Origin of the sequence: Kitasatospora sp. NPDC086801, assembly GCF_044745805.1 — a bacterium.
GTDB lineage: Bacteria > Actinomycetota > Actinomycetes > Streptomycetales > Streptomycetaceae > Kitasatospora.
In genome coordinates this window covers 1-112,504 of the sequence record NZ_JBIVAX010000017.1, presented here as the reverse complement: position 1 = coordinate 112,504, position 112,504 = coordinate 1, and the positions used below count along the sequence as shown (strand labels likewise).

The window sequence follows — 112,504 nt, the reverse complement described above, 5'->3', positions numbered from 1 at the left end:
GACCGGCCCGGTGTCCCCGCCCACCTGGTGGCGGCGGGAGGAAAACCGGTGGGCCGCCGGACGGCCCCGGGGCTAGGCTTCGCGGGTTCGCCGGAACCGGAAGCCCCGGCCCCGATCACCCGCCCCCGCAAGCCGGTTGACGTGGCCCGGAGCGCAACGAGGAGTGCTGATCATGGTGACCACAGGCGGCGCGGCGCAGAGCCCCGGCCTGGCCGAACTGCTGGCCGACCACCGACCGCAGGGCCCGGCGGAGACCGCCGACCACGAGCGCGTCTGCCACCTCGCCGGGGCCGCCGACGCCTGGGACCGCGGGACTCCGCTGCACTTCACCGCCTCCGCGCTGATCGTCCACCCGCCGACCCGGCGCGTCCTCCTGCGCTGGCACGTCCGCCAGCAGGCCTGGCTCCAGGTCGGCGGACACGGCGACCCGGGGGAGACCCTGCCGCTGGACATCGCGCTGCGCGAGGGCCTGGAGGAGACCGGGCTCACCGACCTCACGCCGTGGCCCGACGCGGCCCTCGTCCACCTCGCCGTCGTCCCCGTCCCGGCCTCGCCCGTCGAACCGGCCCACGAACACGCCGACCTGCGCTTCCTGCTGGCCACCGGCACCCCGGAGCAGGCGCGGCCGGAGAACCCCGCCGCCCCGCTGGAGTGGCTCACCATCGCCGAGGCCCGGCAGCGGACCACCGAGGAGAACCTCCGCGAGACGCTCGACCGGGCCGGCCGCCTGCTCGACGCCCCCGCCTGACCTTCCGAACCCCGCTGGAGCACACCCGGATGCACACCGACCAGACCCTCATCTTCGACGCCGACGACACGCTCTGGGAGAACAACGTCCTCTTCGAGCGGGTCATCGACGGCTTCCTGGACTGGGTCGCCACCCCGGCCGAACGGGACCGCGCCAGGACCGTCCTCGACGAGATCGAAGCCGCCAACTCCGCCACCCTCGGCTACGGCGCCGCCGTGTTCCGGCAGAGCCTGGCCGACTGCCTGCGGCGGCTCAACGGCGACCGCACCCCCACCCCGGCCGAGGAAGCCCGGATCGACGGCCTCCTCGCCCCGCTCACCAGCCGCGAGATCGAGCTGATCCCCGGCGTCGCCGACACCCTCGCCGCCCTCGCCGGGCGCCACCACCTGCTGCTACTCACCAAGGGCGACCTCGACGAGCAGCAGCGCAAGGTGACGGCCTCCACGATCGACCACCACTTCCGCGGCGTCCACATCGTGGCCGAGAAGTCGACGGACACCTACCGGCGGCTCACCGCCGACCTCGGCCTCGACCCCGACCGGACCTGGATGGTCGGCAACTCGCCCAAGTCCGACATCGCCCCCGCCCGCCGGGCCGGGCTGCGCACGGTCTTCATCCCGCACGAGCACACCTGGGTCCTGGAACACGAGGAGCTCGGACCCGACGAGGCGACCCTGCAACTGGCGGCCTTCCCCGAACTGCTGCGGCACTTCTGACGCAGGCCGGCGGGGCCGGCGGCGGCGCTCACGGCACGGGCGTCGCCGCCGGTCGCAGCGCTCACAGCACGAGCGCCGCCGTCGGCGCCGGCGCGCCGCCCCGGTGCAGCCAGGCCCGCTCCGCGGCCGACCACACGCTCGTCGTCACCAGGTAGAGCGCAGCGGCCACCGGCACCAGCGTCGCGAACAGCACCGACCCGAAGGACAGGAACGGCAGCAGCCCCGCCCCCGGCTGAGGGGTCGGCTGCGCGGCCGCCGCCCGCTTGGCCCGGCGGAAGTTGACGTACCCGACCGCCGCCAGCCCGGCGTACAGCAGGCCGAACACCGCCAACTGCCCGGCGCCGTGCGCGCCCCCGACGTGCAGGCCGAGCGGCACGCCGAACAGGGTGTGGTCCAGCAGGTCGTTCGGGGTGGTGAAGAGGCGGTACATCACCGAGAAGAACGGAATCTGCACCAGCATCGGCAGGCACCCCGCGAACGGCGAGGCCTGCTCCTCCCGGTACAACTCGGCGAGCGCCTCCCGCAGCTTCTCCGGGCGGCCCTTGAACCTCTGGTTCACCTCGGCGACCTTCGGCGCCAGCCGCGCCCGTGACTTCTCCCCCCGCGCGGCCGCCCGCGCGAAGGGATGCAACGCCAGCCGGACGGCGACGGTGAACAGGACGATCGCCAGCGCGGTCGGCAGTACCTGGGCCAGCGCGGTGACGGTGGCATGGGCGACGGCGACGGCCGGGTCGAGAACAGCGAGAACAGACATGGTGGAGCGAGCCCTCCGGGGCCTCGGAACACGAGTGGTCGACGGAGGACGGCCGCGAGGAACGGCGGAAGAGGACGAAGCTACGCGGCCGCCGGGACCGCACCCGGTGCCCTCGGGCGTCGCCTGCCCCGGGCATCAGGATCACGCTGCGGCAGGAACGCCGTACGGAACGCACGCCGCCGCAACACCCCGCTGCGCACCGCCGTGGGCGCCCGCGCCCCCAGCAGCCGCGCCCCCGCCAGCGTGCCCGCGACCGCACCGGCCACCAGCGCCGCGACCGCGACCGCCGCCACCGACGCGACCGTCCCGCCCTCGGTCACCAGCTCCCCGGTCAGCACCCGGAGCAGCCCGAGCAGCATCGTGACGACGGTCATGCGCTGCTCCTCCCCTCCGGTGTGACGGGCTTCGGGCCCCTCGGGCTTCTGGCCCCGCGGACTCGGCCCCCATGGATTCGGTCCCATGGATTCTGCCTCATGGATCCGGCCCCACGGATTCGGGTCCCACGGACTCGGGTCCCACGGACTCGGGGCCGGACTTCAGATGTTCAGGACGATCGCCGCGCCCGCCGAGTTCCCGCTCGGCGCGGAGGGCGTAGCCAGGGGTGCTACACGGGGCTACCGTGGAGGGGTGAAGACGATTACCCAGCGGGAGTTCCGGAACAACTCCGCCGCGGTGATGGACGCGGTGGAGGCCGGGGAGACCTTCCACATCACCAGGAACGGGGTCGAGGTCGCGGAGCTGCGACCGGTGTCCGGACGGCGGCGGCTCACGGCGGAGGAACTGGTGGCGCGGCACGTGAAGCTGCCGCGGGTGGACTACCAGCAGATGCGCAAGGAGGCCGAGGAGTACTTCGGGCCCGAGGAACTGGTGGGCGACGAGGGCGACGACCCGTTCGAGCGGCGGCGTGGCTGAGCGCAGGCGGGCGCCCCGGCGGCGGCCGGCCGGGGTGCTCGACACCTGTGTCTACATTGATCTGGCGCTGCTCTCCCCGGCGGCTCTGCCGACCGTGCCGGAGCTGACCGCGATCACCTTCGCGGAGCTGCAACAGGGCGTGTCGATGGCCCGGGACGCGGCCAGCCGGGCGGCCCGGCTGGAGGTGCTGGGCGCGGCGATGGCCGACTTCGACCCGCTGCCCTTCGATGCGGCGGCGGCCGCCCGCTACGGCACGCTGGTGACCCTCACCATCGCCGCCGGCCGGCAGCCGCGCCCGCGCCGGATCGACCTGATGATTGCCGCGGTGGCCTCGGCCCACGGCCTGCCGCTGTACACCCGCAACGTCGCGGACTTTCGGGGACTGGGCTCGGCGGTGGAGGTCATCGGGGTGTGACGGCCGCCGCGCGCGGGGGAGTCGTCCTGTTCACGCTCTTCGCGCCGGTGTCCTGCCGCCCCCCTCCGGCCGCTCATCCGAGCGTCTGGGACGTCGCATCGAGGGGGCGGCAGGCCCGGCGGTCGCTCAGCCCAGACGGACCGTGGTGCCCGTGGCGGCGGAGGCGCGGGCGGCCTCCAGGACGGCCAGGGCGGCCACCGCGTCGCGCGGGTCGACCGGGGGCGGGGTGCCCGGGGAGGCCAGCGCGGCGGCGATGCCCGCGTAGAAGGCGGGGTAGTCGCCCGGGTCGGTGGGCAGGGCGATCGCGGACTCGTCGGTGCCGAGGGTGCCGTACTGCGAGGGCTGGTCGGCGCCCCACGGGCGGGCGCCGTCCGGGCGGTGCCCGGCCCGCAGGTCCGCCTCCTGCGGGTCCATGCCGGGCTTGACGTACCCGGCGGCGTCGCCGAGCACCCGCAGCCGGGGGCCGATCAGCGGGGTGATGGCGCTGGTCCACAGGTGCGAACGGGTGCCGGAGGCGTGGGTGAGGGCGAGGAAGGCGTCGTCGTCGACGACCGCGCCGTCCCGGCGCACGTCGACCTCCGCGTACACCGTCTCCACCGGGCCGAACAGGTTCAGCGCCTGGTCCACCAGGTGGCTGCCCAGGTCGTACAGCGTGCCGCCGACCTCCGCCGGGTCGGCGAGCTCGCGCCAGCCGGCCTTGGGCTTCGGGCGGAACCGCTCGAAACGGGACTCGAAGCGGTGCACCCGGCCGAGCGCGCCGCCCCGGACCAGCCGGGCGGCGGTCAGGAAGTCGCCGTCCCAGCGCCGGTTCTGGAACACGGAGAGCAGGGGGCCCCCGGCCTCGGCGAGCTGGCACAGCTCCAGCGCCTCGGCGGCGGTGCCGGCCAGCGGCTTGTCGACGACGGTGGCCAGCCCGGCGCGCAGGGCGGCGCGGGCGAGCGGGGCGTGGGTGCGGTTGGGCGAGGCGATGACGACGAGGTCGAGCGCGTCCGGGTCGGCGAGCAACTGCTCGGGGGTGTCGACGGCGCGGGCGTCCGGGTGTTCACGGCGCAGCTGCTCACGGCGCTCGGGGTTGGCGGTGACCACGGCGTCCAACCGCAGCCCCGGGGTGGTGGCGATGAGCGGGGCGTGGAAGGCGGAGCCGGCTAGGCCGTAGCCGATCAGGCCGACGCGGAACGGGCGGTCCGGAGAGGTCGAGGGGGTCGAGGCGCTCATGCGCCCACTCAATCACGAGGCGCCCGGTTGCTCCCGGTTCGCAGCGGGCGGGGCCGCCTCGCGGACGACCGGACCCGGTCCGGGGGGATCCCGGGCCCAACGGCCCAGGAACGAGGAGAGGGTGCCGGGGTGGTCTGCCCGGCACCCTCTTCGGCTGGCCCGCGGTAGTGACTGCCGTAGTGACTACAGGCGCTCCGCTGACCTGGGCTGTGCACGACCGGTTGCCGCCGCCTCGGCCTGGCCGGCCGGTACCTTCTCGGCGTCGGGCGCGGTGGAGTGCTGCCGGATCTCGGCGAAGGAGGCCACGAGGACCTTGCGCAACTTCTTCGACACCGGCCGCTCGATCACCCGGTTGACGATCCAGGCCGCGACCAGCATCCCGGCGACCAGACCCACGACCAGAGCGGCGGCGGGGACCTTGTGCTGGAGGCGGCTGGTGATGCTCCAGCCGATGTTCTCGTGCAGTACGTACAACGGGTACGTCAGCGCCCCGGCCGCGGGCAGCCAGCGCCAGTTGATCTTCCTGAACCAGCCGAGCGCAACTCCGGCCATGAGGACGTAGAACAGCGACAGCAGAGCGACGACCGGCCACACCGGAGCGGGCTCGCCGCGGTAACTCAGCGCATGACCGTGGTAGTTGGCGATCACGAAGTACTGTCCCTCGAGGAAGCTGAACACGACGATCGCCCACAGCAGGGCCGTCGGGCGGAACTTCCACATCAGGAAGAAGGCGATGCCGCCGATGAAGAACCAGCAGTCGTTGGCGACCAGGGCCTCGCTGAGTTCCTTGCTGCCCATGCCCTTCGCGGTCACCGCTGCGGCAGCCCAGATGATGCAGAAGGAAACGACGCTCCGGTAGTTGACACCGCGCCAAACCACCAGGGCGAACAGGAGGTAGAACCTCATCTCCACCCACAGCGTCCAGTACGAGCCGTCGACGGACTTCGCTCCGGAGGGCTCCTGGAACATGGTCAGGTTGGCGAGAATCTCGGACAGCGACAGCGCGTGCTCGGGGCCGGCGAAGAAGTGCAGGACCAGTGATGTACAGATCACCGCGAGCCAGAAGGCCGGGAAGAGCCTGATGACCCGGGAGGTGAGGAAATCCCCCAGGGAGCGGCCCCAGCAGCTGAGGCAGATCACGAACCCGCTGATCAGGAAGAAGAGGTTGACGCCCAGGAAACCGTACGTCGACGGAAGATAGGCGGTCTTGAAGATCGTCTCCGGCGAAGTGTCCCATCCCGAGCTGAAGGCAACGTAGTGGTAGGCGACGACCATGAGCGCCGCGACGAGCCGGAAGCCGTCCAGGACGGCGATACGGCCCTTCGCCGGTCCGGAAGCGGTTGGTCGTGGCGTCTGACGGTGCTGGGCCGGCAAGGTCGGTGCGGTGTTGATGGGTCGCCTCGTAGAGAATGAGCGGGGCGCGGGCCCCACAGGGATAGACAGGTCCGTAGATAATATGTATATGCCAGGTTTCGCTCGGCATCGTGCAGGCACCTCACGTGAGCGGCGCCGCGGATGCCGGCCCGCCCGCCCCCTGGCGCGCTCCGGGTGGCCGGGCACGACGGCGCCGAGCCGGCGAGCCTGAATCCCGGACGAGCGAGCTCAGGGGTTCCGGTGCCACAGGGCTGAAACCGGTACGTCACTCGGCGACACTGTGCCCGGCTCGCGCCTCTGGGGCAGAGGTGCTTCTGCCGGAACGTCGGGCTGAGGGCGGTGGCGATCATCCCGGGGGTGAAGGCAGCGGCAGCGAGGGCTCACGGCCAGTGGGCCCTGTGGGGCGTGCCGGTGGGCGACTACGCTGGTCCGTGTTGGGGCAGCCAGTGGCGCCCGGCCGGCCGAGGGTGTCCGGTCCGGAGCGATGTGCGAGATCGTTCAGAACCGTTGCAAGACCAAGGAGACACCTACGTGGCAGACCGCAAGCCCATCGAGTCCTGGCTGACCGACATGGACGGCGTCCTCATCCACGAGGGCACGCCCATTCCCGGTGCGAAGGAGTTCCTGCGCAGGCTGAGGGAGTCCGGCAAGCCGTTCCTGGTCCTCACCAACAACTCCATCTACACCCCGCGCGACCTCAGCGCCCGCCTGGCCGGGATGGGCCTGGAGGTGCCGGAGGAGTGCATCTGGACCTCCGCCCTGGCCACCGCCAAGTTCCTCAAGGGCCAGCGCCCGGGCGGCACCGCCTACGTGATCGGCGAGGCGGGGCTCACCACCGCGCTGTACCAGGCCGGTTACGTGCTGACCGACAACAACCCGGACTACGTCGTCCTCGGCGAGACCCGCACCTACAGCTTCGAGGCGCTCACCAAGGCGATCCGCCTGATCAACCAGGGCGCCCGGTTCATCTGCACCAACCCCGACGAGACCGGCCCGTCCCCCGAGGGCGTGCTGCCGGCCACCGGCTCGGTCGCGGCCCTGATCACCAAGGCGACCGGCGTCGAGCCGTACTTCGTCGGCAAGCCCAACCCGCTGATGATGCGCGAGGCGCTGAACACCGCCGGGGCCCACTCCGAGACCGCCGTGATGATCGGCGACCGGATGGACACCGACATCGTCGCGGGCATGGAGGCCGGCATGGAGACCATCCTGGTGCTCACCGGCCTGACCGCCGCCGCCGACGTCGAGCGCTTCCCGTACCGGCCGACCCGGGTGGTCAAGTCGATCGCGGACCTGGTCGAGCTGGTCTAGCCTCCGCGGTGCTGTCGTGGGCCCCGTTCCGGCCGGTCGCCGGGGCGGGGCCCGTTTCGTGCCTGTGGGGAGGCAACGGCGCGATGAGTGCTTTCGGCGGGGCTTCGGCGGCTCTGGCGGCTCTGGCGGCTTCGGAGGCTCCGGCGGCTCCGGCAGCTCTGGTGGCTCCGGCGGCTTCGGCGGGGTGAGTTGTCGGTGGGGCTGTGTAGCGTTCGGGGTGAAAGAGGGCGTGCGGCGCAACAGCCGCGGTGTGGGAGGTAGATGTCGTGACGGACACGGTCGAGGCGGGCGTGGTGGAGGCCGGCGAGGGCGGCGGGCTGGAACTGCCCGAGTCCTGGCGCCCGGTGCTGGGCACCGAGACGGAGAAGCCGTACTTCGCCGAGCTGGCGGCCTTCGTGGCGGCCGAGCGCGCGCAGCACCAGGTCTTCCCGCCGAGCGGCCAGGAGTTCGCCGCGCTGGAGGCCACGCCGTACGAGAAGGTCCGGGTGCTGGTCCTCGGGCAGGACCCGTACCACGACGACGGCCAGGCCCACGGCATGAGCTTCTCGGTGCTGCCCGGCACCAAGACGCCGCCCTCGCTGCGCAACATCTTCAAGGAGCTGGACGCCGACCTCGGCATCCCCGCCCCGGACAACGGCTACCTGATGCACTGGGCCGAGCAGGGCGTCCTGCTGCTCAACGCGGTGCTCACGGTGCGCGCGCACGAGGCCAACTCGCACAAGGCGAAGGGCTGGGAGAAGTTCACCGACGCCGTGATCAAGGCGGTGAGCGAGCGCGAGGAGCCGGTGGTCTTCGTGCTGTGGGGCAACTACGCGAAGAAGAAGCTGCCGCTGATCGACACGTCCAAGCACGTGGTCGTGCAGGGTGCGCACCCGTCGCCGCTGTCCGCGAAGCTGTTCTTCGGTAGCCGCCCGTTCTCGCAGATCAACACGGCGCTGGACGGCTTCGGCGGCGAGCCGATCGACTGGCAGGTGCCCAACCTGAAGCAGGGCTGAGCGCCTGGGGGTTGCCTGGGGTTGCTCGGGGGCTGAGTGACGGGTGGCCCGGGCTGGCCGGGTGAGGGTCTGGCCGGGTGAGGGTCTGGCCGGGTGAGGGTCTGGGTGGGTGAGGGTCTGCGCGGGCGGGCGGTCGGGGGCGCCCGCCGGCCCGCTCACGGCCACCCGGCGTTCACCGCCCGTCGCGGGTGGCCGGTGGCCGGTGTGCTTAGCTGGTGCCGACCGGTCACCGGACCGGCTCTGGGGGGAGGGGCGGTACGTGCGCCGGGTGGGACGGGTAGTGGCAATCCGACGGGCCGTGGGGGCGGCCCTGGTCGTGCTGTTGGCGGGGGCCGTGGGCTGTAGCGGTTCGACCGCCGGATCGACCGCCGGATCGACCGCCGGATCGACCGGGGGATCATCCGGCCGTCCGGGCGGTACCGCATCGGCCGGCGGGCCCGCCGCCGCGCCCAACGCCTCCGCCGCGAGCCCGGGCACCGGCCCTGCGGGCCTCACCCAACTCCCCGGCCAGGCCTTCTACGTCTCCGATCAGACCAACGCCGCCCGGCAGATGACCACCTTGCGTGGCCAGGGCCGGCCGGCGGAGGCCGACACGCTGCTGCGGATCGCCGCCCAGCCCTCCGCGCAGTGGCTCGGCGAGCAGGGCGCCAAGGAGATCGCCGAACAGGTCAGCCGCCGGGCCGCCGAGGCGGACCGGACGGCGGTCTTCGTCGCCTACAACATCCCGCACCGCGACTGCGGCCTGTACTCGGCCGGCGGCGCCGCCGACGCCGCGTCCTACCGGGCCTGGATCAGCGGTGTCGCGGAGGCCCTCGGCGACCGCAAGGCCTGGGTGGTGCTGGAGCCGGACGCCGTCGCGCACACCCTGGACAGCTGCGGGATCAAGGGCGACCTGGCCGCCGAGCGGTACGGCCTGCTGGCCTTCGCCGTGCAGGAGTTGAAGAAGCGTCCGCAGGTGCGGGTCTACCTGGACGCGGGCAACCCCGGCTGGTCGCAGGACCCGGCCGAACTGTCCACCGCGCTGCGCAAGTCGGGGATCGCGGCGGCGGACGGCTTCGCGGTGAACGTCGCCAACTTCTACGACACCGGCCGGAACGCGGCGTACGGCGGCCAGCTCTCCGCCGCCCTGGGCGGGAAGCACTTCGTCATCGACACCAGCCGCAACGGCAACGGCCCGCTGGGCGGCGACGCCTGGTGCAACCCGACCGGCCGCGCGCTCGGTGAGCGGCCGACCGCCGACACCGGCCGGGCCGGGGTCGACGCCTACCTGTGGATCAAGAACCCGGGGGAGTCGGACGGCGAGTGCGGGCGCGGCGAGCCCCGGGCGGGCGAGTTCTGGCTGCCGTACGCGCTCGGTCTGGCGCAGGCCGCCCGCTGACAGACGGCTGCCCGTTGGCAGACGGCTGCCCGTTGAGGGCCGCCCGTTGAGGGCCGCTCGTTGAGGGCCGCTCGTTGAGGGCGCGGGCCTGCGCCAGGCCGTGACGCACCGGTGCCGTTCAGCCGGTCACCTGGATCCAGCGCGCGACCGACGGGGTGCCGGCGGCGTCGGTCAGGAACAGCATGTACCAGCCGGGCGGCAGCAGGTTGGGGTTGCCGGGGAGGGTGAGCGAGACCCCGTCGGCCGTGCGCCCGCTGATGTCCAGGGCCACCGAGCGCTGTTCGACGTCGGTCACGTGGGTGACCGAACTCGGCCGGATCAGCTTGGCGGTGGCGACCGCGTCCGGCCGGGCGGTGCCGATCCGCACGGTGGTGCCGAGCTTCGCCGCCTCCGGCGCGGCGGCCACCTGCGGGCGGTCGCCGTGGAACAGGTACGGCGGGGTGTAGATCTCGATGCGCTGCTCGAAGCCGCCCGGCGTGGTCTCGGCCTTGTCCGCGAACAGCGGGTTGGAGCCGAGCACGGCCACCCGGCCGTCCGGCAGCAGCAGCGCCTCGGAGTGGTAGTTGCGGCCGACGGCGGGCTCGGCGGCGGTGCTGAAGCTGTTGGTGTCCGGGTGGTACACCTGCGCCTTGAGCAGGTCGCTGGCGCCCCGGCCCCGGTAGCCGCTGGAGCCGCCGGTGGTGAACACGGTGTCGTTCGGCAGGATCACGCTGTTGAGGTAGCGGGTGCCGCCGGCCGGCAGGTCCGGACCGGGGGTGAAGACGGGCTTGGCGGCGGAGAGGTCGACGATGTCGGTGCGGGCGGTGGACAGCGGCGACTCGCCGACGCCCCCGCCGCCGAGCACCATCACCTTCTGCGCCTGCGCGGGCGGCAGCAGCACCGAGGAGGAGGTCTCGGTGAGGGACGGGTCGCGCAGGCCGGGGACGGGCTGGAAGCCGTTGTCCGACAGGTCCCACACCCCGGGGTCGCGGCCCTTGTCAGCGGGGCCGTAGCCGGCGTTGGAGCCCGAGTAGAAGAGCTTGCCGGAGGCGGTCAGGAAGATCGACGGGTAGGTCGGGAAGTAGCGGTCCGGTCCCTTGGACCAGGTCTTGTTCTTCGGGTCGTAGATCTCGTTGTCGTTGCCGTTGAGGATCTCCCCGGTGTCGTCCAGGCCCGAGACGGTGACCACCCGCCCGTCTCCCAGCCCGGTGAGCGTCGGGTACCAGCGGGCGTACGCCATGTCGGTGACCTGCTCGTACAGCTCGGTGTCCGGGTTGAACTCGAACGCGGAGCGGATGCCCTGGTACTCCTGCTTGTCCAGGGTCAGCTTGGTGCTCTGCCCGTACAGGTTGTGGGCGTCGACCCCGGCCAGGCCCTTGATCCGGTACTGGGCGGGGGAGTCGGTGACGTAGTCGGCGCCCGCCCCGACCGCCTCGACGAACACGTGCTGCTCGCCGGCGGTGACGACGGTCTGCCGGCCGGAGCCCGTCTTCACCGCGGCCGGGACGGTCACCGGCACGGTGGAGGCGTACTCGCGCCCGTTCGGGCCGACGAAGACGGTGCCCTCGGGGAACGTCCTGGCGCGCTCGGGGCTCTCGTTGCGCACCCGCATGACGCCGGCCGCCTTCTTCACCACGCCCGCCAGCTTCTCGTACCGCTGGGTGCCACCAGCCACCAGGACGCGGCCGTCCGGCAGTGTGGCGTGGCCGCCGCAGAACATGTCGGCCGGGGTGGGGATCAGCTTGTAGGTGTTCTTGGCCGGATCCCAGAGCAGGCTGCGGAAGCTGCCCGCGTCGAAGTGCTTCTCGTCGTTGCCGGAGCCGGCCACGATGAGGACCTTGCCGGTGCGCAGCAGCGTGGCGTGGACGGCGTTGACCCGGAACTCGGCGGGGAGCGTGAGGGTCTGCCAGTGGCCGTACTCCGCCTTGTACTCGGGGCGGTTGATCACGTACTGGTGGTACTGCTGGCCGGCGAAGCCGAGGACGGCGGGCGCGTTCATCCCGGCGACGGTCAGCGCGACGGTGCTGCCGAGGGCGAAGCGCTTGGTCCGGCCGGTCTTGTGGATCTTCACGGTGGTTGGTCCCCTCGTGAGGTTCGGGAGCTCGTGAGGTTCGGCGGTTCGGGGGGCGGGGGTTCGGGGGTTTGGGGTTCGGGGGTGCTTGAGCTTCGGAGGTCCGGGGTGCGTGCGGGCTCGTGGCTCGGGCTCAGCGGGTGGTGGTGCGCTCGGCCCGGTCGGGTGTCGCGGGGGTGCCCGGCGGTGCGGCCGGGCCGGTCCGGGGGTCGCGGGCGTGCCGGGGGCGGCGCTTCTCCAGGACGACCCTCGGGGCCGCCGCCGGACCGCCGGTGACGGTGAGCGTGGCCGTGGGCCGGGTGCGTCGGCGGCGGACGGCGTCGCCGGCCAGCACCAGGATCGGCAGCACGGTCAGGACCAGGGCGATCCAGGCCCAGGTGCGCATCGCGACGTGGTCGTAGCCGGTGAAGAAGGAGGCCGCTATCGCGCCGCCGAACACCAGCGTCCAGAACAGGTGGAAACGGAAGGTGCTCACCCGGTCCGCGCTGGCCGAACGGCCCTTCGGCGTCACCACGAAGCGGCTGCGCCGCCGCAGCAGCGCCTGCACCAGCGAGGCCGCGTAGACCGGACCGCAGAGCGCCGACATCAGCATGCCCGCCACCCCGGAGGAGCCGGCCGGCTCGTGCGGGCTCACGTTGTGCTTGCGGTTCCAGGTGTAGAGCAGCAGTTGGAGCGCGGCGGCGTCGCTGTACAGCATCATCCAGATCTCGGAGGACACGTGGACGCCCGAGGCGCCGAACACCAGGTAGAGCACGCTGGACAGGCCGCCGAGCAGCCAGGTGAGCGCCGCCATCGGGTAGAAGCCCACCATCAGCGAGTAGTTGAGCAGCCGCCCGGGTGACAGCCGCCAGAGCACCCGCCAGTACTGGGTGAGCAGGGTCTCGTAGGTGCCGCGGCTCCAGCGCAGCTGCTGGGAGAAGAAGTCGGTCCAGGAGGACGGGCCCTCGCCGACCGCGAGCACGTCCGGGGTGTACACGGACTTCCAGCGTTCACCGGTCTCGGCGTTTCGGCTCCGGTGGAACTCCAGGCCGGTCGCCATATCCTCCGTGATGGAGTCGTACAACCCGCCGATCGACTGGAGTGCGCGGATTCTGACGGCATTGTTGGTGCCGACGAACATGGGCGCGCCGTAACGGTTTCCGGCGCGCTGGATGAGTGCGTGGAAGAGGTACTGCTGGCTCTCGGAGAATTTGGTGACGGCCGATCCCGAGCTGCGGTAGTTCCCGTACACCTGGGGTCCGACCACGAATGCCACGTCGGGGTCGCGGAAGTAGCCGAGCATCCGCTCGCAGAAGTCCGGCAGCGGGACGTGGTCGGTGTCGACCGAGACCCAGAAGTCGTAGTCGTCGCCGTGCGCCTGCAACCAGGCGTTGTAGTTGCCGTGCTTGGTTCCGGTGCGGAACCGGCCCTTGGGCTGGTTCCAGTGCGGGCGGCCGAAGCGGCTGAAGTGGCGGACGCCCAGCTCGGTGCAGAGCGTCTGCATCGCAGGATCGTTTCCCTCGTCCAACAGCCAGACGTCGTACGGACCGTCGTGCCGGACGGCGCGTGCCGCGACCAGCGTGGCCCGCACCATCTCCGCCGGCTCCTTGCCCGGTACGCAGGTGGTGACGAACGCGACCCGGGTGCCGGATTCCGGCGTCACCGGTATCGGATCGCGGGCGACGAGCGTGGCGTGGGTGTTGGACACGACGTTGACCAGCCGGAACACCTCGACCACGGCGATGATCCCGATCATCACCTTGTCGCCCAGCAGCACCAGGGCGTGCGTCTCGCCGGGACGGTCCGGCCAGTGCTCCGGCAGCAGCAGCCACACCAGCAGCACCACCTCCACCAGCGGGGCCGCCACCATCAGCAGGGCGGCGCGGAGCCGGTGCGGCTCGCGGCGCAACAGGCTGCGGTACCGGACGCGGTAGGGGGCGGTGGGTGCGGGCACGGGGGTGGGGGTGGCCTGTTGTGCGGCCTGTTGCGTGGCCTGCTGCGTGGACTGTTGCCAGGCCTGCTGCGCGTGCCACGGTGTCGGCGGGGTGCCGTGGTCGGCGGGTTCGGGCCGGTAGACGCCGCCGCCGAGGTCCTCGTCCTCGTCCGGGTCGTGCGCCGGGCCGGCCAGTCGGCTGAAGTGGCCGTAGTCGTACGGGGCTTCGGGCACGGGAACGGCGGCCAGGTCGTCGTCGAGCCGCCGCCCGGCGCCTCGCCCGCGGGCCGTCCCGGCGTCCTTCTGTCGCGCGAACGGCATGGTCATCGTCTGCTCCCCCGGCCGGGGCCGACCGTGGCGGCGGGCCCGTTGGTGCGTGTTCGGACCGGGGGTATGCGATCCGCCGTCCCGTGGCGCGCCTGGCCGGCCGCGTTCGGCGGGGCTGGTCCGCTCCCCCCGGAGCCTTGCTTCGCCTTGCCTCTTGCCTCTTGCCTCGAAAGCCGTCCCGGTGGAACACCGCCCGGTCGACCGCCGTGTTTCCAAGCGGTTTCCGGGCCGTCATTCGCGTCGTGCGTCCGCATGCGCCGGTGGGCGTTTGCGAGCGGAATTCATTGCGCGCCTGCGGGGGGACTTCGCATGCGGATCCCGGTGCGCTCCCGGCTTCCCCTCCGGGCACGCGGGATCCATGGCGCCCCCAACTCTCCCGGAGGGCAACCGTGATCGCAACCGATCCGGGAAATGATCACCGCGCAAGCATGAAGATCCTACGGTTCCCGGCCAATCCGGACTGCGGTGGTGCTAATGCAACGAATTTCGGCGGGCGCGGGCGCGGGCGCGGGCGCGGGCGCGGTGGCGGTGGCGGTGGCGGTGGCGGTGGCGGTGGCGGGCGCGGTGGCGTCGGCGTGGCGTCGGCGGGGTGTGGATGCGGGGCGTCGATGCGCGGCGCCTCCGGGGCAAAGCGAACGGCCGGACCTCCCCGACGGGAGGTCCGGCCGCTGGCGCTGAGCGGGGCCGGCGCGTCCGGCCCGGCCGGCTCGGTCCGGTCCGGTCAGAGCGGTGGAAGGAGAACGGCGCCCGTCGCGGCCTGGACGTCCGCGAACCCCGTGCCCGGGGCCGTCTCCACCACGCGCAGCCCGTCCGGCGTCACGTCGACCACGGCCAGATCGGTCACGATCCGGTCCACAACTCCGCGCCCGGTGGCGGGAAGTGAGAGCTCATCGACGATCTTCGGGGAGCCGTCCCGGGCGGTGTGCTCCATGACCACGATCAGCCGGCGGGCCCCGTGCACGAGGTCCATCGCGCCGCCCATGCCCTTGACCATCGTGCCGGGGATCATCCAGTTGGCGAGGTCGCCTGCGGCCGAGACCTGCATGGCGCCGAGCACCGAGACGTCGATCCGGCCGGCCCGGACCATGCCGAAGGAGAAGGCGGAGTCGAAGTACGAGGCGCCGGGGGCGACCGTCACCGTCTCCTTCCCGGCGTTGATCAGATCGGGGTGCTCCGTGCCCTCGACCGGGTACGGGCCCACGCCCAGGACGCCGTTCTCCGAATGCAGCACCACCTCGACGCCCGGCGGGAGGTGGCTGGGGATCAGCGTGGGCAGGCCGATGCCCAGGTTCACGTACTGGCCGTCGCGCAGTTCGCGGGCGGCCCGGGCGGCCAGGGCGTTGCGCGGGTCGAGCCCGGGCTGCGGGCGGTGGGCGGCCCGCGGGGTGGGAGCGGTCTGCGGGATGGGGGCGGGGGAACGGGTGCTGGTCGGGGTGGACATCGGTTCAGGCCTCCTGGAGCGCGGGGCGGACGGTCCGGCGCTCGATGCGGCGGTCCGCGGGATCGGCGGACACCACCCGGTCCACGTACACGCCGGGCAGGTGCACGGCGTCCGGGGCGAGTTCGCCCGGCTCGACGATCCGGTCCGCCTCGACCAGGGTGATCCGGCCCGCCGTCGCGCAGAGCGGGTTGAAGTTGCGGGCGGCGGCGTGGAACACGCAGTTCCCGTGCCGGTCCGCCACCTCGGCCCGGACCAGCGAGAAGTCCGCCGTGATCGCCTCCTCCAGCAGGTACCGGCGGCCGCCGAACTCCCGGACCTCCTTGGCCGGTGAGGCCAGCGCCACCGAGCCGTCCGCCGCATAGCGCCAGGGCAGCCCGCCCTCCTCGATCTGGGTGCCGACCCCGGCCGGGGTGTAGAACGCCGGGACGCCGGCGCCGCCGGCCCGCAGCCGCTCGGCCAGCGTGCCCTGCGGGGTCAGTTCCACCTCCAGCTCGCCGGAGAGGTACTGCCGGGCGAACTCCTTGTTCTCGCCGACGTACGAGGACGTCATCCGGGCGATCCGGCCCGCCCGCAGCAGCAGGCCGAGCCCCCAGTCGTCCACCCCGCAGTTGTTCGAGACCACCTGCAGGCCGGTGGTGCCGGTGTCCGCCAGGGCGCCGATCAGGGTGCTCGGGATGCCGCAGAGGCCGAAGCCGCCGACGGCCAGCACCGCGCCGTCGGGGATGTCCCCGACCGCGTCGGCGGGGGAGTCCAGGACCTTGTCCAAGGGATCACCTCGTGAGGAGTGGGATACGGGAGAGGGCGTGCTCGGGGGAGGGCTCGGTGGAGGGCCCGGCGGGAGGGCCCGGCGGGAGGGCCGCCGGGCGGGAAGGCCCGGCAGCAGCCGCCGGACGGCTGCCGAGCCCTCCACCGTCACAGAGCCCCTCCACCGTCACCGGGCGCGGGCCGCCGCAGCCATGGCGGCCGCAGCCATGGGTTGATGCGGGCCCGTGTCGGCCGGCCACACCCGGGTGCCCGGGGAACGGTGCCGCCCGGGTGGTATGTCGGGCAGGGCCACATCGCGGCGGGCTGATGCGTCGTCCAGCCACATGTCGCCAGTCCCACCGCACACCTACGGTTCCGGCATCCACCCCGCCGCACCCTCAGGAGTCGGTCACCATGCGCAGCTCGACAGCCCCCACCCGGACCGCCTCCGGCGCCCGCCCGGGGGAGACCCTGACCGGCGGCCCGGCCCGGAAGCTCGCCGCCGTCGCGGCGTGCGTCCTGCTCGCCGCGGGCTGCGCCGAGGCCGGCACCGCCGGGACGGCCTCGGCGGGCGGCGGTGGTGCGAAAAGCCCGGTCAAGGTCGGCCTGGTGTACTCCAAGACCGGACCGCTGGCCGCCTACGGCAAGCAGTACCTGGAGGGCTTCAAGGCGGGGCTGAGCTACGCGACCAAGGGCACCGGCGCGGTCGACGGACACAAGATCGAATTCGAGGAGCAGGACGACGCGGGCGATCCGGCCAAGGCGGTGTCCGCCGCCAAGGACCTGATCGGCAAGGGCTACAAGGTCCTGGCCGGCTCCACCGCCTCGGGCGTCGCTCTCCAGGTCGGCCCGATCGCCGCCCAGAACAAGGTGCTCTTCATCAGCGGCCCGGCCGCCGCCGACAAGGTCACCGGCTTGAACAAGTACACCTTCCGTTCCGGCCGCCAGTCCTACCAGGACATCCGCACCGCGGCCTCGTTCATCGGTGACGCCAAGGGCAAGAAGGTCACCGTGCTCGCTCAGGACAACGCCTTCGGGCAGGCCAACGTGGCCGCCGTCAAGGCCGTGCTCGGCGCCCAGGGCGCGACGGTCGACCAGGTGCTCGCCCCGCCGAGCGCCACCGACCTCACCCCGTTCGCCACCCAGGCCAAGACCGCCAAGCCCGATCTGCTGTTCGTCGCCTGGGCCGGCGACACCTCCTCCGCCCTGTGGACGGCGCTCAACCAGCAGGACGTGTTCGCCGACACCAAGGTCGTCACCGGCCTGGACCTGGCCGCCTCCTATCCGCTGTTCGGCCCGGCGGCCGAGAAGATCTCCTTTCTGAACCACTACTTCGGCGGTGCCGCCGGCACCCCGGTGGAGAAGGCCATGGACGAGGCCGTCACCGCCGCCGGCGGGAAGACCGACATCTTCACGCCCGACGGCTTCACCGCCGCTCAGTTGATCGTGCGCGCCGCCGAGGCCAACCACGGCTCCACCGATGACACGTCAGCGCTGGTCAAGGCGCTGGAGGGCTGGAGCTTCGACGGGGTGAAGGGGCGCACCACGGTGCGCGCCGAGGACCACGCCCTCCTCCAGCCGATGTTCCAGGCACGGCTGACCGGGACCGGGGCCGCCGCCAAGCCCTCGGTGGAGAAGGCCCTGACCGCGGACGAGGTGGCGCCCCCGGTCGCCCCGATGGCGGGCTGATCCCGATGCCCGCTCCCACTGCCCCCGCTCCTTCCTCATCCGGTTCCTCGTGCAGTCCTTCGGCCACAGCCCCAGCCGCCCCGGTGTTGCGGCTGGACGGACTGGGCTGGTCCGTCCGCGGGGTGCCGATCGTCGAGGACGTCTCCTTCTCGGTCGGCGAAGGCGAGTTCATTGCCTTCATCGGGCCCAACGGCGCCGGCAAGACCTCCCTCTTCAACCTGATCTCCGGCATCTATCCGGCGAGCCACGGCAGTCTCCACCTCGACGGTGTGGACGTCACCGCCGAGGCCGTGCACGCCAGGGCGCGCCGCGGCCTCGGCCGGACCTTCCAGACCTCCTCCCTCTGGCCGGGGATGACGGTCGCCGACCACATCCGACTGGCCGCCCAGGCGGCGGCCGGACCGCGCGCCTCGTACCGGCTCTGGCGCCGCGCCGACCGGCACCGGGAACAGCTGGCCGAGACCCTCCACCGCACCGAACTCACCCACCGCGCGGACACCTTGGCGGGCGCGCTCTCGCACGGCGAGAAGCGCAAACTGGAACTGGCCGTCCTCCTCGTCTCCGATCCGCGGCTGATTCTGCTGGACGAGCCGATGGCCGGGGTCAGCGCCGAGGAGGTGCCGGCCCTCACCGAGCTGATCCGGTCCGTGCACCGCGATCTGGGCCGGACCGTCCTCATGGTCGAGCACCACATGGACGTCCTGCTCGGGCTGGCCGACCGCCTCGCGGTGATGCACCACGGCATGCTGCTCGCGCTGGACACCCCCGAGGCCGTGATGGCCGACCCGACCGTGCAACGGGCCTACCTGGGTGAGGCGCTGTGACCTCCTCTCCACTCTCCTCGCCCGTCCCGGCCGCTGCCTCCGCGGCCGCGCCCACGCCTCCTGCCGCCCCTCTCCTCTCCGTTCGCGATCTGCGGGTGGTCATCGACGGGCTGCACATCCTGCACGGTGTCGACCTCGACGTGGCCCCCGCCGGGGTCACCGCGCTCCTCGGCCGCAACGGCGCAGGAAAGACCACCACCGTCAAGGCCGTAATGGGCCTGGTGCCGCGCGCCGGAAGCGTTCGTTTCTCCGGTGCCGAACTCGCTTCCCTTCCCACGCATCTGGTGGTCCGTCACGGAATCGGCTATGCGCCCGAGGATCGGGGGATCTTCGCCGGCCTGACGGTCGCCGAGAACCTCCGCCTCGCCGAGCGCGGCGTCCGGGGCGGGGTCGAGGCGGACGAGCCGAACTATCCGCTCGTCCACGAGCTCTTCCCCGAACTCAAGCAGCGGGCCGGCCAGTTGGCCGGGACGCTCTCCGGCGGCCAGCAGCAGATGGTGGCGATAGGCCGGACGCTGCTCAACCGCAACCGGTTGATCATCGCCGACGAGCCCACCAAGGGCCTGGCGCCGAAGATCGTGGCCGAGGTGGCCGAGGTGCTGGCGCGAGCGGCTGAGGCCGTGCCCGTTCTCCTGGTCGAGCAGAACCTCGCCCTCGTCCGACGGCTTGCCGGCACCTGCGCCGTCCTGGCCGACGGCCGCACCGCCCACCGGGGCGACACCGCCGAGCTGTTGGCCGACGAGGAAGCCGCCCGTCGCCTGCTCGGCGTCGGCTCCCATCACCCGCTCGCCGGCGGACCCCGGCCCGCCGCTTCTCCGGCCACCCCTGTCGTCACCGCGGAGGTGAAGCCCTGATGGACACCATCGTCCTCCTCTCCTGTACCGGACTCGGTCTTGGTGCGCTGTACTTCCTGGTCGCCTCCGGTCTGTCCTTGATCTTCGGTCTGATGGACGTGCTCAACTTCGCGCACGGCGCCCTGCTCTCCATCGGCGCCTACGCCACCTGGTGGGCCGGTACCGAGGCCGGTCTCTCCTTCTGGCTCGCGGTGCCGTTCGGCACCCTGGTCGGAACGGCCGTGGCCGTCCTGCTGGAGCTCTTCCTGATCCGCCCGCTCTACAGCCGGCCGCGCGATCAGATCCTCGCCACCGTCGGCGTCGGGCTCGCCGTACCCGCCCTCCTGATGGGGGTCTGGGGCGCGGACGCCCGCCCCTTCCCCCAGCCGGCCGTGCTCTCCGGCACCTGGCACGTGCTCGGTGCGACCGTCCCGGTCAACCGCTTCGTGCTCGTGGCCGCGGCCGCGCTGCTGCTGCTCACTCTTCGGTTGTTCCTCGCCCGTACCCGCTACGGGCTGATCGTCCGGGCCGGCGTCGAGGACCGGGCGATGGTCACGGCGCTCGGCATCGACGTCCGGAAGGCGTTCACCCTCGTCTTCGCCATCGGCGGGGCGGCCGCCGCGCTCGGCGGCGCCCTCGGTGGCTTCTACTTCGGTTCGGTCAATCCCGGCCAGGGGACCGGCCTGCTCATCTTCGCCTTCGTCGTCGTGGTGATGGGCGGCATGGGCTCCGTGACCGGGGCCGCCGTCGCCTCGGTGGGCGTCGGCCTCGTGCAGCAGTTCGCCAACTACTACACCGGCGCCGGGCTCGGCGACCTCTCGGTCGTCGTCCTGCTCGCCGTGCTGCTTCTCGTCCGACCCCGTGGACTCACCGGGAGGCTCGCGTGAGCGCCGAAACTCCGATCACGAGCACCGGTGGCCCCGCGGCCGACCGCAGCGCCGCCACCTTGGCAGGGGGGACTGACACCAGCCCTGCCAAGACCGCCATGGTGGCAGAGGGGACTGACACCAGCTCTGCCGACACCGTCACTGTGGCAAGGGGGACTGACACCAGCCTTGCCGAGACCCATTGTGAACACACGACCGATCGCGGCGCCATCCCTCGAACAGGTGATTCAGTCACTAATCGCTGGACACCGATGCACAGAGCGCTACGCTGGTGGCCGATCGCCCTGCTGATCACGCTCCTTGTCGCCCCATACAGTGCGCTTCCCATCCCGGGGCTGCTCGACGGCCCGCTCGGCAGCCCCGGCAGCCTGCAACTGCTCGCCCTGTGCCTGCTCTACGGGGCCCTCGCCTCCGGTTACGACCTCCTGCTCGGCCGTACCGGACTGCTCTCCTTCGGCCACGCGCTCTACTTCGCGACCGGCCTCTACGCCACCGACCTCGGCATGCTGGAACTGCGACTGCCGTTCGCCGCCGCGGCGGTCTTCGGTGTCGCCTGCACCGTCGCGCTGGCCCTGCTGCTCGGCTCGGTCAGCCTCCGCGTCACCGGCATCGGCTTCTCCATGGTCACCCTCGCCTTCGCCCAGGCCGGCGCGATCCTCGTCCAGCGCAACCCCGGTGGCGTCACCGGTGGCGAGGAGGGCCGCTCCGCCCCGGCCGACCTGCTGCCCTCCGGCCTGCTCGGGATCGAGAACACCGCCAACCTCTACTGGATCGCCGTCGGCTACCTGGTGCTGACGGTCGCCGTGGTCCACTGGGCCGTCAACTCGCCGACCGGCCGGGTCTGGGAGGGCATCAAGGAGAACGAGCGCCGGGTCGAGGTGCTCGGACTGCGGCCCTACGGCTACAAGTTGGTCGCCTTCGTGCTGGCCGGCGGCCTCGCCGGGCTGGGCGGGGTGGTCTACCTGCTGCTGACCGGCGGCGCCACCCCGCAGGCGGCCGGCTCCGATGCCACGCTCGCCCTGCTGGTGATGGTGGTGCTCGGCGGCTCGGGGACCCGCTGGGGCCCGCTGCTCGGCGGTGTCCTCTACACCTGGGCCGGCCACCGGCTCGGTGACCTCGCCAACTCGACGACGATCGCGGACCTGCCCGCGGTCCTGCGGGTGCCGCTCTCCCAACCCCTGTTCCTGCTGGGCACTCTGTTCGTCGCGGTGGTCTACCTGCTGCCCGGCGGCCTGGCTAGACTGCCTGCCCGCATCCGCGCCGCCCGATCCGCCCGTGCGGTCCGCACCCCGGCCGCCGTCCGGACCGCCCGTCCCACCGGAGGTACCCCCGCGTGAGCCAGCCGCCCCTGAAGCCCGAGGAGTTGACCGTCGCCGTGCCCGGCGGGGAGCTGGCGGTCCTGCGCTGGCCCGCCGCCGAACCGGGCGCCCCGACGGTCGTGGCGGTGCACGGCATCACCGCCAACGGCCTCGCCTGGTACGAGGTCGCCCGCCGGCTCGCCGGCCGGGTCACCCTGCTCGCGCCCGACCTGCGGGGGCGCGGCGGCAGCCGTGCGGTCGCCGGACCGTACGGACTGGCCCGGCACGCCGACGACGTGGCCGCGCTGATCACTGCCCTCGGCACGGGCCCGACCACCGTGGTCGGCCACTCGATGGGCGCCTGGGTCACCGCCCTGGCCGCCGTCCGGCACCCGGAACTCGTCCGCCGGGTGCTGCTGGTGGACGGCGCGCTGACCTTCCCGCTGCCGGAGGGCGTCCGCGAGGAGGACGCGCTGGCCGCGGTGCTCGGCCCCGCGCTGGCCCGGCTGTCGATGACCTTCCCGGACCGGGACGCCTACCGGGAGTTCTGGCAGCGGCACCCGGCCTTCGGGACGGCGTGGTCGGCGGGGATCGACGCCTACACCCAGCGCGACCTGGTCGGCGCCGAGCCCGAACTGCGCTCCTCCTGCGTGCTGGAGGCCGTGCAGACCGATGGTGCCCAGGTCCTGCTGGACCGGGACGCGGCCACCGCCGTGCACCGGCTGCCCTGCCCGGCCGAACTGCTCTGGGCCGAGCGCGGCCTGCTCGACGAGCCCCAGGGTCTCTACGACCACCAGCGGATCGGGCTGGCCGGGCTGGACCAGGCCCGGGTGCCGGCCTCGCTCGTGCCGGACACCAACCACTACTCGATCCTCTGGGGCGAGACGGGGGCCGAGCGCATCGTCCGCGGCCTGCTCGCGGACGCGACCGCCGCGGGGTAGCGGGCCCGGCTCCGACGACGGCGGCCGGCGGGGTCCGTCCACCCCGCCGGCCGCACCCGGCTCAGTCGGCCCCGTCTCAGCCCGCGGTGCCGAGGAAGGTCTCCCAGCCGCCGCTCGGCGCCTGGCCGACGTTGAGCGTGCGCAGCTTGCGCAGGGTGGACTGGTCCTGCACCTCCAGCCACTCGACCAACTGCCTGAAGGAGACCAGCCGGACATCCGGCTTGCCCGCGATGGTCTTGAGGGTCTCCTCGACGGCGTCCATGTAGATGCCGCCGTTCCACTGCTCGAAGTGGTTGCCGATGAAGAACGGCGCACGGTTGCTGTTGTAGGCGCGGTCGAAGCCGGCCAGGTAGGAGTCCTTGGCCTGGGTGCGCCAGTCGTTGTACTTGGACGGGTCGCCCTTGGTGCTGCCCGCGGACTGGTTGGCCAGGATGTTGTAGTCCATCGACAACACCTGGAAGGTGTGCCCGGGGAACGGGATGGACTGCAGCGGGAAGTCCCAGACCTTGCCGTCCTGCACCTTCTGCGGCCATATCTGAAGGCCGCCGGAGGAACTGGCGTCGTACTTCCAGCCCAGCTTCGCGACGGTCGGCAGGAGCGCCTTCTGCCCCTCCAGACAGGGGGTGCGGCCGCCGATGAGCTCCTTCTTGTAGTCGAAGGGGAGCGGGTCGACGTCGGTGAAGCCGGTGTTGGTCCGCCACTGGGTCACGAAGCCGATCGCCTGGTCGATCTCGCTCTGCCAGTCCTCCGGGGTCCACATGTTGACCCCGTTCTTGTCCGGGCGGCTGGAGCAGAAGTGCCCGTTGAAGTGGGTGCCGATCTCGTGCCCGGCCAGCCAGGCCTGGCTGACGAGCTTGAGCGTGCTCTTGACCGCGCCGTCCGACAGGTACGGGATGTCGGAGGCGCCGACCGAGTGCTTCGGCGGGTGGTACAGGTCGGCCTTGCCCTTGGGCAGGGCGTAGATCCCGGAGAGGAAGAAGGTCATCGTGGCCTTGTACTGCTCCGCCAGCTTGAGGAAGCGGGGGAACTGGCCGTCGTCCGTGCCGCCCGCGCCGTCCCAGGAGAACACCACGAACTGCGGCGGCCGCTCGCCGGGCTTGAGCTTCTCGGGCTTCGGCTGGTTCGGCTGCGGGCCGGTGTCGGCGTTGGAGCCGTCGCCGATCGGAGTGCCCTTGGGCACCCCGGTCTTGGTCGGATCGGCGGTGCCCGCCGCAGTGGTGCCCGGGCTGCCGCCGGACGTGGGGGAGGAGGAGTTCTGGCTCGAACCGGATCCGCTGCTGGAACAGGCCGCGACCGCGCCGAGGGCCGCGGTCGCAGCGGTCGCACTGAGCACCGTCCTGCGCGAGATGCTGGTCATGGTCTCCCCTGGGTGCCGATGCCGGTGGTGAGGGCGGCCCAGGGCCGCACCGGTCAAATCGGGCAATTGATGAATTTTCCGCCGTTAGCATGCCATGTGGCCGCAGCGGCCTCCAAGGCCGCCGACCCTCTACGACAGCCAACACGTCAGCGGTACCGGGCTGGGCTGCAATGATTCGTCGTCTGTTGCCGTCCTGTGACGCTTCGCTCCTCGCGCCGCCAGGGGAGTACGGTACCGCCGGTCCGGCGGGGCCGGTCGGAGTTCGTCAGCGCTCGGTACGGCTCGTCGCTCGTCCGGGCAGATCGCGCCCATTCACGGGGACACGGCGGGGAGTGGCCGGGGTGCCTGGGGCGTCTGGGGCCGGGGACGCGGGCCGAGGCGCAGTGGTCAGAGCGCGGCCAGCCGCCGGGTGCGGCGCACTATTCGCGCGATCGCGGTGCTGACGATGGTGGCCGCGGTGCAGGAGACCGCCAGGCTCAGCCAGGCGGTGTCGAACCAGTGGCTGTTCAGCCAGCCCAGCGTCACGATGTAGGCGGCCCAGACCAGAGCCGCCAGTGCCGACCAGTGCAGGAAGCGGTGCGGGTGGGCGGGGGAGTGGCCGATGGCCACGTCCAGGACGGTCCGCCCGGCCGGGACGAACCGGGCGACCACCACCATGGCCGCGGCCGCCCCGTGGGGGCGTTCGACCAGGGCCTGTTGGACCCGGGTCACGCTGGCCGCCAGTTTCGGGCGGCGGGCGAGCCGGCGCTGGAGCGTCGGGGCGCCGCGTCGGGCGAGGTGCAGCAGGAGGAGGTCGCCGAGGAACGAGGCCACCGCCACGCCCAGGCCGAGCAGCACCGGGGCGCCGTCGATCCGCGCGGTCTTGAGCACGGCCAGGATGACCAGTGTCCCGCTGGGGATGAAGGGCAGGAGGGCGTCTCCGAGTACGGCGAAGAGCGCCAGGGCGCAGATCCACGAGGATCCGATCGCCGCCACGAAGTTCAAGGCCTGTACTCCCTCCACGCCGCCCGGGGGAGCAGGTGGCTGCTGAGGTCAACGCTAGCGCCTCGACTTTTCATGCCATGAAGCACCCCGGTATGCCGCGGGTCACAGGCCCGGCCCCGACCTGCGCAAAGGCGCGAGCCCCCGGAGCGGGGTGCCGCTCCGAGGGCTCGCGGGGATCGCTCGGCGCTGGCCCAGCCCGGCGATCTTGCCGGCGGAACGCGGATCCCGTTGGGTGATCCGCTCCTGGTCACCAGCCTGCCGGACGCCGACCGCCGGTTGCGAGCCCTCCGCCTGGCGACTTCCGGCGCTGGCGTGAAGTCGCCACACGTGTTCGTCCGCTGGCTCTCCGTCATCCGAATGGTCGGTCGGCGGCCTCGTGCCGGGCCGCGCTTGCCCGCGCCGATCGGGGCCGGATCGGGGCCGGATCGGGGCCGGCACACGGACCGGTCGGGGCCGGTGCGTGGGCCGGAACGCGGGAACAGCCAGCCCGGCGCGATGGTTGACCCCGGTCGGCAGCAGCGACCGCCGGGCCACCCGAGACCCGCGGTCACCCAGCAGGGTCGGCTCAGGAAGAGCCAGAAGGGCGGACGGCATGACCACCGAGGAGCACCAGGAGCACCGGACCGAACCGCGGACCGGCGCGGCGATCCGGGGCACCGCCCGCGGCACGGCGCCCGCCCCGCTCTCCATCCTCGACCTGGCCACCGTGGGCGTCGGCTACACCCCCGCCGAGGCCCTGGCCGCGACCACCGCACTGGCCCGCAACGCCGAGCGGTGGGGCTACCACCGCTTCTGGGTGGCCGAGCACCACGGCATGCCCGGAGTGGCCAGCTCCACCCCGGCCGTCCTGCTCGCCCACCTCGGGGCCAACACCACGACGCTGCGGCTGGGCTCGGGCGGGGTGATGCTCCCCAACCACGCCCCGCTGGCCATCGCCGAGCAGTTCGGCCTGCTGGAGGCCCTGCACCCCGGCCGGATCGACCTGGGGCTCGGCCGCGCCCCAGGCACCGACCCGGCCACCGCCCGGGCGCTGCGCCGCGGTCTCGCCGAGGGCGCCGACGACTTCCCGCAGCAGCTCGCCGAGCTGACCCACTTCCTCGACGGCGACTTCCCCTCCGGCCACCCGTACGCCCAGCTGACCGCCGTCCCGCAGGGCGACGGGCGCCCGCCGATCTGGCTGCTCGGCTCCTCCGGCTTCAGCGCTCAGCTGGCCGGCCGGCTCGGCCTGCCGTTCGCCTTCGCCCACCACTTCAGCAGCGTCAACACCATCCCGGCGCTCGACCTCTACCGGGCGTCCTTCCGCCCCTCCGCGGTGCTCGCCGAGCCGTACGCGCTGATCGGTGTGAGTGCGGTCGCCGCCGAGGACGAGGGCGCGGCCCGTCGCCTCGCCCGCTCCGCGGCGCTCGGCATGCTTCGGCTGCGGCGCGGCAACCCCGGCCCGATCCCCACCCCGGAGGAGGCCGAGGCCCACCCGTACAGCCTGGCTGAGGCGGAGTTCATCGACAGCTGGCTCGACAACGTGGTGCTCGGCGCCCCGGGCGAGGTCGCGGAGGGACTGGAGGCCCTGCGCAAGCGGACGGGGGTGGACGAGCTGATGGTCACCTCGCACATCCACGGCCACGAGGCCCGGCTCCGCTCCTACGGCCTGATCGCCGAGGCGTACGGCCTGACGGCGGAAGTCTGACCGCGGAAGTCTGACGGTCGAGGTCCGAATGCGGGAGGCCTGAACGACGAGGCCCGGCCGCCGAACCCGCAGCGGGACCCCAGCCCGCAGCGGACCCCGCCCCGGTCAGCGACCGGTGTCCGGACCGGGGCGGCCCTCGCGGAGTATGGCGGCGACCAGCTCGGCTTCGCCCGGCCGGGCGAAGTACCAGCCCTGGGCGGTGTCGCAGCCGGTCAGCCGCAGCCGTTCGGCCTGCGCGGCGCTCTCGATGCCCTCGGCGGTGACGGTCAGGCCGAGGGTGTGGGCCAACTGCACCATCGCGCCCACGATCTGCTCGTCGGCGTCGCTGCGGCGGGAGCCGAGTTCGGAGGGTTCCGAGGGGTTCGTCGCCGGGGCCGGGTCGCGGAACCCCTCGATGAAGGTGCCGTCGAGCTTCAGGACGTGCACCGGCAGCCGGGAGAGGTAGGCCAGGTTGGAGTAGCCGGTGCCGAAGTCGTCGATCGCGATCCGCACGCCCATGTCCGCGAGCGCCTGCAGCGCCTGCAACGGTCGTCCGCCGGGGCCGAGCAGGGCGCTCTCGGTGATCTCCAGTTGGAGCAGCCGGGCCGGCAGTCCGGTGCGTTCGAGGGCGCGGGCGACGTCGGCGACCACGTCGGAGTCCCAGATCTGGCGGGCGGCCAGGTTGACGCTCACGAAGGTCTCGGTCTCGGGGAACTCGGTGAGCCACTGCCGGGCCTGGCGGCAGGACTCCTCCAGCACCCAGGTGCCGAGCGGCACGATCGCGCCGGTCTCCTCGGCGAGCGGGATGAAGCGGTCCGGCGAGAGCGTCCCGTAGCGGGGGTGGCGCCAGCGGACGAGGGCCTCCGCGCCGTGGACGGCGCCGTCGGCCAGGCCGACCAGCGGCTGGTACTCGATGGTGAACTCGCCGCGCTCCAGGGCGGGCCGCAGTGCGGTGGCGAGGAGTTGGCGGGTCAGCTGGTGGGCGCCGCGGGCCGGGTCGTAGAGGGTCCAGCGGGCGCGGCCGTCGGCCTTGGACCAGTAGAGCGTGGCGTCGGCGTCCTTGACCAGGTCGGTCGGGGTGGTCTCGTGCACGGACCGTTCGACGACACCCACGCTGGCCGTGATGACCAGCCGGTGTCCGGCGACGTCGAAGGGGCGTTCCAGCTCCTGGAGGATCCGGGCGGCGAGGTCGGTCAGTTGGTCGCTGCCCCGGCTGTCGGTGACCAGGACGGCGAACTCGTCACCGCCCATCCGGGCCACCAGGTGGGCGTCGTGCCCGGAGAACCCGCGGCGCAGCCGGGTGGCGACGGCGATCAGCAACTGGTCGCCGATGTGGTGGCCGAGCGTCTCGTTGATCGCCGCGAAGCCGTCGAGGTCCAGGTAACAGACGCCGACCCGGCGCCCGTCCGCCGGCGCGAGGACGGTGTCGGTGATGTCGGTGGCGCCTGAGGCTTCGGCGGTCTCGGTCGCCTCGGTCGCCTCGGCGGTCTCGGCGGTCTCGGCGGCCGTGAGGCAGGCGGCGTCGAGCCGTTCGAAGAAGGACGTCCGGTTGGGCAGCCGGGTCAGCGGGTCGTGCAGGGCCTGGTACTCCAGGCGGTCGCCGAGCCGGCGCTGCTCGGTGATGTCCTCCACCAGCGCGAGGGTGTAGAGCGGCTGGCCGGCGCCGTCCCGGATCAGCGAGACGGTGACCTTGCTCCAGACGGTGCGGCCCTCGCGGTGCTTGAGCTGCTTCTCCACGCGGAACCGCTCCCGCCCGCCGTGGACGAGTTCGGGGAAGAGCCGGTGCGGCATGCCCTCCGGGTCGATGATCTCGTGCAGGTGGGTGCGGACCAGTTCGCCGACGCCGCGTCCGATCAGGGCGGCGAAGGCGGGGTTGACCTCGATGATCCGGTCCTCGGGGTCGATCAGGGCCATCCCGATGACCGCGTCGCAGAAGGCGGCCCGGAAACGGGATTCGCTGGCCCGCAGCGCGGCCAGCAACCGGTCGGTCCCGCCGTTCTCCTGGCCGGGGCCGTCGAGGGCGCTCCGGTGCGTGCCGTCGGTCAGCGGCGCCGAGCAGGTGGGGCAGAGCAGCATCCCGGGGTCGTCCAGCACGGTTCCCGCCGCACTCGCCGCACTCGCCGCACCGACGGCCCGGGCGCCGGCCGCGACAGCGGCAACGGTCGTGACGGAACCGATGGCGCCGGCCGAACCGGCCGAACCAACGGGACCGGCCGAACCAACGGGACCGACCGAACCGATGGTGCTGATGTCCGGGCCCAGAAGGGGTGTTGTGAGGTGACGGTGGTGCGGTGTTTCCTCGTGCCGCACGCCTGGGTGGTGTGCGTCGGCCCCCTCGTTCTGGCCCGGCACGGCATGCTCCCGTCCGCTGCTGACGCTGGATGCTGGTCCGGCCGGCCGATCGGGACTCCGGCGGCCGGCTCCGCACTCTGTCGCGGTCCTCGGAGTCGGTCCGGTGCGGGGCGCCCGCCGTGGGGCGCTGTCGCGCGGAGACCCGCGTGAAGAACAGGGCGCTGCGGCCGATCATAGGCCGCGGCGGCAACGCGCGGTGACCGCCGGCAGGGTGATTCGCCCCCTTTGTGATCATGTGCGGCGGTACGTGCAGACGCCCCCGGTGCACATCACATGATGTGCGCCAGGGGCGCGTGCGCCGAGGTCGCGCCCCCGGGCGCCGACCGCGCGCCCGGAGCGCGTCGGGATCCGCCGGAATCCGTCGAGATCCGTCGAGATCCGTCGGGGCGTCAGGCCAGCTTGGCGGTGAGGGTGATGGTGGTGCCGGCAAGCGCCTTGCTGACCGGGCAGTTGGCCTTGGCGTCCTCGGCGGCCTTGACGAAGTCCTCCTCGTCCAGTCCGGGTACCTCGCCGGTGACGGTGAGGTGGATGCCGGTGATGCCGGTGCCGGGCTGGAAGGTGACGTCGGCCTGGGTGTCCAGCTTGACGGGCGGGGTGCCGGCGCCGGTCAGGCCGTGCGACAGGGCCATCGAGAAGCACGCGGAGTGAGCGGCGGCGATCAGCTCCTCCGGGCTGGTCTTGCCGTTGGGCTGTTCGGCCCGGGCCGGCCAGGAGACGGGGTACTCGCCGATTCCGGACGAGGCGAAGGTCACCTGCCCCTTGCCGTCGAGCAGGTTGCCTTCCCAAGCGGTGCGGGCGGTGCGGGTGGTTGCCACGATCGGTACCTCCATTACTGAGGGACTGCTGAGTCGTCACTTCCGGTCATGCGCGCACCAGCCTACGGGGCGGCCCCGGTTCGGCCCGGGGCGCCGGGCGGCGCGGGCGATGTCCGGATTGTGGACGGATCCGCCAAAAGGTGCGGCTCCAGGACGGGGGCCCTGTTAGATTTGCCCGGGCCCGAGCCCGGCCGCCGTACGGCCGGGTGCCCACTTCAGACACCGGGAGCCGCCCCGATGACGGACCACCCCACGACCCCCGAAGCCGGCCTGCCCGAGGGGGTCGACGCCGCCGTGCGGGCGGAGCTGACCAGCCTGCGCGAGAGCATCGACAACATCGACGCCGCGGTGGTCCACATGCTGGCCGAGCGTTTCAAGGCGACCCAGCGGGTCGGCCGGCTCAAGGCCGAGCACAAGCTGCCGCCGGCCGATCCGACGCGGGAGCGGGACCAGATCAAGCGGCTGCGGGAACTGGCCGCCGGGGCCAAGCTGGATCCGGTCTTCGCGGAGAAGTTCCTGACGTTCATCATCGCCGAGGTCATCCGGCACCACGAGGCCATCGCCCGCGCTTGAGAGCACCCCTGAGGGGGTGGCGGTGAGCCGTCGACGACGGCTCCGGCGCCGCCCGGCCCGGACATGTCGGGGGCGGCTAAACGCCGGATTTCGTGAGGCTCCACGGTTGGCGTAGCGTGCAGGTTCCCCCAGCCGGAGAGGTGGAGCAGCGACGATGGCGGTGAACCTGCCCGAAACGCCGAGCGATGCCGGGTCCGGTCCGGCCCCCGTCGCCGGACGCGGCCCCGGTCCTTCCGACGCCCCCGACGTGCCCGGCGGCCGTGCCGAGGCCCGCCGCCGGGCGCGCGGTTCGCGCGGCCGCAAGGACCGGCGGACCGGGCGCCGGCCCAGGCCCTGGTGGATCGAGATCCCGGCGATGGCGGCGGTGGGCCTGGTGGTCGCGCTGCTGATCAAGACCTGCCTGTTCCAGGTGTTCACCATCCCGTCCGGTTCGATGGAGAACACGCTGCGGATCGGCGACCGGGTGGGCGTGAACAAGCTGGCGCCGCTGACCGGCTGGAAGCCGGAGCCCGGACAGCCGGTGGTGTTCAAGGATCCGGGCGGCTGGCTTCCGCCGCAGCCCACCGACTCGAACCCGTTCACCAACGCGGCCAGCTCGGTGCTGAGCTTCGTCGGCCTGGTGCCGCCGAAGGACGACAACTACCTGGTCAAGCGGGTCATCGCGACCGGTGGCCAGACCGTGCAGTGCGCGGGCACCACGCTGACCGTCGACGGGAAGAAGGTCGACGAGCCGTACCTGCACCCCGGCGACGACTCCTGCGCGGGCCTGGACTTCGGGCCGGTGACGGTGCCCTCGGGGCACGTCTGGGTCGAGGGCGACCACCGCAGCGACTCGGCGGACTCCCGCTACCACCAGCGCGGTCCGGGCGGCGGGGCCGTGCCGGTGGGCAACGTGGTCGGGCCGGTGTCGGCCGTGGTGTGGCCGCTCAACCACCTCGACTGGTTCGGTTGGGTCGGCCGCTGACCCGCCGCTCGGCGGCCACCCGCTCCGGAGCATCCGGAGCATCCGGAGCATCCTGAGCGTCCCGGGCGTCCCGAGCATCCCTGGAATCCCCGGTGTCCCCGGTGTCCACAGCGTCCCGGACGTCCGCGACCTCCCCGGCCGCCGACTTGCCGGCCTGCGCCGCGAAGGCGCCGGTCAGCACGAGCAGGCCGCCCGCGATCTGCGGCAGGCCGAGGTGCTCGCCGAGCAGGACCCAGGCCAGCACGGTGGCGACGACCGCCTCCAGGTTGGCCACCACCCCGGCGACCGGGGGCGAGAGGTGCCCGACGGCGATCACGCCGGTCAGGTAGGCGAGCACGGTCGCGATCAGGATCATCCAGGCGGCCGGGAGCAGCGCGGGCAGGGTGTGCCCGTTCATCACCACGGACCCGCCGAGCGTGCTCCAGTCGGCCTGCCAGGGGCGGGTGAAGACGGTGAGCAGGACGGCGCCGATCAGCAGCCCGAACGCGCTGACCGCCAGTGGGTCGACCGGGCGCTCGCCCCGGCGGCCTGCGTCGGCGAGCACGAAGTAGCCGACCTGGCAGCAGGCCGCGCCGAGGGCGAAGAGCACGCCCAGCGCGTCGAAGCTCAGGCCGTTCCAGACCTCCACCACGCAGGCCAGCCCGGCGACCGCGACGCCGCCGCCGATCGCGGCGCCCCGGCTGATCGGCCTGCGCTGGACGAACTTGACGTAGCCGATGAGCAGCGGCGGTCCGAGGTACTCGATGAGCAGGGCGACGCCGACCGGGATGCGGGAGATCGCCGCGAAGTAGCAGGCCTGGACGCCAGCCACGGCGAGCAGGCCGAAGCCGATCAGCAGGCCGGGCCGGCGCAGGACGGCGTCCCGGTGGCGGTAGGCGATGGGGAGCAGGGCCACGGCGGCGCCGGTGACCCGGAGCCACACGACGTGCAGCGGTGAGAGGCCGGCTTCGATCAGCGGCTTCGCGGCGGTGCCGGAGCCGCCGAAGGCGAACGCGGAGACCAGCGCGAGGCTGAGGCCGAGGGTTCTGCCCGCGGGGAGGGTGGGCGAGGCCGTTGATCTGTGCACCGACGCATTGTGACAGTCGTACCGGGCGTTCGGTAAGGCGCCATTCCGTCATTTGGTCCTGCGCGGAACTGTGCGCAGCGGCGCACTCACCGGGCCCGCGCACGACCCCTCGCCGCCCGCGCCCCCGCCGTCGCCATCCCGCCGTCACCACCCGGCCGCCGCCCCGGCCGCGTCCCGTCCCGCCGTCCGCCGCCCGGCTCCCGCTACCCGGCGTTCGCCCCCGGCTCCCGCTACCCGGCGTTCGCCCCCGCCCCGGTCAGCGCGTCCGACCCGCCGGTGGGCTGGGTGGTCGGCTGCGTGGTCGGGGCCGTGGTCGGACCGGTGGTGGGTGTCGGCCGGCCGGTGGGCCGCCCGGTGGGCCTCGTCGTCGGCGGGGTGGTCGGCTGCTGGGTGGCCGGGGGCGCGGTCGGCGGGCTGGTCACGCCGCCGCCGGAGTTCGGGCCGCCGGCTGGCGTGGACGGGCCCGAGCCGGCCCCGGTGCCGTCGTTCGGCGGGGTGGTCGGCGCCGTGCTGGAGGTCGAGCCGCCGTTCGAGCCGGTCCCGGCCGACGGGGTGGTGCTCGGCGTGGACGGGGCCGTCGGCAGGTCGGTGGCACCCGAGGAGTCGCCGCCGTCGGCCGGCGTCTGGAAGGTGCTGACCGGCTGGCCCTTGAGCGCCGCCTTCATGTAGCTGGTCCAGATCTGCGCCGGGAACTGGCCGCCCGCCGCGCCGTCGATCCCGCCGACGCCGCTCAGGCTGACCTGCGCACCGTTGCCCGGGTCCTGGCCGAACAGGGCGACCGAGGTGACCAGCTCGGGGGTGTAGCCGACGAACCAGACCGACTTCTGGTCGTCGGTGGTGCCGGTCTTGCCGGCCACCGGGCGGCCCAGTGCCTTCGCTCGCCAGCCGGTGCCGCCCGGGTCGCTCACCACGCCCTGGAGCATCGAGGTGACCTGGTTCGCGGTGTCCGCGCTGATCGCCTGGGTGGTCTTGTGCGCGGGCAGCGGGACGGCCTCGCCCTCGCGGTCCACGGACTGCACCAGCCACGGGGTGATCTGCTTGCCGCCGTTGTCGAGCGTGGCGTACACGCCGGCCATGTCGAGCACGCTCGGGGTGGCCGCGCCGAGCGGGATGGACGGCACCGGGTCCAGGCCCGGGGTGCCGCCGGGCAGGCCCAGCGCGATGCCGGTGTCCTTGACCTTCTGCAGCCCGGTGTCCTGGGCCAGCTGGGCGAACGCCGAGTTGACCGACCAGTCGGTGGCCTGCTGGAGGGAGATCTGGCCGTAGCTCTTGTCGCCCTCGTTCGGCGGCGCGTACGGGGTGCCCTTGCCGCCGCGGACCTTGCGGCCGCTGGTGCCGTCGTAGACGGTGCTCGGGGTGACGGTCCGGCCGTCCTGGGTCTTGGCTTCGTTCTCGAACGCGGCCGCCAGGGCGATCGCCTTGAAGGTGGAGCCGGCCTGGTAGTCCCGCCGGGTCGCGTTGTCGACGTAGTGCTTGACGTAGTCGACGCCGCCGTAGAGCGCGACGACCGCGCCGGTCTTCGGGTCCACGGAGACGGCGCCGGCCTGGGCGGCCGCGTCCTTCTTCCGCTTGTCCGGGTTCAGGGTGTCGTGCAGCTGGGCCTGGACGGAGTCCTGCAGGGCCTGCTGGCGGGACTGGTCGATGCTCAGCTTGATCGTGTAGCCGCCCTTGGCCAGCTCGGTCTCGCTGATGATCTGGTTCGAGGTGAGGTACCGGGTGGCCTCGTTCACCAGGTAGCCGGTCTGGCCGGACAGGCCCGGGTTGGGCTGCGGGTCCTTGACGTCCGGGAAGGCGGCGGCGGACCGCTCCTCGGCGGAGAGCCAGCCCTCCTTGACCATGCCGTCCAGCACGTAGTTCCAGCGGTTGACGGCGTTCTGCTTGCCCGCCGGGGTCGCGGTGGCCACGTCGTAGGCGCTCGGGGCGTTCAGCAGGGTGGCCAGGTAGGCGCCCTGGGCGGGGTTGAGCGCGGAGGCGTCGACGCCGAAGTACGCCTGGGCGGCGGCCTGGATGCCGTAGGCGCCGCGGCCGTAGTAGGAGGTGTTCAGGTAGCCGGAGAGGACGTCGTCCTTGCTCTCGGTGGCGTCCACCTTGATGGCTATGAAGAGTTCCTTCACCTTGCGGGTGACCGACTGCTTCTGGTTCAGGTACGTGTTCTTCACGTACTGCTGGGTGATCGTGGAGCCGCCCTGGGTGCCCGCGCCCTTGGCGGTGTTGACCGCGGCCCGGAGCAGGCCCTGCACGTTGACGGCGCCCTCGTGGTAGAAGTTGCGGTCCTCGGCGGCCAGCGCGGCGTGCTGGGCGGCGGGGGAGACCTTGTCCAGGCTGACGTTCTGCCGGTTGGTCTGCCCGGTGCGGGTGATCACGGAGCCGTCGGCGTACAGCCAGGTGTTGCTCTGCGCGGTCGCGGCGGCGTGCGCGTCGGGGACCTTCACCAGCGCGACCCCGAGCGCGAACAGGCCGACGCCGAGCAGCAGCGCCGTGGCGAGGCCGAGCAGGCTCATCCGCCAGGTGGGGAGCAGCCGGCGCCAGCCGGTGCGCTTCGGGCGGCGGGGCTTCCTGCCGCCGGTCGCGGGGGCGGCGCGCTTGAAGCGTTTGACCGGTCGGAGGCCTATCGACGGCGTACGACGGCCGCTCTGGGCGTTCTCGGACAAGGCGCGGCCTTTCCTGCGGGCGGACCGGGCCAGCCTGCACGGACGGGGACATCGGTGGTTAGGGACCTTTGTCCCGATTCCGGTTTACTGCCCTGGACGAGCGGGGCGGGCCGGTTGGCTCCACCGGAACGGCAATCGAGACCGACATCACACGCAAAACGGACGTCGAAGGCCAAAAAATTGGGGAGCCCCTCGCTGTTGCGAGAGGCTCCCCAATGTCTGTGCGCCGCCAGGGACTCGAACCCCGGACCCGCTGATTAAGAGTCAGCTGCTCTAACCAACTGAGCTAGCGGCGCCTGCTGACCTGGAAAACAATACACGGTCCCGGCGGGTGCCTCGAACCGCCCCGGAACCGCCTGGGAACCGTCCCGGAACCGCCCGCGTTCGCGCGGGAGCCGCCCCGGGGCCGAGGTGTCCGTTTCCGCCCGGTTGGGGTGCAGTTCGCCGCCGGTTAGGGTGGAACGGTGCCCAGCCCCAAGCCCGGACACCCGAACGCGCGGAAGGCGGTCGCCGCGCTGCTGATGCTCAGCGCCACGGCGTACACCGCCTGGGTGCTGGAGGTCGTACTGAGCACCGGACTCGACCCGGTGCAGGCGTACATCAGCGAACTCGCGGCCGAGGACCAGCCGCTGGGCGGCCTGTTCCGGGCCACCGACCTGGCGGCCGGGCTCTGCGTGCTCGCCGCCGCCGTCACCGCCCTCGCCGGCGGGCAGGCCGGGCCGCGCGGCGCCCGGCGCGGGTGGGCGGTGGTCGGCTGGTCCGCCCTCGCCCTGTTCGGCGCGGCGACCGCCGCCGACTCCCGGCTGCCGCTCAGCTGCGCCCCCACCAGCGACGAGATGTGCGCCGCCCGCGAGACCGCCGGGCTCGTCCCCGCGACCCACACCGCGCACGCCGTCACCAGCAGCCTCGCCATGCTCGGTGCGCTCACCGGACTGGCCGCGCTCACCGTCGCCGCCCGCCGCTACGGCTGGTGGCCGCCGGTGCGCCGGATCGGGCCCTGGCTGTTCGGCGCCGAACTGCTGGCCACCGGCTGGAGCCTGGCCTCGATCGCCGCCTTCGAGGCCGGGCGCGGCACCTGGGCGCTCGGGGCCGGGCAGCGGCTCCAGGTGCTGCTGGTGGCGCTCTGGCTGGCCGTCCTGGCGCTGAGCCTGGCCCTCCCCGCGGGGGTGCCGTCCGAGGAATCCACCTGGTCCGACGCTTCTCCGCCGCACCGGGAGCCCCGGTCGGCCGAGCGCCCGCCGGGCCGGGAGGCGGCATGACCGCACCCGAGGACCCCCGCGTCCGGGCGCGCTTCCTGCGCGTCGACGGCGTCCCGCTGCACGTCCGCACCGAGGGCAGCGGCCCGGTCTGCCTGCTCACCGGGGGCCTCGGCAGCAGCTGGTTCGACTGGGACCTGGTCGTCCCCTTCCTCACGCCCTACCGCACCGTGGTCCGCTTCGACCGGCCCGGCTACGGGCTGAGCGCCCCCGAGCCCGCCACCGGGCGGCCCGCCCCGACGGCCGTCGGCGAGGCCGCGCGGATCCGCGCGGTGCTGGACGGCCTCGGGCTGCGCGAGCCCTGCACCGTCGTCGGCCACTCGCTGGCCGGCTTCCACGTCGAGGCGTTCGCCCGGCTGCACCCCGACCGGGCCGCCGGACTGGTCCTGGTGGACAGCAGCGTCGAACCGGCGGCCCGGCCGTACCCGGCCCCCGGCGCGCGCGACCTGGCGGCCCGGGCGCTCGCGGGCGCCGCCACCGCCGTCGCCGTGCCGTACCTGCTCGGCCCGACCGCCCGCCGACTGGTGGCCCGGTTGTCCACCGTCTGCCGCGAGGACCTCGCCCCGGCGCCGCTGGTCCGGCACTGCTACCGCACCGGCCGGGCCCTGCGCGCCCTGCTGCGGGAGAACGGGCGCTACCTCGACCTGGCCGCCGAAGTGGACGAGCTGCGGCGCACCCGGCCGCTGCCCGAGGACCTGCCGGTCACCGTGCTCGCCGCCGACGACGGCTGCCGGAGCCGCCGTACCGAGGACTGGCTGGCCGGTCAGCGGGAGCTCGCGGCGCTGCTCGGGGCCGACTACCGCACCACCGCCCCGGCCGGGCACCTGGTGATGTTCGACCGCCCGGACGCGGTGGCCTCAGCCGTCCTGGACACCGGCTGAGGCGCCGCCGGCGACCACCTGACCGAGGTGTGCGGACGGGCTCCGGAACCGGCCGCCCGCCTGGTCGGCGCCGAGCGGCGCCAGTCCTCGGGGAGGGGGCGGGCGCCACAAGGGCCACAAGGGCCACAAGGGCCACAAGGGTCGCGGGGGCCGCGGAGGCATGTGCACCAGGCCCGGAAACGCCTCAGGCCGCCCACCGAAGTGAGCGGCCTGAGACCTTGCCATGTGCGCCGCCAGGGACTCGAACCCCGGACCCGCTGATTAAGAGTCAGCTGCTCTAACCAACTGAGCTAGCGGCGCCTGCTGACCCGGAAGACTTTACACGGCACCGGGCCGATCCGCCGAATCGCTTTCTAGCGGTCACCCGCAGTGATCATGGGGTGGCCGGCTACGACTCCGGGTAGTGGCAGGCCGCCTGGTGGTCCTCCGCCGGGGTCTCGCCGAGGAGCGCCGGCCGTTCCTGTTCGCACCGCGTCCGGGCGGCCGGGTCGGCGAGGCGGGCGTACACCGGGCAGCGGGTGCGGAAGGGGCAGCCGGTGCGGCGCTCGGTGGGGGAGGGCGGGTCGCCGGCGAGCAGGATGCGGTCGCGGGCGCGCTCGGCGGCGGGGTCGGGCAGCGGGACGGCGGAGAGCAGGGCGCGGGTGTACGGGTGCCGGGGGCGGTCGAAGACGGCGGAGACCTCGCCCTGTTCGACCGTCCGCCCGAGGTACATGACGCTGACCCGGTCGGCGAGGTGCCGGATCACCGAGAGGTCGTGCGAGACGAACAGGTAGGAGAGGCCGAGTTCGGCCTTGAGCGCTTGCAGCAGGTTGAGCACCCCGGCCTGGATGGAGACGTCCAGGGCGGAGACCGGCTCGTCCAGGACCAGCAGTTTCGGCCGGACGGCCAGGGCCCGGGCGATGGAGACGCGCTGGCGCTGCCCGCCGGAGAACTGGTGCGGGTAGCGGGCCGCGTGGTCCGGGTCGAGGCCGACCTGGTGCAGCAGTTCGGGCACCCGGCGGGCGATCTCCTCGCGGGCGGCGTGCTGGGCGCGCAGCGGTTCGGCGATGATGTCGCCGATCGGCATCCGCGGGTCGAGGCTGGCCATCGGGTCCTGGAAGACGATCTGCAGCTGGGCGCGCAGCCGGTGGGCCTCGGCGCGGGAGAGCTCGGCGGTGTCGTGGCCGAGCAGTTCGATCCGGCCGGTCTCGGGGGCGGCGAGGTTCAGCAGTTCGAACAGGGTGGTGGACTTGCCGGAGCCGGACTCCCCGACCAGGCCGAGGGTCTCGCCCTCCCGGAGGTCCAGGTCGACGCCGTCCACCGCGTAGACCTCGCCGACCCGGCGCTTGAACACCGTGCCCTTGAGGAGCGGAAACGTTTTGCCAAGGCCGCTCACCGCCAGCACCGGCGCCCGCGAGCCCCGGTCCCCCTGCTCCCCCCGCTCCCCCCGGTCCTCTTGGACGGCCGCCGGCACCGGGAGCGCCGGCACCGGGTAGACGTCGGCCGGCGCGGGCCGCCGCTCGGCCAGCTCCGCCGACCGGACGCAGGCCGCCAGGTGCCCGTCGTCCCCGGCCAGTTCCGGCTCCGCCGCCGAGCAGCGCTCCTCCGCCAGCGGGCAGCGGGCGGCGAACGGGCAGCCCGGCGGCAGGTCGGCCATCGGGGCGGGTGCGCCGGGGATCGGGACGAGCGGGCCGCCGAGCCCGTCCAGCCGGGGCACCGCGCCGATCAGGCCGAGCGTGTACGGGTGGCGCGGGGCCGCGAACAGCTCGTCCACCCCGGCGGTCTCGACCACCCGCCCCGCGTACATCACCGCGACCCGGTCGGCCATCCCGGCGATCACCCCGAGGTCGTGGCTGACCAGGACGAGGGCCGCGCCGGTCTCCCGCTGCGCGGTGCGCAGCACGTCCAGCACCTGGGCCTGGATGGTGACGTCCAGTGCGGTGGTGGGCTCGTCGGCGAGCAGGATGTCGGGGTCGTTGGCGATCGCCATGGCGATCATCGCGCGCTGGCGCATGCCGCCGGAGAACTCGTGCGGGAAGCTGTCCAGGGCCCTCTCGGGCGCCGGGATGCCCACCAGGTCGAGGAGTTCGGCGGCCCGGCGGCGGGCGGCGGCCCGGTCGACCCGCTGGTGGATGCGGACCGCCTCGGCGATCTGGTCGCCGATCCGGTAGACCGGGGTGAAGGCGGACAGCGGGTCCTGGAAGACCATGGCGATCCGGCGGCCGCGGATCGCGGCGAGGTCCTTCCCGGGCAGCCCGACCAGTTCCCGCCCGTCCAGCCGCACCGAGCCCTGGACGCCCGCCGTCCTCGGCAGCAGCCCGAGCACGGACAGCGCGGTGACGGACTTGCCGGAGCCGGACTCGCCGACGATGCCGAGGGTCTCGCCGCGCCGCAGGGTGAGGTCCACCCCGCGGACGGCGGGGACGGGGCCGTGCGGCCCGGCGAAGTCCACCCGCAGGTCGTGGACGGCGAGCAGGGGGGTGTCGACGGTGGTGGTCACGGCTTCTTCCTCCGGGCGGAGCGGCGGCGGGGCGCGCCCCCGGCGGTGGGGTCGAGGGCGTCGCGCAGCCCGTCGCCGATCAGGTTGACGGCGAGGACGAACAGCACCAGCAGTCCGGCGGCGAAGTAGAACAGCCAGGGGAACACCGGGGCTTCGCTCGTCCCGGCGGCGAGCAGGGTGCCGAGCGAGACGTCTGGCGGTTTGACGCCGAAGCCGAAGTAGGAGAGCGCCGTCTCGCTCATCACGGCGCCGCCGACCGCGATGGTGGCGTCGATGATGAGGAAGGAGGCGACGTTCGGCAGGATGTGGCGGGTGATGATCCGCAGTGGCCGCACGCCCATGAACCGTGCGGCGCGGACGAATTCGCGCTCGCGCAGCGAGATGGTCATCGAGCGGACCACCCGGGCGGTGATCATCCAGTTGAACAGGGCGAGCAGCAGCACGAAGGCGATCCAGCCGGTGCTCTTCAGCCGGGGCGAGACGATGGTGATGATCAGGAAGCTGGGGAAGACCAGCAGCAGGTCCACCACGAACATCAGCGCGCGGTCGGCCCAGCCGCCGAAGTAGCCGGCGCAGGCGCCGACCAGGGAGGCCAGCACGGTGGAGAACAGCGCCACCAGCAGGCCGATGACCAGCGACTTCTGCAGGCCGCGGACGGTCTGCGCGAAGACGTCCTGGCCGACCCCGTTGGTGCCGAACCAGTGCTGGGCGGACGGCGGTTGGTGCAGCGCGCCGAAGTCGGGGGTGGCGTAGTCCCAGGGCGTGAGGTAGGGCCCGCCGAAGGCGAGCGCGAACAGCAGCAGGACGATCACGGCTCCGGCGACGGCCCCGCGGGCGGCGAGCAGCCGGGTGAGGACGAGCCGGGCCCGGCCGGTGGTGCGGGGGGCGGCGGCCGGGGCGGCCGGTTCCACGGCGACGGTGGTCACGTCAGTTCACCTCCGGTCAGGACCGCACGCGCGGGTCGAGGGCGGCGTGCAGGGTGTCGGCGAGGAAGCCGGAGGCGAGGACGACGACGGCGGTGAACAGGTTGACCGCGACGACCGAGTTGACGTCCTGTTCGTTGATCGACTGGATCAGCCACTCGCCCATGCCGTGCCAGCCGAAGATCGTCTCGGTGAAGATCGCGCCGGTGAAGATGCCCAGGAAGCTGTAGGCGAACATGGTCGACATCGGGATCACGGCGGTCCGCAGCCCGTGCTTGACCAGTGCCCGGCGGCGGGTGAGCCCCTTGGCCTCGGCGGTGCGCAGGTAGTCGGAGCCGAGCACGTCGAGCATGGTGCCGCGCTGGTAGCGGCTGTAGGTGGCGAGGCCGCCGAGCGCGAGCGAGATGGTGGGCAGCAGCAGGTGCAGCGCCCAGTCGGCGAGGTGGGCGCCGAGGCCGCCGGTCAGCCCGGGCGTCTCGTAGCCGGTGAACGGGATGACGTCGTGGCCGGCCGCGTCCTTGGCGGCGATGGCGCCGTTCTTGAGGAACAGCGCGACCAGGAAGACCGGGGTGGAGAGCAGGACGAAGGAGAGCACGGTGAGCAGCCGGTCGGAGATCCGGTACTGGCGGACGGCGCTCCAGGCCCCGGCGGCGATGCCGAGGACGATGCCGAGCAGGCTGCCGAGCAGCAGCAGCCGCAGCGAGACCCAGACCCGGCGGCCGAAGTCGTCGGTGACCGGGGTGTCGTGGATGGTCCGGCCGAGGTCGCCGTGGAGCAGCCCGCCGGCCCAGTGGCCGAAGCGTTCGACGACCGGGGTGTGGTCGTTCAGGTTGAGCGCGGTGAGCTGGCGCTCGACCGACTCGGCGGCCGGGCGGGGGACCTTGGCGTCGAAGTAGGTGCGCGGCTGGAGGGCGGTCGCGGAGATCGCGTACGCCAGGAAGACGGCGGCGATCAGCAGCACCGCGTAGTAGCTCAGGCGCTTCGCCAGGTATCGGAGCATCAACGGCCGCCCGGGGTGGGGGAGGGGCCGACGCGTCTGGTGGGCATCGGGTGGTGGCCTTCGGTCGGGGCCCGTTCAGGCCTTCGGACGGCAGGGGGACGAGGCGGTACGGGGAAAGCGCAGGTCAGAGTCTGGCACCGGTGCGCGGCCGGGGTGTTGCGGCGATGTTGCCGCGTGTGACTTCTGGATCAGGTGTGCGGTCCTCCCCCTGGTGACGGAACTGATCGGCTGTTACGTTCTGCTGGCCCGGTGCCGACTTGGCTGCCCATGCTCAAGGCCCGCCACACCTCACGCGGCACAACTGCCCGTTACCGCCCGTTTCGAAGACCTCACCAGGGGGACCTCATGGACGCTTCCAGCACGGCCCGCCGCCTCGGCCGGGCGACCGCCCTCGCCGTCGCCGTCGCGCTGGCGGTCACCGCGTGCACCTCGGGCGGAGGCGGCTCGGCCGACAAGGTGGCGAAGAGCGAGCCGCCCCGGCAGGACTCCCAGGACATCAACGCCAAGCCGCTGGACCAGGTCAAGGACGGCGGCGAGGTGCGGTTCCCGCTGTACCAGTGGATCACCCAGTGGAACCCGTTCCAGGTGGACGGCACCTACGGCGACGCGGTCTCGATCATGCGCGCCCTGGAGCCGTCGCTCTTCAACACGGACGCCTCGGGCACCTTCCAGGCCAACACCGACTACCTGCTGGACGCCAAGGTCACCTCGACCTCGCCCGAGGTGATCACCTACAAGCTCAACCCCAAGGCCAAGTGGTCGGACGGCAAGCCGCTCAGCTACCTGGACTTCAAGGCCGACTGGCAGGCCAGCAACGGCAAGGACCCGGCGTACAACATCGCCGACCCGTCCGGCTACGAGCAGATCTCCGCCGTCGAGCAGGGAGCCGACCCGACCGAGGTGAAGGTCACCTTCTCCGAGCCGTACGCGGACTGGCAGAACCTGTTCCGCCCGCTGATCCCGGCGGCCGGCATCGCCACCCCGGACGACTTCAACAAGGGCTGGGTGGAGAAGATCCCGATCACCGCGGGCGCGCTGAAGATCGGCGTGGCGGACAAGACCGCGCAGACCCTCACCCTCGTCCCGGACCCGGCCTGGTGGGGCACCAAGGCCAAGGCGGACAAGATCACCTTCCGGGTGATGACCCAGTCCGCGACCACCCAGTCGTACCTCAACAACGAGATCGACCTCGCCACGGCCGGCACCGCCACCGCGTACGGGCAGCTCAAGGACGCCAAGGACACCGCGATCCGGGCCGCCAGCCCGTGGGACGAGGTGCACATCTCCTTCGGCTCCGGCGGCGCGCTGGCGGACCAGAAGGTCCGCCAGGCGCTCGGCAAGGCACTCGACCGCTCGGCGCTGATCAAGATCGCCAACAATGGCGTGCCGGTGGAGTTCAAGCCGCTCGGCAACCACATCTTCATGCCCAACCAGACCGGCTACCAGGACAACTCGGGCGAGTGGGCGAAGTTCGACCTGCCCGCCGCCAAGAAGCTGCTGGACGACGCCGGCTGGAAGGAGGCGGGCGCCGGCCAGCCGCGCACCAAGGACGGCCAGTCGCTGCAACTGCACTGGGCGGTCAACGAGTCCACCCCGCAGGCCCAGATCGACCTGGCCACCGCAGCCGCGGCGATGTGGCTGCAGGCCGGGGTCAAGGTGAGCCTGGACAAGGTGCCCGCCAACGACTTCTTCACCAAGTACGTGAACCCGGGCAAGTTCGAGATCGCGAGCTGGCGCAACACCGACTCGTTCCCGCTCTCCAAGAGCCTGGGCAACTTCCGTCTGCCGGTGGGGGACAACACCTTCAACAACCCCTCGCGCATCGGCAGCCAGGAGGTCGACGACCTGCTCAAGAAGGCGGCCGGGACGGTCGACCCGGTGGAGGCCGCGAAGCTCTACAACCAGGCCGACGCGAAGATCTGGGAGCTCGGCCACACCGTCGAGCTCTACCAGCGGCCGACCGTGGTGGCGACGCGCAAGGGCCTCGCCAACTACGGTGCCTTCGGCCTGGCGGGGGAGGACTACGCCAAGGTCGGCTGGGAGAAGTAGCCCCCGCCGCGGACGCGGCGAGAGCGACCGCACGGCAGGCGCTGGCGAGCAGCGCGGTGATCACGAGGCCGGTGGTGCGGACACGGGAAGGTCGGCTCCGCCGCCCCCGCTGTCCTGCCACCGGCCTTGACCTTCCGCGTTGCCCGCAGGCCGCCCGTGTCGTGGGGCCCCGCAGGGCCCGCGCTCGCTTCCAACCGGGGACGAATGTAGCGGGGCCGTCCGGCCGGTCGCGGCGCAGCGCGCGGGGCGCGCCCGGAAACCCGCCGCGCTGTCACCCGGTTCGCGCACCCGGGCGTCAACTACGGCTGACGGCAAGGAAAAAAGGGGACAAAAAAGCGCAATCGCTCCCGGGTCGCGCACCGCTGCGCCCGTCGCGGCGGTGCGTGCGCGGGGCCCGGGCCGCTGCCAGGATGCGCGGGACAGCCAGCCCCTCCCGAACCCGGAGCAGCACCGATGGCCAGCGATTCCGCCGCCGCCCCCCACCCGCATCCCGTCGACCCGCCCCCGGTGCGCCGGATGGTCCCGCGCGACCGGGACGAGCCGCACCGGGTCGCCACCCCGTTGGAACTCTTCTTCGACCTCTGCTTCGTGGTCGCCGTCGGCCAGGCCGGGCGCGAACTCGCCCAGTCCCTGGCGGCCGGCCACTACGGCGACGGCCTGCGCGGCTACGCGATCGCCTTCTTCGCGATCTGGTGGGCCTGGATGAACTTCACCTGGTTCGCCTCCGCGTACGACTGCGACGACGTGCCGTACCGGGTCACCACGCTGGTGCAGATCGCCGGGGTGCTGGTCCTCGCGGCCGGGGTGCCACGGCTGTTCGCCACCCAGGACCTGACGCTGTCGATCACCGGGTACGTGGTGATGCGCCTGGCGATGGTCACCCAGTGGCTGCGGGCGGCGGCCAGCGAGCAGGGCGAGGCGCGCCGGGTCGCCGTGCGGTACGCGGTCGGGATCGCGCTCTGCCAGGTGGGCTGGGTGGTGGTGGTGCTGCTGCCGGACGCCGTCCGGCCGGTGGTCATCCCGCTCGGGGTGCTGTGCGAGCTGGCCGTGCCGGTGGTCGCCGAACTGCGGACGCAGACCTCCTGGCACCCGCACCACATCGCCGAGCGGTACGGGCTGTTCACCCTGATCGTGCTCGGCGAGACGGTGGCGGCCGCGACGGTCGCGGTGCAGTCGGCGGTGGACGAGCACGAGGAGCTGGGCCGGCTGGTGCCGGTGGCGATCGGCGGCCTGCTGATCTGCTTCGCGGCCTGGTGGATCTACTTCGCCCGGCCGGTCCACGAGCACCTGCGCTCCAACCGGCAGGCCTTCGCCTGGGGGTACGGCCACTACCTGGTGTTCGGCGCGGCCGCCGCGATCGGCACCGGGCTGGAGGTGGCGGTGGAGTCGGCCGTGCACCAGGCGGAGATCTCCGTGACGGCCGCCACCGCGACGGTCACCGTTCCCACCGCGCTCTACCTGCTCACGGTCTGGCTGCTGCACTCCCGGCACACCAAGACTGGTCCGGCGCAGGCGCTGGCCCCGACCGGGGCCGTGCTGGTGCTGGCCTGCACCGCGCTCGGCGGCTCCGGCGTGCTGGCGGCGGGCCTGGTCTGCGCGCTGACCGTGGCGGTGGGCGTGCTGCTGCACAGCCGGGAGGGCTGACCGGGGCGCGCGGCGGTTCTCGGAGCCCCGGCGGTTCCTGGGCGCTTGGCCCTCTTCGGGGCCCCGGTGGTCCTCCGGCGCGGTGGTTGTCCGGCGCGCGGCGGTTGTCGGGCGCCGGGCCGTCGTCGGGCGCCGGGCCGTCGTCGGGTGGCCCGGGCGCCGTCAGGCGCAGTCCAGCAGGACCGGCTCGTGCCGGGCCAGCCAGGCCAGGTAGGCCGGGTTGACCTTGGCCAGGTCCAGGTAGGCGGCGCGCAGTTCGCCGTACAGCGCGTCCAGCGCGGGCGGGCTGAGCGCGCGGGGGCGCCAGGTGAACAGCAGCCGGACGGCCAGCGGGTCCCCGTGCACGGGGCGCACCACCGTGCCGGGCCCGGGGGCGGAGGTCGGCTGGCAGGGGCGGACGGCCTCGCCGGAGGCGACCAGTTCGGCGGCGGTGGCGTTGTCCCGCACCTGGACCACCCGGGGGTTGAGCCCGGCCTCGCTGAACACCCGGCGCATCGCCGCGTACTCGTGGTCGGCGGTCGGGTCGACCATCCAGGTGTCCTCGGCGAGGTCGGCCAGGTGGACGACCGGACGGGCGGCGGCCGGGTGCCCGGCGGCGAGCGCGACGAACTGCGGCTCACGGGCCATCAGCACCCGGTGCTCGGCGTCCGGCGGCACCCGTAACGGGAAGCCCTCGCTCTCGTAGACGAAGGCCACGTCCAGTTGGTCGGCGGCGACCATCCGCAGCAGCGCGCTGGCCGAGATGTCGACGTGGATGGTGGTGTCGGTGTCCGGCAGCCGTTCGTGCACCCGGCGCAGCCAGGCGGCGACGGCCCGGCTGCCGACGCTGCCGATCCGCAGCCGCCGCTGCCGCCCGGGGCCGGCCGCGTCGCGGGCCTCCTGGCGGGCGGCGGCCACCAGCGCGGCCATCTCGGTGATCACCGGCCGGGCCCGGGACAGCACCGAGTGGCCGAGCGCGGTGGGCCGGCTGCCGGTCTGCTCGCGGGTGAACAGGGCGCCGCCGATGGCCCGTTCGATGCGGTGCAGCTGGGTGGTGAGGGAGGGCTGGGTCATGCCGAGCTGGAGCGCGGCCTTGCGGAGGCTGCCGGTGTCGGCGATCGCGCACACCACCCGGAGGTGTCTCACGTCGAGCTCCACGCCGGGAGCATAGACGCCACCCGGCCACATCGCCAAGGACATGACAGGACAAGGCGCGGCGGGAGGGCGTGCGGAGGGCCCCATCGGTATGCGGCCGTGCTATCGCCGGTTGACATCATCCGCCGCGGGCCCGGGCGGGTCGAAGCTCAGGGGCAGCGAATCCGCCCCGGCCCCACCGGGGCGCCCCCACCGTCGCCGTAGCCGTGTCCGGCCCCCACCGGCCCCGGCGGTTCGGCGTACCGCGAAACCCGGAGCCCCCACATGAAGCGATCCGTGCTGTCCGCCGCCCTCGGTCTGGCCCTCGCGGCCGGTCTCGCCGTGCTGCCCGCCACCGCCGCGTCCGCCGCCGTCCCCGGCCCGGCCGTCCAGGGCTACACCGCCTCGACGTACGCCGGTTCGGCCGCCGAGGCCGCGAACAACCAGGCGTTCTTCCGGGCCGTGATGGCCTCCGCCAAGGCCAAGCAGGCCGCCAACCCGTGGCTGCAGACCGTCACCGTCACCTACGACACCGCCAGCGCGCCCTCCTTCACCAGCCAGATATCCCAGGCCGCGCAGATCTGGAACAGCTCGGTGAGCAGCGTCCAGCTCCAGGCGAGCAGCGGCACCGGCGACTTCTCGTACTACGAGGGCAACGACAGCCGGGGCTCCTACGCCAGCACCGACGGCCACGGCCACGGCTACGTCTTCCTCGACTACCAGCAGAACCAGCAGTACAGCTCGCTGCGCGTCACCGCGCACGAGACCGGACACGTGCTCGGCCTGCCCGACAACTACTCCGGCCCGTGCAGCGAGCTGATGTCCGGCGGTGGCCCCGGCCCGTCCTGCACCAACCCCTACCCCGACAGCAGCGAGCGCGGCCAGGTCGACAGCCTCTGGGCGAACGGCGTGGAGTCCGTGAACTAGGGCCTGTCCGGGCGTCCGCGAACCGGGGGCGCCCGCGAACCAGCCGCGTCATCAGGGAAGTCTCCGACGTCCTTCGGGTGCGGCGGGCCGCCCGGCCGGAATCGGGTGGCCCGCCGCTTCGGTTACTTCCCCGAGCCGGAGCCTAGCCGCCGGTGGAACGGAATGCCAGGGGCACGCACGAGTCAAGACCGGTTAAAGACATCTCAAATCCCTTTATCGCAAGGAGTATTGATCGAGGCTATCGCGGGTTGACATCATCCGCCCGCCCACCGGGCTGCCCGAAGCTCTGGGGACATCACCCGCTGACCAGGTGTCCCCCAGGGCCGGCCCCCAACCGGCCACGACACCACCGGAATCGGAGCCCCCACATGAAGCGATCCGTGCTGTCCGCCGCCCTCGGTCTGGCCCTCGCGGCCGGTCTCGCCGTGCTGCCCGCCACCGCCGCGTCCGCCGCCGCGTCCGCCGCCGCCTCCGGCCCGGCCGTCCAGGGCTACACCGCCTCGACGTACGCCGGTTCGGCCGCCGAGGCCGCGAACAACCAGGCGTTCTTCCAGGCCGTGATGGCCTCCGCCAAGGCCAAGCAGGCCGCCAACCCGAACCTGGCGACCGTCACCGTCACCTACGACGCCAGCTCGGCGCCGACCTTCCGCACCCAGATATCCCAGGCCGCGCAGATCTGGAACAGCTCGGTCGGCAACGTCCAACTGCGGGCCGGCTCGGGCGGCGACTTCTCGTACTACGAGGGCAACGACAGCCGGGGCTCCTACGCCAGCACCGACGGCCACGGGCGCGGCTACGTCTTCCTCGACTACCAGCAGAACCGGCAGTACAACTCGGTCCGGGTGACCGCGCACGAGACCGGGCACGTGCTCGGCCTGCCGGACCACTACTCCGGCCCGTGCAGCGAGCTGATGTCCGGCGGCGGCCCCGGCACCTCCTGCACCAACCCGTACCCGAACAGCACCGAGCGCAGCCGCGTCAACTCCCTCTGGGCGCGAGGCTGATCGTCCGCCAGGCGCCCCGGCCCGGCCGCAGCCCGCAGCGGCCGGGTCGGGGCGCCCGCGCGCCGTCGTCCGCGGTGCCGTCGTCCGCGGTGCCGTCTGGTGGGGCGCTGTCGTCCGGCGGGTTGTCGTCCGGGGCGTTGTCGGTGCCACGTGCGAGCATGCGGGCGAGATCCGTTCGCCCCCGACCTTGAGGTGCTGCCGCCATGCCCCGTTCCGTCCCCGACCAGCTCACCGACCTGCCGTACGCGGACCTGCTCCGCCCCCACACCGGGCGGCTGCGCAGCGACGAGCGGTACGACACCACGCACTTCGACGGCGGCGAGCACACCGACGAGTCGGCGGCCGGGGCGGCGTTCCTGGAGTGCGCCTTCACCGGGGTCGCGCTCAGCGGGGTCAAGCTGCGCCAGGCCCGGTTCAACGAGGTCTGGGTGCAGGCCGGCCGCTGGGTGGCCTGCGACCTGAGCGACACCGAGTGGCAGGACAGCGCCTTCGTCGGCGGCGTGCTGGCCGGGGTCGCCGTGCACGGTTCGGCGCTGCGCCGGGTGGTGTTCCGCGGCTGCAAGCTGGAAGCGGTCAACCTGCGGGCCGCGGTGCTGCGGGACGTCGTGTTCGAGGACTGCCTGCTGCGCGACGTGGACTTCGGCGACGCCAAGCTGACCGAGGTGTCCTTCCCCGGCTCCACGCTGGAGGAGGTCCGGCTGCGCGGCGCCACCCTGAAGAAGACCGATCTGCGCGGGGCCGCCCGGCTCGGGCTCGCGGACGGCCACCAGGGGCTGCGCGGCGCAGTCATCAGCTCCACCCAACTGATGGAGCTGGCACCGCAGTTCGCCCACGCACTGGGAATCGAGGTCAAGGACCGCTGACCAGCCGCCCGCTCCGTCCCTCCCCGGCGTTTCCGCCGCCCGTTCAGCCCGGCGTCGTTCGGTGACACCCGGACGAACAATCCGCCAACCCTGCCTCGCGCATCTGGTGGGCGCCTCCGGCCGGGGTGGAAGATGCTGCGCGATTGATGAGCCCCGACTTGTGTACACAACATCGCCAGTGAAGGGACGGGCCGGGCTGATGGCCGAGCTGAGTCGTAGGAAGTTCGTCACGCTGTCCGGAGCCGCCGCGGCGGGACTCGCCGTGGCCGGCACCGGCGCCGCGGGAGCCGCCCCCGGCGCGCCCGCGGTGGCCTCCACCACCGCGCTCCAGCAGACCGGCACCATCAACGACGTACAGCACGTGGTGATCCTGATGCAGGAGAACCGCAGCTTCGACCACTACTTCGGCACGTTGCGCGGCGTGCGCGGCTTCGCCGACCGCAGCGCCATCCAGATAGCCGGCGGCTACAGCGTCTTCAACCAGCCCAACGGCCTGCTCGGCCGCCAGTACCCGTGGCAGTTCAGCCAGACCAAGCCGGCCGGCGGCGCCGACCCCGAGCGCCTCGCCCAGTGCAATGGCGATCTCTCCCACGGTTGGAGTGATCAGCACAAGGCCTGGAACAGCGGCAAGATGGACTCCTGGGTCGCCGCCAAGGGCAACGTCCGCACCCTCGGCTTCCTCACCCGCCAGGACATCCCGTTCCACTACGCGCTGGCCGAGAACTGGACCATCTGCGACGCCTACCACTGCTCCGTGCTCAGCGCGACCGGCCCCAACCGCACCTACCACTGGTCCGGCCAGATCGACCCGGCCGGCAGCGCCGGCGGCCCCGCCTACGACGGCGGCGACGAGAAGGGCCTGCGCTGGCAGACCTACGCGGAGGCCCTGGAGAGCGCCGGTGTGAGCTGGAAGGTCTACCAGAACGCCGCCGACAACTACGGCGACAACGCGCTGGCGTATTTCACCCAGTTCTCGGGTGCCTCGGCCGGCAGCCCGCTGGCCGTCAAGGGCATGGGCTCGGTGCCCAAGGCCACCGGCAGGACCCCGGACGACATCGCCGCCGCGATCAAGGCCGACGTACTGAACGGCACCCTCCCGCAGGTCTCCTGGATCGTCCCCGACCAGGCCTCCTCCGAGCACCCGTACGCCACCCCGGCCGACGGCGCGCACTTCGTCCACCTGGTGATCGACGCGCTGAACGCCGACCCGAACGTCTTCAACTCATCCGTCCTGTTCATCAACTACGACGAGAACGACGGCTTCTTCGACCACGTGCCGCCGCCCGCCGCCCCCGCCGGCACCCCGGGCGAGTTCTACAACGGCACCAACATCGGCCTCGGCTTCCGCGTCCCGATGATCGCCGTCTCGCCCTGGACCCGCGGTGGCTGGGTCAACTCCGAGACCTTCGACCACACCTCCGTGCTGCGCTTCCTGGAGACCTGGACCGCCGCCCTCGGCACGCCCGCGCAGTGCGCGAACATCAGCGACTGGCGCCGCCGTGTCTGCGGCGACCTGACCAGCGCGTTCGACTTCGCCAACCCGGTCTACGGCCTGCCCGGGCTGCCCGACACCTCGCAGACCATCGGCCTGTCGGCGTGCGGCCCGCTGCCCAACCCGGCCCCGGTCAACAACCAGCTGCCGCTCCAGGAGAGCGGCACCCGGCCGGCCCGGGCCCTGCCCTACCAGCCGAACGCCAACCTGGACCACCTGGAGTTCGGCTCGGGCGGGGTGATGAAGGTCTGGATCAAGATGGCCAACGAGGGCACGGCGGCGGCGAAGTCCGCGCACTTCGCCGCCTACGCCAACGCCTACCGCAGCGGCGGCCCCTGGCAGTACACCGTCGACCCGGGCGGCAACACCAGCGACTTCTTCAACTGCGGCAGCGGCTTCGGCGGCGGCCCCTACGACCTCACGGTGGTCGGCCCCAACCGCTTCCTGCGCCGCTTCAAGGGCGACGCGACGAAGGCGGGCAAGAACGCGGCCGTCACCGCCTCGTACGCGGTCGAGCCGGGAACGGGCAAACTGGCGGTGTACTTCAAGCTCGCCAACTCCGGTACGACGCCGCTGACCTTCACGATCGCCTCCAACAACTACCGCACGGACGGCCCCTGGACGTACCAGGTCCCGGCCGGCGGCAACGTCAGCGACTTCTTCAACGCCGCGGCCTACAACAACGGCTGGTACGACTTCACGGTGACAGCGGATGCCGACAGCACCTGGTCCCAGCGCTTCACCGGCCACCTGGAGACGGGCACGCCCAGCGTCACCGGCTGACGGTCGTTGCTACGTAGAACGGAGACCCCACTACCCTCCGCTGGTAGTGGGGTCTCGGGTGCGTGATCGGAGGCCACCGGCTGTTTGGGGCGGCCGGAGGGTGTAGGTGTTGAACCCGGCGTGCTCGCCGGTCGGGACGAACCCCGCCTTGAGGAGGACGCGGCCGGAGGCCGGGTTGTCCGGATGGTGTTTGGCGTGGATCTCGGTCAGTCCGAGGCGGCCGAAGCCCAGGGCGAGAATCCTGCGGACCGCCTCGGTGGCGTGCCCCTTTCCCCAGACGTCCGCGCGCAGGATGTAGCTGAGTGCGGCGACGGGGCGGTCCAGGTGGAGCTTGGTGATTCCGAGCAGGTCGCCGTCGAGGTCGAGGCCCAAGACATATGCCGAACGGTCCACAGGGTGCCGGCGAGGGCGTGGACGTCGGCGGCCTGTGTCGTGTCGACGGGCTGGGGTCCGGTGATGACCCGGGCGGCCAGCTCGGGGGCGGCGAGGTGGACCATCGTGCCGTCGAAGGTCGTCCACGGAGTCGTGCCGACCTTCCGGGACCAGGCGAAGTCGAGGAGTCGCACGGTCCCGTCGCCACCGTGGATGCCGTGCTGGGGCTGGAGGTCGTCGTGCACCCACCCTTCGGCGTGGAGGTCTGCCACGGCGCGGCACAGCCCGACCGCAGCGGCCCGGGCCTCGTCCCGCCCACCTTCGCCCTTGCGCAGGGGGCGGAGGACCTGCCAGGTGGACGGTCCGACCAGCCACGGGGTGACGAACCAGACGTCGTCGTCGAACCGGCCGGCGGTCACGGTGTAGCCGGGGAGCTGGTCCAGCACCGAGGCTTCCCGCGCGGTGACCTCGGCGGCCTCGCCGGTGCCGAGCTTGATACTCGCGACGCCCCGCGGACCGGTCGCCTTCCAGACTGCCGAGCCCCGCCGGTTGCTGATCTCCTCCAGCTCCAGCGGTCCGCAGATGGCCGCCGCGGTTTTCAGCGCTTCGGCGGCCTCAGGAGTGAACTCGCCCATTCTCTTACTGCCTTCCACTCGCAAGGGATGTGCTCGAACACGTCGCGGCCGTCGTCAACAGCCCCGGCCACCGCGGCCGCGAGGTCGGGTGTGCTCGTCAGGAGCTTCGGGTCCAGGAGGCGTACGGCCGCACGTACCGGGAGGAACGAGAACGGGGCCGGCGGGATGCTATGCCCGGCCCTGCTGGTCTCAGCAGCGCCCTGGACGAACTTGCCGAACATCACGCCGACCGGACCGTAGAGGTTCTTCAGTGCCCAGTGCGGCCAGGTCAGCAGCTCGCGGTGGTCGGCGTCGGCGCACTGCCCGAGCAGCACCACGTTCTCGCACGCCAGTGCGCCGAACGGCTCGGCCATCAGGGGGCGAATCCACTCCGCTGCCTGCACGCCCGCGTAGAACAGTTCGGCTTCGACGGCGTACCGGTGTACGTCGGGCGCGATCTCGTAAACGGTCCACCCGGTCATACCGCGCGCTGCGGACGGCCGGAGGAACGGGCAGTACTGGTGCATGGCGGAGAGATAACCGCTCACGTCCACGCCGGCCGGGTTCTCCGTCCGGGCTTTGGTGAGGCGGAGCGCCCCGGCAGTCGGCCGGGACGCTCCGCCGGACGGTGCGGTGATCACCGGGTGGTCGCCGCCGGGGCCAGGTCGTCGCCGTCGCCGGGCGCGGGCGAGCAGTTCCACTCGGCCCAGACCTCGCCTGTCTCACGGTAGCGGGCCAGGGCCACGGTGTTGACTGTGCCGTCGGCGTCGGTGAACCAGATCTCCGGCAGGGGGCCATACGTCTCCTCGTACGCGCCCACCCAGGAGATGAAGCCGACGCCCGCGCTCTCGACGTGCGTCAGCTTGCGGCCGCCGTGCCGGACGGCGAACGCCTCGTGCTCGGCCGGATCGTTGAGGAGCTGGTGCCAAGCGTCGTCGATGGCGGCGGAGAGCATCTCCGCCGCGGCCTGACCCGCGTCGATCCGAAGCGCGGCGATCGTGAAGAACTTGCCCAGCTCGTCAAGCTCGGTGACGGACTTGATGGCGGTGGTGCTCACGGGCCTCTCCAATCGGGTTGGCTCTGCCCGTCCGGAGCGGACGAGCAGTGGTGTGAGATGGCGCGCCGCCCGGCGGGCTTCCACGGAACCGAGGGGGAATCGGATTCACCTTGCGTCGGGTGGCGGACTACCAGACTGGCCGTCAGGGACTGAGGTGCTCAACGTGCTTGCATCCGTTTGCAGAACTTCAGCCCAGAGAGTCGATCGCCCTGGTGATCAGGTTCCGTACTTGCGCGCCGTGGACCGCGAATCCCATGAGTCTGTCGAACGCCTGGACGTAGAGGCCGACTTCGCTAGGTACAGTGAGCGTCACCTGGGCCGAGAGCAGTTCCGCTCCGGCTTCCGCATCGTCGAAGACGTTGAAGGTCTCCACCGGCCACATGGTGCGCGCTGCGGTGAAAGGGATGACGCCGAACGAGACAGCCGGCAGGGACATCACCGCCAGCAGGTGCTTCAGTTGCTCCGTCATCGTCTCTACACCGCCGAGTCGGTAGTACAGGACAGATTCCTCCACCAGGATCGCGAAGCGGTGGTGACCGGTGCGGATTACACGGGATCGGGCCAGGCGGGCCTTCACGGCCTCGGCGACATCGTTGGGCGTGCGCCGGAAGTCGGCCACCGTGGCGAGCAGCGCGGTGGCGTACGCCTCAGTCTGCAAGACACCGGGTACCACGCGGGAGGAATAGGAACGGAAGTGTCGCGTCCGCTCGTAGAGCGGAACCGCCGATTCCTGCAGCCTGCGAAGACCGGTGCGGGTGAGCCTGCGCCACTCGACATACATGGAGTCCACCGCACGGTTGGCGGCGATCAGATCCTCGGCCTGGTCGTCCGCGCCGCAGGCTCGGCACCACGCTCGGATGTCCTTGTCGGAAGGCGCGGTCTTGGCGTTGATGATGCGGGAGGTCTTCGAGCTGTTCCACCCGCACAGGGTCGCCAGCTCCTGCCCCAGGAGTCCGGCGTCCAGCATGATCTCGCGCAGTCGTGCGGCGACGGCTAGACGGGCCTCTTGGGCACTGGAGGATGGGGAGACGGGCATGAGCTGGCGGTCCTGATGCAGGTGGGTCAGACGGTGTACTTCTCGTGCGGGATGCCGCGCTCCCAGACAGCCTCGAAGGCGGCGGCGCAGAGTTCGGCCACCGCAGGGTCGTCGGTGAGCGTGGGACCGGCGGAACCGCCGTCGCCGGTGAAGTGGTTGAAGCGGACCACGGTTTCGTCGAACAGCCAGAAGTCGTTACCGGGCAGGGCGATATCCGATGCCTGGCGGCGCGGCAACCAGCGCACCTGTTCGCCGGCCGCCAGGTTCACGACGGTTCCGGCGTGCTCGTACCGGATGTAGTCGGTGACCGGCTCGGAGACGATGCGGGCGCGGCGCACGACCACGCCGCGGGTGACTGCTTTCCGGATCTGCGCAACCCAGCCGGACCATCCTTCGGATTCCGGGTCGGTGTCGACGTGGCCAGTGCGCAGGAACTCCGCGAATTCCTCCACCTCGCCGGCGATCCCGTAGCTATCCCTCAGCTCCAGATGGACCGCCGACCTGCGGGCCTGCCTCAGCATCGCCGAGAAGTCCGCACGTTCTGCATCGTCGAGCGCCTTCCTGATGATCCCCGCCATGCGCAGCGGGATGCGGGTCACGTTCTCGTGGTCGGGGATACCAGCGGAGTGGCCGGGTAGCCACTCCGTGCTGCCGATCTCCGTCAGCAGGGCCCCGCCGGGCTTCCAGCCCTGAAGGACCAGCTCCTTCTCCTCGTCGTCCACCCACACCATCGGACTTTCGTCCTTGCCGGTGTTGGGGTCGATCCCGCCGAACCGTAGGGTCATGGCGCCCTCCCGTGCCAAGTCGGCAGCGCGGTTTTGCACGCCACCGTTTCGCGGGACATGGCGGAGCGTCAAGGGCGCGTTTCAGCATGGACGCTCTGGACGCCCGTAGCTCTGCTGCCGCGTGGAACGCAGGTCCGAAGAACGCCGAAAGTCGTGTCTGCCAGGGTTCGTCCGCGACTTGCGGGCGCGCGCCCCGGGCCGGGGGCTCAGCCGCTGTGCCCGGGACTCCTCTTCCATCCAGGCAGTCTGATGCACGAGCCACGAATGTGTGCGGGAGTTATCGCCTGCTCTGTTCTGGCCTCCTCCGCTCCACCAGCCGGAGGTCGAAGAACGCGCTGAGTCTGATGACGGTTCTTGTCGGGAGAGCGGAGGCCCCCCGATCCGCCGTGGGCAGTACGGCCTCGAGCAGTTCGGGAGTCCGCGTCAGGCGGTGTCGAACTCGCCGGCTCGGAGGGCGGAGACGAAGGACTGCCAGGCCTCGGTCGGGAAGAGGAGGGCCGGGCCGTCGGTGTCCTTGGAGTCTCGGACGGGGACGGTCCCGGACGGGATCAAGTTCCCCGCGACCTCGATGCAGTCGCCGCCGTTGCTGCTGTACGAAGACTTGAACCACTGAGGCTCGGCGGTCACGGTAGTTCCTCTCTCAGCTGGCTGATCAGGGCCACAGACTCGGCTTGTGAGAGTGCGAGGGCCTGTAGCTGATAGTAGGCCGTGAGGATCGGCGGTACTGCGCCGCTGTCCCGTTCCAGGTGCCCTTGTTGCGCTGATTCGGCGTAGGACATCAGCGATCGGTCCGGAAGGGTGATGATGTTCACCGGGAGATCGAACGATCGTTCCTCGCCTATGGCGTACGGAGCCACCTGGAGAACGGTGTTGGGCATCCGGGCGAAGGCTGCAAGCTCGTCGAGCTGGGCGGCCATGATGGACTTTCCGCCGACCGGCCGTCGGATGCAGCTCTCATCCAGGACGACGTGGATCAGCGGAGGGGTTTCCCGGCGCAAGTTCGCCTGTCGGCGCGCAAGGTAGGCAACCCGCTCCTCGGCCTGGTCCTCCGTGATGCTGCCCCGCCGGAGCGCGCCCGCCGCGATGGCCCGTGCGTAGTCCATGGTCTGAAGCAGCCCCGGCACGATACCCAAGGTGAACAGTCTCAGTTCCACCGCCCTTGACTCGTGCGCGACGTATTCCGGGAAGCCTTCGAGGAGCGCCGAGGTCTTGAGGTCGAGCGCCTTGCGGGCGAAGACGCGATCCCATCCGAATGCTTTGTCAAGTTCGCGAGCCAGGCGCGGTGTTGGGGGACGTCGACCAGTTTCCACGGCTGACACGTGCGTGGGTGAATAGCCGATGGCGCTCGCCAAATCTTCCTGCCGCCAACCCCGTTCCTCTCGTGAGCTGCGGAGGAACGCACCGAACTCTGCGGCTGGAGACGAGTCGGGGTCCAGCTCGGCCTTGTTCATGAACCACTCTCCACGCACGTTTGAGAGGTTGAAGGACGTCCAATGCTAGAGGACAGTGGCGACCCCGGGTAGTCATTAAACTACGGAACGGAGTCAGCTGTGGTGAGCAAGGAGTCCCCGACCGGGCCGCTCTACCGCCCGCAGGTCGGCGAGTTGGTCGAGGACGGGAGGACCGGCAAGGATGTCGTCTACATGGGCGTCCCCGCCGAGCCCCGTGGTCGGACCGCGTGAAGCGCCAACCGGCGCTCGGCGTCGATGTGTTGGCCGCCATCCTCATGGCCGGTGTCGTCGCGTCCGAACCGATCATCCGGCGGGCCACCCAGCGGCGACTCGGCCGGGCCGCCGCCGATGACCACCCACCCTGCCTGTCCCGCACCGGACTGCTGCGCCCCGGTCGATCTGCTCAACGACGCCAACGCGGCCGGACGGACGTGGAACTGCCCGAACTGCGCCCGGTGGGGCGTTGCCTGGTCGTCGGACTACCTGGCGGACCAGCCGTTCGAGGAACCCCTCGTCGTCCTCGGCCGCCGGAAGGTCCGGAAGGTGGTGAGCCGTGATGCCGATGTTCGGCCGCGCGATCCTCGGCCTGATGCGTAAGGCTCGGGTCATTTGCTTGTGGCTCTGGGGCGCACACCTTCAGTTCGTGCCACCGCTTCTCTGGCTCAGCCCCAAGCGACGCCGAGCGGTCGCGGCGGTGGAACGGGTACTCGCCGAGGAATGGCACATCCGGCAGACCTGCGACGAGGCCGCCCGGGACGCCCTGCACGCCGAGCTGTACGAGGCCATGGCCGGACTCCACGCCCCGGCACCCCGTCGCCGGCCTCGGACGGCGTCCCGGCCGCCCAACCGCCCCAACTGATACGACGCGGCTCAGACGAACGGGCCGCGCGGGAACCACGGATCGCGGACCTCCCGGGGCCCGTCCGGCGTCAGCAGGGTGAGGGTGTACGGCGAGGCCGCGTACTCGGCGAGCTGCACCGCGCCGTAGCGGGTCTCCAGTTCGGCCTGCACCGGTACCGGCAGCTTGCTCAGCGTCCGCCGCAGCTGCAGCGCGTCCCGGCGGCTGATCGGGTGCGGGGCGCGTAGCACCAGCCGCAGCGGGCTGAGCGGCCCGGCGACGGGCACGCCGGTGCCCAGTTCGTAGCCAACCGCGCCGATCGGCCCCCAGGCCAGCCGGTGGTCCGCGACCAGGCGGCCGACCTCCGGCAGCAGGGCGAGCGCCGGAATCCCGGCGACCCGCTCCGGGGCCAGCCGCCCGCGCCGCTCGGCCAGCTGCTCGGGCCGCAGTGTCCGGGCCACTGCCGCCCACGGTGCCAGCGCGTCCAGTCGCTGCCCGGGGCGGGGGCCGCGCACGATCACCGGGATCCACTGTTCGGGCGCCGCCTCCGGGTCCCGGGTGCAGCGCTGCGGGTGCGGCACGTCCGCCGGGGCGCCGACCACCGAGGGCGCCCGGCCGACCGTCGCCCAGGGGTGGGCCCGCAGCACGGCCCGCGCCCAGTCCGGCAGCTCGCCGCCCGCCAGCGGGCGCAGCGAACTGGGGCACTGCATCAGCAGTAGGTCGTGGGCGCCGGGCAGCCGCCCGTCCAGTGCGGCCAGCGGGCCGACCCGCCGGCGCGGTCCGTCGTGGGGGTCCTCGGCGGTGCGCCGGGTTTGGCGGGCGGAAGGTACGACGGTCACGGTGGGCTCCAGACGGTGGCGTCAGTTCGGCCGACGGCTCCAATCTCTGCCCGGCGCCCGTCCCCGCGCTACGGCCCTTGGGCGCGTTCACCAGGGACCAAAGGCTCAACGTGCGCCCCCGCGCGCCCGGTGTGAGAGTGGGGGCAGCCCGGTATTCGTCCGGAGGAGGAGTCATGGGCATCTTCGACAGGTTCCGCCACAAGGCGCACGAGGCGACCGGGCAGGACGCCACCGAGCGTGCCGCCCTGGCCCACGACGAGGCCGCCGACGCGTACAGCCCCGAGATCGAGCGGACCCGCGAGACCCGCGAGACCCGCGAGTCGGAGCGGCGCGCCGCGCAGCAGCAGGAGGAGGCCGACCGGCGTGCCGCCGAGAACATGACGGCCGAGGGCGACCCCTGGGACTGACCCCCCCAATCCACACCCCCCAATCCACACCCCCCAGGACCCCCCCCAGGGCCCCCAGGACCCCCCAGGACCCCCCAGGTCAGGGGGCCCGTGGCGGCAGCGGCGGGCGCCGCAGGTCCGGCCGGGGGGTGTCCTCCGGCGGGGGCTCTGCGGCGGGCGCGTCCTCCAGCAGGTCCAGGGCCAGCTGGACGGCGGCGACCAGTTCGGGGTGGCGCCCGCGCGCCCAGTCGCGCGGGGTGCGCAGCACGTGCACGTCCGGTTCGACGCCGCGGTTCTCCACCGACCAGCCGAGCCCGCCGGCGAACCAGGAGGCGTTCTTGGGCACCGAGATCCGGGTGCCGTCGCCGAGGGTGTGCCGTCCGGTCATTCCGACCACCCCGCCCCAGGTCCGGTTGCCGACCACCGGGCCGAGGCCGAGCAGCTTGATCGCCGCGATGACCACGTCGCCGTCCGAGCTGGTCGCCTCGTCGGCGAGCGCCACCAGCGGGCCGCGCAGCGCGTGCCGGGGCCAGCGGACCGGCTGGCGGTCCCGGCTGAAGTCCCAGGCGAGGACGTGCCGGGTGAGCTTCTCCAGGACCAGTTCGGAGACGTTGCCGCCGGCGTTGCCGCGCACGTCCAGGACGAGCGCGGGCTTGTCCAGCTCGCGCCGCAGGTCGCGGTTGAACTGTGCCCAGCCGGAGCCGCCGAGGTCCGGGATGTGCAGGTAGCCGCACCGGCCGTCGCTGAACTCCCGGACCAGGGCGCGGCGTTTGGCCACCCAGTCCTGGTAGCGGACGGCCCGTTCGTCGGTCAGCGGGGTGACGGTGATCCGCCGCACCGGGCCGTCCGGGCCGCTGCGCAGGGCCAGTTCGACGGTGGTGCCGCCGGTGCCGGCCAGCAGGGGCAGTGGGCCGCGCACCGGGTCCACCGGACGGCCGCCGACGGCGAGCAGTTCGTCGCCGTCCCGTACGCCCTGGGCGGCGAGCGGGGCGCGGGCGCGCGGGTCGGAGGTCTCGCCGGGCAGGACCCGGTCGACGAGCCAGCGCCCGTCGGGGGAGTGGTGTGCGTTGGCGCCGAGCAGGCCGAGCGGCTGCTGGGCGAGCGAGGGCCCCTCGGCGCGCCGGGACGGGGTGACGTAGGCGTGCGAGGTGCCGAGTTCGCCGAGGAGTTCGCGCAGCAGGTCGGCGAAGTCGTCGGGTGAGCAGATCCGTTCCAGCAGCGGCTCGTACTGGGCGACCAGGGCGGGCCAGTCCAGGCCGGACATCCGCTCGTCCCAGAACTGGTCCCGGACGATCCGGGCGGCCTCGTGGTAGGCCTGGCGCCACTCGGCGGCCGGGTGCACGGTGTGGGTGATCCGGCGCAGGTCGACGGTGCTGCCGGCGCCGGGGGCGGCGACCGGGACGATCCGCAGGCTCCCGGCCGAGTACACCGCGATCGAGCCGCCGTCCCCGGAGACGGCGTAGCCGTCCAGGTTGTCGACCAGGGTGGTGCGGGTGCCCCGGGCGAGGTCGAAGTACTCCAGCGAGGGGCGGCCGGAGGTGTCGTCGGGGCTGGCGAAGGTCTGCCCGAGGGTGCCGGAGATCGGCCAGCGCAGCCAGACCAGGCCGCCGCGCACCGCGTCGGTGGCTGAGTACTTGGAGGCGATCACCGGGAACTGCAGCAGCCGTTCGCCGATGCCCTGCGGGTCGACGCGGACGGTGCCGTCGCCGCCGCCGTTGCCGCGCGGGCCGCCGTCCTCGGCGGGTGCGGCGAACGGGGACGGCGTGTCGGCGGTGAGCGGGACGAGGTACGGGCGGCAGCCGAGCGGGAAGGAGAGGTCGCCGGTGTGGACGTCGTGGACGGGGTCGAAGCCGCGCCAGGACAGGAAGGCCAGGTAGCGGCCGTCCCGGGTGAACACCGGCTGCTCGTCCTCGAACCGGCCGTCGGTGACCTCGGTGACCGGCCCGGGCGCGTCGGTGCGGGTGAGCCGGATCCGGCGCAGCGAGCGCCCGGCCACCGGTTGGGACCAGGCGATCCAGTGCGAGTCGGGGGAGAACCGGGCGCTGGAGACCGGCCCGTAGCCGGAGGCGGCGAGTTCGCGGACGGCGCCGTCGGCGGCGGCGACCAGCAGCAGCCGCCCGTCGGAGGCGGCGACGGCGAGGTGGGCGCCGTCGGGGGAGGCGGTGAGTTCCAGGACCCGGCCGATCCGGTCGGCGGCGAGCACCCGGTGGTGGTGCTTCTCCGGGGTCGCGTGCCCGGTGCCGCCCTCGTGCCCGGGCAGCGGCATCACCTCGATCGCGTCGGCGCCCTCGGCGTCGGTGATCCAGGCGGCCTCGCCGGTGTGCCCGAGGATCACCGGCAGCCGGGTCCGGACCCCGGGGGTGTCGGCGAGCGCGCGGGCCGGGCCGTCCTTGTGGGTGAGCCAGTACTGGCTGCCGCGCACGGTGATCACTCCGGCCCGGCCGGTCTGGTCGCAGGCCAGGTCCTTGACCTGGGCGGCGGCGCCGACCTGGTACGGGCGGCGGCCGGCCCGGGCGCCGCCGAGCGGGACGGTGAGCCGGCGCGGGGCGGGGGCGTCCAGGCCGTCCAGCAGCCAGAGGTCGCCGGCGTGCTGGTAGACGATCCGGGTGCCGTCGGTGGCGGCCTCGCGGGCGTAGTAGGAGGCGTGGTCGGTGTGCCGGCGCAGGTCGGTGCCGTCGGGGCGGCAGGAGTAGACGTTGCCGATGCCCTCGTGGTCGGAGAGGAAGGCGATCCGGCCAGCGACCGGCATGGGTGAGGCGAGGTGGCCGGGGTGGCTGGCCAGGATCTGTTCGCCGTCCGCCCAGAGCCGGCCGGTGGCGCCGCCCCGGTAGCGCTTCCAGGCGGCGGGCTCGTGCGGGGCGGCGCCGGTGAGCAGCACGGTGCGTTCGCGGCTCATCTGGGCGTCGCCGACCGGGCCCCAGGGCATCCGGCGGCCGGGGGAGCCGTCGGGCGGCAGGGCGTGCGCCCAGGTGTAGTGGCCGAACGGCTCGTGGTAAGAGGTGACGGCCAGCACCTCGCCGTCCGGCAGCCAGCCGCGCACCCGGGTGTCCTGGCTGCCCCAGTGGCTGAGCCGTTCGGCCTCGCCGCCTTCGACGGGGGCGGTCCACACCTCGGGAGTCAGGCTGAGCCAGCTGGTCCAGGCGAGGGTGCGGCCGTCGGGGGAGAGTCGGGGGTGGCTGACCCGGGTGCGGTCGCAGCTGACCCGCCAGGCCCGGCCGGTGGCGCCGTCGGCGTCCAGCGGGGCGATCCAGACGTCGTCCTCGGCGGTGAAGGCGAGCAGCCCGCCGTGCAGGTGGGGGTAGCGGAGGTAGCCGGGCGGGGTCACCCCTCCATCCTTCGACGGGGTGTCACCCCCGGCAACCGGGGCGGCCCGTCGGGGCCGCCGGCCGCCCTGGCCGCAGCAGGTGCCGACCGGTCTGGACCATTGACACCGCAGTGTCGAATCCACTTCAGTGGTCTAGTCCAACTTGGGTGCCAGGCCGGGCCGTTACCCCCCACTGGCGCGTGCTCCGGCGTGCCCTCGGACGTCCCCCACGACCGCGCCATCGCAGGAGCCCCCGCATGCGCAGATCCACACCCGTACCCGCCCCCGCCCGCCGGAGGCAGTCCCGCACCCTGCTCGCCGCCGGCACCGCCTCGGCCGTCGCCGCGGCCACCCTGGTCGGCGTCACCCTGGGCCTGGCGCCCACCGCCTCGGCCGGCGAGTTCCTGGTCAACGGCGGCTTCGAGTCCGGCTCGCTCGGCCCCTGGAGTTGCAGCGGCGGCACCGGCAGCGTCGTCACCAGCCCGGTGCACGGCGGCGGCTACGCCCTCGCCGCCGCGGCCACCGCGGGCGACACCGCCCAGTGCGGCCAGACCGTCACCGTCGCCCCCAGCACCACCTACACGCTCAGCGCGTACGTCAACGGCTCGTACGTCTACCTGGGCGTCGACGGCGGCGGCCCCAGCACCTGGACCCCCGGCACCGGTGGCGGCTACCAGAAGCTCAGCCTCAGCTTCACCACCGGCGCCACCCAGACCAGCGCCACCGTCTACACCCACGGCTGGTACGGCCAGGGCACCTACTACGCGGACGACGTCTCGCTGGACGGCCCGGGCGCCCCCAGCCCGACGCCGACGCCCACCGGGTCCCCGACCGCGACGAGCAGCCCCACCGGGACCCCCACGGGCACCCCGACCGGTACGCCGACGGGCACCCCGACCGGCACGCCCACCACCCCGCCGCCCGCCGGCAGCCACGCCCTGGTCGGCTACCTGCACGCCAGCTTCGCCAACGGCGCCGGCTACACCCGGATGGCCGACGTCCCCAACTCCTGGGACTTCATCGACCTCTCCTTCGGCGAGCCCACCTCCCCGACCTCCGGCGACATCCGCTTCAACCGCTGCTCGCCCACCGACTGCCCGACCGTCGAGTCCGACGCCGACTTCAAGGCCGCCATCGCGTCCAAGCGGGCCCAGGGCAAGAAGGTGCTGATCTCGATCGGCGGCCAGAACGGCCAGGTCCAGCTGACCACCACCGCCGCCCGCGACACCTTCGTCAGCTCGGTCTCGGCGATCATCGACACGTGGGGCCTGGACGGCCTGGACATCGACTTCGAGGGGCACTCGCTCTCCCTCGACACCGGCGACACCGACTTCAAGAACCCGAAGAGCGCGGTCATCGTCAACCTGATCTCGGCGCTGAAGACCCTCAAGGCCAAGTACGGCCCGGGCTTCGTGCTGACCATGGCGCCGGAGACCTTCTTCGTCCAACTCGGCTACCAGTACTACGGTTCCGGCCCCTGGGGCGGTCAGGACCCGCGGGCCGGGGCGTACCTGCCGGTCATCTACGCGCTGCGCGACGACCTCACCCTGCTGCACGTCCAGGACTACAACTCCGGCTCCATCATGGGCCTGGACAACCAGTACCACTCGATGGGCGGCGCCGACTTCCACGTCGCGATGACCGACCTGCTGCTCAACGGCTTCCCGGTGGCGGGCAACACCGCCAACGTGTTCCCGCCGCTGCCCGCCTCCAAGGTGGCCATCGGCATGCCGGCCACCACCAACGCCGGCAACGGCTACGTCGCCCCGGCCGAGGTGAACAAGGCCCTGGACTGCCTCACCAGGCTGGCCAACTGCGGGACGTACGTGCCGCGTTCGGGTGCCCAGCCGAACCTGCGCGGGTTGATGACCTGGTCCGTCAACTGGGACCAGTTCGGCGGCCGGGAGTTCTCCAAGAACTTCGACGGCTACTTCCACCGCTGACGTGCCGTCCGTGGGAACCGTGCTTGAACCTGACACCGGTGTGAGGATCGAGCATGGTTCCCATGGCGACCACACAGCTCCCGACTCCCGTAGCCCGTCCCCCTTTCCCGCTCCCCGCCCTGCTCGCCCTGGCCACCGCCGTCTTCGTCACCGCGCTCACCGAGACCCTGCCCGCCGGCGTCCTGCCCGGGATGAGCGGGGCCCTCGGCGTCAGCGAGTCGGCCGCCGGGCAGACCGTCACCGTCTACGCGCTCGGGACCGCCGCCACCGCGATCCCGCTCACCGCGGCCACCGCGGGCTGGGGCCGCAAGCGGCTGCTGCTCACCGCGATGGCCGGCTTCGCCGCCGCCAACACCGTCACCGCGGTCTCCACGAACTACCCGCTCACCCTGGCCGCCCGCTTCCTCGCGGGCGTCGCGGCCGGCCTCGCCTGGGCGCTGCTGGCCGGGTACGCGCGCCGGCTGGTGCCGGTCGAGCAGCAGGGCCGGGCGATGGCGGTGGCGATGGCGGGCGTGCCGGTGGCGCTGTCGCTGGGAGTGCCGGTCGGCACCTTCCTCGGCCAGGCGCTCGCCTGGTGGGTGCCCTTCCTGGCCATGACGGCACTGGCGCTCGGCGTGATCGGCTGGATCGCGGCCCTGCTGCCGGACCAGCCCGGCCAACCGGCCGGTGAGCGCGCCCCGGTGCGGAGCGCGCTCACCGTGCCCGGGGTGGCGCCGGTGCTCGCCGTGACGGTGCTCCTCGTGCTCGCCCACACCATCCTGTTCACCTACATCGCGCCCTTCCTCGACCGGACCGGCCTCGGCGATGCGACCGACACCGTGCTGCTGGTCTTCGGACTGGCCTCGCTGGCGAGCATCTGGTTCACCGGCGCCCACATCCACCGCCGGCTGCGGCAGTTGACGATCGGCGGCGCGCTGCTGGTCGCCCTGACCGCGGGCCTGCTCGGCCTCTGGTCGCACAGCACGCCGCTGGTGCACGCCGCCGCCCTGCTCTGGGGCCTGGGCTGGGGCGGCGCCCCGACCCTGCTGCAGACCGCCGTCGGCGACGCGGGCGGCGAGCGGGCGGACGCCGCCCAGACGATGCTGGTCACCCTGTGGAACGCCGCGATGGCGGGCGGCGGCGTGGTCGGCGGCCTGGTGCTGGGCCGCCTGGGCACCGGCGCCCTGCCCTGGACGGTGCTCGCCCTGATGCTGCCCGTCCTGGCGGTGGTCGCCGCCGCCCGCCGCCACGGCTTCCCGACCGGGCGCCGTTAGCGCAGCTGGAGCCCGTTGGCCAGCAGCTCGGCGACCAGCTCGGGCCGGGCCGTCGCGACCGAGCCCGCCGAGTACGGCGGCTGCGGGTCGTACTCGATGACCAGCTGGATCGCCTCCGCGGTCGCGTCCCCGGCCAGCAGGCCGGTCAGCGTCAGCGCGAGGTCGATCCCGGCCGAGACCCCGGCCGCGGTCGCGTACTTGCCGTCGACCACGACCCGCTCCGTCCCGGTCGGCTCCGCCCCGAACTTCTTCAGCGCGTCGAGGCAGCACCAGTGCGAGGTGGCCCGGCGCCCCGCCAGCAGTCCGGCGGCGCCCAGCAGCAGGGAGCCCGAGCAGACCGAGGTGGTCCAGGTGGTGGTGGCGTCCACCGCGCGGACCCACTCCAGCACGGCCTGGTCGGCCAGCCGGGCCTCCGTCCCGGGACCGCCCGGGACGAGCAGCACGTCGGCCGCGTCCACCTCGTCCAGGGCGGCCTCCGCGGTCAGCGACAGGGTCTTCATGTCGGTGCGGACCGGGCCGCGCTTCGCGGCGGTGAACACCACCTCGGCGCCGGGGATGCGGGACAGCACCTCGCAGGGGCCGACGGCGTCCAGGGCGGTGAACCGGTCGTAGAGCAGAACGGCGATGCGCATCAGTGTCCTCCAACAGGATCGGGTCGGAAGCGGCGTCGGTACTCGGCGGGCGGGGCGGCCAGGGACCGGACGAAGGCGCGCCGCATCGCCTCCGGGGTGCCGTAGCCGCAGGAGCGCGCGATCTCCTCGATGCCGTCGGCGGTGTCCTCCAGCAGCCGCCGGGCGGCCTCCAGCCGGACCCCGTCCACGTACCGGCCCGGGGTCACCCCCACCTCGGTGGCGAAGGCCCGGGCGAAGTGCCGCGGTGACAGCGCCGACCGGCGGGCCAGTGCCTCGACCGACAGGTCGGCCTCCGGGTGCTCGGCGATCCACCGCTGCACCTCGCGCAGCGGTTGCCGGGCCGCCACCTGGGCGGCCAGCTGGGTGCTGAACTGGGCCTGGTTCCCCGGCCGGCGCAGGAAGACCACCAGGTGGCGGGCGATCAGCAGGGCGGCGTCGCGTCCCAGGTCCTCCTCGACCAGGGCCAGCGCCAGGTCGATCCCGGCGGTGACCCCGGCCGAGGTGGCGACGTTCCCGTCCCGGACGTGGATCGGGTCGGGATCGACCTCGACGTCCGGGAACCGCCGGGCCAGTGCCTCGCAGTACGCCCAGTGCGTGGTGGCCCGGCGCCCGGCCAGCAGCCCGGCCTCGGCGAGCAGGAAGGCCCCGGTGCACACCGACACCACCCGCTCGGCCCGGCCGGCCAGCTCCCGGATCCGTGCCACCAGCGTGCCGTCCGGGCGGTTGGTGCCCTGCCCGCCGGGGACCAGCAGGGTGTGCACCGGCCCGACCTCGGCCAGGTCCGCGTCCGGCAGCAGCCGCAGCCCGCTGTGGCTGCGCACCGGCCCGCCGCCCAGGGAGGCGGTGGTCACCCGGTAGCCCCCTGGCCGCCCGGAGGCCGCGCCCGCCCCCGCGAACACCTCCAGGGGGCCGGTCACGTCGAGGCTCTGCACGCCCTCGTAGAGGACGACGACCACGCTGCGCGCTCTCATGCGGCCAGCCTGTCACCGGGCTGCGGTGGCAGCAATGACCGGTTTCCCACCTTTCCTGCCACCGGGGGCGGGCGCGTACGGCAAAACGCCGGAAGGCCCCTCGCTCTCGCGAAGGGCCTTCCGGCTGTCTGTGCGCCGCCAGGGACTCGAACCCCGGACCCGCTGATTAAGAGTCAGCTGCTCTAACCAACTGAGCTAGCGGCGCCTGCTGACGCGGAGAACATTACCTGGTCAGCAGCCGAAACACACAATCGGCCCGGACGCCCGCCCCGGCCCGGCTCAGGGGGTCAGCACCACCTTGCCCCGGACGTGCCCGGTGCCGACCAGCCGGTGGGCGTCGGCGGCGCGCTCCAGCGGGAAGGTCTCGGCGACCTCCAGCCGCAGCCCGCCCGCCTCCCACAGCGCGACCAGTTCGGCCAGCCGGGCGGCCGTCCGCTCCCCGCGCAGCCGGCGCACCCCGAGCCGTTCGGCACCCGCGTAGTCGACCACGGTGCCGATCCGGTCGCGGTCGGCGACCAGGTCGACGGAGGCCTCCAGGGCGCCCCGCCCGGCGGCGTCGAAGGCGGCGTCCACGCCCTGCGGCGCCACCGCCCGGACCCGCTCGACCAGCCCCTCGCCGTACGCGACCGGGATCGCGCCCAGTTCGCGCAGGTGGTCGTGGTTGCGCTCGCTCGCGGTGCCGATCACGGTGGCGCCCCAGGCCCGGGCGAGCTGGACCGCGACGGTGCCGACCCCGCCGGAGGCGCCGTGCACCAGGACGGTGTCGCCGGGGCCGACCGTGAGCAGGGTGAGCGCCAGGTGTGCGGTCTGGCCGGAGGCGGAGAGCGAGCCGGCCTGTTCCCAGGGCATGCCGGCGGGCTTGGCCACCAGCTGGGCGGCGTCCACCGTGACGAGCCCGGCCTGGCTGTCCAGGAAGCGGAAGCCCAACACCTCGTCGCCGACCTGCCAGCCGGAGCCGTCCGGCCCGAGCCGGTCCACCACTCCGGCGAACTCGTTGCCGAGGACGAACGGCGGCTCGACGACCGCCCCCGGCGGGCGGAAGCCCTCCCGGATGGCGAGGTCGACCGGCTGCACCCCGGCCGCGTAGACCCGGACCCGGACCTGGCCCGGCCCGGGCTCCGGGTCGGGCACCTCGGTGACCCGCAGGACCTCCGGACCGCCCGACCCCGTCACGGTGACCGCCTTCATCTCTGCTCCCGCCCTCTCGACCGATTCGACATGTTTGGCATGTTTGGCATGTTCGACTGTTCGACTGCCCCCGATCCTCGGACCTGAAGTCCGCTTGAGGTCAAGCTCCTGTTCGGCGTGTCTTCACTGATGGGTGCATTGTCAGATTTATCCTGGGCGGCGCTCAGCCGTCCGTCGTCGAGAGGAACGTTTCCGTGGGCCAGCTGCCCCTGTTCTTCCTGGTGCTGCTCGCCTCCGTGGTGACCATGCCGCTCGCCCGCAGGACCGGAGTGCCGCAACCGGTCCTGATGACCCTGCTCGGCATCGTCATGGCGCTCGTCCCGCAGATCCCGGACGTCACCATCGAGCCCGAGCTGATCCTCCCGCTGGTCCTGCCGCCGCTGATCTTCGCGGTCGCCCGGCGCTCCTCGGTGCGCTACTTCAAGGCCAACGTCCGCTCGATCCTGCTGCTGGCCGTCGCCCTGGTGGTGGTCACCACGGCCGCAGTGGCCGGGGCGGTGCACTGGCTGCTGCCCGCCCTGCCGGTCGCCGCCGCGATCGCGGTCGGCGCGCTGGTCTCCCCGCCCGACCCGGTGGCCGCCGTCGCGGTGGCCGGCAGCGTCGGCCTGCCCCGGCGCCTGGTGGCGATCCTGGAGAGCGAGGGCCTGTTCAACGACGTCACCGCGATCGTCGTCTACTCGCTGGCGATCGAGGCCGTGGTCAGCGGCGACTTCTCGATCGGCCACGCGGTGCTGCGCTTCATCCTGTCCGCGGTGCTCGCCGTGGTCGTCGGCATCGCCCTCGGCTGGGTCAACACCAAGCTCGCCGAACGCCTGGACGACCCGACCCAGCAGGTCGCGCTCAACCTGCTGGTGCCCTTCGCCGCCTACGCCATCGCCGAGGAGATCCACGGCTCCGGCGTGCTCGCCGTCGTGGTCTGCGCGCTCTACCTCGCCGAGCGGGCCTCCGACGCCGACGCCGTCTCCTACCGGCTGGTCGGCAACGCCTTCTGGGAGGTCGTCGAGATCCTGATCACCGGCGTCGCCTTCGGCCTGATCGGACTGGAGCTGGCCACCGTGCTCAAGGAGGCCGGCCGTGGCTGGACCGGCTTCATCGGGGACGCCGCCGTGGTCATCGGGGTGGTTGTGGTGGTCCGGCTGCTCTGGCTGCTGCCGGCCGGCTGGCTGTCGAAGAAGCTGCGCAGCGGCGACGACGAGGACACCCCGTTCAGCTGGAAGGAGAGCGTGATCCTCTGGTGGTCCGGCATGCGCGGCGTGGCCACCGTCGCCCTGGCCCTCGCCATCCCGCTCTCCCTCCATTCCGGCGAGGACTTCCCCGAGCGCGGCCGACTGGTCTTCATCGCCTTCAGCGTGGTGCTGTTCACCCTGCTGGTGCAGGGCCTCACCCTGCCCTGGCTGGCCAAGCGGCTCGAACTGGACATCGACCAGGACAAGCACGAGCAGGCCGTCCGCCAGCTCTGGTGGCGGGCCGCCAAGGCCGGGCTCAAGCGGCTCGGCGAACTGGAGGAGCAGGACCGGCTGCCCGCCGAGGTCGCCGACCGCCTGCGGGACCGTCAGCACGACCGGCTGGCCCGGCTCTGCCCGGAGAACTACGCCGAGGAGGAGGCCGCCGAGGCCAAGCTGCGGCTCGGTCAGTGGCGGGCCGCCCGGGAGGTCGAGCAGGAGATGATCGCCGCCTCCCGGCGCGAGATGCTCGCCGCCCGCAGTGAGCTCGGCGCCGATCCGGAGCTGGTCGACCAGGTGCTGCGGGGGCTGGACCTGCGCTCGGAACGGAAGTGACGGGGCGTTGACGGGCAGCGGCCCCCGCCGGGCGGAATGTGCGCGACCGGCTCCGCGGTTGCATAGGCTGAGCCCGGGCAGGCCGTCAACGGAGTCGGCGCACCACCGGTACCCGCACGACCTCGCGAACCCTCACCGCCTGGCCCTGCCGGTTTCTGCACCCAGATGAATCGAGGAACCACCGATGTCGGAGACCCGTGCCGACGCCCGCACGCCGCTCGACCGCACCCCGCAGTGGGCCGCCCTCGGCAAGCACCGGGCCGCGTTGGGCGAGACGCACCTGCGCGAGCTGTTCGCCGCCGACCCGGAGCGCGGCCGCCGCTACACCCTCCAGGTCGGCGACCTGCACGTGGACTACGCCAAGCACCTGGTCACCGACGAGACGCTGGAGCTGCTGCGCGAACTCGCCGCGGCCACCGGCGTCGCCGAGCTGCGGGACGCGATGTTCCGCGGCGAGAAGATCAACAACACCGAGCACCGCGCCGTCCTGCACACCGCGCTGCGCGCCCCGCGCGGTGCCGTGATCGAGGTCGACGGCGAGAACGTGGTGCCCGCCGTGCACGCCGTCCTCGACAAGATGGCCGGCTTCGCCGAGCGGGTCCGCGGCGGCGAGTGGCGCGGCCACACCGGCAAGCCGATCCGCACCGTCGTCAACATCGGCATCGGCGGCTCCGACCTCGGCCCCGCGATGGCCTACGAGGTGCTCCGCTCGTTCGCCAAGCGCGACCTCGACGTCCGCTTCGTCTCCAACGTGGACGGCGCCGACCTGCACGAGGCGGTGCGCGACCTCGACCCGGCCGAGACGCTGTTCATCGTCGCCTCGAAGACCTTCACCACCATCGAGACCATCACCAACGCGGTCTCCGCCCGCGACTGGCTGCTCACCGGGCTGGGCGCCGGCACCGAGGCGGTGGCCAAGCACTTCGTCGCGCTGTCCACCAACGCCGAGGGCGTGCGGGACTTCGGCATCGACACCGACAACATGTTCGAGTTCTGGGACTGGGTCGGCGGCCGCTACTCCTACGACTCGGCGATCGGCCTCTCGCTGATGATCGCCATCGGCCCGGACGCCTTCCGCGAGATGCTGGACGGCTTCCACCTGGTCGACGAGCACTTCCGCACCGCGCCGCCGGAGCGGAACGTCCCGCTGCTGCTCGGCCTGCTCGGCGTCTGGTACGGCGCGTTCTTCGACGCCCAGGCGCACGCCGTACTGCCCTACTCGCACTACCTGTCGAAGTTCACCGCCTACCTCCAGCAGCTGGACATGGAGTCCAACGGCAAGTCGGTGACCCGCGACGGCTCGCCGGTGACCTGGCAGACCGGCCCGGTGGTCTGGGGCACCCCCGGCACCAACGGCCAGCACGCCTACTACCAGCTGCTGCACCAGGGCACCAAGCTGATCCCGGCCGACTTCATCGGCTTCGCCGAGCCGGTCGCCGACCTGCTCCCGGGCCTGGTCGCCCAGCACGACCTGCTGCTGGCCAACTTCTTCGCCCAGACCCAGGCGCTGGCCTTCGGCAAGACCCCGGAGGAGGTGGCGGCCGAGGGCGTGCCCGCCGAACTCGTCCCGCACAAGACCTTCCAGGGCAACCACCCGACCAGCACCATCCTGGCCGCCGAGCTGACCCCCTCGGTGCTCGGCCAGCTGGTCGCGCTCTACGAGCACAAGGTGTTCGTCCAGGGCGCGATCTGGAACATCGACTCCTTCGACCAGTGGGGCGTCGAGCTGGGCAAGGTGCTCGCCAAGCGGATCGAGCCGGTGCTGCTGACCGGCGAGGGCGCCGAGCAGCTGGACAGCTCCACCGCCGAGCTGGTCGCCCGCTACCGCGCGCTGCGCGGCCGCTGAGCCCCGGTCGGGCCGTCCGCTCCGGCGGGCGGCCCGGTCCTGTTCCCTCGTTCGCTGATTCGAGCGGGAAACGCCGAGAGGCCCCTCGCTTTCGCAAGGGGCCTCTCGGCTGTCTGTGCGCCGCCAGGGACTCGAACCCCGGACCCGCTGATTAAGAGTCAGCTGCTCTAACCAACTGAGCTAGCGGCGCCTGCTGACAGAGAAGACTTTAGCAGCGCCCGGGGTCCGCGCCAAAATCGAATACCGGCCGTCCGCCGTTCACCCCCCGGTCACGACCGCCGCGCCGGCCGGCACGGCCGCACCGGGCTCCCGGGCCGCCCGCACGCACGCCCACAGCACCACCGAGGCGCCCGGCAGCCACGGCTCCCGGTCCTCCGGGGCGACGATCCACCGGCCGGAGCCCAGCCCGGGGGAGTCCGGGCTGTTCACCATCCGCTGCACCGGCGGCACGGTCACCGCGTCGCCCTTGCCGTGGCACAGCAGGGGCGGCACGTCCCGGGCCCACTCCTCCCAGGCCAGCAGCCGGCGCAGCCGGGGCCCCGTGCCGGGCCGGACGAACAGCAGTGTCCGCCCCCGGTAGGAGGCGACCGGCCCGCAGCCCGGCCCGGAGGCCCACAGCTCGTCCAGCACCCGGCGGCCGAACAGCGACGGCATGCTGATCACGTCGAAGGCGCGACCGCAGGGCAGCACCGAGGGCGCCCAGGGCCGGGCCTCCCAGAGGGCGCGCATGCTGCGCGGGTACTCGCTGGCGGAGGCGAGCCAGGCCTCGCCGGCCACGGTGACGTACTCCACCGACTGGTGCGTCCAGATGTCCACGGGCAGCAGCCTGCGCGGTCCGGGGGCCGGACGGGAGGGAAAGCACGGTTTGCCGGACAGGACGACGGGGAACGGCGTACCCTTCCCCGCTCGCGCATATGCCAACGGCCGTTGCCCCGGTCCGGCGCCCGGGTGCGCTCAGTCCTCGTGGCGGCGGGGCTGGAGCAGCCCGCGGCCGTACTCGATCATCTTGGCCGCGTAGTCGGGGGTCCAGTCCGCCCGCTGCGCGATCTCGGTGTCGGACAGCGCGTCGAAGCGGCGCGGGTCGGCCAGCTGCGCGGCGGCGACCGCCTGGAAGTCGGTGGCCCGCTCGGCGGCGGTCCGGAAGGCCAGGGCCAGCTCGGTGGAGCGGCGCAGCAGCTCCGCGGGGTCGTCGATCGACTCCAGGTCGAAGAATCGTTCCGGCTCCGGTTCGGCGGACTGCGGCTCGAACAGCAGCTGCACCGGACGCAGACGTCGCGCGGGGTCGGCCTGACCGCCGTGGTCGGACGCCTTCGTGTGGGAGTCGGGCATGGACGGACACCTCCGGGTCTCGGTGGGGGTGGGCGGCGGCTGCTCCGGGCCGCGCCGCACGGCCGTGGCCGCCGTCCATTGTCGCGCGGCGGCGGCCGGTAACGGAACGGTGCGCGTGCGGGCGCTATTCCCCCGTACGCGCCGGGGTCGCGCTACTCCTTCGGATGGTCGGGCGCGCGCGGTGTCGTCGGGGCGGCGGGGCCGTCGTTGTCCCGGGTGTTCCAGTGATCCACCACCCCAGGGAGAACCCATGCCCGTGCGCAAGGGCCTCACGGCCGCCCTCCTGCTGATCACCCCGGCCCTCGGGCTGGTCGCGGCGCCCGTGGCCGAGGCCGCCGAGACGACCACCGTGGTGACCGGGCCCGTGAGCCTCCCGGGCGGCTGGTCGACGGCGACCTGCCCCGGAGGCACCCACCTCACCGGGGGCGGCTACACCTTCCGGCCCGCCACCTCCGGCGACGCCGTCCTGGTCAACGCGCCGAACCCCGACGACCCGGGCACCTGGGTGGTGCGGGCCAGGTACGGGACCGTCCGGGCCTACGCCGCCTGCGAGACCGAGGCCTGATCCGCCCGGCCGCTCAGCCCAGCCGCACCCGGTGGCCGCTCAGGTGGTGCAGCACCTGGTGGTTGGCCTCCCAGCCGTCCGGGAAGGTGACCGGGGCGCCCAGCTGGACCGGCTCGGTGGACGGGTGTTCGTCCAGCAGCTCGCCGATCCCGGCCCGGGCCACCACGATGCAGGCGTGCCGGTGCCGGGAGGCGAGCACGCACAGCCGGCCGGTCTCCAGGTGGAAGGCCGTCGCGTCGGGCCGTCCGGAGAGCGGGTGCAGCACCACCGTGACGTCGTACTCGCGGCCCTGCAGCCGGTTGGCGGTGTCCACCGTGACGGCCGGGCCGACCGTCCGGTCCACCGGAACGCCCACCTTGAGCAGGGCCGCACGGACGGCCGCGGCCTGGTCCCGGTGGGCGGTGCCGACCGCGATCCGGTCCGCGGTGAGCGGGGCCTCGCCCTGCTCGGAGCGGGCGGTCAGCCCGCGCTCCAGCAGCCGCCGGACGGTGGCCGCGACGGCCGCCACCGCCTGCGGGTCGGTCCGTACGGTGTGCCGGGCGGGCAGTTCCAGCAGCGCCCAGCCGTGCTCGGCGGCCCGGTCGATCGCGGCGTCCAGCGCGCCGCCGTTCGGCCGGACGGCGGGGGTCAGCAGGCGGTCGTCCGGGCCGGTGCCGGAGCGGAACGGCGTGTACGGGTAGAACGCCCGCGAGATCAGCGGCGCCGCGCTGGCCGGCAGCCGCCAGGAGACCGGCAGCCGGTGCGGCTCGATCTGCGGGTTGTGCGCCAGCATGGTGACCACGGCGCTGCTCGACGGGTCGTACGACAGGCCCGCCCACTGCTCGGTGCCGACCACGGTGAACGGGTCCAGCTGGCCCGGGTCGCCGACGAACAGCGCCCGCTCGAACAGCCGGGCCACCGCGAGCAGGGCGTCCGACCGCATCTGGTACGCCTCGTCGACGATCGCGTGCCGCCACGGCGCCTCGGTCCGCACCCACTGCCACTTGGCCGAGGTGGAGACCACCACGTCGTGCTCGACCAGCTCGGCGACCTTGTCGGAGGGCGTGACGTTGGCGTGCTTCAGCACCTCCGGGCCGGGCCGGGCATCGGCGGCATGCAGCCGGCCGATCGTCAACTCCGGTGCCTTCTCGGCCAGTCGGCCGACCAGGTCGTCCACCTGGCCGTTGGTCTGGGCGACGATCATCAGCCGCTCGCCGGCCTCGACCAGCTCCCGGGCCGCCCGCACCACCAGCGTCGACTTCCCGGCGCCGGGCGGGGAATCCACCACCACGCCGCGCGGGGCGCCGGTCGGCGGGTGGACGGTCGCGGCCAGGATCCGGGCCACGGCGGCGTCGGCGGCCGCGCCCGGCGCCTGCTCGGTGCTCAACTCGGCCATCACTCCCACTCCTCGGAGACGGACGGGGCGGGTGCGGGCGCGGTGCCGGGCGGGCCGCCGTGCGTCCACGGGGTGTCGTCCGGCTCGGGCAGCGGCGCGGACTGGCGGACCGTCAACTCGAACAGGGTGAAGGTGACCGGATCGCCGGGCTCGGGCAGGCTGCCCGGCTCCGGCTCCTTCTTGCGGCCCATGCCGGACAGCAGGCGCAGGGTGATGGTGCCCCCGGCCGGGTCGACCGCCGCGATCTCCGCCTTCTGCGGGGACCGCCCGCCGCCCGCCTCCGGCCGGGGGGACCCCCACACCCGGTGCGCCTCCCGCCCGAGGTCCGCGTGCGGGCGGTCGGCGGTGCGCAGGGTGACCAGGGGGCGCGGCTTGGGGGAGCGGCCGGTGGTGTCGTAGTCCGGCACCACCTCGGTCACCACGCCGCTGAACGCCTCGCCGGCCAGCCGGTGTTCGGCCATCGCCAGCGGATCGTCCAGCGCCTCCTGGACGTCCAGCCGGGCCTGTTCGCGCTCGCGCTGGGCGAGCTTGCGGGCGGCCGTGACGGCGTCGTCCTGCCGCGGCTGCGGCGGCTCGCCGGCCGCCAGCCGGTCCCGGTGGCCGGTGTAGGACCAGCGGTCGCCGGTCCAGCGCTCCGCCAGGTGCCCGGCGGGCGGCAGCCCGCGCAGCAGGTCCAGTCCGCGCCAGACGTCCCGCCAGGTGGGCAGCAGCACGGCCGCGAGCACCTCGCGCAGCTGCTCGACCGCCGTCCGGACGGCCGCCCGGGCGCGCCCCGCGGCGGCCTCGTCGCGCTGCTCGGCGCTGTGCTGCAGGGCGGCCGTCGCGGTGTCGTAGCGGGCGATCGCCGGGGCGAGCACGAACTCGTCGAAGCGCGGATCGGTGGCCGGGCCGGCCGGCGGGTGCAGCAGCTGCCCCCGGTCGTCCCGGGCGGACTCGGCGCGCTCGGCCGCCTCGGCGCCGGTCAGGCCGGCCGGCGGGGCGTGCCAGGCCAGGTGGGCGGCCAGGTGCTGGTCCTCCAGGTGGCTCTGGCCGGTGGCCCAGTGCCGGCCCAGCAGGCCGGTCATCGGCAGCAGCAGGCTGGTGCCGGGCACCTGGGCGCGGTCGGTGAGATGGGTCAGCCAGCGGCCGAGCAGCGGCACCCGCACCGGCGCCGGGTACGGGCCCGGCTCGTCGTCCTCGACCGTGCGGCGGAACCGGGTGGAGCGGCCGAGCAGGGCCAGGTGCCGCACGCCCGCGCCGTTCGGCACGATCAGCTGCGGCGCGTCGGCGCACAGCTCGCGGAACACCTGGGTCTTCTCGCCGCTCTCCGGGTCCTTCTCGGAGCCCTCGATCTGCTCCACGTCCTCGGCGAAGGACTCCAGGTACGGCAGCAGATCGGCGGCCAGCTCGGCCAGGAAGTCGAACCGCAGGGTGCGGTTGAGCGGCTGCGGCACCAGGTGGAGCCGGGGCGCGTCCCGGTCGGTGCCCAGCATCACCGCCAGCGGCGCGCCGGCCTCACCGGCGGCCGTCAGCGGCACGACCACCATCGGGCGGTCGGACAGGTGCCGGTGCCGGACGGTGGCCAGCGGCTCGGCCCGCCCGCTGCGGACGGCCTCCAGCCGGGCGAGGGTGGTCAGCAGACTCATGCGTCCGCCCCCGCCTCGGGCCCGCCGCCTGCGCGGACGGCCGCGCCGCGCCCGCTCATGCGTGACCCGCCGGGGCCTTGCCCAGCGCCTCGGCGCGCAGCGCGGCCGCGTAGGCCAGCCGTTCGGCCGCCTCGTCCACGTCCACGTCCACGTCGGCGTTCGGGCCGGTACCGGCTTCGGCGGTGGCCAGTGCCCGCGTCACCGTCCGGATGCTGCCCAGTTCGCCGCGCACGCCCCGGCCGAGCTGCTCGACCCGGTCGCCGCAGCGGGCCCGGGCACGGCAGTGGAAGCCGAGCTCGCAGGTGGAGAGGCAGTCCGGGCCGTACGCGGCGGGCACCGCCTCGACCGAGGCGGCCAGCTCCTCGGCGGAGCGGGCCGGCACGCCCTCCTCGTCGGCCGCCAGGTCGAAGTCGGCGCCCGCCGGCAGCTCCGCCAGCAGCCGGTCGATGCCGGTCATCCGGCTCAGCTGGCGGCGGGTGGTGGCCAGTTCGCGGCGGACGTCGACGGCGACGGCCGTCGGCCGGTTGCCGAAGTCCTTCGGGCAGACCAGCAGCACGCTCGACCGGGGGCTGCCGGGCAGCCGCTGCTCGGTGTACGGGTCGGCGGCGAGCGGTCGGCCGGCCAGTGCGGCGGCGGCCTGCTGGAGCGCCAGCACGTACACGGCGGCCTGGCGGGCGGCGGCGCCGACCTTGGCCGGGTCCGCGCCGCCGTCCAGCACCGGGAAGGACTTGATCTCGACCACCGTGCACCGGCCGCCGTGCACCACGACCGCGTCCGGCTCCAGGTAGGCGGTGCCGCCGGCCACGTCGAGGCGCAGCATCGGGTGGTCCAGCAGCGTCCAGGCGTCCGGGTCGGCGGCGGCCCGGGCCAGCGCCTCGACCGTCCGGTCGGCCCGGACGGCGGGCCCGGAGCGGTGCAGCAGATCCGGCACCTGCAACGGGGCGCCGCCGTCCGCCGGGACGCCGAGGTGGCCGCGCAGCGGCTCCAGCAGCGCGGCGTAGTCGTCCGCCTTCAGCCGGGACTCGAAGATCACGCCGCGGGCGATCGCGAACGGGGACTGCCCGAAGGGCGCGGGGCGGCCGAGCCGGGCGGCCAGCGCCGACTTGTCCACCCCCGCCGCGTCGAGCACGGCGCGGCGGTGGCAGCCCGGATTGGCGGCGAGCGCGGCGAGGGAACGGGCGTTCAGGCTGCGCTGCGGCGCGGGACCGCGCAGTTCGGCGAGCCGCTGGGAGAGCGGCTCAGCGTGCCCGGTGGACGGGACGTTCGTCGAGACGTTCATGGTGCGGCCCAGTGTCGCACCCGGGTCCGACAATGCGGTGCGGACCGGTCCGTTCCGGCCTGAACCGCGCGTGCGTGCCGGATGGGGACACCCCGCGCCCCGGTCGACCAGGGCGCGGGGTGCCCCCATCCGGCACCGTTTCGGCCCGGCCCCGGCCCCGGCCCCGGACCCGGCCCCGCTTCCGGCCGAGGCGACGGCCCCGGACCCGGCCCCGCACCGTTTCGGCCCGGCCCGCGATCGTGTCCGCCGTCCGGGTGAGGGATCATGGAACCCGGTGCTCAAGGGTGAGACCGACCGTTGCCACCACCCCGCTGCGAGGAGCCTCCCATGCCCGCCCGAATCGTGCTGGTCCGCCACGGCGAGACCGAATGGTCGGCCACCGGCCGTCACACCGGTCGCACCGACATCCCGCTGACCGAGGAGGGCCGCGCGATGGCCCGGGCGCTCGGCGCCCGCCTCGCCAAGGCCCCCTGGAACGGGCTGCCGGACGCGCTCGTGTACACCAGCCCGCTCGGCCGCGCCAAGGAGACCTGCGCCCTGGCCGGCTTCGGCGACCGGGCGGTGGAGCGCCCGGAGCTCCTGGAGTGGGACTACGGCCAGTACGAGGGCCGCACCGGCGCGGACATCCGCGCCACCGACCACCCCGGCTGGCTGATCTGGCGCGACGGCGTGCCCGGCGGCGAGAAGCTCTCCGAGGTGGCCGCCCGGGTGGATTCCTTCCTCGCCGGCCTCAACGAGGAGCACGGCGTCCCCGAGTCGGACACCACCGTCATGCACTGCGCGGACCGGGACGTCGTCCTGTTCGCGCACGGCCACCTGCTGCGCATCCTGACCGCGCGCTGGCTGGGCCTGCCGCCCGAGTTCGCCCAGCGCTTCAAGCTCGGCACGGCCGCGCTCTGCGTGCTCTCCTGGGAGTACGGCGCGCCGGCCGTGGAGGTCTGGAACGACCTCTCCCATCTGGAGGGCCTGGCCGCCGGTCACTGACGGACCATCAGGGGCCGTGCCTCAGGCGGCCGCCGCCAGGTCGTACCCGGCCAGGAAGTGGCGGACCTCGGTCACGGCGGCGTGCGGGCGCAGCCGTTCGGCGGTGTCCGCCAGCATGCTCCGGATCCGGGCCGAGCGGACCTCGCCGAACAGCGCCACGGCGGCCGAGCCGTGGTGCGCCGCACCCGCCAAGTCGCCCCGGCCCAGCCGGTCGTGGGCCAGCTCGGCGGTGTACAGCACCCGGTTGCGGACGAAGTGCGGCTTCTGCAGCGTTATCGCCAGCCCGGCCTGCTCGCTGGCGCGGTCCCAGTCGCCGAGCGCGGACCAGCACTGCGACTGCAGGCCGGCGATCTCCGCCTCGCCGAAGAAGGACATCCACTCCGGATCGCCCTCGGAGCGGCCGCGGTCGAACAGCGTGTACGCCCGGGCGATCGCGCGTTCGCAGGCGGCGCGGTCCTGTAGCAGCGCCCAGCCGCCGGCCTCCCGCATGGCCAGCAGCGCGAGCAGCCGGGCGGAGTCCAGCTGCCGGGCGGCGACCTGCCCGGCCTGGGCGGCGCGCAGCGCCTCGCGGGGGCGGCCGGCGTCCCGGGCGAGGAAGGCGCTGTTGCAGAACACGTGCGCCTCCAGCGCGGCGTCGCCGGCCATGCGGGCGGTGGCGAGCGCCTCGGCGTAGAGCGAGCGGGCGTCCGCCAGCCGGTTCGAGTCGTGTGCCAACCAGCCGACCGAGATGGCGAGTTCGCCGGCTCCGGCCTGGAGCCGGCGTTCGGTCTCCGCGCTGTACTCGCCCTCGTTGAGCAGCAGGTAGGCGGTGCGCAGCGACTGCCCGGCGCGTTCGAACAGGGTGTCACCGCCGTGCGCGTCGTCGGCCAGCCGGATGTCCCGGACGGCCTGCTCGACGCCGAACACCTCGGCGGCGCCGACCCTGCGGGGTGGCGGTACCGGCCCGGGGCGGCCGGGCACGAAGGCGCCGGGGCCGGGGTCGAACAGCACCGGTGCGGCGGGGTCGGCGGCGGCACTGCCGGTGGCCGCGGCGGCGGCCACGGTCGGCCGGTCGATGCCGATCACGGTGGCCAGCGCGGTCGGGCCGCCGGCCAGGAACGTACGGCGACGCACGTCGTCGTTCTCCTCGTCGAGATAGGGCGATCCATCAGGCCCCCGGGGCACCGCGACGGTCCTCGGCCACGGGGGCCCGTCCGGAGCGGCTGGATCCGCGTACGGCGAGGCAGCGTACGGGAGTTGAGTGGAGAGCGGTGAGCGCGGGGCGGGCGGGGGCGGGAACGGCGGGTGGAGCGGGGGGACTTCGGCCCTCCCGCCGGCGCCGTCCGCCGGGCGGCGGCGGACGGCGGTCCGGGGGGCGAAGCCGAGTTCGGTGAGCGTGCGATCCGGCCACATGTGCCGGAAGACCCGCTCGTAGGCGTAGTTGGGGCAGCGGATCTCACCGGATTCGACCCGCCCGACGTAGCGGGCGTCGCAGGACACGTGCTCCCCGATCTCCCGGGCCGCCCGGCGCACGGCCATGGCGAACTCGCCGGGTGAACGGTCGCCGCGCAGTGCGCGCATCACGGTGTTGGGTGACGGGCGGTTCGGCTCGGCCGGTGGGGTGGCTGCCATGGTGCGCTCCGTGGTCGTGCGGAGGGTGGTGGTGCGGGTGCGCGGCCGGCGGCGCCGGAGGTGCGCGGGTGTCGGGTGACGGGGGTGGGGTGCGGATGGGCCCGGGTGGGGTCCGGGTGTCGGCGCGGTGGTGTGCGACGGTGCGGGAACGGCCCGGTGTGGCCGGTGGGGTCGTCGTGACCCGCCACCGACAGTACCCGGCGTGACCGGTCGACCACAGCCGGTTTATGGGAGATGTGACCTCAATTCGGTATAAAGCGGGCGGGGTTGTGGGGTATCCGCCATGAAATGCCATGCCTTGCTGTAAGGCGCCCCGTGGCCTGTGACGCGTCCGCCGCGTTGTCCTGATACGTGGAAGCCCAGGCCGTCGCCCCGGCCCGCCGCCCGTCCCCGCGGCCCCCACCTCCCGGGCGGCGGCGCTTCCGACCCGACGAGGTACAACAGGAGGGCCCATGATGGCCACCGGACTGCCGCAGTACCGACCGGCCGCCGGGGGCGTGCTCGCCGGCGCCGCCCCCGCCCTGCTCCCCGACCCCGCCGACGACCGGATCCCCGGCCGGGGCCCGGTCGAAGGCGGCCGCGCCCCCTGCGGCGGCCGGCACCCCGGCCACCGCCTCGTCCCCGGACCGGACCAGGACACCCTCGTCGCCACCTGCGACACCGTGACGGTCGCCCTGCGGCACGGCCTGGAGACGGTCGACATCCTGCGCCTGCGCCGCGCCTGCGGGGCCGTCCTGCAGAGCCGCAACGGCAGCACCGTCACCTTCCTCGTCCCCGCCGGCACCAGCGAGACCTGGCACCTGCCCGGCAGCTCCTGTACGGCCGGCGCCCTGTTGCCGACCGCCACCGACCCACGGTGGGTGATGCCCCCCTCGGGCGTCGCCTGCGCCGCCCGCCCCACCGACGCCTGGGTGCTCCGCTCCGCCCTCTGCGAGGCCGCCTGCACGCTCACCGCAGGCGGCCTCGGCCCGTTCTAGCGGGCGTGCCGTGCGGATCCCGCCGGGCCCGCGAGCCTGGCCCGCCCCTCCGGCCGGATCCACCCGGCACGCCCCCGGACACCCCTGACCAGCGAGGCCGCCCCGCCCGGCGGCGATAATGGCGGTCATGGGACGAAGCAGCAGAGCCGCCCGGGGCGCGGGCCGCGGCACCGAGCGCGACACCGGACCGGACGTCACCGGCCCCGGCGGCCGCACCCACGCCCAGGGCCCGCTCACCCGTCCGGTCGGCTCCGGCCTGGCCGAACTGCGCCCCGACCGGGACCGCCCCGCGGCCTGGTCGCTGCTGATCGACGGTGCCCCGCAGTCCATGGTCGACCTCGCCGACCCCACCCACCTGGGCTTCGAGTACCAGCGCCGGCTCGGCCACCTGATCGACCTGGTCGCCCCGTCCGGCCGCCCGCTCACCGTGCTGCACCTCGGCGGCGGCGCCCTCACCCTGGCCCGTTACGTCGCGGCCACCCGGCCCCGGTCCCGCCAGCAGGTTGCCGAGATCGACACCGCGCTCACCGAACTCGTCCGCACCGAGCTGCCGTTGGAGCGCGGCTGGCAGATCAAGGTGCGCGGCGCCGACGCCCGCAGCGTGCTCGAACGCACCCCCGAGGGCAGCGTCGACCTGGTCATCGCGGACGTCTTCTCCGGCGCCCGCACCCCGGCCCACTGCACCACCGTCGAGTTCACCGCCCTCGCCGCCCGCGCCCTCGCCCCCGGCGGCTGGTACGCGGCCAACATCGCCGACGGTTCGGCCCTGCCCTTCGCCCGCTCCCAGATCGCCACCCTCGGCGCGGTCTTCCCCGAACTGTGCCTGGTCGCCGACCCCGCCGTCCTGCGCGGCAAGCGCTTCGGCAACCTCGTCCTCGCCGCCGCCCACACCCCCCTGCCGATCGCCGACCTCACCCGCCGCGTCGCCTCCGACGCCGCCCTCGGCCGGGTCGAACACGGCCCCGCCCTCACCGCGTTCGCCGCCGGGGCCGTCCCCGCCACGGACGCCACCGCCGCCCCCTCCCCGGCCCCGCCCCCGGGCGTCTTCCGCTGACCGTCCGACGGGGTCGGCCCGCCGCGGCCCGGGCCTCGCCGCCACCTGAAACCCATGGGTGGCCGCCCGAGTTGCGGCCGACAGGGGCGGTCGCCGTTCGGCCGGCGCCGTTGCACCGTCGACGCCGAGCCGAACGCCGAGCCGAACGCCGAGCCGAACGCCGAGCCGAACGCCGAGCCGAACGCCGAGCCGTTCCACCTGGCGATGGGAGCGATCCGGATCGGCAGCACGCCATCGGGTTCGATCCCCCGGGCGTGGACTTCCGTTGCCGGCGCCGGAACCGCCCCCTGGGGCGTGAGCCCGTTCAGTGCCCGCGCGGCAGGCCCCGGTGCTTGCACATGGCCGCGCCGGTCAGCAGCAGCCCGGCGGCGATCGGCGCGAGGACGGCGGTCGCGGTGGCGGAGCCGTCGTCCACGGCCGTCACCGTGGCGGTGTCGGCGAGTGCGAGGGTCTCCTCGGGCGTCTCGGCGGGCGCGCCGGGCCCGATCGGCCGGGAGACGGCGGCGCCCGCCTGGTCGCGGTTCGTGGCGGGTCCGGCGGCGCCTCGCCCGTTCGGGGTGGCGGTCTCCTGGACCGGTGGCGCCCCGGCCGCCAACGCCCGTCCGCCCGGGGTGGACGGGGCGGCGGACCGGACGCCGGTGGCGCCGGACCTCGCGGTGGCGGGCAGTTCGGCGGGCTCGCCGTCCCGGGAGGCGCGAGTCTCGGCGGGGCGGCCCTGGGCGGGGACGGTGTCGAGCAGGCCGGAGGCGAGCGCGAAGGCGTCGGGGACGGCGGCCCGCTGGCCGGGCAGGGGGAGTCCGCCGGCCCGGATCCGGTCCTGGAGGACGCTGCCGACCGCCCCGGCGGCGCCGTCGATCCCGGTGCCGGTGCCGGAGGCGGAGGCGGTGTCGGCCAGTTCCCCGACGAGCCCGGGGGAGGTGCGGGCGGCCTCCTCGGCCGCCGGTCCTTCGGGGGCCGGCCCTTCGGGTGTCGACGGACCGGCGTGCGCCGACTGCCCGTCGCGGGGGGCGGACTGGCCGTGCGCGGGTCCGCCGGGCGCGGTGCGGCGGACGGTGGCCTGCTCCGGCAGCGGGTCGGCGGAGGCGTACGCGCAGGGGGCGCCGAAGCCCCAGAGTTGCGCGAGGAGGGCGCCGCCGGCCGCGAGGGCGCGGGGCAGCCATCGGCCGATCGCGCACCGCGCGCCGACGCCGCGGGGGGCGGGTTCCTGGGGCTTGGTCGCGTGATTGGCTCGCATGTGAGTTGAGAACGAGCGGACGGGCCGTGAGGTCACGCCCGCCGTCACGCCCGCCGTCACGGACAGTCATCGCGCGAGTGGCCCCGGGCCGGGCTGCCCGGGGCCACCGGCCGTGGAGCGGTCAGGAGTTGGGGCGCAGCGTCCAGGTGACGGTCATCACGCCGGTGACGGCGCCGTCGGCGCGGGTGATCTCGACGGTGACCGGGAACTCGGGGCGGCCGCCGGCGTCCAGCTCGGCGACGACCTCGGCGGCGGGGCGGCCGAGGACGGCGGTGGCGGTGACCTCGCCCATGGCGAGCTTCTTGTAGGCGATCTCGGCGTTCACCGCGAGCGGCACGGCCCGGGAGAGCTGGTCGCCGAAGGCGGCGAGCACGATGCAGCCGCTGGCGGACTCGGCCAGGGTGAACATCGCGCCGGCGTGCGGCCCGCCGACGTGGTTGTGGTACGCGGGCTGGTCGGGCAGCCGCAGCACGGCGCGGTCCGGGGTGGTCTCCAGGTACTCCAGCTTGAGGGTGCGCGCCATCGGCACGGTGGAGTCGAGCAGCTGGCCGATCGAAGGTGTGGTCATGGCGGCAATGTTACTAGTCGGTAGCTTCTGGCGGCAGGCCTGCGCCGGGAAAACCCGAACCGCGGTGGACAGTTGAGGGAACGCGAAAACGCCTGAGGGGCCGATCTCTTGAAGAGATCGGCCCCTCAGGCTCTGGGGTGAGTGACGGGACTTGAACCCGCGGCCACCTGGACCACAACCAGGTGCTCTACCAACTGAGCTACACCCACCATCTGTCCGGCTCGTTCCCGCTTTCGCGTTCCCGTTCCGACAGGAAGAACTCTACAGGATCCGAGAGGGTGCTCGCGCCAGGGTTCCGTTCCGGCGAACGCGGTCACCTCCCTCGGACTCCTCCGGTCAGTCGGCCGGGGCCTGGTACTTCTCGGCGATGGCGCGCGCGGTGTCGGTGTCCGGCCCGGGCTGCGGGACGAACACGGCCTCGCGGTAGTACCGCAGTTCGTCGATGCTCTCGCGGATGTCGGCGAGCGCCCGGTGGTTGCCGCCCTTCTGCGGGCTGTTGTAGTACGCCTTCGGGTACCAGCGGCGGGCCAGCTCCTTGATCGAGGAGACGTCCACGATCCGGTAGTGCAGGTGCTTCTCCAGGGCCGGCATGTCCCGGGCGAGGAAGCCGCGGTCGGTGGCCACCGAGTTCCCGCACAGCGGCGTCCGGCCGGCCTCCGGCACGTGTTCGCGGATGTACGCGAGCACCCGCTCCTCGGCCTCGGCGAGCGTCACGCCGTGCTCCAGCTCGTCCAGCAGGCCGGAGGAGGTGTGCATCGCGCGCACCACCTCGGGCATGCTCGCCAGCGCCTCCGCCGGCGGGCGGATGATGACGTCCACACCCTCGCCGAGGATGTTCAGCTCGGAGTCCGTCACCAGTGCCGCGACCTCGACCAGGGCGTCCTGGTCGAGGTCGAGGCCGGTCATTTCACAGTCGATCCATACCAAACGGTCATTCACACAACTCACCCTACGGCGCGATCACGCGCCGCGGGGACCGGAGGAGCCGAGCGGGGCTCCGGGGCGGAGCCCTCGGCCTGGTGCTCGTCCGCGCCGCCGTGCGGGCCGTGGCCGTCCGGCCGCTCGCCCTCCCGTCCGGTCCGGACCGCGTGGCCGTCCCGGGCCGGACGGGCCTCGCGCGCCGCCCGGGCACCGTCGGTCGCCGCCGCCCGGCCGCCCTGCGGACGGGCCTGCGGCACCCGTGCCTGCCGGCCCCGGACCTCGCCCGCCCCGGTCGCCGGCTGCCCGGCGGGGGCGGGGGCCGGCACCCGGCCGGTCGCCGCGCCGTGACCGCGCGCGGCGGAGCCCGCCGCGGCACCCGGCTCGTCCGCGGGCCGTTCGACCGCACTGCGGTGTCCCTGCCCCTGACCGCGCGCCCCCGGCTGGGGGTGTCCGTCCTCCGCCGCCGCGTGCTCCGCGGTGCGCGGCGGACGCCCCGCCCCCGACCCGGCCTGCGGCGGCACCAGCGGCGACCGCCCCGGACCGCGCCCCGCACCCTGCTGCCCGGGGTGCGGCTGCTGCGCGGCCTGCTGGTGCGGGTACGGCTGCCCGGTCCGGGCGTGGAACGCCTGGGCGGCCGGCGTCCCGGCCTGCCCCGGACCGAACGGACCGGGCTGGCCGTGCGGCCCCAGCTGTCCCGCCGCGGCCGGCGACGCGCCGTGCGGCAGCGGCTGGCCGTGCGGGCCGACCTGCGCCGGTGCGCCGTTCCCGGCCGGGAACGGGTGCGCGGGCTGAGCGCCGTGCTGCGTTCCGTGCGCCCCGCCGAACAGCGCCGCGCCCGCCGCGGACCCGGCCGTGGTCGCCGGGTGCGGCAGGGCGGGCATCCGCAGGTCGCCGCCGTGCGGACCGGTCGGCACCACCGACTGCGGCCCGGGCCGGCGCGCCCGGTAGCTGGTCCGGTACGCGGCCGGGGAGACCCCGAGCTGGCGGCGGAAGTGCCCGCGCAGCGCCACCGGCGAACGGAACCCGCACCGGCGGGCGACGTCGTCCACCGACAGCTCCGAGGTCTCCAGCAGCCGCTGCGCCTGGAGCACCCGCTGGGTGATCAGCCACTGCAGCGGTGCGCTGCCGGTGAGCGTGCGGAACCGCCGGTCGAAGGTGCGCCGGCTCATGTACGCGCGCGCCGCCAGCACTTCGACGTCGAACTGCTGGTTGAGGTTCTCCAGCGCCCAGGTGACGACCTCGGCCAGCGGGTCGTTGCCGATCTCCTCCGGTAAAGACTGGTCGATGTACTGGGCCTGTCCGCCGCCGCTGCGACGGCTCGGCACCACCAGTCGGCGGGCCAGCGCGTTGGCCGCCTCGGCGCCGTGGTCGCTGCGCACCACGTGCAGGCACAGGTCGATCCCGGCGGCGGTGCCGGCCGAGGTGAGCACGTCGCCGTCGTCGACGAAGAGCTCGCGCGGGTCCACGTGCACCCGGGGGTAGCGCTTGGCCAGTGTCGGCGCGTACATCCAGTGCGTGGTCGCCGGACGGCCGTCGAGCAGGCCGGCGGCGGCGAGGACGAAGGCGCCGGTGCAGAGCCCGATGATCCGCGCGCCCTCGTGGTGGGCCTTGCGCAGGGCGGTGATCGCCTCGACCGGCGGGGGCTGCGAGATCGAGCGCCAGGCCGGTACGACGATCGTGCCGGCCCGGGCGAGGGCCTCCAAGCCGTAGGGAGCGGAGAGGGTGAGGCCGCCGGTGGTGGCGAGCGGGCCCTCCTCCCCGGCGCAGACCAGCAGTCGGTAGCGCGGCACCCCGGCGTCCTGGCGGTCGACGCCGAAGACGGAGAGCGGGATCGAGCTCTCGAAGATCGGGGCGCCGCCGAAGATCAGCACCGCGACGGTCTCCCGGCGGCGGCGGCCGGAGAGCTTGCGCGGGGCGGAGACCGTCATCGGGGTCGGGGAGCCGTTCGCGCCCGGCCCGCCGTGGCCCAGCGGGCCGTGGCCGGGGGAGCCCAGGGGGAGGCCGGGGAGGGGGCCGCCCAGGGAGCCGGTGGGGGCACCGTTCAAGCCAGGGGTGCCGTTCGCCCCGTTCGCGCCGATCGTTCCGCCCGCGCCGGGGTAGCCGGAGTAGACCGGGAAGTCGGCGCCGTAGGCCTGCGCCGGGCTGACGGTGCCTCGGCTGACGCCCTGTCCGGCGTACGTCTGCTGCCCGCCGTGCACTGCTCCGCCGTGTGCCGACCCGCCGTACGCCGGGCCGCCGTGGGTCGCTCCGCCGTGCTCTGCGGCCGCCGCCGAGGTGCCGGTGGCGGTGGCGCCGGTGGAGGGCACTGCCGGGTACGAGGAGTGCGAGGCGGCGCCCGAGGTGCCGGAGTTGCGGGTGGTGGCGGCGGTCGCAGAGGTGCCGGTGCTTCTCGCGGACCGACCCGCGATACCGGCCGCCGCCTGGCCGCTGTCAGGACCCGCGTCGCTCCTGCTCACCCTGCTCAAGGCGCTCAAGCCCCCTCGGTGGTGTGGTGTGGGTGGTGCGGCACTGCTCGCCAAGATCGAAATCTATCGGGTGGACCATTGCCGTTGTGACAAGTTCACCATCCGACGCTATGTCGACATGGCAATTTGGCGTGATGCATTCGATCACGAAGCGTGGCACCCGTCGACCTTTCTGGGAAGAGGGCCGGTGCAACGGTGGCTGGTTGTCGCGGGACCGGTCCTGGGGCGTCCGGCCCCCGCGCGCCCGGTCGGCGGGTCTGGGCTGCGGATTTTCCCAAGCGGGAGGGATCGGCGCGAAATTGACCGAAAATCGGCGGTGCACGAGAGGGCGCACGAAATGAGATCGTGCGCCTCCCAGGCTTCATCCGGCCAAGGCCGGGGCGGCGGAACCGGGGCGCGATGTCCGGGTTACCGTCCTGCCGTGAACACCAACAGCCGGCTCGAACAGGCCAACGACAACGCCGCCGCCTTCTGGCTCGCCCAAGCCCGCGTGCACGGCTGGCGGTTCCGCGCCGGCCCCGGTCTGACGGCGGTCCGCTGCGCCCGCACCCCGGAGGACTCGCACCGCTTCGTGGTCACCCGACCGCATGTCGAACCAGACCTGGTGGAAGTGGAGTTGGCGGACCTCCTGAAGAAATGGGAGACCGTCTGCTTCACCCTGGAGGACCCGTACGGCGAACTCGACCTGACCCGGTTCGGCGCCACGCGGATGCCGGTCATGCCGGTGATGACCCGTGAGCCCGGCCCGGTCGACGGGGTCCCGGCCGTCCTCCCCGCGCTCTCGGAGGCGCACGGCGGCGGCTCCCTGACGGTCGATGAGGCGCTGGACGGTGACGCCTTCGCGCAGGTCGAGCGCGCGATCGTTGAGGGCTTCCCGCTGCCCGCCCGGCAACCCTGGACCCGTGGCGGCGCGCTCCCGGAACCGTTGCTGCGCGAACCCGGGCTCCGGGCCTGGCTGGGCCGCGTCGACGGCGCCACCGCCGGCGCCTGCCTCACCTACGACGACGGCCAGGCCACCGGGGTGTACTGGGTCGCCACCCTGCCCGACCGGCGCGGCCAGGGCGTGGCCCGCGCCGTGCTCCGGACTGCCCTGGCCCACGCGCAACCCGACCGCCCGGCCACCCTGGTCGCCACTTCGCTCGGCGAACCGCTCTACCGCAAGCTGGGGTTCACCGAGCAGGCCCGCACCTGCTGGTGGACCCGGACCTCCGCGGACGGCTGACGGCCGGGCCGCCCCGCGGAGGTCCGGCGAGTTGCCGGGCGAGTCGCCGGGCGGGGTGTGCGGGCGGGGTGTGCGGGGCAGAACGTATGGGGCGGGGCGCACGGGGTGTGCGGGGCAGGCGCTCAAGGGGGTGCTACGGGGCGGCCGCCGCCGGTGCCACGGCGAACGCGGTCCGCGCGGGCCCGGCTCCATCGGCCGCCGTGCGGACGGCCGTTGGGCGCGCCACCGCAGCGGGGCGCAGCCCGTTCGCCCCCGGGTCCGCCGCCGGGGCCACCGCCGGGGCCACGCCCGGGATCAGACCAGGACGGTCCTCGGCGACCACGGCAAACTCGCCGGTGCGGTTTCGGACATCCGACCCCGCCACCGAACCACCGGGAGCACTGGGGGTTCCGGCGTTCACGGCGGCAGGCGCGAACGGGCCATCCGGGGCGGATGTCGCCGGCCGTGCGCCGGGCCGTGCGCCGATGAGTGCCGCCGCGTGCACCGGCATCCCGGCGGACCGCCGCCGGACCGGTTCGCCCGCGCGGATGCCCGGCCGGGCCGACGGCGCACTGCGGGCGGTGAGCACCTGGCCGACGGCCTCCGGCAGACCGGCCGCCTTCAGCGTGGGCCGGTAGCCGCTCTCGGCCCAGGGCCGACCGTGGTGCAGCCAGACGCTGCGCAGGCCGGCCAGTTCGGCGCCGGCGATGTCCGCGGGCGCGTGGTCCCCGACCATCCAGGTGTGCGCGGCCCAGTTCCCGGTGGGTGCGACCCCGCACCGCTGGGCGGCCATCTCGAAGATCAGCGGATCCGGTTTGACGCAGTCTGCCTCCTCGGAGATGACCCAGCCGTCGACCAGCGGCCCCAGCCCGGTCCGCCGGATCTTCTCCAACTGCGGCCGGGTGCCGCCGTTGCTGACGATGCCGAGCGTCCACCCGGCCGCCCGCGCCGCCCGCAGTGCGTCGACGTGTCCGGGCGGGCAGTGGATGTGGGAGTTGATGCCGCGTCGGTAGTGGGCGAGCAGGAACTCGGCGGAGACGTCCAACCCGTAGCGGCGCCGGACGGCGGACAGTACGGTGCTGCGCGGCACGTAGCCGCCGCCGTCGAGCGTGACGAACCAGTCGAGGTCTCCGGGCGGTAGGTCGTGTTCGGACAGGAAGTCCTGGGACCAGGCCCGGAAAGCGGCGTCCCTGGGGAGCAGCGTGTTGTCGAGGTCGAACAGGAGCAGGGGCATGCCGAGCATGGTGCCAGCGGCCTCGCCTATGCACCTGGCAAATGCCAGAGCGCGTCGCGAAGCCGTACGTAGTGGCTGAAACGGGTGCCAGGACCGGGCGTACGGGTGGGTCCGGGCGGGCCGGCTGAGGCTGGCGGGGCGTGACGGTTCGCGACGTGTCGCAACGGATCGTCGCCGATCCATGACAGTCCGGTCACGGTGTCCGGTAGGCCTGTTGCGTCGCCCGGTCCGCTCAGTCAAGCTCCAGGGAACCTCCTTTCTGGAGGGGGCGCGTGGCCTGCGGGCAGGGCGCACTGCCGACGGCGGGCGCATCCTCCTTTCGCGGGAACAACGTCGCTCCGAGGCCTCATCGCTGGGCTGGGCCTCACACCCGTCGTACTCTGAAAGGAACAGGTCACATACGGTGCTGCGCGGCGCAGACCGACGTCATCCCGTGGGCGGGCCTGCTGCCCGGGCAGCGTCGTCCTCTCCTGTCGGCCCCTCTCCCTTGAAGAGCCGTGAGCCATGGCTGGTTTTGAGTCCTCCCGACCGGTGGAACCGGACGCGCCCCGCAGTGCGGGCGCAGGCGCCGGGGATGACGGCGGCCGCGCGGACCTCGCTCCAGCCGACGGGCACGCCGAGGTATCGGGCCGCCTGCCCGCCAGTCGGCAGGCCGACGGCCAGGCCGACGAGCCGGGCTGCGTACCGGCCGACGAGCGCGGGGGCGAGCGGGCTGATGACCTCGCCGACGAGCACGCTGGCGATCGGGTCGGCGATCGGGTCGGCGAGCGGGTTGGCGAGCTGGTTGGTGACGGCGCCGACCAGCGAGCTGGCGATCCCCCTGGTATCTCGGGTGTCGCTGGTGCCCCGGGCCGTACCCCGGGCGCCGAGGAAGCCGGCCCGGAGCCGGGCGCTCCCCGGGGCTTCGCCCGCGCTCTGCGCGGCCTCGTCCGACGGGGCGGCCTCGCCCGGGGCGACCGTCCGGGGCCTCGCCAGCGGCGTGGCGAGCACCCGGCGGACCCTGCGGGGTCTCCGGTGACGGGCCGCCTGGGCCCGGGCGCCGAGCGCCCGGAGGCGTCCGGCCTGTCCGGCGCGCACACCGAGTCGACGGCCCGGGACGCGTCCGCGCGTTCCCTCGACCCGGTCTTCCAGCACGGCGTGGTCGTCGGCTTCGACGGCTCCCTGTCGAGCGAGCGCGCCCTCGCCTACGCGGTGGGCATGGCGCGCCGTTCGCAGTGCGGCCTGGTGATCGTGCACGTCGCCAACCGCCTGCCCGCCACTGTCTGGGCAGGCTGTGAACCTCCCGTCTTCGTCGACCTCCCCGACCACCGGACCGAGGTCCTGGGCCTGGAGCTCGCCTGCGCGGACTTCCTCACCGGGGTGCCGTGGATCCTGATCGAGCGGGGCGGCGACATCTGCCACGAGATCGAGGAGGTCGGCCGCGAGTACGCCGCCGACGCGATCGTCGTCGGCACGACGCACGGCCTGCTCGGCAAGATCTTCGGCTCGGTCTCCGGGCGGCTGGCGCGGCGGGCCAACCGCCCGGTGATCGTGATCCCCTGACGTCCTATCGGGGCGCCGCGTTCCCGCGCCCCTGGCGACGTCTCCCCTTGTCGGCCGATGGCGTCGGCCGCCGCTGGTATCGGCTGCTGCCGGTGTCGACCGCTGCCGGTGTCGCTCGCTCCTCAACTCCGGCTGAGGAGCGAGCCGTTGCTCCGGTGGGCCCGGATCAGAACGCGGCGCCGATCTCCCGGGCGATGAGCATGCGCTGAACCTCCGATGTGCCCTCCCCGATTTCCAGGATCTTGCAGTCGCGCCAGAAACGGGCGACCGGGAACTCGTTCATGAAGCCGTACCCGCCGTGGATCTGGGTCGCCTCGCGGGCGTTGTCGACGGCGGCCTCGGACGAGTACAGCTTCGCGATCGCAGCCTCCTTCTTGAACGGTTCGCCGTGCAGCAGCCGGGAGGCGGCGTCCCGCCAGGCCAGGCGGGAGGTGTGGGCGCGCAGCTCCATGTCGGCAAGCTTGAACTGGATGGCCTGGTTGGCGCCGATCGGCCGGCCGAAGGCCCGGCGCGTGCCGGCGTACTTGACGGACTCGTCGACGCACCCCTGGGCCAGGCCGGTGGCCAGGGCCGCGATCGCGATGCGGCCCTCGTCGAGGATCCGCAGGAACTGGGCGTAGCCTCGGCCACGCTCGCCCAGCAGGTTGGCCGCGGGAACGCGGCAGTCGGTAAAGGACAGTTCGCGGGTGTCCGATGCGTTCCACCCGACCTTCGAGTACTTCTTCGATACCTGGAACCCCGGGGTCCCGGTGGGCACGATGATGGAAGAGATTTCGCGCGTTGGCGAGCGGAATTCGCCTTCTTCACTCGAACGAGCGATCGGTTCCGTGAGTGCGGTGACGGTGACCAGGCCGGTGATGTCCGTGCCGGAGTTGGTGATGAAGCACTTGGTGCCGTTGATGACCCACTCGTCGGTGGTCCCGTCGTACCGCGCGGTCGTGCGGGTCGCGCCGGCGTCCGAGCCGCCCTCGGGCTCGGTCAGGCCGAAGGCGCCGAGGAGTTCGCCGGAGGTCAGCCGGGGCAGCCACTCGCGCTTCTGCTCCTCCGTCCCGAACCGGTGGATCGGCATCGCGCCGAGCGAGACGGCCGCCTCCAGGGTGATCGCCACCGAGGAGTCGACCCGGGCGAGTTCCTCCAGGGCGATGCCCAGCGCGAAGTAGTCGCCGCCCATGCCGCCGTACTCCTCCGGGAAGGGCAGGCCGAACAGGCCCATGCGCCCCATCTCGCGGACGATCTCGTAGGGGAACTCCTCCCGCTCGTAGAAGCCGCCGATCTTCGGCGCCACCACGTCCTGGGCGAACTCGGCGACGGTGCGCCGCAGTTCCTCGTACTCGCTGCTGAGCCGGTGGTCGAACACGGTGATCCTCCTGGAGCCCGGCCGGGGTGGCCGCGGGCGTGAGCGGGACGACCGGCGTCCGTCTGACGGTGTGACGGTCGCACGGTGTGGTTGGGCGATGAACGTGGTGCCCGGTGCCGGCCGCAGCCGGGGTTCCGCGCGGCCGGCACCGGGGGAGCGGTGGTGGGGCGGGGTCAGCCCCGGGCGGCGCCGAGCAGTGCCTGGACGGTGCGGGACGGGCTCGGACGGCCGAGCAGTTCGGCCATCCAGCCGCTGGTGGCGACCAGCGCGCGCAGGTCGACCCCGGTCCGGATGCCGAGTCCGTGCAGCATCCACACCAGGTCCTCGGTGGCCAGGTTGCCGGTGGCGCTCTTCGCGTACGGGCAGCCGCCGAGGCCGCCCGCCGACGCGTCCACCGTGGTGACCCCCTCGCGCAGGGCCGCCAGGGTGTTGCTGAGCGCCTGCCCGTAGGTGTCGTGGAAGTGCACGGCGAGCCGGTCGACCGGCACCCCGGCCCGCGCGAAGCCGGCCAGCAGGGCGCCGACCTGCCCCGGGGTGGCCACGCCGATGGTGTCGCCGAGGCTCAGCTCCGCGCAGCCCATCTCCAGCAGCCGCACGCCGTACCCGACCACCTGGGAGACCGGGACCGGCCCCTCCCAGGGGTCTCCGAAGCACATCGAGAGGTAGCCGCGGACCGCCAGCCCGGCCTCGGCGGCCCGCGCCACGACCGGGCGGAACATCGCCATCGCCTCGTCCGCCGAGCGGTTGAGGTTGCGGCGGGCGAAGGTCTCGGTGGCGCTGGCGAACACCGCGATGTCGGTGGCGTGGTGGGCGAGCGCCCGGTCGAGGCCGCGCTCGTTGGGCACCAGCACCGGTAGCCGCAGGCCGGGGTGGCGCTCCGGCAGGCCGGCCAGCCGGGGCATCAGCTCCTCGGCGTCGGCCAGCTGCGGGACCCATTTCGGGTGGACGAAGCTGGTCGCCTCGACGGTGCGCAGCCCGGCGGCCGCGAGCCGGCCGATGAACTCCGCCTTGACCTCCACGGGCACCAGGGAGGCCTCGTTCTGCAGCCCGTCGCGCGGCCCGACCTCGTGGATCCGGACCTCCTCGGGCAGGCCTGGGGCGCGGACGGGGTCGGGCAGGCTCAGGTCCAGCGCGTCGGGTTCGCGGGCGGGTGCGGTCATGACCGCACCCCGGCGGGCGCGGGGGCGGCCTGCTCGGCGGCGCCGTCCTCGGCCGGGGCGACCACGACCAGCAGTTCCTCCATCGCGACGGTGGCACCGGCGGTGGCCCGCAGTTCGGCCACCACGCCGTCGTGCGGGGCGGCGATCACGTGTTCCATCTTCATGGCCTCCAGCACGAGCAGGGGCTGGCCCTTGCGGACCGTCTCGCCCGCCGTGGTCTTGACGACGGTGACGGTCCCGGGCATCGGGGCGGTCAGGGCGCCGTGGTGGGCGGCGGTTCCGGCGGCGCTCTCGCCGACCGGGTCGTAGGCGTGCAGCGACCAGGCGTCGCCCTCGACGCCGAGCCAGGTCACCGGGCCGGCGGCGAGGCCGGGAGTGGCATCGGTGGCCAGCGCGAACGTGGTCCGCAGGCCGTCGACGGTGAGGTGCAGCCGGTCGGCGGTCCGGGTCGCGCGGGCACGGTGGACGGGCCCGGCGCCGAGCCGGAGCTCCACCTCGCGGGTGAGCTCGGCGGGATTGTCAGTGGCATCGGCTACGTTGCCCGCAGTGATCGAACGGATGCGCACCGAGACCGGGTCCTGGCCGGGGGTACGGAGTCGGTGGGTGGTCCAGGCGGGGGTGCCGCTCAGGCGCCAGCCGGAGGGAAGGGAGAACGGGTCGGTCCAGCCGTCGGGGTCGGCGGCCGGGGTGAGGTCCAGGTGGCGCGCCAGCGCGGCCGCGTAGTAGAGGAGGTGGGCAGGTGGTGGTGTCTCGGCCGTCAGCGGGGCGGCAGTTGTGGCGTCGGCCACGTTCGCGTCATCGGCCGGGCTGGCGGCGCTGGCCGCATTGGCCTCGCTGGTCTCGCCGGTCTCGTTCGCACCGTTCGGCGCGTTCGCCGGGGAGTACGGCGAGGCGAGCAGGGTGGGCTGCTGTTGGGCCGTCTGTTCCACCAGGCCGGTGTCCAGTTGGCCGGCGACGACCTCGGGGTGTGCGAGCAGCCGTCGCAGGAAGCCCGTGTTGGTGGTGACACCAAGGATGCGGGTGTCGGCCAGCGCGGCGCGGAGCCGGCGCAGCGCGGTCGGGCGGTCGGGCCCGTACGCGATGACCTTGGCGAGCATGGGGTCGTAGGCGCTGGTGACGACGGATCCGGGGGCGACTCCGGAGTCGACGCGCACACCCTCGCCTCGGGGCTCGTCCAGGACGAGGATGCGGCCGCCGGTGGGCAGGAAGTCCCGTTCCGGGTCCTCGGCGCAGATCCGGGCCTCGATGGCGTGGCCCAGGAAGGAGATGTCGGACTGATCGAAGGAGAGCCGTTCGCCCGAGGCGACCCGCAGCTGCCACTCGACCAGGTCGAGCCGGGCTGAATCGTCGCCGACGGCGATGGCGAGTTCGGTGACGGGGTGTTCGACCTGGAGGCGGGTGTTCATCTCCATGAAGAAGAAGTCCCGTACCCCCTCGGTGGAGGTGGTGGCGGGGGAGTCCGGGTCGATGCCGGGAACGATGAATTCCACGGTGCCGGCCCCGGTGTAGCCGCAGGACTCCGCGGCGCGGACGGCCGCGGCGCCCATCGCGGCGCGGGTCTCGGCATTGAGGAGAACGGAGGGAGCCTCTTCGATCAGTTTCTGATGGCGGCGCTGGAGGCTGCACTCGCGCTCGCCGAGGTGGACGGTGGTGCCGTGGGCGTCGGCGAGCACCTGCACCTCGATGTGGCGTGGCCGGTCGACCCAGCGTTCCAGCAGCAGGGTGTCGTCGCCGAAGGCGGTCCGGGCGACGCGGCGGGCGGCGGCGATCTCGGTGGGCAGGTCGGCGCGGTCCCGCACGAGGCGCATGCCCTTGCCGCCGCCGCCGGCGGACGGCTTGAGCAGGACGGGGTAGCCGATCTCCTCGGCGGCGGCGAGGAGGTCCTCGTCGGTGGGCGCGGTGGCCTGGCTGCCGGGGACCACCGGGACGCCGGCGGTCCGGACGGCCTCCTTGGCGTTGATCTTGTCGCCCATCAGCTCGACCGCACCGGGAGGAGGTCCGATGAAGACGAGGCCGGCGTCGGCGCAGGCCTGGGCGAAGCCGGCGTTCTCGGCGAGGAAGCCGTAACCGGGGTGGACGGCCTGGGCCCCGGTGCGGCGGGCGGCGGCGAGGATCTGGTCGGTGCGCAGGTAGGTCTCGGCCGCCGAACTGTCGCTGCGGTCGGCCGGGCCGAGCCGGACGGCGACGTCCGCCTCGCGGACGTGCGGTGAGTCGGCGTCGGCGTCGCTGAACACGGCGACCGAGCGCACGCCGAGCCGCCGCAGGGTGCGGATCACCCGGAGGGCGATCTCGCCGCGGTTGGCGACCAGAACTGTGTCGAACATGGGAGGCGTTCCTCCGGGTCGAGGGGAGCCGTACGAAGGAGGTGGCGGCGGTGAGCCGGCGGCGGGGAGACGACGGGGGAGGGCGGTGGAGGGGGAGGGCGCCGGCCCGGGCGGTGCGCCGGCGCCGTGGGAGTCACACCCGCTGGAGCGGGGTCACACCGACAGGAGAGGAGAGGTCGCGGAGGAGAGGAGTGTGGAGAGGAGGGGCCACACCTATCGGTGCGGGGTCACATCCGGAAGACCCCGTACGGGCCGGGCGGCGGGAGCGGGGCGTTGGCGCAGGCGGTGAGGGCGAGGCCGACGACGGTGCGGGTGTCCATCGGGTCGATCACGCCGTCATCCCAGAGACGGGCGGTGGCGTAGTAGGCGTTGCCCTGGCGCTCGTACTGCTCGCGGACGGGGCGCTTGAACTCCTCCTCCGCCTCGGCCGGCCACTGTTCGCCGTGGGCCTCCAACTGGTCGCGGCGGACGGTGGCGAGGACGGACGCCGCCTGCTCGCCGCCCATCACGGAGATCTTCGAGCCCGGCCACATCCACAGGAAGCGAGGTGAGTAGGCCCGGCCGCACATCGAGTAGTTGCCGGCTCCGTACGAGCCGCCGATCACCACGGTCAGCTTCGGGACGCGGGTGCAGGCGACGGCGTTGACCATCTTGGCGCCGTGCTTGGCGATGCCGCCCGCCTCGTACTGCCGGCCGACCATGAAGCCGGTGATGTTCTGCAGGAAGAGGAGGGGGATGCCGCGCTGGTCGCACAACTCGATGAAGTGGGCGCCCTTGAGGGCCGACTCGGAGAACAGCACGCCGTTGTTGGCGACGATGCCGACGGGGTGGCCGTGGATCCGGGCGAAGCCGGTGACCAGGGTCGCGCCGTACTCGGCCTTGAACTCGGCGAACCGGCTGCCGTCGACCAGTCGGGCGATCACCTCGCGCACGTCGTAGGGCGTGCGCGGGTCGACCGGGACGGCCCCGTACAGGCCGGCCGGGTCCACGGCCGGCGGCTCGACCGGGGTGAGCGGCCACGGCCTGGCCGAGCGCGGGCCGAGCCCGGCCACGATCGTGCGGACGATGGAGAGGGCGTGGGCGTCGTCCTCGGCCAGGTGGTCCGTCACGCCCGAGGTGCGGGAGTGGAGGTCGCCGCCGCCCAGTTCCTCGGCGGTGACCACCTCTCCGGTGGCGGCCTTCACCAGCGGCGGCCCGCCCAGGAAGATCGTGCCCTGGTTGCGGACGATCACGGCCTGGTCGCTCATCGCCGGGACGTACGCTCCGCCGGCCGTGCAGGAGCCGAGCACGGCGGCGATCTGCGGGATGCCGGCGGCGGAGAGCCTGGCCTGGTTGTAGAAGATCCGGCCGAAGTGGTCGCGGTCCGGGAAGACCTCGTCCTGCATGGGGAGGAAGGCGCCGCCGGAGTCCACCAGGTAGACACAGGGCAGCCGGTTCTCCAGCGCGACCTCCTGGGCGCGCAGGTGTTTCTTCACGGTCATCGGGTAGTAGGTGCCGCCCTTGACGGTGGCGTCGTTGGCGACCACCACCACCTCGCGTCCGGCGACCCTGCCGACGCCCGCGATCACCCCGGCCGCGGGTGCCGCCCCGTCGTACATCCCGTCGGCGGCCAGCGGTGCCAGTTCCAGGAAGGGCGAGGCCGGGTCGAGCAGGGTGTCCACCCGGTCGCGGGGGAGCAGCTTGCCGCGCGCCGTGTGCCGGGCACGGGCCTTGGCGCCGCCGCCGAGGGCCGCCGCGTCGAGCTTCTCGCGCAGTTCGGCGACCAGGGCCCGGTGTGCCTCGGTGTTGGCCCGGTACGCGGCGGAGCCCGGGTCGACCGCGGTGCCGAGCCGGGGCGCGGGAGCGGCGGCTCCCGGCGGTACGGCACCCGGCGCCGCCGTGGTGCCGGTCGCTGCGCTGCCATGGACGCCGGTGGGTACACCGGCGGTTGAGATGACCATTCCCAAGAGCTCCCTTGCCCTCGGCACCAGGTGGGCGGCCGGATGCGGTGCGCCCATGGACCCCACGTTAATTAACGTTAACTTACGCGCCCAGGTTAACGGCCGATAACCCCACTGTCTACGATGGGCAGCATGCCGAACGTCCCCGCAGCCTCCGCGCTCCCACGCCGCGACCAGATCCGCCGGGAGGCCGCGCGACTCTTCGCGGCCCGGGGTTTCCTCGGGGTGGGTGTGGACGAGATCGGCAAGGCCGTCGGCATCAGCGGCCCCGGGCTCTACCGTCACTTCGCCGGAAAGGACGCGATGCTCGCCGATCTGCTGATCGGCATCAGTGAGCGCCTGCTGGAGGAGGGGCGGCGCCGGGCGGGGGGCGGTGACGGTCCGGCCGCCGCGCTGGACGCGCTGATCGGCGGCCACGTCGACTTCGCCCTCGACGACCGCGACCTGATCACCCTGCACGACCGCGAGCTGCTGAACCTCAAGGAGGAGGACCGCCGCACCGTCCGCCGGCTCCAGCGCGGCTACGTCGAGCTGTGGGTGGACGTGGTCCGGCAGGTCTATCCGCAGCTGACGGGCCCCGCCGCCGAGCCGGTGGCCCGGGCCGCCGTCCACGCCGTCTTCGGCCTGATCAACTCGACCCCGCACAGCCTCGGCCCGGGCCCCGCCCAGGACGAGCGCTCCGGCCTCCAGCGCGACGGCATGGCCGCCCTGCTGCACGCCCTCGCCCACGGTGCCTTCGCGGCGGCGGCCGAGTCGGTGTCCGCGCGGGCCTGAGCCCTGCGCGCCCGGAAAGCCCGCCCGGAAAGCTCACCTGGAAAGCTCACCTGGAAAGCCCGCCTGGAAAGCCCGTCCGGTGGTCCAGGCCCCATGGCCGGCGGTCCAGCTCCGGGGTCGGAGGTTCTGGCCCGGTCGGAGGTTCGGCCCCGAGATGATGGGCCTAGGACCAAAGGACGGTGCCCGCCCACCCCTGGCCGCTGGGCCTTCGGCGGGCCGTCCGCGACCCTGGAGGCAGGCGGGGTCGACGGGTCGTTCGTGCGTTCGATCGGGAATCACCGCAGGCCGCAGGCTGTTGGCCAGTCCGCCGGACCGGACGATCCGGGCTGCCCCGGCCCGCTCCGGCCCCCGCCCGGGCCGGAAACGCCATGGCGGCCACCCGACGAAATGGTTAGCATCCCTAAATATGCCTGAGACTCACGGATCCACGGTGGAGCAATCCCCGAGCGGCTCACCGGCCCCCGGTGCGAGCCCGCAGCCGGACGGCGACCACCCGCAGGCCGCCGGCTGGCTGCGCCGCCTGGTCGGCTACTGCTGGCACTCCCGCCGCAGCGTGCTGCTCGCCTTCGGCGCCTCGCTCGTCGGCATGGCCGTCACCTCGCTGGTGCCGCTGGTCACCAAGCTGATCATCGACGACGTCATCACCGCGCACACCCGCTCGCTGGTTCCCTGGGCGGTGGTGCTGCTGCTCGCCGCCGTCGTCGTCTTCGGCTGCACCCAGGTCCGCCGCTACTACGGCGGCCAGCTCGCCCTGGACGTCCAGCACGACATGCGCAGCGACCTGTTCCGCTCGCTCGGCCGGCTCGACGGCCACCGCCAGGACCGGCTGGACACCGGCCAGGTGGTCGGGCGTGCGACCTCCGACCTCCAGCTGATCAACGGTCTGCTCTCGATGCTGCCGATGATGACCGGCTACCTGCTGATGTTCGTCATGTCGCTGGCCGTGATGGTCTGGCTCTCCCCGCCGCTCACCCTGATCGCCCTGGTGATGGCCCCCGCGCTGTGGTGGATCACCGTCCTCAGCCGCAAGCGCCTCTTCCCCGCCACCTGGGCCGCCCAGCAGGAGGCGGCCGTCGTCGCGGGCGTGGTGGACGGCGCGATCGGCGGTGTCCGGGTGGTCAAGGGCTTCGGCCAGGAGGCGCAGGAGCTGGACAAGCTGGAGCGGGCCTCCCGTCACCTGTTCGCAGCCCGGGTCCGGTCGATCCGGCTCAACGCCCGCTACAACCCGGCGATGCAGGCCATCCCCGCGCTCGCGCAGGTCGCGGTGCTGGCCTTCGGCGGCTGGCTGGCCGTCGACGGTCAGGTGTCGCTCGGGACCTTCGTGGCCTTCTCCACCTACGTCGCCCAGATGACCGGACCGGTGCGGATGCTCACCATGGTCATCACGGTCGGCCAGCAGGCCCGGGCCGGTGTGGAGCGCGTCCTCCAACTGATCGACGAGCGCCCGTTGGTCCAGGAGCGCCCGGACGCGCTCACCCTGGACCTCACCGGGGACGGCGCCCGCGAAGGCACCGGCACCGGCCCCCGCGAAGGCAGCAGCGCAGGCCCCCGCGATGGCGGCACCACCGGCCCCCATGCCACCGGCCCCCGTACCACCGCAGGCCCCCGCACCTCCGATGTCGCCCTGGAGTTCGACCAGGTCGAGTTCCGTTACGACCCCGAGCACCCCGCCCCCGTCCTGCACGGCCTCAGCCTGAAGCTGGCCCCCGGCGAGACCCTCGCCCTGGTCGGGGCCTCCGGCTCCGGCAAGTCGACGGTGGCGCAGCTGGTGCCCCGCTTCTACGACCCGGCGGCCGGCACCGTCCGCCTCTACGGCCACGACCTGCGCGACCTCACCCTGGACTCGGTCCGGGCGGCGGTCGGCATCGTCCCCGAGGAGAGCTTCCTGTTCTCCGAGTCGGTCCGCACCAACATCGCCTACGGCCGTCCGGACGCCACGGACGAGCAGGTCGTGGCGGCCGCGCGGGCCGCCCAGGCCGACGAGTTCGTCCGCGCGCTGCCGGACGGCTACGAGACCAAGGTCGGCGAGCAGGGCCTGACCCTCTCCGGCGGGCAGCGCCAGCGGATCGCGCTGGCCCGGGCGATCCTCACCGACCCCCGGATCCTGCTGCTGGACGACGCCACGTCGGCGGTGGACCCGCAGATCGAGGCGGAGATCCACGACGCGCTGCGCTCGGTGATGACCGGCCGCACCACGCTGCTGATCGCCCACCGCCGCTCGACCCTGCAACTCGCCGACCGGATAGCCGTCCTGGATCACGGTCGGCTGCTGGACATCGGTACGCACGAGGAACTCGATGCCCGATGTCCCCAGTACCGGGCCCTGATCACCGACCCCGAGGCCGGTGACCGCACACCCCGGCCGTCCGAGGCCGAGCAGATATCCGAGCAGACCTCCGCGCCGGTCGGCGAACCGACCCCTGCCCAGGCACTCGCCCAGGCCCCCGAGCCGGCCCCCGCCCCGGAACCCGCGACCCCGGCCACCCCCGACCTCCCCACTCCCGCCCTGGTCAAAGCGGCCCGCACCGCCGACCCCGACCTGCTGGTCAAGGTCGCCGCCCTCCCGCCGGCCGCCGACTCCCCGGCGGTCCCGCGCGCCGAGGCCGAGGCCGGCGACCCGGACTTCAGCCTCCGCCGCATGCTGCGCCCGTTCCGCGTCCCGCTCGCCCTGGCCCTGCTGCTGGTCGCCCTCGACGCGGCTTCCGGCCTGGTGCTGCCGGTGCTGATCCGGCACGGCATCGACCAGGGCGTCAGCAAGGCCCTGATGTCCGGGGTCGCCGTGGCCGCGCTCACCGCGCTGGTGGTGGTGCTGCTGGACTGGCTGGTGCAGAGCGCCGAGAACCGGGTCAGCGGTCGTACCGGTGAGCGGGTGCTGTACATGCTCCGCCTCAAGATCTTCGCCCACCTCAACCGGCTCGGCCTGGACTACTACGAGCGCGAGCTGTCCGGCCGGATCATGACCCGGATGACCACCGATCTGGACTCGCTGACGTCCTTCCTGCAGACCGGCGTGGTCACCGCCGTGGTCAGCCTGCTGACCTTCGCCGGGATCTTCGCCGCGCTGCTGATCATCGACGCGGGCCTGGCCCTGGTGGTCTTCGCGGTGCTGCCCCTGCTGGTGATCGCGACGCTGGTGTTCCGCAGGAGGTCCAGGGACCAGTACGAGCTGTCCCGGGACCTCATCAGCACCGTCAACGCCGACCTCCAGGAGAACGTGGCCGGCATGCGGATCGTCCAGGCCTTCCGCCGCCTGGACACCAACACGGACCGCTTCGTCGCCCGGGGTGTCGCCTACCGCGAGGCCCGGGTGCGCGCGCAGCTGTACATCTCGCTGTACTTCCCGTTCGTCCAGTTCCTCTCCAGCGTGGCCGCCGCGCTGGTGCTGATCGTGGGCGCGGCCCGGGTGGACGCCGGGACGCTGACGGTCGGCGCGCTGGTCGCGTACCTGCTGTACATCGACCTGTTCTTCGCGCCGGTCAACCAGCTGTCCCAGGTGTTCGACGGCTACCAGCAGGCCTCGGTGGGCCTCGGCCGGATCCGGGAGCTGCTGCGCACCCCGACCACCACGGCCGAGGCGGCCGACCCCGTTCCGGTGCCCGAGGGGCTGCGCGGCGAGATCTCCTTCGAGGGCGTCGGCTTCGCCTACAACGGCGGTGCGGACGGCGCCCCGAACGTGCTGACCGGTGTGGACCTGCACATCCCGGCCGGGCAGACGGTGGCGCTGGTGGGCGAGACCGGCGCCGGCAAGTCGACGCTGGTGAAGCTGGTCGCCCGGTTCTACGACGCGACGGAGGGCGCCGTGCGGGTGGACGGGGTCGACCTCACCCGCTTCGACCTGGCGCAGTACCGCCACCGGCTGGGCGTGGTGCCGCAGGAGGCGTACCTGTTCGCGGGCACGGTGCGCGAGGCGATCGCCTACGGCCGGCCCGACGCATCGCCGGCCGAGGTGGAGGCGGCGGCCCGGGCGGTCGGCGCGCACGACATGATCGTCCGGCTGTCCGGCGGCTACGACCACGAGGTCACGGGCCGTGGCCGCAACCTCTCGGCTGGCCAGCGCCAGTTGATCGCCCTGGCCCGGGCCGAACTGGTCGATCCGGACATCCTGCTGCTCGACGAGGCGACCGCAGCGCTCGACCTGGCCACCGAGGCGGCGGTCAACCAGGCCGCGGACCGGCTCAGCGGCGGCCGCACCACGCTGGTCATCGCCCACCGGCTGACCACCGCCGAGCGTGCCGACCGGGTCGTCGTGCTGGACCACGGCCGGGTGGTCGAGGACGGCACGCACGCCGAGCTGCTCGCCCGGGGCGGCACGTACGCCCGGCTCTGGCGCGCGTTCGTCGCGGACGGCCACTCGGCGGTCGAGGCCGTCGCCGCCGGGTAGTCGGCTGCCCGAGAGCCGCCTGACGGTACGCCACCTGCGCCCCGTCAGGCGGCGATCAGCGAGGCCAGCAGGCCGGTGGCGTCGATCCCGCGCGGCAGGTCGCTGACCTGTCCGTCCCCGACCTCGACCACGCGCCAGCCGGAACCGTCGGCCCGGCTGGCGAGGTCGGTGGTGACGAAACGGCAGCCGAGCATCCGGACCAGGGGGCGGACGTCGGTGAGGTCGGGTTCGACCGCGTGGTGGGGTGCGTCGGGGTGCGGCCCGACCAGCACGGGTTCGCCGTCCAGCCACCACACCCGCGCCTCCACGGCCCGCCCGCTCCCGCGACCCGAACGGCCGTCCGCGCCTTCGCCCGAGCCGCCGTCCCGGCTGCTTTCCGCGCCTTCGCCCGAGCCGCCGTCCCGGCTGCTTTCCGCGCCTTCGCCCGAGCTGTCGTCCGAACCACCACCCGAGCCGCCGGCCAGCCGCTCGAACTCCTCGTACCGCCGCAGCACCACCCCGCCGGCCAGGAACTCGCCCTGGAGCTCGACGAACCGCGCCACCACCCGCCCGACGCTCGCCAGATCGGCCAACTCGGGGACGTAGCAGGCCTCGTGCCACTCGTGCTTGCGCGACTTCACGTAGTCCTTGACGATCGCCGGCCCGCTCCCGCCGAGCCGCGCCGCGGCGGCCGCCAGCTCCTCCGGCCCGGGCACCACGGCAGCGGCGGTGGGGATCCACGTGCTGGGCGGGGTCGCCCCCTCGAACACGTCGTACCAGCCGGGCAGTTCGTGCGCCGCCGCATAGCCGGCCGGGCTGGTCAGCAGGGCGCAGCCGCGCGCGGCGAGCGCGTCGGCGAAGCCGGTGTAGCGGGCGGACGGGAGCATCCAGCCCCGGTACCAGAGCGGACCGCCGTCCTGCGGCACCAGGCGGACCGCCTGCTCGGCGAGCCCGGCGAGCAGCGCGTCGTGGTCGACCAGGTGGTGCTCGCCTCCCAACTCCCGTAGCAGTCGGGCCTCCCAGGCGAAGTGCGGGTCGGGCCGGCGCGGGTTGAGCGGGTCGGCGGGGAAGAGGATCGCGGGTACGGGCATGGCCGTCAGGGTAAGGCCCGGGCGGGGAGGAGTCGGCGGCTTTCGCGGCGTCAAACCCGCTCGACGGCCCGGCCGGGCGCTGGGAGAGTGATCCGATGCGAAATCTGCTGAGACCCCGCACACGTGTCCCCCGGCAGGCCGCTCGCACGGTCGTCCTGGACGAGGGCGGCTCGGTCTTCCTGCTCCGTTCGGACAACGACGAGGTCGGCGTCCACTGGACCATGCCGGGCGGCGGGCTGGAACCCGGCGAGACCCCGTGGACCGGCGCCCGGCGCGAACTCTGGGAGGAGACCGGCTGGAGCGACCTCGAACCGGGCCCGCTGCTCTGCACCTGGGAGCACGACTTCACCTGGCACGGCACCCCGGTCCGCCAGCACGAGCACATCTACCTCACGGGCGGGCCGCACCGCGGCCCGGTCGGTGACGTCAGCGCGGTGCATGCCGAGGACCGGATCCTCGACTGGCGCTGGTGGACCCCGGCCGACCTGGCCGACGAGAACGCCGACGCGCTCTGGCCGCCCCGACTGCCGGAGCTGCTGGCCGCCGTCCGCGAGGGTTGGGCCGTCGACGGGCGTCCCCCGGTGCCCGTCGACCTGGGCTTCATCCCGAACGCCCCGGCCGCCCGCTGACGGCCGCCCGCCGACGGTCACCCACTGACCCGTCCCGCCGACCCGCGACGACCGCCGTCTCCTGACCGCCGCCGGCGAGCCCTGAGCGCACGCCGCTACGAGTGCACGCCACTATGGCGCACGCCCCTACGGGCGCCCGCCGCGTCGCGCCCGCCCGCCCGGACCGGACTCCCAACCGTGCAGGTCCAGCTCCCGGTCGTGCAGCGCACAGGGGTTCATCAGTACGGTCAGCTGCGCGTCGGCCAACTGCTCGAAGGCGAGCCCGGTGGCGGACAGCAGTTGCTCGGTCGGCACCGAGACGGCGATGGCGGGGCGCCAGGAGGGCAGCACGATCAGGCTGGTGCCGCGGCCGATCCGGACCGGTTCCGCCGTCACCCGGATCGGCGCCCGTTCCTCCGGGCGGCCGACGGCCTCGGGCTGGTTCGGGCTGCCGCCGATCAGAATGCCGAGCGGCGTCTCGGCCCGCGCCGCCTCGGGGTCGACGGTCGAGGTGGCCGTCACCGCCCCGGTGCCTCCGGCGAGTTCACCTGCGCCCGGTGCGCCCGGTGCGCCCGGTGCGCCCGCCGCCCGGGCCTCGGTCGGGAGGCCGGCAGAGGTCACGGGCTCCGTGGATGCCGTCCCGACCGGTTCGGTCGCGGCCGTCTCCCGTGCGGTCGCCCCCCGCCCGGTCGCGACGGTCTGCGGGTGCATCCGGCGCAGCCGGCGCGAGGGCGCGGGGCGCCGGGAGCCGGCGGCCCGGAGTTCCTCGCGTGCCGCGCGCAGCACGGGCACGGCCCGGTCGCCCTCGGGCGGGGCGGTCGGCCGGCCGAACCGGACAGCCCCGGCCCAGCCACCCACGGCCCCGGCCCCGTCACCCGGACCGTCCTCACCGCGTTGACCGTCCTCACCGCTCGCGCCGTCCTCGCGGCCGGGGAGGTCCTCGCCGTCCTCGGCGCTCTCGCCGAGCAGCTCCCGCACCTCCGTGGCCGGCCGTCGGCACGCGGCCGCCAGGTCGGCGACCGAGCGGCCTTGGGCGTGGGCGGCCCGCAGCCGGTCGGCGAGTGCCGCCCGCAGCCGAGAGGTGGTCGGATCGTCCGCCGCCGCTTCGCCCACCGCCGTCGCGGGGCCGCCGTCCACCGCGCCGTCCTCCCGCCCGCGCGGCTGCGGCACCGAGTCGTGGCGCGAGCCACCGCCCTGGCGCCCGCCCGCGGCCGTGCCGGACGGGGCGGGGCCCGGAGCGTCGGTCGGTCGGCCGGTCTCGGCGGCCGTCGCGATGGAGCAGCGCGCGGCGGGCGGGGGCGCGGATCCGGCGCTGTCCACGGGCGGGCCGGGCAGGCACGGGTCGGTTGCGGCGGGGTGGAGCGAGGTCATCGGCACGGGCCCTTCGGCGGACGGTCCGGATGATCCTCCCGCACCGCGCGACCAGCTCCAAGCGTCAATTCCGGGGGTGTGCGCGAGACCCCTGCCCACCCCTACGCCCCGTGTCGGCTCAAGTGCCGGGCGCGACGAAGCCCTTGAGGTCGGCGAGCACCGCGTTGGCCGCCATGACGCCGAGTCCGAGGAACCAGGTCTCGTCCGAAACCGGCAGGGCCTGACCGGACTTGACCGCGCCGAGGGTCTTCCAGAGCGCGCCGCCGAGCACCGCGTCCTGGTTGGTGGAGCTGGGGGAGCCGTAGACGCCGTAGAAGATCCAGTCGGCGTCGGCCTTGTCGATCTGCTCCGGGCTGACCTCCACCGCGAGTTCCTTGACCTGTTCGATCTTGGGCTGCGGCAGCGGGATGTCGGTGAGGATGGTGCCGATGAAGGACAGCTCGGCGTACAGCCGGGTCCGGCCGGGCATGAAGCGCAGCGGCGTGATGGTGGGCCGCTTGTCGCCGAGCTTGGCGCCGATCGCGGTGGCGGCCGCCTGGTACGCGTCGAGCTGGGCCTTGGCCTCGGTCTCCAGCCCGAACGGGCTGGCGTTGAGCTGGAAGTTCTGCTTCCAGGGGTAGCCGGGGCGCAGCGAGAAGACGGTCGGCGCGATCTTGGACAGCTGCGCGTACTGGTCCTGGGCGCGCAGCTGGCTGCCGAGGATCAGGTCGGGCTTGAGCGCGGCGATGGCCTCCAGGTTGAGGCTGTTGATGGTGCCGACGTTGGCCGGGTTGCCGGCCTTGTCCTTGAGGTAGGACGGCAGGGACTTGGAGCCGTCGGTGTAGACGATGCCGACCGGCTGGATGCCGAGTGCGACGACGTTGTCGAGTTCACCGGTGTCCAGCACCACGACCCGGGTGGGCTTGGCGGGGATGACGGTCTCGCCCATGGCGTGCTTGACGGTGCGCGGGTAGACACCGGGGGCGGCGTCGGTGCCGAAGCCCTTCATCTTCTCGATCACGGTGGCGTAGTCGTCGCCGCCCTGCTTGACCGACTTCTGGTCGGGCGATGCGCCGCCGGTGCCGGGCGTCGTGCCGCCGGAGCCGCCGTTGCCGCCCGGGCCGCCGGAGCTGCCGCAGGCGGTGAGCAGCCCGCCGAGGCCGAGGACCGCCCCGCCGGCGATCCCGGCGGAGAGGAACCTGCGGCGGGAGGGGGTGCGGGGGACGAGGGCCAGGTCGTCGGGGTTGGGGGCCACGCGACGCTCCTTCGGATCGAGGTTAGGTGAGGCAAACCTATCCGAAGCGCCGGAGGGGGAGGTGGCGGCCCGTCCGGGTCGAGGGTCGAACTGTCTCAAACATTGACATAAGGGAGAAAATCCCTTAACCCTGATCCTTTGAAACCAAGGTACACCGCTTAATGCGCCGTTAATGCGTCACCCTGATGACCCTCACGGAGAACGAATCGAAGAAAGTGGTTTAGATCACCAAGGGTTGGTCTACTCAACCTTCCATGCTCGCGCCTAGGGTGCGCTGGTGTTTGATCAGCAGCTCTCAGAGCACGGAAGCAGCGACCGGGCAATGGCGCCCGGCGCTCCGCAGGGTGCCCCGGTCAGTGGCACCAGTGGTGGAGTCCCCGACCAGGGGACGGCTGGGGGAGCGGGGGACAAGGGTCTCCGGGGCAACTCGGTGGGCCTGCTGAGCAGTGTGGTCCTGGGCATCTCCACGGTCGCCCCGGTCTACTGCCTGACCGCGACGCTCGGGCCGACCGTCACCGCGGTCGGCGTTCAAATGCCCGCCGTGTTCCTGGCCGGCTTCCTGCCGATGCTGCTCGTCGCGTTCGCCTACAAGGAGCTGAACAAGGACTTCCCGGACTGCGGCACGTCCTTCACCTGGACGGTCAAGGCCTTCGGCCCCCGGGTCGGCTGGATGGCCGGTTGGGGCCTGACCGTCGCGACCATCATCGTGCTCTCCAACCTGGCCGGGGTCGCGACCGACTTCCTCTACCTGATGCTGGGTGAGATGACCGGCAGGGGCTGGGTCGCCGAACTCGACCAGAACCAGGCCGTCCACCTGCTCACCGTCGTCCTGCTGATCGGCGGCGCCACCGCGATGAGCTACCGGGGGATGACCGCCACCAAGTGGTTCCAGTACAGCCTGGTCGGCCTCCAACTCGCCGTGCTGGTGCTCTTCTCGGCCATCGCCATCGGCAAGGCCGCCGCCGGCGACCTGCCCGACTCGATCGGCTTCTCGTTCTCCTGGCTCAACCCGCTCCAGGTCAGCTCCTTCAGCGCGTTCACCGCCGGCCTGTCGCTGTCGATCTTCATGTACTGGGGCTGGGACACCTGCCTCACCATGAACGAGGAGACCCTCGGCAGCGCCAAGACCCCCGGCCGCGCCGCGATGATCTCCATGGTCACCCTGGTCGGCTCGTACCTGCTGGTCGCGATCTCCGCCCAGATGTTCGCGGGCGTCGGCTCCACCGGCTCCGGCCTCGGCAACCCGGAGACCGCCGACAACGTCTTCGCCGCGCTCGCCCGCCCGGTGCTCGGTTCACCGTGGAGCGTCCTGCTCTTCCTGGCCGTCGTCGCCAGCGCCGCCGCCAGCCTCCAGACCACCTTCATCCCGGTGGCCCGCACCCTGCTCGCGATGAGCGCCTACCGCGCCGTGCCGCCGCGCTTCGGCGCCGTCCACCCGCGCTTCCGCACCCCCGGGTACGCCACCGTCGCGGCCGGCATCGCCACCGCCGTCTTCTACGTCGGCATGAGCCTGATCAGCGAGAACGTCGTCCAGGACACCATCCTGGCGCTCGGCCTGATGATCTGCTTCTACTACGCGCTGACCGCTTTCGCCTGCGTCTGGTACTTCCGCCGCTCGCTGCGCACCGGCCCGCGCGACCTGTTCCTCAAGGGCATCGCCCCGCTGCTCGGCGGTGTGCTGTTGAGCGGAGTCTTCCTGCAGACCCTCACCGACGCCTGGAACCCGGACTACGGCAGCGGCGCCGTCTTCGGCATCGGCTCGGTGTTCGTCATCGGCGTCGGCATCCTGCTGCTCGGCGCCGTCCTGATGACCTGCTACGGCCTGGCCCGGCCGGAGTTCTTCCGCGGCGAGACGCTGCGCAAGGACACCCCCGCGCTGGTCGTCGAGGACTGAGTCGGGGACTGAGTCGAGGGTTGAGGGGGCGGATGGGACCGAACCGGCCCACGCCGCCGGACACCGGCGCTATCCTCGGCCGCATGAAGCTTCACGCGAGCCAGTGCTGGTGGCCGTCCTAGGACGGCCACCCCACGCGCTTGACCAGGGCCGTCCGGAATGGACGGCCCTGTCGTGTTTCGCCACGGAACGGGTCTCCGCCCGGACGGCCGCCACCACCGCCGTACCGAGGAGAATCCCGATGACCACCGCGTCCACCGCGTCCAGCGCGACCGTGGCCACCACCGCCACCTTCACCGCCGACCCGTCCAGCCACCGCGTCCTCACCGGGGACCGCCCCACCGGACCGCTGCACCTCGGCCACTACTTCGGCACCCTGCACAACCGCGTCCAGCTCCAGAACCAGGGCGTCGAGATGTTCGTCGTGATCGCCGACTACCAGGTCATCACCGACCGGGACATCGCCGACCGGCTCGCCGAGCACACCGAGAACCTCGTCCTCGACTACCTCGCGGCCGGCCTCGACCCCGACCGCGCCACGATCTTCGCGCACAGCGCCGTCCCCGCCCTCAACCAGCTGCTGCTGCCCTTCCTCAGCCTCGTCAGCGTCGCCGAACTGAACCGCAACCCCACCGTCAAGGACGAGATCGCCCACTCCCGTCAGTCCGCCGTCAACGGGCTGATGTTCACCTACCCGGTGCACCAGGCCGCCGACATCCTCTTCTGCAAGGCGAACCTCGTCCCGGTCGGCCAGGACCAGCTGCCCCACCTCGAAGTCGCCCGCACCATCGCCCGCCGCTTCAACGAGCGCTACCCGCACGCCGACGGCGGCGCCGTCTTCCCCACCCCCCGCGCGCTGCTCTCCGACGCCCCGCTGCTGCTCGGCACCGACGGCGGCAAGATGAGCAAGAGCCGGGGCAACGGCGTCGCCCTCGGCGCCACCGAGGACGAGACCGCCCGGATCATCCGCGGCGCCAGGACCGACGCCGACCGCAGGATCGACTACGACCCGGCCAACCGCCCCGAGGTCTCCAGCCTCGTCCTGCTCGCCGCGCTCTGCCAGGACCGCGCACCCGAGGAGATCGCGGAGGAACTCGGCGACGGCGGCGCCGCCGCGCTCAAGCGCACCGTCACCGACTCCGTCAACGAGTACCTCCGCCCCCTGCGCGCCCGCCGCACCGAACTCGCCGCCGACCGCGGCCACCTGCGGCAGGTCCTGCGCGACGGCGCCGAACGCGCCAACGCCGTCGCCGACGCCACCCTCGACGAGGTCAGGGCGGTGATGGGGGCGATCTGAAGAACCGCCCCCGCGCCCCCGCGCCCCCGAGCCTTCGGCCCGAAGGCGTCGGCTCGCGGACATCGGCTCGTCGACACGGGGCATATCGTCACCGGGCGGCCTCGACCACATCGAGGCCGCCCGTACCCGGCCTCCCCCGAAAGGCGTCCCGGCCCATGGACCAGCACCCGACCACGCCCGGCCAGGGTCTGACCCGCCCGCTGCACCTGCGCCCCGGCGACCACATCGCCGTCCTCGCCCCCAGCGGCCCGATCGACTCCCAGCGGCTCACCGACGGCTGCGCGATCCTCCGCTCCTGGGGCCTGCGGGTCACCGTCGCCCCGCACGTCCTCGACACCCACCCCACCCTCGGCTACCTCGCCGGCACCGACACCGACCGCGCCGCCGACCTCCAGTCCGCCTGGCTCGACCCCACCGTCGACGCCGTCATCTGCGCCCGCGGCGGTTACGGCGTCCACCGCATGGTCGACCTGCTCGACTGGGACGCCATGCGCGCCGTCCCGCCCAAGCCGTTCATCGGCTTCAGCGACGTCTCCTCCCTGCAGGAGGCCTTCGCCCAGCGGCTCGGCATCGCCACCCTGTACGGGCCGATGAGCGCGGCCGCCTCCTTCATCACCGACGGACCGACCGCCGAGCACCTGCGCCGCACCCTCTTCGAGCCCACGACCACCACCGTGCTCACCTCACCGACCGCCACCGCCCTCGTCCCCGGCCGCGCCCGAGGCGTCACCGCGGGCGGCTGCGTCCACGTCCTCGCGGCCGAGCGCGGCACGTCCGCCGCCCGGCCCTCCTACGCCGGCGGCATCCTGATCCTGGAGGACGTCAACGAGCACCCGTACCAGCTCGATCGGCTCCTCACCCAGTTTCTGCGCTCCGGCGCGTTCGACGGGGTCGCCGGCATCGCGCTCGGCTCCTGGGAGGGCTGCGGACGCCTCGACCGCGTCCGGGACGTCATGCTCGACCGCCTCGCCCCGCTCGGCGTACCCGTCATCTGGGAACTCGGCTTCGGCCACTGCCCCTCCACCCTGACCGTCCCGCTCGGCGTCCCCGCCGTCCTCGACGCCGACGCGGGCACCCTCACCCTGGAGGTGCCCGCCCTCGCCGCGCGCTGAAGCCCGCACCGGTGGTGAGTAGGGTGCGGCCATGTTGCGTCCTGAAAGCTGGTCCAGGCTCGCGGGTGGAAGTCCCGTCCGGGTAGACACCGGAGTGCCCGGTAGCAGGTCCCGGTTCGTCG

General features: G+C 73.3%; 92 protein-coding genes, 5 tRNA genes and 2 pseudogenes. 43 read left to right on the top strand and 56 right to left on the bottom strand.

Translation table 11 applies throughout. The features are described 5' to 3' along the window. Positions 1 to 172 precede the first annotated feature (172 nt). Positions 173 to 748, top strand: coding sequence for an NUDIX hydrolase (locus ACIPLC_RS19825; RefSeq protein WP_400474291.1), 576 nt, complete (start codon positions 173 to 175; stop codon positions 746 to 748). A gap of 29 nt (positions 749 to 777) precedes the next feature. Continuing rightward, positions 778 to 1,464, top strand: a complete 687-nt coding sequence (locus ACIPLC_RS19820) for an HAD family hydrolase (protein ID WP_400474290.1) — start codon at positions 778 to 780, stop codon at positions 1,462 to 1,464. 61 nt (positions 1,465 to 1,525) lie between these two features. On the opposite strand, the gene ACIPLC_RS19815 is transcribed toward ACIPLC_RS19820, so the two are convergent. Both ACIPLC_RS19815 and ACIPLC_RS19810 read right to left on the bottom strand, forming a co-directional pair. Further along, positions 1,526 to 2,218 (bottom strand): YidC/Oxa1 family membrane protein insertase, encoded by a 693-nt coding sequence (locus tag ACIPLC_RS19815; protein WP_400474289.1) that lies wholly within the window; start codon positions 2,216 to 2,218, stop codon positions 1,526 to 1,528. Between the two features lie 80 nt (positions 2,219 to 2,298). Further along, complete coding sequence (locus ACIPLC_RS19810) at positions 2,299 to 2,592, bottom strand: DUF6412 domain-containing protein (protein ID WP_400474288.1); 294 nt, start codon at positions 2,590 to 2,592, stop codon at positions 2,299 to 2,301. A gap of 253 nt (positions 2,593 to 2,845) precedes the next feature. Between ACIPLC_RS19810 and ACIPLC_RS19805 the strand changes: the two genes are divergently transcribed. Both ACIPLC_RS19805 and ACIPLC_RS19800 read left to right on the top strand, forming a co-directional pair. Next, on the top strand, positions 2,846 to 3,130 hold the full coding sequence (locus ACIPLC_RS19805; protein WP_063349249.1) for a type II toxin-antitoxin system Phd/YefM family antitoxin: 285 nt from the start codon (positions 2,846 to 2,848) through the stop codon (positions 3,128 to 3,130). After that, positions 3,123 to 3,545 carry a type II toxin-antitoxin system VapC family toxin gene (locus ACIPLC_RS19800; protein WP_400474287.1) on the top strand — a complete coding sequence of 141 codons (423 nt, stop codon included), beginning with the start codon at positions 3,123 to 3,125 and terminating at the stop codon, positions 3,543 to 3,545. The genes ACIPLC_RS19805 and ACIPLC_RS19800 overlap by 8 nt, the downstream gene beginning before the upstream one ends. 126 nt (positions 3,546 to 3,671) lie before the next feature. Here the strand turns inward: ACIPLC_RS19800 and ACIPLC_RS19795 are convergent, their stop codons facing one another. Next, the gene (locus tag ACIPLC_RS19795; protein ID WP_400474286.1) at positions 3,672 to 4,760 is read right to left on the bottom strand and encodes a Gfo/Idh/MocA family oxidoreductase; all 1,089 of its coding nucleotides are present in this window, start codon (positions 4,758 to 4,760) and stop codon (positions 3,672 to 3,674) included. Positions 4,761 to 4,943: 183 nt separating this feature from the next. Further along, positions 4,944 to 6,134: an acyltransferase family protein gene (locus ACIPLC_RS19790; protein ID WP_400474285.1), complete on the bottom strand. Its 1,191-nt coding sequence runs from the start codon at positions 6,132 to 6,134 to the stop codon at positions 4,944 to 4,946. Positions 6,135 to 6,665: 531 nt separating this feature from the next. Between ACIPLC_RS19790 and ACIPLC_RS19785 the strand changes: the two genes are divergently transcribed. The 3 genes from ACIPLC_RS19785 to ACIPLC_RS19775 all read left to right on the top strand — a co-directional run bounded on the left by ACIPLC_RS19785 (position 6,666) and on the right by ACIPLC_RS19775 (position 9,818). Continuing rightward, on the top strand, positions 6,666 to 7,445 hold the full coding sequence (locus tag ACIPLC_RS19785; RefSeq protein ID WP_063349252.1) for an HAD-IIA family hydrolase: 780 nt from the start codon (positions 6,666 to 6,668) through the stop codon (positions 7,443 to 7,445). A gap of 266 nt (positions 7,446 to 7,711) precedes the next feature. Further along, the gene (locus ACIPLC_RS19780; protein WP_400474284.1) at positions 7,712 to 8,440 is read left to right on the top strand and encodes a uracil-DNA glycosylase; all 729 of its coding nucleotides are present in this window, start codon (positions 7,712 to 7,714) and stop codon (positions 8,438 to 8,440) included. Between the two features lie 280 nt (positions 8,441 to 8,720). Further along, complete coding sequence (locus ACIPLC_RS19775) at positions 8,721 to 9,818, top strand: glycoside hydrolase family 6 protein (RefSeq protein ID WP_400474283.1); 1,098 nt, start codon at positions 8,721 to 8,723, stop codon at positions 9,816 to 9,818. 118 nt (positions 9,819 to 9,936) lie between these two features. Here the strand turns inward: ACIPLC_RS19775 and ACIPLC_RS19770 are convergent, their stop codons facing one another. From ACIPLC_RS19770 to ACIPLC_RS19755, 4 genes are all read right to left on the bottom strand, one after another. Then, the gene (locus ACIPLC_RS19770) at positions 9,937 to 11,868 is read right to left on the bottom strand and encodes a galactose oxidase-like domain-containing protein (RefSeq protein WP_400474282.1); all 1,932 of its coding nucleotides are present in this window, start codon (positions 11,866 to 11,868) and stop codon (positions 9,937 to 9,939) included. 133 nt (positions 11,869 to 12,001) lie between these two features. Beyond that, on the bottom strand, positions 12,002 to 14,107 hold the full coding sequence (locus ACIPLC_RS19765) for a glycosyltransferase family 2 protein (RefSeq protein ID WP_400474281.1): 2,106 nt from the start codon (positions 14,105 to 14,107) through the stop codon (positions 12,002 to 12,004). A 721-nt stretch (positions 14,108 to 14,828) separates the two neighbouring features. Continuing rightward, positions 14,829 to 15,548, bottom strand: coding sequence for a 3-oxoacid CoA-transferase subunit B (locus ACIPLC_RS19760; protein ID WP_400474280.1), 720 nt, complete (start codon positions 15,546 to 15,548; stop codon positions 14,829 to 14,831). A gap of 4 nt (positions 15,549 to 15,552) precedes the next feature. Beyond that, entirely contained in the window at positions 15,553 to 16,314 is a 762-nt protein-coding gene (locus tag ACIPLC_RS19755; protein ID WP_400474279.1) for a CoA transferase subunit A, read from the bottom strand. A 392-nt stretch (positions 16,315 to 16,706) separates the two neighbouring features. On the opposite strand from ACIPLC_RS19755, the gene ACIPLC_RS19750 reads away from it, so the two are divergent. The 6 genes from ACIPLC_RS19750 to ACIPLC_RS19725 all read left to right on the top strand — a co-directional run bounded on the left by ACIPLC_RS19750 (position 16,707) and on the right by ACIPLC_RS19725 (position 22,764). Next, the gene (locus ACIPLC_RS19750; protein WP_400474278.1) at positions 16,707 to 17,981 is read left to right on the top strand and encodes a substrate-binding domain-containing protein; all 1,275 of its coding nucleotides are present in this window, start codon (positions 16,707 to 16,709) and stop codon (positions 17,979 to 17,981) included. A 5-nt stretch (positions 17,982 to 17,986) separates the two neighbouring features. Continuing rightward, positions 17,987 to 18,805, top strand: coding sequence for an ABC transporter ATP-binding protein (locus tag ACIPLC_RS19745; protein ID WP_400474277.1), 819 nt, complete (start codon positions 17,987 to 17,989; stop codon positions 18,803 to 18,805). Between the two features lie 89 nt (positions 18,806 to 18,894). Further along, positions 18,895 to 19,659, top strand: coding sequence for an ABC transporter ATP-binding protein (locus ACIPLC_RS19740; protein ID WP_400474339.1), 765 nt, complete (start codon positions 18,895 to 18,897; stop codon positions 19,657 to 19,659). Then, on the top strand, positions 19,659 to 20,525 hold the full coding sequence (locus ACIPLC_RS19735; RefSeq protein ID WP_400474276.1) for a branched-chain amino acid ABC transporter permease: 867 nt from the start codon (positions 19,659 to 19,661) through the stop codon (positions 20,523 to 20,525). The genes ACIPLC_RS19740 and ACIPLC_RS19735 overlap by 1 nt, the downstream gene beginning before the upstream one ends. A 251-nt stretch (positions 20,526 to 20,776) precedes the next feature. After that, positions 20,777 to 21,862, top strand: a complete 1,086-nt coding sequence (locus tag ACIPLC_RS19730) for a branched-chain amino acid ABC transporter permease (protein WP_400474275.1) — start codon at positions 20,777 to 20,779, stop codon at positions 21,860 to 21,862. Beyond that, positions 21,859 to 22,764 (top strand): alpha/beta fold hydrolase, encoded by a 906-nt coding sequence (locus ACIPLC_RS19725; protein ID WP_400474274.1) that lies wholly within the window; start codon positions 21,859 to 21,861, stop codon positions 22,762 to 22,764. Before ACIPLC_RS19730 ends, ACIPLC_RS19725 begins: the two co-directional genes overlap by 4 nt. Positions 22,765 to 22,840: 76 nt before the next feature. Here ACIPLC_RS19725 and ACIPLC_RS19720 read toward each other — a convergent pair whose 3' ends face one another. Together ACIPLC_RS19720 and ACIPLC_RS19715 are read right to left on the bottom strand one after the other, a co-directional pair. Then, entirely contained in the window at positions 22,841 to 24,121 is a 1,281-nt protein-coding gene (locus ACIPLC_RS19720) for a hypothetical protein (protein ID WP_400474273.1), read from the bottom strand. Between the two features lie 387 nt (positions 24,122 to 24,508). Further along, complete coding sequence (locus ACIPLC_RS19715; RefSeq protein ID WP_400474338.1) at positions 24,509 to 25,096, bottom strand: DedA family protein; 588 nt, start codon at positions 25,094 to 25,096, stop codon at positions 24,509 to 24,511. A 601-nt stretch (positions 25,097 to 25,697) separates the two neighbouring features. Here ACIPLC_RS19715 and ACIPLC_RS19710 point away from each other — a divergent pair. Beyond that, the gene (locus ACIPLC_RS19710) at positions 25,698 to 26,789 is read left to right on the top strand and encodes an LLM class flavin-dependent oxidoreductase (protein ID WP_400474272.1); all 1,092 of its coding nucleotides are present in this window, start codon (positions 25,698 to 25,700) and stop codon (positions 26,787 to 26,789) included. Between the two features lie 105 nt (positions 26,790 to 26,894). Here the strand turns inward: ACIPLC_RS19710 and ACIPLC_RS19705 are convergent, their stop codons facing one another. After that, positions 26,895 to 28,844 carry a putative bifunctional diguanylate cyclase/phosphodiesterase gene (locus ACIPLC_RS19705; protein ID WP_400474337.1) on the bottom strand — a complete coding sequence of 650 codons (1,950 nt, stop codon included), beginning with the start codon at positions 28,842 to 28,844 and terminating at the stop codon, positions 26,895 to 26,897. 665 nt (positions 28,845 to 29,509) lie between these two features. Beyond that, the gene (locus ACIPLC_RS19700) at positions 29,510 to 29,935 is read right to left on the bottom strand and encodes an OsmC family protein (RefSeq protein WP_400474271.1); all 426 of its coding nucleotides are present in this window, start codon (positions 29,933 to 29,935) and stop codon (positions 29,510 to 29,512) included. 237 nt (positions 29,936 to 30,172) lie between these two features. Here ACIPLC_RS19700 and ACIPLC_RS19695 point away from each other — a divergent pair, with 237 nt between their 5' ends. Both ACIPLC_RS19695 and lepB read left to right on the top strand, forming a co-directional pair. Next, positions 30,173 to 30,508, top strand: a complete 336-nt coding sequence (locus ACIPLC_RS19695; protein WP_400474270.1) for a chorismate mutase — start codon at positions 30,173 to 30,175, stop codon at positions 30,506 to 30,508. A 154-nt stretch (positions 30,509 to 30,662) separates the two neighbouring features. Continuing rightward, positions 30,663 to 31,472, top strand: a complete 810-nt coding sequence (gene lepB, locus ACIPLC_RS19690) for a signal peptidase I (protein WP_400474269.1) — start codon at positions 30,663 to 30,665, stop codon at positions 31,470 to 31,472. On the opposite strand, the gene ACIPLC_RS19685 is transcribed toward lepB, so the two are convergent. The 3 genes from ACIPLC_RS19685 to ACIPLC_RS19675 all read right to left on the bottom strand — a co-directional run bounded on the left by ACIPLC_RS19685 (position 31,435) and on the right by ACIPLC_RS19675 (position 35,485). Further along, entirely contained in the window at positions 31,435 to 32,538 is a 1,104-nt protein-coding gene (locus tag ACIPLC_RS19685) for an EamA family transporter (protein ID WP_400474268.1), read from the bottom strand. The genes lepB and ACIPLC_RS19685 overlap by 38 nt on opposite strands. Positions 32,539 to 32,768: 230 nt before the next feature. Continuing rightward, on the bottom strand, positions 32,769 to 35,189 hold the full coding sequence (locus ACIPLC_RS19680) for a transglycosylase domain-containing protein (RefSeq protein ID WP_400474267.1): 2,421 nt from the start codon (positions 35,187 to 35,189) through the stop codon (positions 32,769 to 32,771). A 222-nt stretch (positions 35,190 to 35,411) separates the two neighbouring features. Then, positions 35,412 to 35,485: transfer RNA gene (locus ACIPLC_RS19675), tRNA-Lys, on the bottom strand. Between the two features lie 225 nt (positions 35,486 to 35,710). On the opposite strand from ACIPLC_RS19675, the gene ACIPLC_RS19670 reads away from it, so the two are divergent. Both ACIPLC_RS19670 and ACIPLC_RS19665 read left to right on the top strand, forming a co-directional pair. Then, positions 35,711 to 36,448, top strand: a complete 738-nt coding sequence (locus ACIPLC_RS19670; protein ID WP_400474336.1) for a DUF998 domain-containing protein — start codon at positions 35,711 to 35,713, stop codon at positions 36,446 to 36,448. After that, entirely contained in the window at positions 36,445 to 37,326 is an 882-nt protein-coding gene (locus tag ACIPLC_RS19665) for an alpha/beta fold hydrolase (protein WP_400474266.1), read from the top strand. Before ACIPLC_RS19670 ends, ACIPLC_RS19665 begins: the two co-directional genes overlap by 4 nt. Positions 37,327 to 37,552: 226 nt before the next feature. Here ACIPLC_RS19665 and ACIPLC_RS19660 read toward each other — a convergent pair. From ACIPLC_RS19660 to ACIPLC_RS19645, 4 genes are all read right to left on the bottom strand, one after another. After that, positions 37,553 to 37,626 (bottom strand) — tRNA-Lys (locus ACIPLC_RS19660). 88 nt (positions 37,627 to 37,714) lie between these two features. After that, positions 37,715 to 39,805 carry a dipeptide ABC transporter ATP-binding protein gene (locus tag ACIPLC_RS19655; protein ID WP_400474265.1) on the bottom strand — a complete coding sequence of 697 codons (2,091 nt, stop codon included), beginning with the start codon at positions 39,803 to 39,805 and terminating at the stop codon, positions 37,715 to 37,717. Further along, the gene (locus tag ACIPLC_RS19650; RefSeq protein WP_400474264.1) at positions 39,802 to 40,731 is read right to left on the bottom strand and encodes an ABC transporter permease; all 930 of its coding nucleotides are present in this window, start codon (positions 40,729 to 40,731) and stop codon (positions 39,802 to 39,804) included. Before ACIPLC_RS19650 ends, ACIPLC_RS19655 begins: the two co-directional genes overlap by 4 nt. A 16-nt stretch (positions 40,732 to 40,747) precedes the next feature. Further along, entirely contained in the window at positions 40,748 to 41,728 is a 981-nt protein-coding gene (locus ACIPLC_RS19645; protein ID WP_400474263.1) for an ABC transporter permease, read from the bottom strand. Between the two features lie 345 nt (positions 41,729 to 42,073). Here ACIPLC_RS19645 and ACIPLC_RS19640 point away from each other — a divergent pair, with 345 nt between their 5' ends. Next, entirely contained in the window at positions 42,074 to 43,777 is a 1,704-nt protein-coding gene (locus tag ACIPLC_RS19640; protein WP_400474262.1) for an ABC transporter family substrate-binding protein, read from the top strand. A 453-nt stretch (positions 43,778 to 44,230) separates the two neighbouring features. Further along, positions 44,231 to 45,421 carry a low temperature requirement protein A gene (locus tag ACIPLC_RS19635; protein WP_400474261.1) on the top strand — a complete coding sequence of 397 codons (1,191 nt, stop codon included), beginning with the start codon at positions 44,231 to 44,233 and terminating at the stop codon, positions 45,419 to 45,421. A gap of 162 nt (positions 45,422 to 45,583) precedes the next feature. Here ACIPLC_RS19635 and ACIPLC_RS19630 read toward each other — a convergent pair whose 3' ends face one another. Further along, on the bottom strand, positions 45,584 to 46,588 hold the full coding sequence (locus tag ACIPLC_RS19630) for a LysR family transcriptional regulator (RefSeq protein ID WP_400474335.1): 1,005 nt from the start codon (positions 46,586 to 46,588) through the stop codon (positions 45,584 to 45,586). 231 nt (positions 46,589 to 46,819) lie between these two features. On the opposite strand from ACIPLC_RS19630, the gene snpA (ACIPLC_RS19625) reads away from it, so the two are divergent. Next, a complete protein-coding gene (snpA, locus tag ACIPLC_RS19625; protein WP_400474260.1) occupies positions 46,820 to 47,461 on the top strand; it encodes a snapalysin in 642 nt (213 codons plus the stop codon). A gap of 368 nt (positions 47,462 to 47,829) precedes the next feature. After that, positions 47,830 to 48,465, top strand: a complete 636-nt coding sequence (gene snpA / locus ACIPLC_RS19620) for a snapalysin (RefSeq protein ID WP_400474259.1) — start codon at positions 47,830 to 47,832, stop codon at positions 48,463 to 48,465. Here the strand turns inward: snpA (ACIPLC_RS19620) and ACIPLC_RS19615 are convergent. Then, positions 48,440 to 48,625 carry a hypothetical protein gene (locus tag ACIPLC_RS19615; RefSeq protein WP_400474258.1) on the bottom strand — a complete coding sequence of 62 codons (186 nt, stop codon included), beginning with the start codon at positions 48,623 to 48,625 and terminating at the stop codon, positions 48,440 to 48,442. The genes snpA (ACIPLC_RS19620) and ACIPLC_RS19615 overlap by 26 nt on opposite strands. Before the next feature lie 43 nt (positions 48,626 to 48,668). On the opposite strand from ACIPLC_RS19615, the gene ACIPLC_RS19610 reads away from it, so the two are divergent. Next, positions 48,669 to 49,328 (top strand): pentapeptide repeat-containing protein, encoded by a 660-nt coding sequence (locus ACIPLC_RS19610; RefSeq protein WP_400474257.1) that lies wholly within the window; start codon positions 48,669 to 48,671, stop codon positions 49,326 to 49,328. Positions 49,329 to 49,527: 199 nt separating this feature from the next. After that, complete coding sequence (locus ACIPLC_RS19605; protein ID WP_400474256.1) at positions 49,528 to 51,603, top strand: phosphocholine-specific phospholipase C; 2,076 nt, start codon at positions 49,528 to 49,530, stop codon at positions 51,601 to 51,603. Positions 51,604 to 51,633: 30 nt separating this feature from the next. Here ACIPLC_RS19605 and ACIPLC_RS19600 read toward each other — a convergent pair whose 3' ends face one another. The 8 genes and pseudogenes from ACIPLC_RS19600 to ACIPLC_RS19565 all read right to left on the bottom strand — a co-directional run bounded on the left by ACIPLC_RS19600 (position 51,634) and on the right by ACIPLC_RS19565 (position 56,918). After that, complete coding sequence (locus ACIPLC_RS19600; protein ID WP_400474255.1) at positions 51,634 to 51,996, bottom strand: GNAT family N-acetyltransferase; 363 nt, start codon at positions 51,994 to 51,996, stop codon at positions 51,634 to 51,636. A gap of 2 nt (positions 51,997 to 51,998) precedes the next feature. Then, positions 51,999 to 52,610 (bottom strand): annotated as a pseudogene (locus ACIPLC_RS19595) (hypothetical protein); the annotation flags it as partial. Continuing rightward, positions 52,574 to 53,071, bottom strand: a complete 498-nt coding sequence (locus ACIPLC_RS19590) for a hypothetical protein (RefSeq protein WP_400474254.1) — start codon at positions 53,069 to 53,071, stop codon at positions 52,574 to 52,576. The gene ACIPLC_RS19590 and the pseudogene ACIPLC_RS19595, both read right to left, overlap by 37 nt. Before the next feature lie 155 nt (positions 53,072 to 53,226). Then, a complete protein-coding gene (locus tag ACIPLC_RS19585; RefSeq protein WP_400474253.1) occupies positions 53,227 to 53,646 on the bottom strand; it encodes a hypothetical protein in 420 nt (139 codons plus the stop codon). Between the two features lie 187 nt (positions 53,647 to 53,833). Further along, positions 53,834 to 54,682, bottom strand: a complete 849-nt coding sequence (locus ACIPLC_RS19580; RefSeq protein WP_400474252.1) for a helix-turn-helix domain-containing protein — start codon at positions 54,680 to 54,682, stop codon at positions 53,834 to 53,836. Between the two features lie 26 nt (positions 54,683 to 54,708). Beyond that, positions 54,709 to 55,260 (bottom strand): DUF6879 family protein, encoded by a 552-nt coding sequence (locus tag ACIPLC_RS19575; protein WP_400474334.1) that lies wholly within the window; start codon positions 55,258 to 55,260, stop codon positions 54,709 to 54,711. 630 nt (positions 55,261 to 55,890) lie between these two features. Then, positions 55,891 to 56,094 (bottom strand): DUF397 domain-containing protein, encoded by a 204-nt coding sequence (locus tag ACIPLC_RS19570; protein ID WP_363628154.1) that lies wholly within the window; start codon positions 56,092 to 56,094, stop codon positions 55,891 to 55,893. After that, on the bottom strand, positions 56,091 to 56,918 hold the full coding sequence (locus tag ACIPLC_RS19565) for a Scr1 family TA system antitoxin-like transcriptional regulator (protein WP_400474251.1): 828 nt from the start codon (positions 56,916 to 56,918) through the stop codon (positions 56,091 to 56,093). The genes ACIPLC_RS19570 and ACIPLC_RS19565 overlap by 4 nt, the downstream gene beginning before the upstream one ends. A gap of 102 nt (positions 56,919 to 57,020) precedes the next feature. Here ACIPLC_RS19565 and ACIPLC_RS19560 point away from each other — a divergent pair, with 102 nt between their 5' ends. Together ACIPLC_RS19560 and ACIPLC_RS19555 are read left to right on the top strand one after the other, a co-directional pair. After that, on the top strand, positions 57,021 to 57,149 hold the full coding sequence (locus tag ACIPLC_RS19560) for a hypothetical protein (protein WP_400474250.1): 129 nt from the start codon (positions 57,021 to 57,023) through the stop codon (positions 57,147 to 57,149). A 412-nt stretch (positions 57,150 to 57,561) separates the two neighbouring features. Then, positions 57,562 to 57,777, top strand: coding sequence for a hypothetical protein (locus tag ACIPLC_RS19555; protein WP_400474249.1), 216 nt, complete (start codon positions 57,562 to 57,564; stop codon positions 57,775 to 57,777). Between the two features lie 11 nt (positions 57,778 to 57,788). On the opposite strand, the gene ACIPLC_RS19550 is transcribed toward ACIPLC_RS19555, so the two are convergent. Beyond that, positions 57,789 to 58,595, bottom strand: coding sequence for a phosphoribosyl-dephospho-CoA transferase MdcG domain-containing protein (locus tag ACIPLC_RS19550; RefSeq protein WP_400474248.1), 807 nt, complete (start codon positions 58,593 to 58,595; stop codon positions 57,789 to 57,791). Positions 58,596 to 58,768: 173 nt separating this feature from the next. Between ACIPLC_RS19550 and ACIPLC_RS19545 the strand changes: the two genes are divergently transcribed. Then, a complete protein-coding gene (locus ACIPLC_RS19545) occupies positions 58,769 to 59,002 on the top strand; it encodes a hypothetical protein (protein ID WP_400474247.1) in 234 nt (77 codons plus the stop codon). A gap of 79 nt (positions 59,003 to 59,081) precedes the next feature. On the opposite strand, the gene ACIPLC_RS19540 is transcribed toward ACIPLC_RS19545, so the two are convergent. Then, on the bottom strand, positions 59,082 to 62,306 hold the full coding sequence (locus tag ACIPLC_RS19540) for a S41 family peptidase (RefSeq protein ID WP_400474246.1): 3,225 nt from the start codon (positions 62,304 to 62,306) through the stop codon (positions 59,082 to 59,084). A 236-nt stretch (positions 62,307 to 62,542) separates the two neighbouring features. On the opposite strand from ACIPLC_RS19540, the gene ACIPLC_RS19535 reads away from it, so the two are divergent. Together ACIPLC_RS19535 and ACIPLC_RS19530 are read left to right on the top strand one after the other, a co-directional pair. Beyond that, positions 62,543 to 64,228, top strand: a complete 1,686-nt coding sequence (locus ACIPLC_RS19535) for a chitinase (protein ID WP_400474245.1) — start codon at positions 62,543 to 62,545, stop codon at positions 64,226 to 64,228. Between the two features lie 62 nt (positions 64,229 to 64,290). Continuing rightward, a complete protein-coding gene (locus ACIPLC_RS19530) occupies positions 64,291 to 65,481 on the top strand; it encodes an MFS transporter (RefSeq protein ID WP_400474244.1) in 1,191 nt (396 codons plus the stop codon). Here the strand turns inward: ACIPLC_RS19530 and ACIPLC_RS19525 are convergent. The 4 genes from ACIPLC_RS19525 to ACIPLC_RS19510 form a co-directional block, all read right to left on the bottom strand. Next, entirely contained in the window at positions 65,478 to 66,113 is a 636-nt protein-coding gene (locus ACIPLC_RS19525) for a DJ-1/PfpI family protein (protein ID WP_400474243.1), read from the bottom strand. The genes ACIPLC_RS19530 and ACIPLC_RS19525 overlap by 4 nt on opposite strands. Next, complete coding sequence (locus ACIPLC_RS19520) at positions 66,113 to 67,084, bottom strand: GlxA family transcriptional regulator (RefSeq protein WP_400474242.1); 972 nt, start codon at positions 67,082 to 67,084, stop codon at positions 66,113 to 66,115. The genes ACIPLC_RS19525 and ACIPLC_RS19520 overlap by 1 nt, the downstream gene beginning before the upstream one ends. Positions 67,085 to 67,215: 131 nt before the next feature. After that, positions 67,216 to 67,289 (bottom strand) — tRNA-Lys (locus ACIPLC_RS19515). Between the two features lie 74 nt (positions 67,290 to 67,363). After that, positions 67,364 to 68,272: an NADP-dependent oxidoreductase gene (locus ACIPLC_RS19510; RefSeq protein WP_400474241.1), complete on the bottom strand. Its 909-nt coding sequence runs from the start codon at positions 68,270 to 68,272 to the stop codon at positions 67,364 to 67,366. Between the two features lie 194 nt (positions 68,273 to 68,466). Here ACIPLC_RS19510 and ACIPLC_RS19505 point away from each other — a divergent pair, with 194 nt between their 5' ends. Both ACIPLC_RS19505 and pgi read left to right on the top strand, forming a co-directional pair. Continuing rightward, positions 68,467 to 70,050 (top strand): Na+/H+ antiporter, encoded by a 1,584-nt coding sequence (locus tag ACIPLC_RS19505; protein ID WP_400474240.1) that lies wholly within the window; start codon positions 68,467 to 68,469, stop codon positions 70,048 to 70,050. Between the two features lie 184 nt (positions 70,051 to 70,234). Next, positions 70,235 to 71,896 carry a glucose-6-phosphate isomerase gene (gene pgi, locus ACIPLC_RS19500; RefSeq protein WP_400474239.1) on the top strand — a complete coding sequence of 554 codons (1,662 nt, stop codon included), beginning with the start codon at positions 70,235 to 70,237 and terminating at the stop codon, positions 71,894 to 71,896. Between the two features lie 116 nt (positions 71,897 to 72,012). Here pgi and ACIPLC_RS19495 read toward each other — a convergent pair. From ACIPLC_RS19495 to ACIPLC_RS19485, 3 genes are all read right to left on the bottom strand, one after another. Continuing rightward, positions 72,013 to 72,086, bottom strand: a tRNA-Lys gene (locus ACIPLC_RS19495). A 68-nt stretch (positions 72,087 to 72,154) separates the two neighbouring features. Then, entirely contained in the window at positions 72,155 to 72,712 is a 558-nt protein-coding gene (locus ACIPLC_RS19490) for a bifunctional DNA primase/polymerase (protein ID WP_400474238.1), read from the bottom strand. A 138-nt stretch (positions 72,713 to 72,850) separates the two neighbouring features. Further along, positions 72,851 to 73,225: a hypothetical protein gene (locus tag ACIPLC_RS19485; protein ID WP_400474237.1), complete on the bottom strand. Its 375-nt coding sequence runs from the start codon at positions 73,223 to 73,225 to the stop codon at positions 72,851 to 72,853. Between the two features lie 250 nt (positions 73,226 to 73,475). On the opposite strand from ACIPLC_RS19485, the gene ACIPLC_RS19480 reads away from it, so the two are divergent. Further along, the gene (locus ACIPLC_RS19480) at positions 73,476 to 73,790 is read left to right on the top strand and encodes a hypothetical protein (protein WP_400474236.1); all 315 of its coding nucleotides are present in this window, start codon (positions 73,476 to 73,478) and stop codon (positions 73,788 to 73,790) included. A gap of 13 nt (positions 73,791 to 73,803) precedes the next feature. Here ACIPLC_RS19480 and ACIPLC_RS19475 read toward each other — a convergent pair whose 3' ends face one another. The 3 genes from ACIPLC_RS19475 to ACIPLC_RS19465 are packed head-to-tail and all read right to left on the bottom strand — an operon-like array spanning position 73,804 to position 78,069. Then, positions 73,804 to 75,165: an AAA family ATPase gene (locus ACIPLC_RS19475; RefSeq protein WP_400474235.1), complete on the bottom strand. Its 1,362-nt coding sequence runs from the start codon at positions 75,163 to 75,165 to the stop codon at positions 73,804 to 73,806. Next, positions 75,165 to 76,790 (bottom strand): hypothetical protein, encoded by a 1,626-nt coding sequence (locus ACIPLC_RS19470; protein WP_400474234.1) that lies wholly within the window; start codon positions 76,788 to 76,790, stop codon positions 75,165 to 75,167. The genes ACIPLC_RS19475 and ACIPLC_RS19470 overlap by 1 nt, the downstream gene beginning before the upstream one ends. A gap of 55 nt (positions 76,791 to 76,845) precedes the next feature. Next, positions 76,846 to 78,069 (bottom strand): hypothetical protein, encoded by a 1,224-nt coding sequence (locus ACIPLC_RS19465; RefSeq protein ID WP_400474233.1) that lies wholly within the window; start codon positions 78,067 to 78,069, stop codon positions 76,846 to 76,848. A gap of 327 nt (positions 78,070 to 78,396) precedes the next feature. On the opposite strand from ACIPLC_RS19465, the gene ACIPLC_RS19460 reads away from it, so the two are divergent. After that, entirely contained in the window at positions 78,397 to 79,053 is a 657-nt protein-coding gene (locus ACIPLC_RS19460; RefSeq protein WP_400474232.1) for a histidine phosphatase family protein, read from the top strand. 21 nt (positions 79,054 to 79,074) lie between these two features. On the opposite strand, the gene ACIPLC_RS19455 is transcribed toward ACIPLC_RS19460, so the two are convergent. Beyond that, on the bottom strand, positions 79,075 to 80,664 hold the full coding sequence (locus ACIPLC_RS19455; RefSeq protein WP_400474231.1) for a tetratricopeptide repeat protein: 1,590 nt from the start codon (positions 80,662 to 80,664) through the stop codon (positions 79,075 to 79,077). Positions 80,665 to 81,116: 452 nt separating this feature from the next. Here ACIPLC_RS19455 and ACIPLC_RS19450 point away from each other — a divergent pair, with 452 nt between their 5' ends. Both ACIPLC_RS19450 and ACIPLC_RS19445 read left to right on the top strand, forming a co-directional pair. Next, positions 81,117 to 81,641, top strand: coding sequence for a hypothetical protein (locus tag ACIPLC_RS19450; protein WP_400474230.1), 525 nt, complete (start codon positions 81,117 to 81,119; stop codon positions 81,639 to 81,641). Between the two features lie 118 nt (positions 81,642 to 81,759). Then, on the top strand, positions 81,760 to 82,695 hold the full coding sequence (locus ACIPLC_RS19445) for a spermidine synthase (protein ID WP_400474229.1): 936 nt from the start codon (positions 81,760 to 81,762) through the stop codon (positions 82,693 to 82,695). A 304-nt stretch (positions 82,696 to 82,999) separates the two neighbouring features. On the opposite strand, the gene ACIPLC_RS19440 is transcribed toward ACIPLC_RS19445, so the two are convergent. The 5 genes and pseudogenes from ACIPLC_RS19440 to ACIPLC_RS19420 form a co-directional block, all read right to left on the bottom strand. Continuing rightward, positions 83,000 to 83,929: a hypothetical protein gene (locus ACIPLC_RS19440; protein WP_400474228.1), complete on the bottom strand. Its 930-nt coding sequence runs from the start codon at positions 83,927 to 83,929 to the stop codon at positions 83,000 to 83,002. Between the two features lie 121 nt (positions 83,930 to 84,050). Beyond that, positions 84,051 to 84,497: a DUF4442 domain-containing protein gene (locus ACIPLC_RS19435; protein WP_400474227.1), complete on the bottom strand. Its 447-nt coding sequence runs from the start codon at positions 84,495 to 84,497 to the stop codon at positions 84,051 to 84,053. Positions 84,498 to 84,630: 133 nt separating this feature from the next. Then, positions 84,631 to 84,706, bottom strand: a tRNA-His gene (locus ACIPLC_RS19430). A 127-nt stretch (positions 84,707 to 84,833) separates the two neighbouring features. Further along, positions 84,834 to 85,436 (bottom strand): oligoribonuclease, encoded by a 603-nt coding sequence (gene orn / locus ACIPLC_RS19425; RefSeq protein ID WP_400474226.1) that lies wholly within the window; start codon positions 85,434 to 85,436, stop codon positions 84,834 to 84,836. A gap of 907 nt (positions 85,437 to 86,343) precedes the next feature. After that, a pseudogene (locus tag ACIPLC_RS19420) lies at positions 86,344 to 87,346 on the bottom strand (helix-turn-helix domain-containing protein); the annotation flags it as partial. Positions 87,347 to 88,304: 958 nt separating this feature from the next. Here ACIPLC_RS19420 and ACIPLC_RS19415 point away from each other — a divergent pair. After that, positions 88,305 to 89,105, top strand: a complete 801-nt coding sequence (locus ACIPLC_RS19415; RefSeq protein ID WP_400474225.1) for a GNAT family N-acetyltransferase — start codon at positions 88,305 to 88,307, stop codon at positions 89,103 to 89,105. A gap of 133 nt (positions 89,106 to 89,238) precedes the next feature. Here the strand turns inward: ACIPLC_RS19415 and ACIPLC_RS19410 are convergent, their stop codons facing one another. Both ACIPLC_RS19410 and ACIPLC_RS19405 read right to left on the bottom strand, forming a co-directional pair. Further along, the gene (locus ACIPLC_RS19410; protein WP_400474224.1) at positions 89,239 to 90,318 is read right to left on the bottom strand and encodes an HAD family hydrolase; all 1,080 of its coding nucleotides are present in this window, start codon (positions 90,316 to 90,318) and stop codon (positions 89,239 to 89,241) included. A 426-nt stretch (positions 90,319 to 90,744) separates the two neighbouring features. Next, a complete protein-coding gene (locus tag ACIPLC_RS19405; RefSeq protein ID WP_400474223.1) occupies positions 90,745 to 91,308 on the bottom strand; it encodes a hypothetical protein in 564 nt (187 codons plus the stop codon). A gap of 72 nt (positions 91,309 to 91,380) precedes the next feature. On the opposite strand from ACIPLC_RS19405, the gene ACIPLC_RS19400 reads away from it, so the two are divergent. After that, positions 91,381 to 91,860 carry a universal stress protein gene (locus ACIPLC_RS19400; protein WP_400474333.1) on the top strand — a complete coding sequence of 160 codons (480 nt, stop codon included), beginning with the start codon at positions 91,381 to 91,383 and terminating at the stop codon, positions 91,858 to 91,860. 166 nt (positions 91,861 to 92,026) lie between these two features. On the opposite strand, the gene ACIPLC_RS19395 is transcribed toward ACIPLC_RS19400, so the two are convergent. From ACIPLC_RS19395 to ACIPLC_RS19380, 4 genes are all read right to left on the bottom strand, one after another. Next, positions 92,027 to 93,217 carry an acyl-CoA dehydrogenase family protein gene (locus tag ACIPLC_RS19395; RefSeq protein ID WP_400474222.1) on the bottom strand — a complete coding sequence of 397 codons (1,191 nt, stop codon included), beginning with the start codon at positions 93,215 to 93,217 and terminating at the stop codon, positions 92,027 to 92,029. Between the two features lie 173 nt (positions 93,218 to 93,390). Then, the gene (locus ACIPLC_RS19390; RefSeq protein ID WP_400474221.1) at positions 93,391 to 94,377 is read right to left on the bottom strand and encodes a hydroxymethylglutaryl-CoA lyase; all 987 of its coding nucleotides are present in this window, start codon (positions 94,375 to 94,377) and stop codon (positions 93,391 to 93,393) included. Continuing rightward, positions 94,374 to 96,701, bottom strand: a complete 2,328-nt coding sequence (locus ACIPLC_RS19385; RefSeq protein WP_400474220.1) for an acetyl/propionyl/methylcrotonyl-CoA carboxylase subunit alpha — start codon at positions 96,699 to 96,701, stop codon at positions 94,374 to 94,376. Before ACIPLC_RS19385 ends, ACIPLC_RS19390 begins: the two co-directional genes overlap by 4 nt. Positions 96,702 to 96,928: 227 nt before the next feature. Further along, positions 96,929 to 98,641, bottom strand: a complete 1,713-nt coding sequence (locus ACIPLC_RS19380) for a carboxyl transferase domain-containing protein (RefSeq protein WP_400474219.1) — start codon at positions 98,639 to 98,641, stop codon at positions 96,929 to 96,931. A 132-nt stretch (positions 98,642 to 98,773) separates the two neighbouring features. On the opposite strand from ACIPLC_RS19380, the gene ACIPLC_RS19375 reads away from it, so the two are divergent. Both ACIPLC_RS19375 and ACIPLC_RS19370 read left to right on the top strand, forming a co-directional pair. Next, the gene (locus ACIPLC_RS19375) at positions 98,774 to 99,415 is read left to right on the top strand and encodes a TetR/AcrR family transcriptional regulator (protein WP_400474218.1); all 642 of its coding nucleotides are present in this window, start codon (positions 98,774 to 98,776) and stop codon (positions 99,413 to 99,415) included. Positions 99,416 to 99,821: 406 nt separating this feature from the next. Beyond that, a complete protein-coding gene (locus ACIPLC_RS19370) occupies positions 99,822 to 103,796 on the top strand; it encodes an ABC transporter ATP-binding protein (RefSeq protein WP_400474217.1) in 3,975 nt (1,324 codons plus the stop codon). Positions 103,797 to 103,840: 44 nt separating this feature from the next. Here ACIPLC_RS19370 and ACIPLC_RS19365 read toward each other — a convergent pair whose 3' ends face one another. After that, positions 103,841 to 104,866 (bottom strand): ATP-grasp domain-containing protein, encoded by a 1,026-nt coding sequence (locus ACIPLC_RS19365; protein ID WP_400474216.1) that lies wholly within the window; start codon positions 104,864 to 104,866, stop codon positions 103,841 to 103,843. 95 nt (positions 104,867 to 104,961) lie between these two features. Between ACIPLC_RS19365 and ACIPLC_RS19360 the strand changes: the two genes are divergently transcribed. Continuing rightward, positions 104,962 to 105,495, top strand: coding sequence for an NUDIX hydrolase (locus ACIPLC_RS19360; RefSeq protein ID WP_400474215.1), 534 nt, complete (start codon positions 104,962 to 104,964; stop codon positions 105,493 to 105,495). A 126-nt stretch (positions 105,496 to 105,621) separates the two neighbouring features. Here ACIPLC_RS19360 and ACIPLC_RS19355 read toward each other — a convergent pair whose 3' ends face one another. Beyond that, positions 105,622 to 106,845: a hypothetical protein gene (locus tag ACIPLC_RS19355; protein WP_400474214.1), complete on the bottom strand. Its 1,224-nt coding sequence runs from the start codon at positions 106,843 to 106,845 to the stop codon at positions 105,622 to 105,624. Positions 106,846 to 106,963: 118 nt separating this feature from the next. Beyond that, entirely contained in the window at positions 106,964 to 108,079 is a 1,116-nt protein-coding gene (locus ACIPLC_RS19350; RefSeq protein ID WP_400474213.1) for an ABC transporter substrate-binding protein, read from the bottom strand. A gap of 322 nt (positions 108,080 to 108,401) precedes the next feature. Here ACIPLC_RS19350 and ACIPLC_RS19345 point away from each other — a divergent pair, with 322 nt between their 5' ends. The 3 genes from ACIPLC_RS19345 (at position 108,402) to ACIPLC_RS19335 (ending at position 112,382) form a co-directional block, all read left to right on the top strand. Next, positions 108,402 to 109,973 carry an APC family permease gene (locus tag ACIPLC_RS19345; protein ID WP_400474332.1) on the top strand — a complete coding sequence of 524 codons (1,572 nt, stop codon included), beginning with the start codon at positions 108,402 to 108,404 and terminating at the stop codon, positions 109,971 to 109,973. A gap of 241 nt (positions 109,974 to 110,214) precedes the next feature. Then, on the top strand, positions 110,215 to 111,270 hold the full coding sequence (gene trpS / locus ACIPLC_RS19340) for a tryptophan--tRNA ligase (protein WP_400474212.1): 1,056 nt from the start codon (positions 110,215 to 110,217) through the stop codon (positions 111,268 to 111,270). A gap of 155 nt (positions 111,271 to 111,425) precedes the next feature. After that, positions 111,426 to 112,382 (top strand): LD-carboxypeptidase, encoded by a 957-nt coding sequence (locus tag ACIPLC_RS19335; RefSeq protein ID WP_400474211.1) that lies wholly within the window; start codon positions 111,426 to 111,428, stop codon positions 112,380 to 112,382. Positions 112,383 to 112,504: the final 122 nt, after the last annotated feature.

Excerpts from the sequence above, each read along its gene's own strand:
- ACIPLC_RS19795 (WP_400474286.1), bottom strand. The coding sequence starts at position 4,760 with ATGAGCGCCTCGACCCCCTCGACCTCTCCGGACCGCCCGTTCCGCGTC.
- ACIPLC_RS19460 (WP_400474232.1), top strand. The coding sequence starts at position 78,397 with ATGCCCGCCCGAATCGTGCTGGTCCGCCACGGCGAGACCGAATGGTCG.
- ACIPLC_RS19345 (WP_400474332.1), top strand. The coding sequence starts at position 108,402 with ATGGCGCCCGGCGCTCCGCAGGGTGCCCCGGTCAGTGGCACCAGTGGT.
- ACIPLC_RS19385 (WP_400474220.1), bottom strand. The coding sequence starts at position 96,701 with ATGTTCGACACAGTTCTGGTCGCCAACCGCGGCGAGATCGCCCTCCGG.
- ACIPLC_RS19645 (WP_400474263.1), bottom strand. The coding sequence starts at position 41,728 with ATGCTCCGATACCTGGCGAAGCGCCTGAGCTACTACGCGGTGCTGCTG.
- ACIPLC_RS19435 (WP_400474227.1), bottom strand. The coding sequence starts at position 84,497 with ATGACCACACCTTCGATCGGCCAGCTGCTCGACTCCACCGTGCCGATG.
- ACIPLC_RS19360 (WP_400474215.1), top strand. The coding sequence starts at position 104,962 with ATGCGAAATCTGCTGAGACCCCGCACACGTGTCCCCCGGCAGGCCGCT.
- ACIPLC_RS19815 (WP_400474289.1), bottom strand. The coding sequence starts at position 2,218 with ATGTCTGTTCTCGCTGTTCTCGACCCGGCCGTCGCCGTCGCCCATGCC.
- ACIPLC_RS19375 (WP_400474218.1), top strand. The coding sequence starts at position 98,774 with ATGCCGAACGTCCCCGCAGCCTCCGCGCTCCCACGCCGCGACCAGATC.
- ACIPLC_RS19730 (WP_400474275.1), top strand. The coding sequence starts at position 20,777 with ATGCACAGAGCGCTACGCTGGTGGCCGATCGCCCTGCTGATCACGCTC.
- ACIPLC_RS19720 (WP_400474273.1), bottom strand. The coding sequence starts at position 24,121 with ATGACCAGCATCTCGCGCAGGACGGTGCTCAGTGCGACCGCTGCGACC.
- ACIPLC_RS19440 (WP_400474228.1), bottom strand. The coding sequence starts at position 83,929 with ATGCGAGCCAATCACGCGACCAAGCCCCAGGAACCCGCCCCCCGCGGC.
- ACIPLC_RS19825 (WP_400474291.1), top strand. The coding sequence starts at position 173 with ATGGTGACCACAGGCGGCGCGGCGCAGAGCCCCGGCCTGGCCGAACTG.
- ACIPLC_RS19545 (WP_400474247.1), top strand. The coding sequence starts at position 58,769 with ATGGGCATCTTCGACAGGTTCCGCCACAAGGCGCACGAGGCGACCGGG.
- ACIPLC_RS19735 (WP_400474276.1), top strand. The coding sequence starts at position 19,659 with ATGGACACCATCGTCCTCCTCTCCTGTACCGGACTCGGTCTTGGTGCG.
- ACIPLC_RS19665 (WP_400474266.1), top strand. The coding sequence starts at position 36,445 with ATGACCGCACCCGAGGACCCCCGCGTCCGGGCGCGCTTCCTGCGCGTC.
- lepB (WP_400474269.1), top strand. The coding sequence starts at position 30,663 with ATGGCGGTGAACCTGCCCGAAACGCCGAGCGATGCCGGGTCCGGTCCG.
- ACIPLC_RS19535 (WP_400474245.1), top strand. The coding sequence starts at position 62,543 with ATGCGCAGATCCACACCCGTACCCGCCCCCGCCCGCCGGAGGCAGTCC.
- ACIPLC_RS19575 (WP_400474334.1), bottom strand. The coding sequence starts at position 55,260 with ATGGCGGGGATCATCAGGAAGGCGCTCGACGATGCAGAACGTGCGGAC.
- ACIPLC_RS19640 (WP_400474262.1), top strand. The coding sequence starts at position 42,074 with ATGGACGCTTCCAGCACGGCCCGCCGCCTCGGCCGGGCGACCGCCCTC.
- pgi (WP_400474239.1), top strand. The coding sequence starts at position 70,235 with ATGTCGGAGACCCGTGCCGACGCCCGCACGCCGCTCGACCGCACCCCG.
- ACIPLC_RS19695 (WP_400474270.1), top strand. The coding sequence starts at position 30,173 with ATGACGGACCACCCCACGACCCCCGAAGCCGGCCTGCCCGAGGGGGTC.
- ACIPLC_RS19410 (WP_400474224.1), bottom strand. The coding sequence starts at position 90,318 with ATGCCCCTGCTCCTGTTCGACCTCGACAACACGCTGCTCCCCAGGGAC.
- ACIPLC_RS19530 (WP_400474244.1), top strand. The coding sequence starts at position 64,291 with ATGGCGACCACACAGCTCCCGACTCCCGTAGCCCGTCCCCCTTTCCCG.
- ACIPLC_RS19510 (WP_400474241.1), bottom strand. The coding sequence starts at position 68,272 with ATGAAGGCGGTCACCGTGACGGGGTCGGGCGGTCCGGAGGTCCTGCGG.
- ACIPLC_RS19355 (WP_400474214.1), bottom strand. The coding sequence starts at position 106,845 with ATGACCTCGCTCCACCCCGCCGCAACCGACCCGTGCCTGCCCGGCCCG.
- snpA (WP_400474260.1), top strand. The coding sequence starts at position 46,820 with ATGAAGCGATCCGTGCTGTCCGCCGCCCTCGGTCTGGCCCTCGCGGCC.
- ACIPLC_RS19810 (WP_400474288.1), bottom strand. The coding sequence starts at position 2,592 with ATGACCGTCGTCACGATGCTGCTCGGGCTGCTCCGGGTGCTGACCGGG.
- ACIPLC_RS19760 (WP_400474280.1), bottom strand. The coding sequence starts at position 15,548 with ATGTCCACCCCGACCAGCACCCGTTCCCCCGCCCCCATCCCGCAGACC.
- ACIPLC_RS19750 (WP_400474278.1), top strand. The coding sequence starts at position 16,707 with ATGCGCAGCTCGACAGCCCCCACCCGGACCGCCTCCGGCGCCCGCCCG.
- ACIPLC_RS19765 (WP_400474281.1), bottom strand. The coding sequence starts at position 14,107 with ATGACCATGCCGTTCGCGCGACAGAAGGACGCCGGGACGGCCCGCGGG.
- ACIPLC_RS19710 (WP_400474272.1), top strand. The coding sequence starts at position 25,698 with ATGACCACCGAGGAGCACCAGGAGCACCGGACCGAACCGCGGACCGGC.
- ACIPLC_RS19590 (WP_400474254.1), bottom strand. The coding sequence starts at position 53,071 with ATGACCGGGTGGACCGTTTACGAGATCGCGCCCGACGTACACCGGTAC.
- ACIPLC_RS19820 (WP_400474290.1), top strand. The coding sequence starts at position 778 with ATGCACACCGACCAGACCCTCATCTTCGACGCCGACGACACGCTCTGG.
- ACIPLC_RS19465 (WP_400474233.1), bottom strand. The coding sequence starts at position 78,069 with ATGAACGTCTCGACGAACGTCCCGTCCACCGGGCACGCTGAGCCGCTC.
- snpA (WP_400474259.1), top strand. The coding sequence starts at position 47,830 with ATGAAGCGATCCGTGCTGTCCGCCGCCCTCGGTCTGGCCCTCGCGGCC.
- ACIPLC_RS19485 (WP_400474237.1), bottom strand. The coding sequence starts at position 73,225 with ATGCCCGACTCCCACACGAAGGCGTCCGACCACGGCGGTCAGGCCGAC.
- ACIPLC_RS19475 (WP_400474235.1), bottom strand. The coding sequence starts at position 75,165 with ATGGCCGAGTTGAGCACCGAGCAGGCGCCGGGCGCGGCCGCCGACGCC.
- ACIPLC_RS19370 (WP_400474217.1), top strand. The coding sequence starts at position 99,822 with ATGCCTGAGACTCACGGATCCACGGTGGAGCAATCCCCGAGCGGCTCA.
- ACIPLC_RS19455 (WP_400474231.1), bottom strand. The coding sequence starts at position 80,664 with ATGGCAGCCACCCCACCGGCCGAGCCGAACCGCCCGTCACCCAACACC.
- ACIPLC_RS19610 (WP_400474257.1), top strand. The coding sequence starts at position 48,669 with ATGCCCCGTTCCGTCCCCGACCAGCTCACCGACCTGCCGTACGCGGAC.
- ACIPLC_RS19390 (WP_400474221.1), bottom strand. The coding sequence starts at position 94,377 with ATGACCGCACCCGCCCGCGAACCCGACGCGCTGGACCTGAGCCTGCCC.
- ACIPLC_RS19365 (WP_400474216.1), bottom strand. The coding sequence starts at position 104,866 with ATGCCCGTACCCGCGATCCTCTTCCCCGCCGACCCGCTCAACCCGCGC.
- ACIPLC_RS19450 (WP_400474230.1), top strand. The coding sequence starts at position 81,117 with ATGATGGCCACCGGACTGCCGCAGTACCGACCGGCCGCCGGGGGCGTG.
- ACIPLC_RS19525 (WP_400474243.1), bottom strand. The coding sequence starts at position 66,113 with ATGCGCATCGCCGTTCTGCTCTACGACCGGTTCACCGCCCTGGACGCC.
- ACIPLC_RS19615 (WP_400474258.1), bottom strand. The coding sequence starts at position 48,625 with ATGCTCGCACGTGGCACCGACAACGCCCCGGACGACAACCCGCCGGAC.
- ACIPLC_RS19480 (WP_400474236.1), top strand. The coding sequence starts at position 73,476 with ATGCCCGTGCGCAAGGGCCTCACGGCCGCCCTCCTGCTGATCACCCCG.
- ACIPLC_RS19565 (WP_400474251.1), bottom strand. The coding sequence starts at position 56,918 with ATGAACAAGGCCGAGCTGGACCCCGACTCGTCTCCAGCCGCAGAGTTC.
- ACIPLC_RS19580 (WP_400474252.1), bottom strand. The coding sequence starts at position 54,682 with ATGCCCGTCTCCCCATCCTCCAGTGCCCAAGAGGCCCGTCTAGCCGTC.
- ACIPLC_RS19445 (WP_400474229.1), top strand. The coding sequence starts at position 81,760 with ATGGCGGTCATGGGACGAAGCAGCAGAGCCGCCCGGGGCGCGGGCCGC.
- ACIPLC_RS19470 (WP_400474234.1), bottom strand. The coding sequence starts at position 76,790 with ATGAGTCTGCTGACCACCCTCGCCCGGCTGGAGGCCGTCCGCAGCGGG.
- ACIPLC_RS19520 (WP_400474242.1), bottom strand. The coding sequence starts at position 67,084 with ATGAGAGCGCGCAGCGTGGTCGTCGTCCTCTACGAGGGCGTGCAGAGC.
- ACIPLC_RS19670 (WP_400474336.1), top strand. The coding sequence starts at position 35,711 with ATGCTCAGCGCCACGGCGTACACCGCCTGGGTGCTGGAGGTCGTACTG.
- ACIPLC_RS19335 (WP_400474211.1), top strand. The coding sequence starts at position 111,426 with ATGGACCAGCACCCGACCACGCCCGGCCAGGGTCTGACCCGCCCGCTG.
- ACIPLC_RS19745 (WP_400474277.1), top strand. The coding sequence starts at position 17,987 with ATGCCCGCTCCCACTGCCCCCGCTCCTTCCTCATCCGGTTCCTCGTGC.
- trpS (WP_400474212.1), top strand. The coding sequence starts at position 110,215 with ATGACCACCGCGTCCACCGCGTCCAGCGCGACCGTGGCCACCACCGCC.
- ACIPLC_RS19605 (WP_400474256.1), top strand. The coding sequence starts at position 49,528 with ATGGCCGAGCTGAGTCGTAGGAAGTTCGTCACGCTGTCCGGAGCCGCC.
- ACIPLC_RS19705 (WP_400474337.1), bottom strand. The coding sequence starts at position 28,844 with ATGCTGCTCTGCCCCACCTGCTCGGCGCCGCTGACCGACGGCACGCAC.
- ACIPLC_RS19380 (WP_400474219.1), bottom strand. The coding sequence starts at position 98,641 with ATGGTCATCTCAACCGCCGGTGTACCCACCGGCGTCCATGGCAGCGCA.
- ACIPLC_RS19630 (WP_400474335.1), bottom strand. The coding sequence starts at position 46,588 with ATGTGGCCGGGTGGCGTCTATGCTCCCGGCGTGGAGCTCGACGTGAGA.
- ACIPLC_RS19635 (WP_400474261.1), top strand. The coding sequence starts at position 44,231 with ATGGCCAGCGATTCCGCCGCCGCCCCCCACCCGCATCCCGTCGACCCG.